The sequence below is a fragment of the Pedobacter sp. PF22-3 genome (genome assembly GCF_026239555.1).
In the GTDB taxonomy this organism is placed as follows: domain Bacteria; phylum Bacteroidota; class Bacteroidia; order Sphingobacteriales; family Sphingobacteriaceae; genus Pedobacter.
The window spans coordinates 1-108,603 of record NZ_JAPIVP010000020.1; the positions used below are offsets into that span (position 1 = coordinate 1).

89 protein-coding genes are annotated in these 108,603 nt (G+C 37.8%); 51 read left to right on the forward strand and 38 right to left on the reverse strand.

Annotated elements, in window-relative coordinates; translation table 11 throughout:
• Positions 1–245: 245 nt before the first annotated feature.
• From clpB to OQX63_RS20420, 4 genes are all read left to right on the forward strand, one after another.
• Positions 246–2,846: an ATP-dependent chaperone ClpB gene (gene clpB / locus OQX63_RS20405; RefSeq protein WP_265852653.1), complete on the forward strand. Its 2,601-nt coding sequence runs from the start codon at positions 246–248 to the stop codon at positions 2,844–2,846.
• Between the two features lie 163 nt (positions 2,847–3,009).
• Positions 3,010–5,304 carry a M60 family metallopeptidase gene (locus tag OQX63_RS20410; RefSeq protein ID WP_265852654.1) on the forward strand — a complete coding sequence of 765 codons (2,295 nt, stop codon included), beginning with the start codon at positions 3,010–3,012 and terminating at the stop codon, positions 5,302–5,304.
• A 143-nt stretch (positions 5,305–5,447) separates the two neighbouring features.
• Entirely contained in the window at positions 5,448–6,101 is a 654-nt protein-coding gene (locus tag OQX63_RS20415) for a hypothetical protein (RefSeq protein ID WP_265852655.1), read from the forward strand.
• 11 nt (positions 6,102–6,112) lie between these two features.
• On the forward strand, positions 6,113–6,610 hold the full coding sequence (locus OQX63_RS20420; RefSeq protein WP_265852656.1) for a hypothetical protein: 498 nt from the start codon (positions 6,113–6,115) through the stop codon (positions 6,608–6,610).
• A 282-nt stretch (positions 6,611–6,892) separates the two neighbouring features.
• Here the strand turns inward: OQX63_RS20420 and OQX63_RS20425 are convergent, their stop codons facing one another.
• Positions 6,893–8,095: an MFS transporter gene (locus OQX63_RS20425; protein WP_265852657.1), complete on the reverse strand. Its 1,203-nt coding sequence runs from the start codon at positions 8,093–8,095 to the stop codon at positions 6,893–6,895.
• A 103-nt stretch (positions 8,096–8,198) separates the two neighbouring features.
• Between OQX63_RS20425 and OQX63_RS20430 the strand changes: the two genes are divergently transcribed.
• Both OQX63_RS20430 and OQX63_RS20435 read left to right on the forward strand, forming a co-directional pair.
• Positions 8,199–8,756, forward strand: coding sequence for an NADPH-dependent FMN reductase (locus OQX63_RS20430; RefSeq protein ID WP_265852658.1), 558 nt, complete (start codon positions 8,199–8,201; stop codon positions 8,754–8,756).
• Between the two features lie 318 nt (positions 8,757–9,074).
• Complete coding sequence (locus tag OQX63_RS20435) at positions 9,075–9,677, forward strand: outer membrane beta-barrel protein (RefSeq protein WP_265852659.1); 603 nt, start codon at positions 9,075–9,077, stop codon at positions 9,675–9,677.
• Between the two features lie 83 nt (positions 9,678–9,760).
• Here the strand turns inward: OQX63_RS20435 and OQX63_RS20440 are convergent, their stop codons facing one another.
• Positions 9,761–11,413: a M28 family metallopeptidase gene (locus OQX63_RS20440; protein WP_265852660.1), complete on the reverse strand. Its 1,653-nt coding sequence runs from the start codon at positions 11,411–11,413 to the stop codon at positions 9,761–9,763.
• A gap of 237 nt (positions 11,414–11,650) precedes the next feature.
• Here OQX63_RS20440 and OQX63_RS20445 point away from each other — a divergent pair, with 237 nt between their 5' ends.
• Both OQX63_RS20445 and OQX63_RS20450 read left to right on the forward strand, forming a co-directional pair.
• On the forward strand, positions 11,651–12,445 hold the full coding sequence (locus OQX63_RS20445; protein WP_265852661.1) for a hypothetical protein: 795 nt from the start codon (positions 11,651–11,653) through the stop codon (positions 12,443–12,445).
• Positions 12,411–12,866: a c-type cytochrome gene (locus tag OQX63_RS20450; RefSeq protein WP_265852662.1), complete on the forward strand. Its 456-nt coding sequence runs from the start codon at positions 12,411–12,413 to the stop codon at positions 12,864–12,866. The genes OQX63_RS20445 and OQX63_RS20450 overlap by 35 nt, the downstream gene beginning before the upstream one ends.
• A 124-nt stretch (positions 12,867–12,990) precedes the next feature.
• On the opposite strand, the gene OQX63_RS20455 is transcribed toward OQX63_RS20450, so the two are convergent.
• On the reverse strand, positions 12,991–15,816 hold the full coding sequence (locus OQX63_RS20455) for a S8 family peptidase (protein WP_265852663.1): 2,826 nt from the start codon (positions 15,814–15,816) through the stop codon (positions 12,991–12,993).
• A 123-nt stretch (positions 15,817–15,939) separates the two neighbouring features.
• Between OQX63_RS20455 and OQX63_RS20460 the strand changes: the two genes are divergently transcribed.
• The gene (locus OQX63_RS20460) at positions 15,940–16,776 is read left to right on the forward strand and encodes a M57 family metalloprotease (protein WP_265852664.1); all 837 of its coding nucleotides are present in this window, start codon (positions 15,940–15,942) and stop codon (positions 16,774–16,776) included.
• A 1,135-nt stretch (positions 16,777–17,911) separates the two neighbouring features.
• Here OQX63_RS20460 and OQX63_RS20465 read toward each other — a convergent pair.
• Positions 17,912–20,419 carry a S9 family peptidase gene (locus tag OQX63_RS20465; protein WP_265852665.1) on the reverse strand — a complete coding sequence of 836 codons (2,508 nt, stop codon included), beginning with the start codon at positions 20,417–20,419 and terminating at the stop codon, positions 17,912–17,914.
• A 176-nt stretch (positions 20,420–20,595) separates the two neighbouring features.
• On the opposite strand from OQX63_RS20465, the gene OQX63_RS20470 reads away from it, so the two are divergent.
• The 3 genes from OQX63_RS20470 to OQX63_RS20480 all read left to right on the forward strand — a co-directional run bounded on the left by OQX63_RS20470 (position 20,596) and on the right by OQX63_RS20480 (position 23,625).
• Positions 20,596–21,477 (forward strand): polysaccharide deacetylase family protein, encoded by an 882-nt coding sequence (locus OQX63_RS20470; RefSeq protein ID WP_265852666.1) that lies wholly within the window; start codon positions 20,596–20,598, stop codon positions 21,475–21,477.
• 14 nt (positions 21,478–21,491) lie between these two features.
• Positions 21,492–22,355: a polysaccharide deacetylase family protein gene (locus OQX63_RS20475; protein WP_265852667.1), complete on the forward strand. Its 864-nt coding sequence runs from the start codon at positions 21,492–21,494 to the stop codon at positions 22,353–22,355.
• A 103-nt stretch (positions 22,356–22,458) separates the two neighbouring features.
• Entirely contained in the window at positions 22,459–23,625 is a 1,167-nt protein-coding gene (locus OQX63_RS20480) for a DUF3298 and DUF4163 domain-containing protein (RefSeq protein ID WP_265852668.1), read from the forward strand.
• Between the two features lie 310 nt (positions 23,626–23,935).
• Here the strand turns inward: OQX63_RS20480 and OQX63_RS20485 are convergent, their stop codons facing one another.
• From OQX63_RS20485 to OQX63_RS20500, 4 genes are all read right to left on the reverse strand, one after another.
• Entirely contained in the window at positions 23,936–24,388 is a 453-nt protein-coding gene (locus tag OQX63_RS20485) for a 3-oxoacyl-ACP synthase (protein WP_265852669.1), read from the reverse strand.
• Positions 24,389–24,440: 52 nt separating this feature from the next.
• A complete protein-coding gene (locus OQX63_RS20490; RefSeq protein WP_265852670.1) occupies positions 24,441–24,785 on the reverse strand; it encodes a DUF1801 domain-containing protein in 345 nt (114 codons plus the stop codon).
• 164 nt (positions 24,786–24,949) lie between these two features.
• Positions 24,950–25,525, reverse strand: a complete 576-nt coding sequence (locus OQX63_RS20495) for a nitroreductase (RefSeq protein ID WP_265852671.1) — start codon at positions 25,523–25,525, stop codon at positions 24,950–24,952.
• A gap of 211 nt (positions 25,526–25,736) precedes the next feature.
• Positions 25,737–26,297, reverse strand: coding sequence for a hypothetical protein (locus OQX63_RS20500; protein WP_265852672.1), 561 nt, complete (start codon positions 26,295–26,297; stop codon positions 25,737–25,739).
• 426 nt (positions 26,298–26,723) lie between these two features.
• On the opposite strand from OQX63_RS20500, the gene OQX63_RS20505 reads away from it, so the two are divergent.
• From OQX63_RS20505 to OQX63_RS20535, 7 genes are all read left to right on the forward strand, one after another.
• Positions 26,724–28,346 carry an ABC-F family ATP-binding cassette domain-containing protein gene (locus OQX63_RS20505; protein ID WP_265852673.1) on the forward strand — a complete coding sequence of 541 codons (1,623 nt, stop codon included), beginning with the start codon at positions 26,724–26,726 and terminating at the stop codon, positions 28,344–28,346.
• 65 nt (positions 28,347–28,411) lie between these two features.
• On the forward strand, positions 28,412–29,068 hold the full coding sequence (locus OQX63_RS20510) for a hypothetical protein (protein WP_265852674.1): 657 nt from the start codon (positions 28,412–28,414) through the stop codon (positions 29,066–29,068).
• Between the two features lie 140 nt (positions 29,069–29,208).
• Entirely contained in the window at positions 29,209–29,904 is a 696-nt protein-coding gene (locus OQX63_RS20515) for a DUF4397 domain-containing protein (protein ID WP_265852675.1), read from the forward strand.
• Between the two features lie 119 nt (positions 29,905–30,023).
• Positions 30,024–30,608 carry an RNA polymerase sigma factor gene (locus OQX63_RS20520; RefSeq protein ID WP_265852676.1) on the forward strand — a complete coding sequence of 195 codons (585 nt, stop codon included), beginning with the start codon at positions 30,024–30,026 and terminating at the stop codon, positions 30,606–30,608.
• Positions 30,601–31,830 carry a hypothetical protein gene (locus OQX63_RS20525; RefSeq protein WP_265852677.1) on the forward strand — a complete coding sequence of 410 codons (1,230 nt, stop codon included), beginning with the start codon at positions 30,601–30,603 and terminating at the stop codon, positions 31,828–31,830. Before OQX63_RS20520 ends, OQX63_RS20525 begins: the two co-directional genes overlap by 8 nt.
• A 42-nt stretch (positions 31,831–31,872) precedes the next feature.
• The gene (locus OQX63_RS20530; protein ID WP_265852678.1) at positions 31,873–32,502 is read left to right on the forward strand and encodes a Uma2 family endonuclease; all 630 of its coding nucleotides are present in this window, start codon (positions 31,873–31,875) and stop codon (positions 32,500–32,502) included.
• 3 nt (positions 32,503–32,505) lie between these two features.
• Entirely contained in the window at positions 32,506–33,135 is a 630-nt protein-coding gene (locus OQX63_RS20535; RefSeq protein ID WP_265852679.1) for a Uma2 family endonuclease, read from the forward strand.
• Between the two features lie 87 nt (positions 33,136–33,222).
• On the opposite strand, the gene OQX63_RS20540 is transcribed toward OQX63_RS20535, so the two are convergent.
• Positions 33,223–33,729: an FKBP-type peptidyl-prolyl cis-trans isomerase gene (locus OQX63_RS20540; RefSeq protein ID WP_090987807.1), complete on the reverse strand. Its 507-nt coding sequence runs from the start codon at positions 33,727–33,729 to the stop codon at positions 33,223–33,225.
• Positions 33,730–33,739: 10 nt separating this feature from the next.
• Positions 33,740–35,749 carry a thioredoxin domain-containing protein gene (locus OQX63_RS20545; protein ID WP_265852680.1) on the reverse strand — a complete coding sequence of 670 codons (2,010 nt, stop codon included), beginning with the start codon at positions 35,747–35,749 and terminating at the stop codon, positions 33,740–33,742.
• 128 nt (positions 35,750–35,877) lie between these two features.
• On the opposite strand from OQX63_RS20545, the gene OQX63_RS20550 reads away from it, so the two are divergent.
• Both OQX63_RS20550 and OQX63_RS20555 read left to right on the forward strand, forming a co-directional pair.
• Positions 35,878–36,228, forward strand: a complete 351-nt coding sequence (locus OQX63_RS20550) for a DUF1016 N-terminal domain-containing protein (RefSeq protein ID WP_265852681.1) — start codon at positions 35,878–35,880, stop codon at positions 36,226–36,228.
• A 45-nt stretch (positions 36,229–36,273) separates the two neighbouring features.
• Entirely contained in the window at positions 36,274–37,371 is a 1,098-nt protein-coding gene (locus OQX63_RS20555; protein ID WP_265852682.1) for a mandelate racemase/muconate lactonizing enzyme family protein, read from the forward strand.
• 556 nt (positions 37,372–37,927) lie between these two features.
• Here OQX63_RS20555 and OQX63_RS20560 read toward each other — a convergent pair.
• Positions 37,928–38,824 (reverse strand): glycoside hydrolase family 25 protein, encoded by an 897-nt coding sequence (locus tag OQX63_RS20560; protein WP_265852683.1) that lies wholly within the window; start codon positions 38,822–38,824, stop codon positions 37,928–37,930.
• Between the two features lie 1,205 nt (positions 38,825–40,029).
• Complete coding sequence (locus OQX63_RS20565; RefSeq protein WP_265852684.1) at positions 40,030–41,334, reverse strand: hypothetical protein; 1,305 nt, start codon at positions 41,332–41,334, stop codon at positions 40,030–40,032.
• Between the two features lie 321 nt (positions 41,335–41,655).
• On the opposite strand from OQX63_RS20565, the gene OQX63_RS20570 reads away from it, so the two are divergent.
• The gene (locus tag OQX63_RS20570) at positions 41,656–41,898 is read left to right on the forward strand and encodes a helix-turn-helix domain-containing protein (protein WP_265835668.1); all 243 of its coding nucleotides are present in this window, start codon (positions 41,656–41,658) and stop codon (positions 41,896–41,898) included.
• Positions 41,899–42,235: 337 nt separating this feature from the next.
• Here OQX63_RS20570 and OQX63_RS20575 read toward each other — a convergent pair whose 3' ends face one another.
• Genes OQX63_RS20575 through OQX63_RS20595 form a run of 5 tightly spaced genes read right to left on the reverse strand, consistent with a single transcriptional unit; the run spans position 42,236 to position 49,382 of the window.
• A complete protein-coding gene (locus OQX63_RS20575; protein WP_265852685.1) occupies positions 42,236–43,312 on the reverse strand; it encodes a hypothetical protein in 1,077 nt (358 codons plus the stop codon).
• Positions 43,313–43,315: 3 nt separating this feature from the next.
• Positions 43,316–44,431 (reverse strand): hypothetical protein, encoded by a 1,116-nt coding sequence (locus tag OQX63_RS20580; RefSeq protein WP_265852686.1) that lies wholly within the window; start codon positions 44,429–44,431, stop codon positions 43,316–43,318.
• Between the two features lies 1 nt (position 44,432).
• The gene (locus OQX63_RS20585) at positions 44,433–45,755 is read right to left on the reverse strand and encodes a hypothetical protein (RefSeq protein ID WP_265852687.1); all 1,323 of its coding nucleotides are present in this window, start codon (positions 45,753–45,755) and stop codon (positions 44,433–44,435) included.
• A 6-nt stretch (positions 45,756–45,761) separates the two neighbouring features.
• A complete protein-coding gene (locus OQX63_RS20590) occupies positions 45,762–48,119 on the reverse strand; it encodes an ATP-binding protein (protein ID WP_265852688.1) in 2,358 nt (785 codons plus the stop codon).
• Positions 48,120–48,122: 3 nt separating this feature from the next.
• Entirely contained in the window at positions 48,123–49,382 is a 1,260-nt protein-coding gene (locus OQX63_RS20595) for a DNA cytosine methyltransferase (protein WP_265852689.1), read from the reverse strand.
• Positions 49,383–49,725: 343 nt separating this feature from the next.
• Here OQX63_RS20595 and OQX63_RS20600 point away from each other — a divergent pair, with 343 nt between their 5' ends.
• Positions 49,726–50,472 carry a hypothetical protein gene (locus tag OQX63_RS20600; protein ID WP_265852690.1) on the forward strand — a complete coding sequence of 249 codons (747 nt, stop codon included), beginning with the start codon at positions 49,726–49,728 and terminating at the stop codon, positions 50,470–50,472.
• A gap of 153 nt (positions 50,473–50,625) precedes the next feature.
• Here OQX63_RS20600 and OQX63_RS20605 read toward each other — a convergent pair whose 3' ends face one another.
• On the reverse strand, positions 50,626–50,925 hold the full coding sequence (locus OQX63_RS20605) for a hypothetical protein (RefSeq protein ID WP_265852691.1): 300 nt from the start codon (positions 50,923–50,925) through the stop codon (positions 50,626–50,628).
• 1,654 nt (positions 50,926–52,579) lie between these two features.
• On the opposite strand from OQX63_RS20605, the gene OQX63_RS20610 reads away from it, so the two are divergent.
• On the forward strand, positions 52,580–53,806 hold the full coding sequence (locus tag OQX63_RS20610) for an MFS transporter (protein WP_265852692.1): 1,227 nt from the start codon (positions 52,580–52,582) through the stop codon (positions 53,804–53,806).
• 55 nt (positions 53,807–53,861) lie between these two features.
• Here OQX63_RS20610 and OQX63_RS20615 read toward each other — a convergent pair whose 3' ends face one another.
• The 3 genes from OQX63_RS20615 to OQX63_RS20625 all read right to left on the reverse strand — a co-directional run bounded on the left by OQX63_RS20615 (position 53,862) and on the right by OQX63_RS20625 (position 57,283).
• Positions 53,862–54,842: a glycoside hydrolase family 43 protein gene (locus OQX63_RS20615; RefSeq protein ID WP_265852693.1), complete on the reverse strand. Its 981-nt coding sequence runs from the start codon at positions 54,840–54,842 to the stop codon at positions 53,862–53,864.
• Positions 54,843–54,890: 48 nt separating this feature from the next.
• Positions 54,891–55,355, reverse strand: a complete 465-nt coding sequence (locus OQX63_RS20620) for a hypothetical protein (RefSeq protein ID WP_265852694.1) — start codon at positions 55,353–55,355, stop codon at positions 54,891–54,893.
• Between the two features lie 557 nt (positions 55,356–55,912).
• A complete protein-coding gene (locus tag OQX63_RS20625) occupies positions 55,913–57,283 on the reverse strand; it encodes a dipeptidase (RefSeq protein ID WP_265852695.1) in 1,371 nt (456 codons plus the stop codon).
• A gap of 275 nt (positions 57,284–57,558) precedes the next feature.
• On the opposite strand from OQX63_RS20625, the gene OQX63_RS20630 reads away from it, so the two are divergent.
• From OQX63_RS20630 to OQX63_RS20645, 4 genes are read left to right on the forward strand one after another with little or no spacing between them, the layout of a single operon-like run.
• Positions 57,559–58,536, forward strand: coding sequence for an SGNH/GDSL hydrolase family protein (locus tag OQX63_RS20630; RefSeq protein ID WP_265852696.1), 978 nt, complete (start codon positions 57,559–57,561; stop codon positions 58,534–58,536).
• A gap of 55 nt (positions 58,537–58,591) precedes the next feature.
• Positions 58,592–59,143 carry a PH domain-containing protein gene (locus tag OQX63_RS20635; protein WP_265852697.1) on the forward strand — a complete coding sequence of 184 codons (552 nt, stop codon included), beginning with the start codon at positions 58,592–58,594 and terminating at the stop codon, positions 59,141–59,143.
• The gene (locus OQX63_RS20640) at positions 59,136–60,641 is read left to right on the forward strand and encodes a PH domain-containing protein (RefSeq protein WP_265852698.1); all 1,506 of its coding nucleotides are present in this window, start codon (positions 59,136–59,138) and stop codon (positions 60,639–60,641) included. Before OQX63_RS20635 ends, OQX63_RS20640 begins: the two co-directional genes overlap by 8 nt.
• A 26-nt stretch (positions 60,642–60,667) precedes the next feature.
• The gene (locus OQX63_RS20645; protein WP_265852699.1) at positions 60,668–61,033 is read left to right on the forward strand and encodes a nuclear transport factor 2 family protein; all 366 of its coding nucleotides are present in this window, start codon (positions 60,668–60,670) and stop codon (positions 61,031–61,033) included.
• Positions 61,034–61,079: 46 nt separating this feature from the next.
• Here the strand turns inward: OQX63_RS20645 and OQX63_RS20650 are convergent, their stop codons facing one another.
• Positions 61,080–61,964 carry an NmrA family NAD(P)-binding protein gene (locus OQX63_RS20650; RefSeq protein WP_265852700.1) on the reverse strand — a complete coding sequence of 295 codons (885 nt, stop codon included), beginning with the start codon at positions 61,962–61,964 and terminating at the stop codon, positions 61,080–61,082.
• Between the two features lie 81 nt (positions 61,965–62,045).
• Between OQX63_RS20650 and OQX63_RS20655 the strand changes: the two genes are divergently transcribed.
• Complete coding sequence (locus OQX63_RS20655) at positions 62,046–62,399, forward strand: winged helix-turn-helix transcriptional regulator (RefSeq protein WP_265852701.1); 354 nt, start codon at positions 62,046–62,048, stop codon at positions 62,397–62,399.
• 319 nt (positions 62,400–62,718) lie between these two features.
• On the opposite strand, the gene OQX63_RS20660 is transcribed toward OQX63_RS20655, so the two are convergent.
• The gene (locus OQX63_RS20660; protein WP_265852702.1) at positions 62,719–63,042 is read right to left on the reverse strand and encodes a DUF493 family protein; all 324 of its coding nucleotides are present in this window, start codon (positions 63,040–63,042) and stop codon (positions 62,719–62,721) included.
• A gap of 222 nt (positions 63,043–63,264) precedes the next feature.
• On the opposite strand from OQX63_RS20660, the gene OQX63_RS20665 reads away from it, so the two are divergent.
• The 6 genes from OQX63_RS20665 to OQX63_RS20690 all read left to right on the forward strand — a co-directional run bounded on the left by OQX63_RS20665 (position 63,265) and on the right by OQX63_RS20690 (position 73,177).
• Complete coding sequence (locus tag OQX63_RS20665; RefSeq protein ID WP_265852703.1) at positions 63,265–63,495, forward strand: hypothetical protein; 231 nt, start codon at positions 63,265–63,267, stop codon at positions 63,493–63,495.
• Between the two features lie 276 nt (positions 63,496–63,771).
• Positions 63,772–66,075 carry an ATP-dependent helicase gene (locus tag OQX63_RS20670; RefSeq protein WP_265852739.1) on the forward strand — a complete coding sequence of 768 codons (2,304 nt, stop codon included), beginning with the start codon at positions 63,772–63,774 and terminating at the stop codon, positions 66,073–66,075.
• 470 nt (positions 66,076–66,545) lie between these two features.
• Positions 66,546–70,085: a chromosome segregation protein SMC gene (smc, locus tag OQX63_RS20675; protein ID WP_265852704.1), complete on the forward strand. Its 3,540-nt coding sequence runs from the start codon at positions 66,546–66,548 to the stop codon at positions 70,083–70,085.
• Positions 70,086–70,454: 369 nt separating this feature from the next.
• The gene (locus OQX63_RS20680; protein WP_265852705.1) at positions 70,455–71,429 is read left to right on the forward strand and encodes a M28 family peptidase; all 975 of its coding nucleotides are present in this window, start codon (positions 70,455–70,457) and stop codon (positions 71,427–71,429) included.
• Between the two features lie 180 nt (positions 71,430–71,609).
• Positions 71,610–71,981 carry a BlaI/MecI/CopY family transcriptional regulator gene (locus tag OQX63_RS20685; protein ID WP_265852706.1) on the forward strand — a complete coding sequence of 124 codons (372 nt, stop codon included), beginning with the start codon at positions 71,610–71,612 and terminating at the stop codon, positions 71,979–71,981.
• Positions 71,981–73,177 (forward strand): M56 family metallopeptidase, encoded by a 1,197-nt coding sequence (locus OQX63_RS20690; protein WP_265852707.1) that lies wholly within the window; start codon positions 71,981–71,983, stop codon positions 73,175–73,177. The genes OQX63_RS20685 and OQX63_RS20690 overlap by 1 nt, the downstream gene beginning before the upstream one ends.
• Before the next feature lie 8 nt (positions 73,178–73,185).
• Here the strand turns inward: OQX63_RS20690 and rsmG are convergent, their stop codons facing one another.
• Positions 73,186–73,821: a 16S rRNA (guanine(527)-N(7))-methyltransferase RsmG gene (gene rsmG, locus OQX63_RS20695; RefSeq protein WP_265852708.1), complete on the reverse strand. Its 636-nt coding sequence runs from the start codon at positions 73,819–73,821 to the stop codon at positions 73,186–73,188.
• Positions 73,822–73,846: 25 nt separating this feature from the next.
• A complete protein-coding gene (locus tag OQX63_RS20700; RefSeq protein WP_265852709.1) occupies positions 73,847–75,064 on the reverse strand; it encodes a glycosyltransferase in 1,218 nt (405 codons plus the stop codon).
• A gap of 42 nt (positions 75,065–75,106) precedes the next feature.
• Here OQX63_RS20700 and tgt point away from each other — a divergent pair, with 42 nt between their 5' ends.
• The 6 genes from tgt to OQX63_RS20730 all read left to right on the forward strand — a co-directional run bounded on the left by tgt (position 75,107) and on the right by OQX63_RS20730 (position 83,971).
• Positions 75,107–76,237, forward strand: coding sequence for a tRNA guanosine(34) transglycosylase Tgt (tgt, locus tag OQX63_RS20705; RefSeq protein WP_265852710.1), 1,131 nt, complete (start codon positions 75,107–75,109; stop codon positions 76,235–76,237).
• 1 nt (position 76,238) lies between these two features.
• Complete coding sequence (locus tag OQX63_RS20710) at positions 76,239–77,342, forward strand: LptF/LptG family permease (RefSeq protein ID WP_265852711.1); 1,104 nt, start codon at positions 76,239–76,241, stop codon at positions 77,340–77,342.
• 2 nt (positions 77,343–77,344) lie between these two features.
• Positions 77,345–78,223 (forward strand): DMT family transporter, encoded by an 879-nt coding sequence (locus tag OQX63_RS20715; protein WP_265852712.1) that lies wholly within the window; start codon positions 77,345–77,347, stop codon positions 78,221–78,223.
• A 2,352-nt stretch (positions 78,224–80,575) separates the two neighbouring features.
• A complete protein-coding gene (locus OQX63_RS20720; RefSeq protein ID WP_265852713.1) occupies positions 80,576–83,380 on the forward strand; it encodes a hypothetical protein in 2,805 nt (934 codons plus the stop codon).
• Between the two features lie 4 nt (positions 83,381–83,384).
• Positions 83,385–83,666, forward strand: coding sequence for a lipopolysaccharide assembly protein LapA domain-containing protein (locus OQX63_RS20725; RefSeq protein WP_265852714.1), 282 nt, complete (start codon positions 83,385–83,387; stop codon positions 83,664–83,666).
• A gap of 164 nt (positions 83,667–83,830) precedes the next feature.
• On the forward strand, positions 83,831–83,971 hold the full coding sequence (locus OQX63_RS20730) for a hypothetical protein (protein ID WP_265852715.1): 141 nt from the start codon (positions 83,831–83,833) through the stop codon (positions 83,969–83,971).
• A gap of 35 nt (positions 83,972–84,006) precedes the next feature.
• Here the strand turns inward: OQX63_RS20730 and OQX63_RS20735 are convergent, their stop codons facing one another.
• Both OQX63_RS20735 and OQX63_RS20740 read right to left on the reverse strand, forming a co-directional pair.
• Positions 84,007–84,303: a hypothetical protein gene (locus OQX63_RS20735; protein ID WP_265852716.1), complete on the reverse strand. Its 297-nt coding sequence runs from the start codon at positions 84,301–84,303 to the stop codon at positions 84,007–84,009.
• A 60-nt stretch (positions 84,304–84,363) separates the two neighbouring features.
• Positions 84,364–85,086: a pirin family protein gene (locus tag OQX63_RS20740; RefSeq protein ID WP_265852717.1), complete on the reverse strand. Its 723-nt coding sequence runs from the start codon at positions 85,084–85,086 to the stop codon at positions 84,364–84,366.
• A gap of 331 nt (positions 85,087–85,417) precedes the next feature.
• On the opposite strand from OQX63_RS20740, the gene OQX63_RS20745 reads away from it, so the two are divergent.
• Positions 85,418–86,671, forward strand: a complete 1,254-nt coding sequence (locus OQX63_RS20745) for a hypothetical protein (RefSeq protein WP_265852718.1) — start codon at positions 85,418–85,420, stop codon at positions 86,669–86,671.
• A 169-nt stretch (positions 86,672–86,840) separates the two neighbouring features.
• Here the strand turns inward: OQX63_RS20745 and OQX63_RS20750 are convergent, their stop codons facing one another.
• From OQX63_RS20750 to ispE, 3 genes are all read right to left on the reverse strand, one after another.
• A complete protein-coding gene (locus OQX63_RS20750; protein WP_265852719.1) occupies positions 86,841–88,007 on the reverse strand; it encodes a trans-sulfuration enzyme family protein in 1,167 nt (388 codons plus the stop codon).
• Positions 88,008–88,138: 131 nt separating this feature from the next.
• Positions 88,139–88,555: an OsmC family protein gene (locus OQX63_RS20755; RefSeq protein WP_265852720.1), complete on the reverse strand. Its 417-nt coding sequence runs from the start codon at positions 88,553–88,555 to the stop codon at positions 88,139–88,141.
• A 154-nt stretch (positions 88,556–88,709) separates the two neighbouring features.
• Positions 88,710–89,513 (reverse strand): 4-(cytidine 5'-diphospho)-2-C-methyl-D-erythritol kinase, encoded by an 804-nt coding sequence (gene ispE / locus OQX63_RS20760; RefSeq protein ID WP_265852721.1) that lies wholly within the window; start codon positions 89,511–89,513, stop codon positions 88,710–88,712.
• A 235-nt stretch (positions 89,514–89,748) separates the two neighbouring features.
• Between ispE and OQX63_RS20765 the strand changes: the two genes are divergently transcribed.
• The 7 genes from OQX63_RS20765 (at position 89,749) to OQX63_RS20795 (ending at position 97,688) form a co-directional block, all read left to right on the forward strand.
• Complete coding sequence (locus OQX63_RS20765) at positions 89,749–90,543, forward strand: thymidylate synthase (RefSeq protein WP_265852722.1); 795 nt, start codon at positions 89,749–89,751, stop codon at positions 90,541–90,543.
• A gap of 20 nt (positions 90,544–90,563) precedes the next feature.
• Positions 90,564–90,767 (forward strand): hypothetical protein, encoded by a 204-nt coding sequence (locus OQX63_RS20770; protein WP_265852723.1) that lies wholly within the window; start codon positions 90,564–90,566, stop codon positions 90,765–90,767.
• Positions 90,768–90,772: 5 nt separating this feature from the next.
• On the forward strand, positions 90,773–91,045 hold the full coding sequence (locus tag OQX63_RS20775; protein WP_265852724.1) for a type II toxin-antitoxin system YafQ family toxin: 273 nt from the start codon (positions 90,773–90,775) through the stop codon (positions 91,043–91,045).
• Between the two features lie 25 nt (positions 91,046–91,070).
• The gene (locus OQX63_RS20780) at positions 91,071–91,562 is read left to right on the forward strand and encodes a dihydrofolate reductase (RefSeq protein WP_265852725.1); all 492 of its coding nucleotides are present in this window, start codon (positions 91,071–91,073) and stop codon (positions 91,560–91,562) included.
• Between the two features lie 484 nt (positions 91,563–92,046).
• Positions 92,047–95,028 (forward strand): protein translocase subunit SecDF, encoded by a 2,982-nt coding sequence (secDF, locus tag OQX63_RS20785; RefSeq protein ID WP_265852726.1) that lies wholly within the window; start codon positions 92,047–92,049, stop codon positions 95,026–95,028.
• A gap of 375 nt (positions 95,029–95,403) precedes the next feature.
• Positions 95,404–96,735: an NAD(P)/FAD-dependent oxidoreductase gene (locus OQX63_RS20790; protein WP_265852727.1), complete on the forward strand. Its 1,332-nt coding sequence runs from the start codon at positions 95,404–95,406 to the stop codon at positions 96,733–96,735.
• Positions 96,736–96,827: 92 nt separating this feature from the next.
• Positions 96,828–97,688 carry a hydroxymethylglutaryl-CoA lyase gene (locus OQX63_RS20795; RefSeq protein WP_265852728.1) on the forward strand — a complete coding sequence of 287 codons (861 nt, stop codon included), beginning with the start codon at positions 96,828–96,830 and terminating at the stop codon, positions 97,686–97,688.
• Between the two features lie 119 nt (positions 97,689–97,807).
• On the opposite strand, the gene OQX63_RS20800 is transcribed toward OQX63_RS20795, so the two are convergent.
• From OQX63_RS20800 to fbaA, 4 genes are all read right to left on the reverse strand, one after another.
• The gene (locus OQX63_RS20800) at positions 97,808–98,104 is read right to left on the reverse strand and encodes a GIY-YIG nuclease family protein (RefSeq protein WP_265852729.1); all 297 of its coding nucleotides are present in this window, start codon (positions 98,102–98,104) and stop codon (positions 97,808–97,810) included.
• 171 nt (positions 98,105–98,275) lie between these two features.
• A complete protein-coding gene (locus OQX63_RS20805; protein ID WP_265852730.1) occupies positions 98,276–98,698 on the reverse strand; it encodes a GNAT family N-acetyltransferase in 423 nt (140 codons plus the stop codon).
• Positions 98,673–99,179, reverse strand: a complete 507-nt coding sequence (locus OQX63_RS20810; RefSeq protein ID WP_265852731.1) for a low affinity iron permease family protein — start codon at positions 99,177–99,179, stop codon at positions 98,673–98,675. The genes OQX63_RS20805 and OQX63_RS20810 overlap by 26 nt, the downstream gene beginning before the upstream one ends.
• 165 nt (positions 99,180–99,344) lie before the next feature.
• Complete coding sequence (fbaA, locus tag OQX63_RS20815) at positions 99,345–100,424, reverse strand: class II fructose-bisphosphate aldolase (protein WP_265852732.1); 1,080 nt, start codon at positions 100,422–100,424, stop codon at positions 99,345–99,347.
• 309 nt (positions 100,425–100,733) lie between these two features.
• On the opposite strand from fbaA, the gene accD reads away from it, so the two are divergent.
• Together accD and OQX63_RS20825 are read left to right on the forward strand one after the other, a co-directional pair.
• The gene (gene accD, locus OQX63_RS20820; protein ID WP_265852733.1) at positions 100,734–101,579 is read left to right on the forward strand and encodes an acetyl-CoA carboxylase, carboxyltransferase subunit beta; all 846 of its coding nucleotides are present in this window, start codon (positions 100,734–100,736) and stop codon (positions 101,577–101,579) included.
• A 455-nt stretch (positions 101,580–102,034) separates the two neighbouring features.
• Complete coding sequence (locus OQX63_RS20825; RefSeq protein WP_265852734.1) at positions 102,035–103,582, forward strand: M20/M25/M40 family metallo-hydrolase; 1,548 nt, start codon at positions 102,035–102,037, stop codon at positions 103,580–103,582.
• 287 nt (positions 103,583–103,869) lie between these two features.
• Here OQX63_RS20825 and OQX63_RS20830 read toward each other — a convergent pair whose 3' ends face one another.
• From OQX63_RS20830 to OQX63_RS20845, 4 genes are all read right to left on the reverse strand, one after another.
• The gene (locus OQX63_RS20830) at positions 103,870–104,874 is read right to left on the reverse strand and encodes a cytochrome d ubiquinol oxidase subunit II (RefSeq protein ID WP_265852735.1); all 1,005 of its coding nucleotides are present in this window, start codon (positions 104,872–104,874) and stop codon (positions 103,870–103,872) included.
• 78 nt (positions 104,875–104,952) lie between these two features.
• A complete protein-coding gene (locus OQX63_RS20835; protein ID WP_265852736.1) occupies positions 104,953–106,278 on the reverse strand; it encodes a cytochrome ubiquinol oxidase subunit I in 1,326 nt (441 codons plus the stop codon).
• Between the two features lie 239 nt (positions 106,279–106,517).
• Complete coding sequence (locus OQX63_RS20840; protein WP_265852737.1) at positions 106,518–107,417, reverse strand: MBL fold metallo-hydrolase; 900 nt, start codon at positions 107,415–107,417, stop codon at positions 106,518–106,520.
• 77 nt (positions 107,418–107,494) lie between these two features.
• Positions 107,495–107,698 carry a hypothetical protein gene (locus OQX63_RS20845; protein ID WP_265852738.1) on the reverse strand — a complete coding sequence of 68 codons (204 nt, stop codon included), beginning with the start codon at positions 107,696–107,698 and terminating at the stop codon, positions 107,495–107,497.
• Between the last annotated feature and the right edge of the window lie 905 nt (positions 107,699–108,603).

Here is a 108,603-nt window from a genome sequence, read left to right on the forward strand (position 1 = left end):
TCCCGATTTTTCATCGGGATTAGGGTAACGCCCAAATCAATTGGCAGTTGGCAATTCTCACTACAAACCAATCCATTAAAAATTCTTCACTGCGCTCAGAATGACAGTAAGCGAAAACACGACAAAATTTCAGCATAAAAGACTAAAAATCAGCAATTTAGTCATTAAAAATAAAATCTTACCGACAAAATTTCCGATTGTAAAATCAAAATAGATATGGCATTTGTTTTGAACTAAAAGGAAATATGAACTTCAACAATTTTACCATAAAAGCCCAGGAAGCAGTTCAACAGGCTTCTGAAATAGCCCAAGGCAACCAGCAACAGGCTATTGAAACGGCACACCTGCTTAAAGGTTTGCTTACTGTTGATGAAAACGTGGTTTCTTATGTTTTAAAGAAACTGAACGTTAACCTAAACGTATTAAATCAAAATCTGGATGCAGAGATTGCCAAGTTCCCGAAAGTGAGTGGAAGCAATGTATATCTGTCATCTAATGCCAATAACGTTTTACAAAAAGCACAAACTTTTTTAAAAGAGTTTAAAGATGAGTTTGTATCTGTAGAACACTTGTTATTAGGCATATTAGCTGTTAACGACAGCACTTCGAAGTTATTAAAAGAACAAGGTGTTAACGAGAAAGACCTTAAAAAAGCCATTGTAGAATTACGTGGTGATAACCGGGTAACCGATCAGAATGCCGAAGCCACTTACCAGGCTTTGAGCAAGTATGCCCGGAATTTAAACGAGTATGCTGAGAGCGGAAAACTGGATCCGGTAATCGGTCGTGATGAAGAAATCCGTCGTGTGATCCAGATTTTATCGCGAAGAACCAAAAACAACCCCATTTTAATTGGTGAACCAGGTGTGGGTAAAACAGCCATTGCAGAGGGAATTGCCTTCAGAATTATTAAAGGTGATGTGCCTGAGAATCTGAAAAGCAAAGTGGTTTATTCTCTTGATATGGGTTCGCTTATTGCCGGTGCAAAATACAAAGGTGAGTTCGAAGAACGCTTAAAAGCTGTAGTTAAAGAAGTTACCCAGAGCGATGGCGACATTATTCTCTTTATCGACGAGATCCACACTTTGGTAGGTGCCGGTGGTGGTGAAGGCGCAATGGATGCGGCGAATATTTTAAAACCTGCCCTGGCCCGTGGAGAGTTGCGTGCCATTGGTGCAACCACTTTGGATGAGTACCAGAAATATTTAGAAAAGGATAAAGCCCTGGAGCGTCGTTTCCAAAAGGTTATGGTTGAAGAACCTGATACCCAGGATGCCATTTCTATCCTCCGCGGCTTAAAAGAACGTTACGAAACCCACCATAAAGTAAGAATTAAAGATGAAGCCATTATTGCGGCTGTAGAAATGAGCCAGCGGTACATTTCAGACCGTTTCTTACCGGATAAAGCCATCGATTTAATGGATGAAGCTGCATCTAAACTGCGCATGGAAATGGACAGTGTGCCTGAACATGTTGATGCTTTAGACCGTGAAATTATGCGTTTAGAAATAGAACGCGAAGCGATTAAACGTGAGAAAGACGACAGAAAAGTTGCAGACCTTTCAGAAGAAATTGCTAACCTATCTGCAGAGCGTGATGAATTTAAAGCGAAGTGGCAAGGTGAAAAAGACCTGGTAGATGCTGTAAATAACGAATTAGAGCAAATTGAACATTATAAATTAGAGGCCGAACAGGCAGAACGTGCCGGAGATTATGGCAAGGTTGCCGAAATCCGTTATGGAAAAATCAAGGAAGCACAGGATAAAGTTGAAAAACTTAAAGCCGATCTAGAAAGCCAGCAAACAGATAGCCGCATGTTAAAAGAAGAGGTTACTGCTGATGATATTGCAGGTGTAGTTGGCCGTTGGACAGGTATTCCGGTTACAAAGCTGATTGCCAGTGAGCGTGAAAAACTGCTTCATTTAGAAGACGAGCTGCACCAGCGCGTGGCCGGTCAGGACGAAGCAATTGAAGCCATTTCGGATGCCATCCGCCGCTCGCGTGCAGGCTTGCAGGATAAACGCAAACCTATTGGCTCTTTTATCTTTTTAGGTACTACCGGTGTGGGTAAAACGGAGCTTGCTAAAGCCCTGGCCGAATTTTTATTCAATGATGAAAATGCACTTACCCGTATTGATATGAGTGAATACCAAGAGCGCCATGCCGTGTCTCGTTTAATCGGAGCGCCTCCGGGCTATGTCGGTTATGATGAAGGTGGACAGCTAACCGAGGCCGTTAGACGTAAACCTTACTCCGTGGTATTGCTTGATGAGATCGAAAAAGCACATCCGGATGTATTTAACATTCTACTACAGGTATTGGATGATGGGCGTTTAACCGATAATAAAGGCAGAACGGTAAATTTTAAAAACACCATTATCATTATGACTTCGAACATTGGTGCGCATTTAATTCAGGATAACTTTAAAGATTTAAGCGACGATAACCGCGAGGAGGTAATTGCGAAAACCAAAAACGAATTGTTTGAGGTATTAAAACAGACTATCCGTCCGGAGTTTTTGAACAGGATTGATGAACTGATTATGTTTACGCCGTTAAACCGAAGCGAAATCAGAAATATTGTAAGTTTACAGTTTAAACATGTACAGCAAACATTGGCCGAAATGGGTATAGAGATGGACGCCAGTGACGAAGCTTTAGATTGGCTGGCACAATTGGGTTACGATCCGCAGTTTGGTGCAAGACCATTAAAAAGGGTCATCCAAAAAAGAATCTTAAACGAGCTATCGAAAGAGATACTGGCAGGAAAGATCGATAAAGACAGCAAAATTAAGTTGGACATGTTCGATCATAATTTTGTGTTCCTGAACCAAAAGGCAGATTAAAATACAGCAATTGAGTCCCGTTCAGTGTTTATCTGGACGGGACTTTTTTTGTTACCAACCATATCTGTTGAACTGAAAACCTGATTTATTTAGCGTTTTTTAACATAAAGTGTTTGTAGCAATGATTTTAGATGTTTAAAATTGCAGATATAACCACCTGAAAATGAATCTAAAAACCGCTCTGCTTCTTGTTTTAGCATGCGTTACTACCCAAAGTTTCGCTCAAAAATTTCAAAAACCGGCACTTTTAAAGGGCATTAATAACTTACCTATGCCTGATACGGGCAAATTTGTTTCTGCTTTCTTTAGCACTAATGAAGAACCTCATATCATAGCAACACATTTGCTTGCCCCACAGGTAGATGTTTTAGCAACGATAATGATGACAAGTACCCTGGGCAAAGGACAGATTTTTGCCATAGGCTCATCTGAGTATTTTGAAAGCAAATTATTGGGTGATCAAAATGTTCAAAAATTATTAAAAAACATACTCGAAAATGCAGGCACTCATCCTAAAAAACTTAAAGTAGCTGTAACCAAATCTGCAGATCCTGCCTTAATTAGTTTCTTAAAAGCCAATAAAGCGAGAGTCTATATTGCTGAAAACGCCAAATTTCAGCCCAATACAAGTTTATATTTTTTAACAGAAGATGTTAAGAATACAACTGCACAACAAAAAATCGAAAAATATATAAGGGATGGCGGTCAACTCATTTATGGCTCCCCTTATCCGGGTATTTTTAAACATCGAGGCCGCACCAAGTCCTACCTCAACGACCTGGTTAAAATAAACAGTTTACTCAGCAAGGCAGGGATATTTAATGCTTATACTTTAATTCAGGCAAATCACATTAACGATACCTTGAATTTAAAAGATGTTCCTTTTTATCTTAGTGTGAAAGCTATCTTTAAACAGTTGGCAAACCCTGCTTTTACAGCAATGGATCCAACAGAATATGCTTATGGAATAGAGCCAAATTTTGAAGTTACCTTTTCAAACAATGCTGATACCAGTCAAATTATTAAAAAGTTAAAATCCATTTTAGTGATTAGTGATACATTAGCTGTTCCAACGCTCAAAAATCCACTTGATATTTCCACACCAGCAAAAAAAGCAGGTTATAAATTTTCAAAATATCTTTTTGACAAAATCCATAATGTAGATAAAGCAACAGATTTTGTTTATCCAGAAAGTAAGGTTTTTCCAGGCAGAGTGCCTCAAAACGCAAAACGAACTGTTGAGCAAATTAATATAGATGTGAAAGTTGGTTCACAGGGGTTAGCTGATCCCTATCCGGATTATTTCAGGCTGCATAGTACCGGGGTTTACGTACCAGCAGGTGAGAAAGTCAGTATTGTGGTCGATCCTAAATACAGAAACCAATATTTAAAAGCTCAAATCGGGATCCATAACGACGATTTAAAACACTTGGATAATCTGGTAAGGACCGGTTTTGATTTAACAAGATCATTCGAACTTGATAAAGATACTACAACAGTTTTTTCGCCTTATGGCGGACTGCTATACATCAGAATTCCAGATAGTTCTACACTTAAATCTATTAATATTACAGCAAGTGGCGTGGTTAAAGCACCTTATTACAAGTTAGGAAAGAATATCCTTGCCGAATGGGAAACGATCAAAAATAACCCTGCACCATGGGCAGAACTTGCTACCAATAACATTATTCTTACCGTTCCTTCCTACCGGATTAAAAACTTAGAAAATCCTGAGTCGTTATTAAAATTATGGGACCAAATAATGGATGCAGATGCAGATTTATCCATTATTAGTCGCGCCAGAACGCATCCCGAAAGGATAATCATCGATAATCAGGTTGCTTATGGTTATATGTTCACGGTTTGGGATAAAATTGTGGCGCCAGACGATGAAAGTTGCGAATTAATGCTAAACGAAAAAATACTGAAAGCAAAAGGAAGTTGGGGCCATTTCCACGAGTTAGGCCATCGCCATCAATTTTGGGGTCTTGATATGGATGAAGTTGGTGAAGTAACCACTAACCTTTATACCATGTATGTATACGATAAAGTATTAAAAAAGGGCCTATATAATCACGATGGAATGGAAAGTAGAGATAAAGTAAAGGAGAAAATCCATAATTATCTTCAAAACCAGCCTACTTTTGAAAAATGGGGAAAGAGCCCCTTTACCGCTTTATGCATGTATACCCAGATTATTGAACAGTTTGGCTGGGAGTCTATTATCAAAGCCAATAAAATATACCGTGAAATGGATCCTAGAAAATACTACGACCATCCGCTGAGTAACCAACAACGGATCGATCTCTGGTATACAACCATCTGCAAAACGACCAATGCCAATTTATCGTCGTTTTTCGAAATATGGAAAATACCGGTCAGCGAAAAAGCAAAAGCTGTAGCCAAAAAGTATAAAACCTGGATTCCCCAAGAGTTTGTTGCTTACCTACCTCAATAGTTCGGCCATTGTGAAATTTTAAAATCCCGTAGAAACTATTTCTATGGGATTTTTTATTTAAAATCAACTAACACAACAGTTCATTTTCTTGCTTTTTGTTTCAATAATGATTATTATTGATTACACACAAAAACACAAATAAAATGAAACCTGAATTAATCATCATGGCGCTGCTATGCGCCGTCAGTTGGCGTAGCTATGCCCAAACTGAAAAAGGAACCGGCTTCGCTGGTATTAGCATGAGCTTTGGAACCTCCAAACAAAACAACTCTTCACCAAGCTTAAACACTTTTACTGCCACACCCCGTGGAGGCTATTTCTTGGCTAATAATTTGGCCATAGGCTTAGAAATCCCTTTAAATCTTTCCAAACTCAGGGGTGAAAGTTATACTGCATGGAATGAAGAATATGGTTATTACGAAGAACAGTTTGGGGTAAAGGAATTCAGCTTTGGTTTATCGCCTTTCTTACGCAAATACATCGACGTTAAAGATCGTTTTAAGTTTTTTATGCAAGCCAACCTGCTTTTACAGGTAAATACCTTTAACCGCATCGACGATGAAGGTTACCTGATCCGCACTGATGCGAGAATCAAGGGATGGGGTGCAAGCATCAGTCCTGGTTTTAGTTATTTCATATCCAAACATGCGGCGCTGGAGTTTTCAGTACCTGTTGTCTCTTTCTTCCATCAAAATTACTATGCTGAAGAATCGCTTTACAACTACCATAAAACCAATAACCTGAAGCTCGCCCTGCAAAATTTCACACCAACATTTACTTTTAATTATCACTTTTAACATTCGATAAAATGAAAAATATTTCCATCAAAAGCTTTAGCCTGACAGGTGTAAGCTTATTATTTCTTTTAAGTTTATCCATTCAGGCAAGTGCACAACGCTTTCGTGGCAAAATAGAATATTACAGCAGTGTTTTTCCTTCTGAAGACGGTAAAATCAAATCTATAAATGGTACCATAATCGAATATTATAATTCCGTTTTAAAATCTGAAGATGGAAAAGTAAAAACAATCGGCGATAAAAGAGTAGAATATTATAACAGCGTATTCCCTTCTGAAAACGGAAAAATAAAATCTATTGGTGATATTAAAATTGAATATTACAATTCCGTTTTCAAATCTGAAGATGGAAAAATTAAATCGATTGGTAATATCAAATTTGAGTACAATAACATGGGATCTCAAAAAAGTGATGGTAAGATAAAATCAATCATTAATGACACCGAGGACCGCACATCGGATGATGCACTGGACACGTATTATTTTATAGAAAGACTCAACTGCCAATAGTTTAATAAAGCCAATTGGAACTTAATGTTTGGTACGAAGCAAAAGTATATGAATTAGCTAAAACACCATATATCCATTCCATAGACTTAATTTAAACATTAAATATAAAGGATTTCGTCATTGCGAGGCACGAAGCAATCTTAATGCGATTGCTAGTAGCGCTTCTTGCCGTGAGATTGCTTCGTCGGCTAAGAAGCCTTCTCGCAATGACGATTTTTCTCAGATACCCTTAACGTAAATTTTCCCGAGGATAACAATCATATATTTTACCAGCCTCTTTTTCTATTTCTTCTTCGTTTCTATGTTAGGTAAGAAACCCGTTAACAAACCAATTAAAGGGAGGAATGCACAAACGTTAAAAACGTATTCGATACTGGTAGAATCGGCTAATTTACCCAATAAGGCCGATCCGATGCCGCCCATACCAAAGGCAAAGCCAAAGAATAAACCGGCAACCAAACCTACTTTTCCGGGAATCAATTCCTGTGCATAAACCAGTATTGCAGAAAAAGCAGAGGCTAAAATCATCCCGATAGGAACAATAAGAACACCGATCCAAAACAAATTGGCATGCGGAAGTAATAAAGCAAATGGAGCGGTACCCAATATAGATGCCCAGATTACATACTTACGCCCTATTTTATCGCCTATAGGTCCGCCCAATAAAGTTCCGGCAGCTACAGAGAACAAGAAAACAAATAAATAAATCTGAGAGGTTTGTACCGAAACCTTAAATTTATCGATCAGATAAAAGGTGAAATAATTGGTTAAACTCGCCATGTAGAAATATTTAGAGAAAATTAACAAGAGTAAAATACACACCGAAAAGATCACTTTCCCTCTGGAAAATTGATTCACAACGGTTTGAATGTTGATCTTTTTACTTCTCGAAAGCATAAATGCCTTATACCAATTACCAACATAAGTGAGAATTACAATTGCTAAAAGGGCAATAACCGAAAACCAGACCACACTGAACTGCCCATACGGAACAATAATCCAAGCGGCCAATAGCGGACCTAAAGCGCTACCGGCATTACCACCCAACTGAAAAACAGATTGTGCCAATCCCCTCTTCCCTCCAGATGCAGCGTGTGCCATCCTTGAGGCTTCAGGATGAAATACAGATGAACCAATGCCTATAAAAGAAACTGAAATTAATATGGTGTAAAAATGGCTGGATTGAGAAAGCGAAACTAAACCGATCAGGGTAAAACCCATCCCAACGGCCAATGAATATGGTTGAGGCTTTTTATCCGTATATAAACCCACAAAAGGCTGTAACAGCGATGCAGCTAACTGAAAAGTTAAAGTAATTAGCCCGATCTGCGAAAAACTTAAATGATAACTCGTTTTAATGATCGGGTAAATTGCAGGAATTAATGATTGTATGGTGTCATTTAATAAATGCGAAAAACTTAAAGCAAAAAGGATCGGAAAAACGGTTTTTTCAATAATGGAAGTGGTAGATGTATTTTCAGTCATAACGAATAGCTTAAAGGCCAAAAATAGTGATTATAAATTTTTAAACTACACCGATTGTCCTTGCAAAAACCAAACATTTTGATAATGTGCTGGTTTAATAGCTATGGAAAAGAACAGAAAAATTGTTGGTTTATGTGGAAGCCTAAGAAAAGGATCTTATAATGCGATGTTACTTAAAGTGGCCGGCGGATTGATCCCTGAAGGTATCGAATTTGAAATTGTGGCCTATGATGACATCCCCGTTTATAATGCAGATCATGATTTACCAGAAACCGAAGAACGACCAGCAAGCGTAACGAAGTTTAGGGAGTCCCTGGCCGATGCCGATGCTTTTATTATCGCCTCGCCTGAATATAACTATTCTATTCCAGGTGGTTTGAAAAATGCCATTGACTGGGCCAGCCGCGGCAAAGATTCGCCTTTGATGCATAAACCTGTTGCGGTAATGGGTGCTACCCAAGGTATGTGGGGAACAGTTAGGATGCAAATGGCATTTTTACCTGTTTTTACCTTTTTAAATATGAACCCGGTTTTACAGCCGGAAGTTTTAATCGCACAGGCGCAAAATAAATTCGATGCGGATGGAAATTTAAATGACGAAAAAACAATCTCTATTATCCAAAAGAAAATAGAAAACCTTATTTCTGCCTGTAAGGTTTAATCAAAAAAGTGATAAGGTTTTTCTAAAAAACTGCCATTTCTGGTATCCTAAAATCTGACATTTATACAAAAAAAGTCAGATTGTCAATTTGTCATGCCCTAAAAATTAATCAATCGATTGATTTTTTGTCACACGAAAATAATAATGAATTAATACTAAATTCACATCTGTTTGTAAGCTAATAAGTTAACCAAAAACTGTTTTTTTAATGACGTTAAGGATGATTTTTGGCACAAGTGTTGACTTTTAGCCAAATATAGTCAGAAATTAAAATAGTAAAAATTGACTATATTTTTATAACAAATAAATAATAAAGCGATGAAAAAATTATTATTATCTCTAGTAGCAGTAGCTGGTTTAGTTTATGGTGCACAAGCACAAACTGAAAAAGGAAATTTTATGTTAGGTGGTAATGTTGGTGTAAATTCTACTAAAGTAGATGGCGCTCCGAAAGCTGATTTCAGCTTCAGTGTATTACCTAGTGTTGGCTATTTTGTTGGAAACAACTTTGCAATTGGTACAGGTGTTGGTTACGAATACGATAAAACAGTAAGCAGCAGAACTGAGAAAGGTGCATTTAAAGTTGCTCCTTTTGGCCGTTACTATGTTGGTTTATCAGATCAATTTAAATTCTTCGGACAATTATCAGTGCCATTGGCTTTTGGTGAATTAAAAACGACTGATGCTAACGGCGATAACGCAGTTAAAGTTGGTACTACTACCAATATCGGCGTAGAACTTGCTCCAGGTTTTGCTTTCTTCCCAACTAAGAAAATCGGTATCGAACTTTCGGTTAAAGGTTTAAGCTATGACAACTATACTGTTAAAGCTGAAGGAACTGGCGCTAAATTAAAAACAAATACTTTTGGTTTAAATGCTGATACTTTCGCACCAAGATTAGGTGTACAGTTCTACTTTTAATTCATTCTCCCTTAGGGAAAATTTAATAAAATGACTTTTTTTTCGAAGAGCGTCCCGATGTTGAATCAGGACGCTTTTTGTTTTTATTTCTTTTCACGGATGGATTTAAATTCCGATCCATTTTTCCATTTCGGATATGAAGCTTCATTACTGATCTGGTACCCCATATCAAAAAGCATCCGAACATCTTCTACAATACCCGATAAATCCCAGGTTTTGGCATCGAAATTATCCTGTGGCGAATGGTAACGGAATTTGGTAAAATCAGCCACCTGTTTTAATCCCCATTCCCTACCATTTTTAATGTTATCAACCCCCGAACCTGTAAACAATGAGGGTACACCAACCTTGGCCAAATTAAAATGATCAGATCGGTAGTACAAACCAGATGATGGAACAGGATCCGGGACAATAACCCTCCCTTGCTTTTTAGCTGCTTCCGCTGCATAATCTTCCAGTTCTGACTGGCCAAAGCCATATACCACAATGTCTTTTGTTTTACCCGCGATGCCCATCATATCCATATTGATGTTCGCAACAGTTTTATCCAATGGAAAAACAGGATGTTTGGCATAATACTCAGATCCTAAAAGACCTTGCTCTTCTGCTGTATAAGAAATAAACAAAATGGTACGCCCCGGAGCTTTAGGCAATTTTTTAAATGCCGAAGCAATTTCGAATAAAGCTGCTACACCTGTTGCATTATCAACCGCTCCATTATAAATAGAATCGCCCTGTACTTTCTCACCTATACCCAAATGATCCCAGTGTGCCGAGTATATAATTGCTTCATCTTTACGTTTATCGCCAGGTATTTGAGCCAGCACATTATAAGTAACTGATTTCTTGATGGTATTTTTAACCTTTAATGAGGTGGTAATATTTAAATCAACAGCCTTAAAACCTTTTTTGCGGGCACTTAAAGCCAATTGATCGAATGATTTTCCATCCAATGCAAATAGTTGCTTCGCCTTATCTAGCGTAATCCAACCTTCCACTACAGCCCTGCTCATTCCATTATCTTCACTTTGCAGGGTAAGTTTAGATTTCGACCAACCGCTTCGAACAACTGTCCACGGATAAGCCGCTGGCTCGGTATCGTGAACAATAATAATTCCTGTGGCTCCCTGACGGGCAGCTTCTTCAAATTTATAAGTCCATCTGCCGTAGTAAGTCATATTTTTACCCTTAAACAAAGTAGAATCTGCAAAACCAGGATCATTAATCAACACCACCACCGTTTTTCCCTTTACATTAAGATTTGCATAATCGTTCCAGCCAAATTCCGGAGCTACGATGCCATAACCTGCAAACACAAGTGGCGAGTTACTCATGCTTACTTCATCCTGTACGCGGCGGGTACCAGCCACAAAATCAGTTAAATAACTTAATGTTAGCGAAGCAGTTTTTCCTTTAAATACCATTTTATCTTCAGGTACAGATTTAATTTCTACCATCGGCACCTCCTGGAAAAAACTATTTCCATTGCCTGGCTGTAGGCCTAGTTTCCCGAACTGAGTTTTGAGGTAATTAATGGTTTTGGTTGCGCCATTGGTAAAGGGTTTTCTTCCCTCTAAACTATCAGCAGCAATAACAGATAAATATTGGGTTAAACTAGAATCATTAATGGCTTTTATAGCTAAAGAATCGGCACCAGTATTGGTACCTTTGGTCGCTTGTTTACAAGCGCCAAAGAAAAGAAGTGTACAGCTTGAAATTAGTAGGATTTTTTTCATTTTAAAGGATTTTTTCAAATCATTAATCACATTTGCTGAAAAATACGAAGAAATTGCTAAAAGGATGCAACCTGGTTAAACAACTGGCATTTATCAACTATAAGTCTGTAGTATTATCTATATATTAATGTATATTTAGTAGATATTATTCCATTTAAAGCAAAATCATTCTACATTATTTTAGCGATTTAAAATTTATATTTCGCACAACATGCCTATACACTAACCTGCAACAAAATGACTCTCAACCAATTATTTGCAAAAGTTGCTTTAGCCCAGGGCAAAAAACTTTCTGGTGGCATTACCTGCAATGGCTTAAGGATACAGCTTAGACATGCACCTGGCAAAATGCCCGAACTCCTGGTAACTGGCGATGTAACCCTAACCATTAAAGTATTTGATTTAACCACTACTGGAGTGCCGAAATTACATAGTTTAATAGCTGCTACACAGTCCAATATTGCAAATAAACTTAGGGGAGAAACTATGGAGTATGATAGGTATTTATCTAATTATGATACTAAGGCCAACAAATTTAACAAAAACACTCAGGCATTATACAATGTTAGGTATAGAATTAATTACATTGTAAAGCTCGAAAAAATTAGCCGGTTAAGCCAATTATCAGGTAATGATTTTGTTTTGGCAGTTGTAGATCGGATCGGTTTTAAAACTGACAATTTAAATACAAGTGGATTAACTGATGGAAAAGGTGGCCCAGCTACAGTTGTATATAACGACTGGTGTAAATACCCAAACATCAGTACACATGAATTTTTTCATACTTTAGGGTTAGGTCATATCAAGGGAACCTCAAGCAAGAAAAGTTTGATGGGCGAAGTTGCAGGGACACACAATAATGCTGTCTCATTGAATGAACTATTTATAATGAATAAATATTTAATGGCAAATTTGGTTGATATGTCTAATGGTCAATACGCTAGCCCAACTTTAAATACAGCAGAGAATTTACGCAAATTTTTAAACAACCCTACCAATGGATTTAAATATAACAAAGCTAAGTTTAGGTAATCTATTACTGGTCTTACTTACCTTAAGCTGTATAAATCGAAACAATGATAGTTCTGAGACGCTGGCTAAGATCAAGACAGACACCTGTAAAATAGACCAAGAAAAGGCAGATGCACTTGGATCGGATATTAGTTGTACAAGCTGCCACACATTAGCAGAAGAAAGAGTTTCTCCCAATGTATTTACCATGAAAGAGGTTTCTGACATGGATAGTTTAAAATTGAGAGATTTTTTGTTCATCATTAAGCATAAAAAGAATCTTAGTTTATATAAAGATGCTCCGATTACAAAACAACGGCTTAAAAAAATTGATAGTCTATCCGATTGTGACCGTAAAAACCTGATACATTATATTAAAGAATATAACCGGCCACATTTGTACATATTAAGAACCGCGGAAGATACTATACCTGAAAAATAAGCGTAAAGTTTTACGATTTTCCCCACTGGATTTAAATAAGCTAAGTTTAGGTAAAATATCTTAATTTACTTTAGTGACATAGTCAACTACATAAAAACCCTCAAAAGAAGTATATCTATTCTAATTATTTCTTAATCAGCTTAAATTTCTTCAATTGCTGTCCGTTTTTATTAATCACCCCTACATATACCCCTGTTGATAAAGCATTGAGTAGAAACCTATTCGAACTGGTAGCTTTTTCTTCAAAAACTTTCTGTCCTAACATATTAAAAACAGATAAACTGTAATCTTCAAATGAACCGCTCAAAATGGTTAAATAATCGGCTACAGGATTAGGAAAAAAAGAAAATTCATTCTCTTTCAGAATAACCACAGATACCAGATCGCTCTGAATCTTACCGCTGGCCGTTTCGAAAGTAACCCGATAAAATTGGATTCCGGCTTTCGGTTTATCATCAAAAGCGGTATAATTAAGCTGATTTGAAATGGGTTTGGTCTGCGCTAAAATACTAAAAGTATTTGGACCTGTCAGTTTTTCCCAGATGATGTTCTTTAAATCCAAAGTAGTGCCTATGCTCAGATCAATTCTTACCCGATTATCATCAGCCACCGATGCAAATAAATTTCTCACATAACAGGCAATTCCTTGCTGGGTATAATCAATTGTATAACTTTTTAAGCCCGTAAAATCTGTACCGTTTGCCGCCACAGCAAAATATTTGCTATTAATCTTGCTTGCTTCAAGCTTAACCAGGGTATCAGCAAGCGTTAAAACCGGAGAAAGGATATTATCTGCAATATTATACAAAGTATAGTCTTTTGCGCCAGGCTGTGGATTCCAGCTAAGCACTAAAGCTTCTTTACAAAAATAACCAACGCTTAATATCCTGGGACTTGAAATAACAAACGGCTGGCTCAATATTACATTTCCTTCAACTTCCATTTTTATCATTGCTTTAACAAACAAATCTGGTGGAATCCAATGGTAAAAACCTTTACTCAAATCTACGCCAGCGGCAATGGGTTTCCATGTAGTACCTTCATCATAGCTTACAGATAGGTTTCCCGTTTTGCTAGTATAAGTATTTTCCCAGCGGATGTAGTTATCTTCATTGGCAAAAAAGTATTCATTTTTAACCGGACTAATAAAGGAAAAAATGTTTTTTAATGTATAAAGATAAGCCAATGCGAAAGGTTGGTTATCTCCCTGTTTGATTTTATTTCCATTCACATGAACAGTATAAATACCAGCAGATGGATTATCGAGCGTAACCTGCTGAACATTATTGATCATATCTGCCTTACGTACTGCTGGCTTGGAGAGGGAATCTAATTGAGGAAAACTGCTTAATACCCATGGCAGCATAAAATTCCCGGCAGGCGTTTCTAGACTTAGGTCCAATCCGTTAACTAAACTCTGTGCGGCATTTACAACAGCGGGAGGATCGTTCCAGGCGATGGTTAGTTTCACTTCCGCCACATTAGCCGGAATAGTCAAAGGAATAAGCAGATCCTGATTTTTGGCAACTTTATAAAGTGATGCCCTATTTTCATCTAAAGTTTTTAAAGATTGGGCTACATTGAGTTTTCCGTAGCCATAAACAAAATCAACCTGGGGCGTACCTAAATCATCCGCAGAATTAATTACTGTTGCCTTAATTAATGAAGCAGAAGCCGCTTTCTTATATTTCTGTTGATAAAATTGTTCCAATAAAACAATAGATCCACTAGTAATTGCCGCAGCACCCGATGTTCCATCTTCGCCCAGGGCAACAAGTTCAGGTTTAACGCGACCATCATATGCAGGCCCCTTACTGCTCAGATTTTCAGAAATATTTTCCCTGTTGATCCCTCCTATCACCAATAGATTTTTCGCCTGCTTAAAATTACCCGTTAAATTGGCGCGGGCTGTTATACCTTGATAAAACCCTACAGATGGCGTGGAAGTTCCTTTATTTCCTGCAGAAAAAACATGGATCAAAGTATCGGTTTCAAAAATCTGTTTATCGTATGCCGCAGCTTCCATTCCATAATCATTATCGATATCGGTGCCGTAAGAATGATTTTGAACCTTAACCTGAAACTTGTTTAAATCGGTAACCAGATCTGGCATCAGGTTAGTGAAATCAGAATAAGCTAGTTTGGCCTTTGGGGCTGCACCCAAACCCCGGATAAAGGAATTGCCATTGCCCAAAGCTAAAGTTGCCATAATAGTAGCATGGGTAGTTGGTGTTTTACCAATAGTTGCACCGGTAATGGTTTTCCCCAATAAGTCCAGATCTGCAGCATCATACATCCCCTCTTTAAAAGAAACATTTATGCCGCCACCATCAATATCTGGAAAAAGATCTCGTGCATTAGAGATCTGGTTTAGGCCTAGATCGAGACCATTAATAACGACTTCTTCTTTAGCAACAGGCAAAACATCAGCGTATAAGATATCATTAAGCTCCAACAATAACATTAATTCACCTGGCGATAGGTAAACAGTAGAAATGTGGTTGATGCTATCAGTTGATTTAATCTTTAAACCTGCAACAGCCTTTGGTAACGCATTTATATTTTTGAAGGCTAGCCTAACCAGGATAGAATCATTTCTTTTACTGCTTTTACTCAGCACTTTCATCAATCTGTCACTAACCTTCCAAAGTCCATTGGCTTTTTCCTGATAAATTATACTGTTAGAGAAGTTAGAAACATTTGATTTTTCGACGATAAAATAATCACCCGAAAGACTTTTTTGAGGTTTTAATAATTGAATTTCGGCTGCTGTTAACTTACGGTTAAACCTAACTAAAACTGACTGATCGTCGCTTAATTTTAAAACATTACCCGTTTTGGAAATATATTTTTCATTTTTTTTATCTATTCCAACAGGTTGTACCTGTGCGTTTAAACTAAAAACAGACAGACAAAAACATAAAACTAAAAATACAGTATTGACTTTCAAAAATTATTTTATTATAAAATTTTGGTTACATGATATATGTTCCCTAAATTAGGATTTATAAGGTAATTCACAAATATTATTAACTAACTTATTCAACCTAAACTAAATTTAATTCTAACTAAGATGAAAACAACCAATTTTTTATCACTTGCAGCATCATGCCTTTTACTCACTAATTTATATTCCTGTAAGAGCAATACTACAGAAAATGCAATAGAAGGCAAGACTGAAATTTCTGCAGGCAAATTATCTCAGATCAAATCCTTAGGCTTCAGTACCGACAATATCCGTAAAATAGATGAAGGTTATCTGGTAGAAGGCGATATTCTTTTAACTGACGCCAATTTAGCTGAACCATCTACTGATGCAAATTTAAACATTGCCGAAACTGAACAGTACCGAACCACAAATGTGGTGAAATCTTTACCTCGTGTGGTGACCGTTTCAGTTACCAATTTACCACAGGTGTACAGCGATGCGGTAAATACCATGATTTCGAGATACAACTCTTTAGGTCTGCGCCTTACTTTTCAAAGGGCCAGTGCAGGTGCTAAAGGCAACATCGACATTGTTGGCTTTAATGAAGGTCCGAGCGGTGGCTTTATTACTTTAGGCTCATCAGGCTTCCCTACTTCATCAGGTGCTCCTTACAGCCAGGTAAAAATGAACACCAACGCTTCAGCTTATGGCACCAACCCCAATCTATTGTATTTAGCTTCTGTTCTTCAACATGAAGTTGGTCACTGCATCGGTTTCCGCCATACAGATTACATGAATCGTGCGTTTAGCTGTGGTGCTAGCGGGGCTGGAAACGAAGGCGCATCAAATGTTGGTGCTGTAAGGATTCCGGGAACTCCTTCTAGTCCGGATGCTGCTTCTTTTATGTTAGCCTGTTCTAACGGTGGCAACCGCACCTTTAATGCAAACGATGTAATTGCAATCAACTACCTATACAAATAATAATATTAACGGATTACCTTAACAGATCAGAAGCCCCGAAAATTTCGGGGCTTTTTTGTTTGACTCTTATTAAACAAGTTACTATTAACCACAGATGAAACAAATACTAACTTGGTAAATTGCCAGGACTAATAAAGGATTAGCCTCATAAGACGCCCCATATTAAAAAGACCCTGAAATAAATTCAGGGTGACGCAGCGATTAAATTAGCCTCAGCAATGACGACTTATCGTTATAAAAAATGGTTTGTGAGGACACAAACCATGGCAAAAAGGAAGAGAAAACTTTGCATTAGAAAGGTTTAGATTTGAAACCCAACCCTAAAATAATTAAACCTGATAGCGCCAAATAGCTCCCGATTTAAGAAAATATTGTATTTAGGAAAATTCAAATCGGGACTATAGGCAATAGCAGGACTGAAATAACCGAAGAACTACCTGGCCCTGCTTTCCAAAAAAAATATCTAACAGTAAAACAAACACTTACTATGTAGATTGCCAAGACTAATAAAGGATTAGCCTCATAAGACGCCCCATATTAAAAAGACCCTGAAATAAATTCAGGGTGACGCAGCGATTAAATTAGCCTCAGCAATGACGACTTATCGTTATAAAAAATGGTTTGTGAGGACACAAACCATGGCAAAAAGGAAGAGAAAACTTTGCATTAGAAAGGTTTAGATTTGAAACCCAACCCTAAAATAATTAAACCTGATAGCGCCAAATAGCTCCCGATTTAAGAAAATATTGTATTTAGGAAAATTCAAATCGGGACTATAGGCAATAGCAGGACTGAAATAACCGAAGAACTACCTGGCCCTACTTTCCAAAAAAGTTATTTAACACTAAAACAAATACTAACTTGGTAAATTGCCAGGACTAATAAAAGATTAGCCTTATAATACGCCCCATATTAAAAAGACCCTGAAATAAATTCAGGGTGACGCAGCGATTAAATTAGCCTCAGCAATGACGACTTATCGTTATAAAAAATGGTTTGTGAGGACAAAAACCATGGCGAGGGAAACTTTGTTTCCAAAACAGATGGCTTGCAGTAAAAATATTTAACCACAGATAGATACTGATAAACATGGATTGAATCTGTATGCATCCTTTTTATCTGTGGTTAAATGAAATTATTTTCCATTCTGCTCTATATCTCTATCCATTTCAACAAGATCAACATCGCTCGGTTCGGAAAAATCGCCAATTAAATATTTATTAAAATGATCGGCCAGTTTCCAGAAAGCATATTCTGTCATATCTCCAAAACCATGGCGCTGCCCCGGAATAATCAGGAAATCGAAACGTTTGCCAGCTTTCATTAATGCATTAGCTACCCGGATAGAATTTGCCGGGTGCACATTGTTATCTACATCACCGTGCATCAATAACAAATGTCCTTTCAGGTTTTTGGCTAAATCAGGGTTTTTATCAATGCTATATTTAAATGAAGTATCGCCCTTTAAAGAGATTGTTTCTTTTACGCCATGATGTTTCTCACTCCACCAACGGTTGTAAATACTATTATCATGGTTTCCTGCATTTGAAACTGCCGCTTTAAAAAAATCGGGATAAACCAACATGGCCGCGGTAGACATAAAACCACCACCAGAGTGCCCCGTAATACCTACCTTAGATTCGTCTATCCAAGAATATTTGGCTGCCAGTTGCTCAATAGCTGTTTTTTTATCTGCTAAACCATAATCGCGCAGGTTGCCATAGCCATAAGTATGGTACCATTTAGACCGTGAAGGGTTTCCACCCCTGTTACCTACCGTAATTACGATGTAACCAAATTGAGCCAAACGTTCGGTACGATCCATGCTTTTGCTGAAAGCTTTATTTACCGCTTCGGTTTGTGGCCCTGGATAAACATACTCGATTATTGGATACTTTTTATTCGGGTCAAAATCGAAAGGTTTATACATTACACCATACAGATCAGTTATTCCATCATCCGCTTTCACCTTAAAAGGCTCTGGAAATTTGTAGCCCGCAGCCATCAGCAATGAAAGATCTGTTGTTTCAAGATCCATTACTTTTCTGCCTGCACCATCATAAAGGGTAGCTTTTGGCGCAGTATTTACTCTCGAATAATTATCTACAAAAAAAGTATTGTTATCATTCATATTCGCCAGGTGATCAAAATCGCCGGCATTTAACAATTTCATGTTCGATCCATCGAAATTGATGCTGTATAAATGTAAGTAGTAAGGATCTTCTTTACCTTCCCTGCCATTTGCCGTAAAATAAAGGATCCGTTTTTTCTCATCAATATTTACAATACTTTCACAGTGAAAAGCACCTTTGGTAATCTGATTTTTCAGTTTGCCGTTTTCATCAAAAAGATAAAAATGCGCCCAACCGTCGCGCTCACTCCAGTGAATTAATTCTTTACCATCGTTAACCAAACCCGGGCGGTTAACTTCAACATAAGTATTAAAACGTTCGTCGATTAATGGCGTAACCTTGCCTGTGGCAATATCAACAGTACCGATATCGATACGCTTTAAATCGCGACTGGTGCGCGAAAAATAAAACCTGTTATTGTTCCCCAACCAAATAGATGGACGGAATTCGTTATCACGGTCTTTATTTAAGGCTGGTTTGCTCCAAACTGACACGCTTTGATCTTTAAATGCAGCCACATTTAGTTTTTTATAAGATTTTGCAGCAAAATCGAACAATAAAACTTCGTCCTGCGGAGCCTCTGCCTCACCTGGCATCTGGTATTTATAGGTTTCTAAGGTTGGGCGGCCTGGTGTAACACTATTGATTACCCAAAGATCTTTAACCTTTCGCGAATCGGTTCTGTCCAGTACAAAATATTTCGAATTTGGTGACCAGAGCACATATGCACCACGGCGTTTCTTATTGTTTTTTTCGTTTTCCACATTGTTCTCGCCATCACCATCACTTCCATAAGAATAAAATTTAACGCCGTCTTTAGTAAGCTGATGCTCTACAATGGTACTATCCTCTTCATTGTTAACTGCTTTTTTGTAGTTGTCTTTATCCATCCAATACAAATTGTAATTGCGAGCAAAGATGATAGCTGAAGAATCAGGTGCCACAGATCCCCATGATGGTTTGGGCTTTGGTTTACTGAAATTTGGTACCTCGGTTAGTTTTGCACTTGCCAGTTCGTATTTGAAAGAAAATATTTTCTTCTGCATAGAATCTGCAGCTTTTTTATCTTTTCTATCTTTTTTTAGTTCATCAAGAGTACTTTTGATTTCGAAAGAAATACTTTTTTCATCGGCAGCAAATTTTAAGTTTTCGAGGGGTAAATGTTCGGCATCAAATGGATCCCGAACAATCAGCGTGATATCTGAAGCGAGTTTAGCATTATCAAACATTATTTTTTTGCTTTTGGCTGCAGGATCTACCAGATACCAGAATTTTCCCTTTGGACTTTCGAAAGTATACCAAAAACGATTACTCAATTTTAACCAATGTGGGTCTACAGCTGTAGAATACACCATTTTTTTCAACTTATTTGGCGAAAAACGAGAAGCAAGTTGATAATTTGCCTTAGGCTGTGGCTGAATATTTTCGGTTATGGTAAATGTTTTATTTTGTGCAGCAACAGTTAAGGATAAAAACTGCGCGCCCAGCAGAAATTTATAAAGTTTATTCATTAAAATTTGTTTGAGCTGCTAAATTATTTAATTAAAGCATATTAAGCAGGCTTTTATATGTAATAAATGCGATAGCTAGTTTAATTTCCTACAACTAAAATTAATTATTAACACAATATATTTTGATGGATAAATAATTGAGGGATTTTATAGTTTTGTATCCATATATCGCAACAATGAAATACAGCTTTTTAACCTTAATAACAGCAGGAGCAATCTTATTTGCCAGCTGCCAATCTAAATCACAAACAGAAAGTTCTACAGGAAAAGATTCGACTGGAAAAACAGTACAAACAAGCGAAAATCCTAAAGCTGCTGCCATTGATGTTTCGAAAATAAAAGTGGCTGATGCTAAAACCATCTTAGCGAGAAAACAGGTTCCAATTTTATGTTACCACCAGGTAAGAAACTGGAAACCAACTGATGGAAAAGTAGGCAAAGATTATATTGTAGAAATCCAGAACTTTAAAGACCAGATGAAAATGCTGGCTGATAGCGGTTATCATACCATTTTACCAGATCAGCTTTATGCTTACCTAAATACTGGCGCTGCATTACCGAGCAAACCCATTATGTTAACTTTTGATGATACCGACATGGACCAATTTACCGTTGTTCGTCCAACTTTAGAAAAACTGGGCTATAAAGCGGTTTATTTCATTATGACAGTTTCTATCGGTAGAAAAGGTAAGTTTGTTGATTACATGACGAAAGAGCAGATTAAACAACTTTCAGACGAAGGAAATGTGATCGGCAGCCACACTTACGATCATAAAAATTTTAAAAAATACGCGGGTAAGGATTGGGAAGAACAATTAGATAAGCCAACTAAAAAACTGGAAGAAATTACGGGCAAAAAAATGACCGAATTTGCTTATCCGTTTGGTTTATGGAATGCAGAAGGCATCCCTGAGCTTAAAAAACGTGGTTTCAGAATGGCCTTCCAATTATCAACCAAACGTGATGAAAAAGATCCACTATTTACCATCCGTAGGATTATTGCCAGTGGTTACTGGTCGCCAAAAACATTGAGCAATAGCATTAAAAATAGCTTTTAAATAATACCGTATTTATGAAAAATTTTCTGCTCTATGCTGCAGTTTCTACGCTACTTTTAACCTCTTGCCAGCCTTCAAAAGCTTCAAAAGAAAAGGAAGCTGGTGCGAATGCTACCGAAACAGTTAAAATAGATTCTACAAAGGCCAAACCTGCCGATAACAAAACCATTTTGGCGCGCAGAGAGGTACCCGTTCTGTGTTACCACCAGATTAGAAACAACATTGCCAGCGACAGTAAAAGAGCGCACGACGATATTATTGCGCCTGATAAATTCAGGGAACATATGAAAATGCTGGCCGATAGTGGTTACCATTCTATTTTACCCGATCAGCTGTACAATTACCTGGTTTACGGTGCTAAGTTACCTGAAAAGCCAGTTATGATCACGTTTGACGATACAGATGAAGATCAATTTACGGTTGGCAACACCACATTGAAAAAACATGGCTTTAAAGGTGTGTATTTTATCATGACGGTATCCATTGGCAAAAAAGGACGAATCAATTACATGACCAAAGAGCAGATTAAACAACTGTCTGACGAGGGAAATACAATTGCCAGCCATACTTACGATCATAAAAATTTTGCCTCTTTTACCGATGCGGATTGGACGACCCAGATTGATGAACCCACTAAAAAACTGGAACAAATTACCGGTAAAAAAGTAGAATATTTTGCATTTCCTTATGGTGTATACAAATCATCTACCCTACATAAATTAAAGGAACATGGATTTAAGGCTGCTTTTATCTTGTCTACGGCGAGAGATGAAAATTATCCGCTATACACCATCAGAAGGATAATCGACCCGGGAAGATATACCGCAAAAAACCTCTATTACAGCATCAATAAGAGTTTTAATAAAACAAAATCTTAGTAAAAGGGTTAATGATTAGAATAAAAGTTGAAAGGTTAGCAGATTGGAAAGTTAGATCCAACATGATAACCTTTCAACCTTAAAACACAGCAATCACTACCCTATGAAGTATTCTTTTCTTTTTTGCCTTTTTGGATTAGCGATAATATCGGCTTGTAATAACCCGAAGAATGGGAAGAAAAACAGTGGAAACACAGACAGTACCTCATCTATTAAAAAAGAACTTACCGGGAGTTTTTACAAGAGATTGGAAGGTACCATTGCAGGCAAAAAGGTAGTGATGCATCTGCAAAAAGTTGATGATGGAGAGGTGAGCGGTTCTTACTATTATGATGGATCATGGCTGAATGTCTCAACAGACTCCGTAATAGGGAAAGATAGTATTGTACTGGCCGAGTATAATTTTTACGAATCATACTTTAGCCAAGATTCAAAATCGCCACTTTTAAAATTAAAATGGAATGGAAATGGTTTCGATGGCACATGGGAAAGTGGTGATAAAACCAAAAAATATCCGATAGCTTTAACAGAAAAATATTCAGAAGGCAGTTATTCGTTTAGTACCGGATTTTATGAAGATTCGGTTAAAGCATTCGCCGATCGGCCAAAATCACCTTCAGCCGAAATCAGATTTGAATACCTGGAAAGCAAAAGAAATGATGAAAACGGCAAATGGCTAGATTCAGAGCTTAAAAAAATGTTTGGCCTGGCACAGGCAGATCGCTCAACCGGCTTCAAAAACATAGCAGCTACCTATTTTAACGACTATAAAAATGAGGTGGCCGAGCAACAAAAAGATAGTCAGGATAATAAATTTGAGGCCTGGATGAACTATACTAATAATAGTCAGCAAACGATTAATTATAACGATAATGGTTATGTGGTGATCGATTTCCTGGCTGATGCTTACACAGGTGGTGCGCATGGCAATTATAGCAGCACCATGTTTTGTTTAGATGTGCAGAACAAAAAACAACTCGTACTAAACGATATCATCAAAATAGATTCGAATACCTTAGAACGCATTTTAGAGCGGAATCTCCGTAAGGAATACAATATCAAATCAAAAGACGCATTGAATACCGTTCTTTTTGATGATTTTATTAAACCCAACAAAAACTTTTATTTCAATGCCAATGGTATTGCTTTTATGTATAATCCATACGAAGTGGCCAGTTATGCCCAGGGCCAAATTGTAATATTTATTCCTTATTCGGATGTAAAGGCTTATTTGGTACCGGCTTTTGCACAGCGGATGGGCATCAGGTAGTTTGCAGTTTCCAGTTGTGAGTTAACAGTTGATCATCAAAATAATGGTTAATTGTTTAAACTGGTTAACTGGAAATTAAAAACTGTGAACCGAAAACTGAAAACTTGTGATTCGTATTGCCGTCACCCTGAACCGAGCCTTAGCGAGCTCACCGAAGGTAATTTATTTCAGGGTCTTTTATCTAATCCGTGTCAGATAGCAATATCTGACACCACAACACCTTCCGCGCTAATCATCTTAACCAGCAGTAATTTATTGATTAATGATTTAAACTGGTTAACTGGAAATTAAAAACCTGCCAACTGAAAATTTAAAGTATCTCCTTAACGATATAATCTTTCCCATTAAACTTAATACTTTCATTTACAGCCTTTCCGATCAAAACCCTCCCAATGGGCGAAACCTGAGAAACAGCAAAGAATTTCTGTCCATCGGTGTTCAACTCACCAGCACTAATGCTGATGTAAAAGTTACCTTCGGTAGTGAGTACCAAGCTCCCGTTTTTAACCAATTGATCTGATTCTACATTTTCAATCTGCTGCAAAGCAATTTTCTGCTGACCCGCTTCGTATAATAGTTTGCTGTTGCGATCCATCTCCTGCTGCATCATTTCTCGTGTGGTTTCGTATTTGTCGCCAGCGCTGCTTTTGGTATCATCGTTTGAAGCCTGCCTGGCCTGTTGCAGCGAATATTCAATATTTTCTATCCTGTTTTGGATAAAAGTTAAGCAAAGCTGATAAAGTTTAGATTTTAAAGCAGACATATCTGATGTATAATGGAAGATGGGTAATGGATGATGGTAGACGGATGATGAACTATTTGCGGAGGGCAAAGGCTTGTTTTAAAATGGATTCTATTTTCTTTTTGGGGATATCCTCAAAATGGTTGATTAATAAAATTTTCATTCTGGCCCTTTTCTCCTGCAACAGATCTTCGTGTTCAATTTTATGTCCGTCAACCAAACCAATGTAAGGCTGAAGGAGTTTTTTATGGATCCAAAGATAACAGAACATTTTTCCTTTATGATAATAAAAAGGCATTCCGTGTTTCCAATGTTCCGTAATATCGTCATACCCCATTAAAAGCGACCTCAAATATTGAAGGCAACTTTTTACAGGTTCATCTTTTTGTTCGAAATAATGATCCAACGGACTTAACATAGAGAGAGTATTAGATGGATGATGTAAAATAGATAATGGTATTTAAACTATTGATCAGGTTAAGCTTTGAGCTGAGCATTTGGCGTTTGGAGTCAGTTAACCGATTAACCAATGAACTTCTGACCCAGACTAAAGACTCAGGACTAAAGACTGTGGACTCAGGACTACCCCTCTATCCACCTCACCTTTTCTGCTATCGGAGTCCTATTTGGTGTCCAGGGTTTTTCGTTATGATACCCCATGTAAAATAATCCAATACATTTTTCATTTTCACCAAGGCCTAAGAAATCGCCTAAATGATCAATTAATGGCGGAGAACTCCAGTATGCGCCAACCCGCAAGCTCTCTGCGCTTAAAGCCATATTTTGAACTGCGCACGAAACTGCGGCCAGTTCTTCCCATTCAGGGATTTTACCGCTTACTTGCATATTGATGGCGATTATACAATCAGCCTGCCCCGTTTTCTCAGCAAAACTATCATACTTCTTCTGTAGAAACTGCTGTGGAGAAACCAAAGCTTTATATAATTTACCAAGCTCCTCACCTAATCTGGCCAATCCAGCTTTTCTAATGACAACAAAGCGCCAGGGTTGGGTTAATTTATGTGTTGGTGCATAATTGGCTGTTTCTAAAATCTGGTTAATCACCTCAACCGGAATTTCTTTTTTGATATAGCTGGCAGGGAAAATACTGCGACGTTCTTTTATAACTTTTGATATGATATCGTATGTTGTACTCATTTGGTAAAAATAGCTAAAAGCTCAAAGACTAAAGCTGAAAGAGAAAAACAATTTGAAATCAATTAAAATATTTGACGCTATGTTAACTGAAAATAAGATAGAAGCCGGAAGGATATATGAGGTGGAAGGCGGAAAGTAGAAGGTTTAAATTCCAAAGATTTGACTTTACGTTAACTGAAGCTTTAAACAATTAACTGCAAATTGATAACTGTCAACTGCAAACTAACAACTGCTTCCTGATCTGTTTTACCTTCGCAAAGAAGCCTATACTTTCTTTATCAACCAGAAAATCCATGGTTTGTAACAATTCGTCCTTAATCCAGTTGTGTTTAACCGTTAAATTAGCCAAAATATTAAGGCAATGTGATTTTATGGCCACGGGTATTTTCTCATCAATCAACCAGGCAAAAACAACCTCCACCAAACGTTCGGTACCATAATCAGTAATAATCTTTATCATTTCTACTGAAGCATTTTTTTTCGTCATAAGGGCTAAAATTTTAGTGTAATGCCTTAATGCCGATAAATTGCCTTGATGCGGAAATTTCTCTAAAAAATAGAGTGTATAGGGCAAAAACCGCTGCTGGTGGTTAGTAAACACGTTTTCTAAAATCCATGCCGCCCTAAATCCGATCTGCTCATCATGATAAAAACTTATATCGATCAGGTCTTTCACCGAAAAAGTTTCTGCTGAAGCGATGGCTGCTAATTTTTCTACTTTGCTTTTTTGAAGAGTGGTTTTTATAGTTTCGAGCAAGAGATCGTTTTGCATAGGGCTAAAATAAGCCTTTTGATGGAGATAAACAGATCAAAGTCATTTAATAAATTCTATTTTTTGCTGCAAATTACCTTAAGATAGGTCGTCATTCCCAACTTGATTGGGAATCTAAAGCTTGCATTAAGATTCCCGCATGCGCGAGAATGACGTACCCCCACTTTGAAACAGTTTATTAAAATCAATATACTAATGTTCCATAATAAAAGATTTATTTCCATTAGCCAAAAGCTTCTCCCCTTTGTAAAATAAACCCGGTAGTAGCGAACACGGAGTGCAACGCAGTAAAGCGGATAACGGGACTGCCTGAGCCACGAAGTACCGAGCCCTTCATTTTCAAATTATTAATCCCAAAGCTTTCCTTCTTCTGACTTCCTACCCTCAACCTTTTTCCCTATCTTTGCCGCTTATTTCAATTATAGCATGATTTCAGTTTCTAATTTATCTTTACGGTACGGCAAACGCACATTATTTGAAGATGTTAACCTAAAATTTACCCAGGGCAACTGCTATGGCGTAATTGGGGCTAATGGCGCAGGTAAATCTACTTTTCTTAAAATTTTATCGGGAGAAGTGAATCAAACCTCTGGAAGTGTAGCTTTTACTCCAGGTGAAAGAATGGCTGTTTTAAAGCAAAATCATTACGAATTTGATGAGTTTTCGGTACTGGAAACGGTAATGATCGGTCATAAAGAACTTTATGCCATCATGAAAGAGAAAGATGCCATTTATATGAAAGAAGATTTCTCGGAGAAAGACGGTGAACGCGCCGGAGAACTTGAAAATCTTTTTGCAGAAATGGATGGCTGGAACATGGAAAGCAATGCGGCAACCATGCTGAGCAACCTGGGCATTACCGAAGATAATCACTATAAATTGTTAAAGGAACTGGATAACACACAAAAAGTACGTGTATTATTGGCGCAGGCCTTGTTTGGCAATCCTGATATTTTGTTACTGGATGAGCCTACCAACGATTTGGACATCGAAACCATTGCCTGGTTAGAAAACTTCCTGGCCGATTATCAGAATATTGTATTGGTGGTATCTCACGACAGGCACTTTTTAGATGCCGTTTGTACCCACATTGTGGATATCGACTTTGCTAAAATGAGCATATACACCGGTAACTACACTTTCTGGTATGAGTCTAGTCAGCTGGCGTTGAAACAACGCAGCGACCAGAACAAGAAAATGGAAGATAAGGTGAAAGAACTTCAGGAATTTATCCGCAGGTTCAGTGCCAATGCTTCCAAATCTAAGCAGGCTACTTCACGTAAGAAAGCTTTAGATAAGATAGATATTACCGAAATCAAAGCTTCGAGCAGAAAATATCCGGCCATTATATTCAACAATACCGGTCGTGAGGCCGGCGACCAGATTTTGCAGGTAGAAAACCTGGGTAAAAGTGGAAATGACGGCATATTGTTCGATAAAGTTACCTTTATGGTGAACAAGGGCGATAAAATTGCCGTATTATCTCAGAATAGTTTAGCTACTGCCGCATTTTACGATGTTTTAACAGGCAGAGATACCGATCATAAAGGAGAATTTAAATGGGGTGTTACCATCAGTACAGCAGATATCCCGAATGATAATTCTGAATATTTTGATGGCAAAGATGAAAACCTGGTAGATTGGTTGCGCGAGTATTCTGGTACTGATGCTGATGAGCAATTTGTGCGCAGCTTTTTAGGCCGTATGTTATTCTCGGGCGAAGAAGTACTTAAGAACGTAAAAGTGCTTTCAGGTGGTGAAAAAATGCGCTGTATGTTCTCTAGAATGATGTTGCAGCAGGCTAATCTATTAATGTTTGATGAGCCAACCAATCACCTGGATTTAGAATCTATTGAAGCATTGAACAATGGCATGAAAGATTTTAAAGGCACCATATTGTTTACTTCACGAGATCACCAGTTAACAGAAACTGTTGCCAACAGGATCATCGAAATTACACCAAAAGGTACTATTGATAAGTTAATGACTTACGATGAATACATTAACAATGCGGATGTTGCCAAACTCCGCGAAGAAATGTACTCGTAAATAAAACGAAAAAGAGTTTTGAAATGATATCAAAACTCTTTTTCTTTATACAACCAATTTAAATTATGAAAACGCTTCTCTCCGTCCTTCTCTATTTCATTTCTTTTACTGTTGTAGCCCAAAAAACAGACTCTACACACACGCATTACCGCTATGTACGCGGAGGTTTTATTGAGCATTCTACCGAGTTAAAATCACAAAGGGGAATCAAGAATGGCATAGCGACCATACTTGCAGGTAAAAAGAAATTTGCCACAGGTATTTATAAGAATAACGAACGAATAGGCCGCTGGCATTTTTTCTGTCCTTTGGATACCCTTGAACAGATATATAATTACTCAACTAAAAAGTTAGAATACAATGTACCAATTAAAGAGATAACATACGAAATTGATTCGCTAAAAGAGGGCGATAAAGTTAGTTATCCGGCAAAAATTGGTGGTAATTTATATGGAATGTACTTTTTAACTGAACGCTTTCGTATCCCTAGTGAATTAAAACATATTAAAGGATTTCACAAATTGAACTACATCTTTACTGTTAGCAATAGCGGTCAGCTACTTAATTATGAGGTAAAAATTATTTCTCCATCCTACAACAAAACTGAAATTATTGACCTTGCTAAGTTTCATCCCGATGATCTTGCTTTCGTGCCTGCCAAAGTGAATGGTAGAGCGGTAAAAAGCAAATTAATTGTTAACGGTGATGTAACCGTCGATTAAGTCAAAATTCTTTAGCAAACACAATATTTATAAAAAAATAATTTCAGCTGTAGCGTTTTCATTCCATTAATCGTTTTACAAGAAAAAAGCGTTAATGGCCATTAACCAATTTTGTTCAAAGATTGATTTAAAACATTAAAATGAAAACGGATTTGAAAAATTTTAGCACTACGACAAAAATTATACTCTCTCTCCTTGCTATAACTTTAACCATAACAGCCTGCAAAAAGGATTTTAACAATGATCCGATAGAAGCTGCCGGTATTGGCTTTATTCATGCATCACCAGGAACGGCTGCGCTTGATTTTATATTGGATAACCAAAAGATAAACAGCTTTACTTATACTAAAGATCTTGGCTATTATGCTGCTTATCCGGGAATAAGATTGGTTGGTGTTGCAAAAAAGGATACTTTAAAATATTTAACTACTGCTAACGCTACCTTAAAATCAGGATCATTTTATTCGGTTTTTGTAGTAGATACCTTAAAATCTACAAAACTTTTAATCCTTGAGGATGATTTAAAAGCACCTGAAACTGATAAGGCTAAAGTTCGTTTTGTAAACTTAAGTCCAGGTTCTGCACCATTTGATTTGGGCATTGCAGGTACAGATGCACCATTATTTACGGCAAAAGCATTTAAAGAGTTCACTACTTTTAGCACTATAACACCAAATGACAGCTATACTTTCCAATTAAAACAAGGCGGAACAGTTAAAGCCAGCTTGCCTGCGGTTAAAATTGAAAAAGGTAAAATTTATACCATCTGGGCTAAAGGCTTATCAAGTAAAACTGATAGTACCGGAGTTGGCTTATCAGTGATGACGAATAAATAAAATATTTCTCTCTACCTGTGAAAACGAAAATTGACACCGCCCAAATTGGGTGGTGTTATTTTCTTAAATTTGCCATCAAGCAATTATGATAAACCTTTAATAAATAGTCCTTTACAAGGGTGATAAAAAAAATACTCAGTTTTGAGGAAATTTTAAAAGGCTGCGTAAAAAACGACAATAGCTGTAAAGAAATGATGTATAAATCATTTTATGGCTATTTAATGGGCATAATTTTAAGGTATACCAAAAATACTTCGGATAGTGAAGAGCTTGTAAATGATAGTTTTATCAAGATTTTCAAACATGTTGGTGGCTTCAAAGCGCCAAAAAATCCGGAAGAGTTACAACGGTCATTTAAAGGTTGGATTGCCCAGATTGCGTCGCGGACGGCTATAGATAAGATCCGGAGTAATAAAATTCAGTTTTATGTGGATGATTTAGCAGAAAGCGAACATCCGGCTACCCAGGTTTCTGTTGCTTCGGAACTACACGTTAATGATATTTTGAATTTACTAAATCACTTACCAGATACGCAGAGACTGGTATTTAACTTATATGAAATTGAGGGCTTTGCCCACGATGAAATTTCGAAGATGTTAAACATTCCTGAAAGTTCCAGTCGTGTTTACCTCACACGTTCTAAAAATAAGTTACGTACCCTTTACCTAAATACCATGGTTAATTCATACGAAAAAAATGGATAAGGAATTAATTGAGCATATTACTGCGCAACTCCAAAACCATGAGGAAGCTTATTCTAATGGTGCCTGGGAGCGCTTTTCGGAGAAAAAAAACAAGAGAAGAGGCATCGCTTTCTGGCCTTTATGGGCTGCTGCTGCCATAATTTTTATCTTCGGAGGTGTATTTTTGGCGCAAAATAATACCGGTCAGAAAAAAGATTTTGCTACAACTAAACCTAAGGCCCATCATAATATTGCCGCTGAAACAACTGATCTATCCGCTACAGTTAAAGATGAAGAGCCATCCTTAAAAAATGATATTAATGAGCGTGTGCCGACTGCGAACAATTTAGCGCATCAATCCAATACAACAAAAGGAAATTTAACACCCATATTCGAAAAACAGCAAGAATATGCGGTTTTCAATACGTCAGGAGAACCAAATCCGGTTAATCATAACCTGTTGGATAATAAACTTTCGGGGATAAATTTGTCCGATTTAAAATCAAAACAGTTTGAAATCTTAACGGAAAAGAAAAAACCTCAACCCATTAATAACCAAACAAATTTCGAAAAGTTGCTTGCTCAGGATAGCTATGCAAACCAACAAAAACCAGTCGATAAAGCAAGTGGTAACTCTAAATGGCAGCCTGATGTATACGTTGCTCCTGCTATGGGTAATGACAATAAAGTAACCATGAATTATGGGTTTTCTTTATCGTATGCCATCGCCAACAAATTATCGATCAGTTCTGGTGTATCTTATGCTTCTATTAGTACAACAGAATCTTTAAATGCTTCTGCACCACAAACCTTATCGGGTAAAAACTTAGCCTCAGTTGATGCCAAAGTACGTGGAATTAATGTGCCTTTAGAATTAAAATATAACATCAGTGATAAACTTTACACCAACGTTGGGGTTTCTGCCCTTGCTGTTTTAAATAACTCACAGCAGAACAGTTATATCGTTAATCAGGTTCAAAGTTTCTCTGCTCCCGCAGTAAATGGTTATGCCGATTCTAAGACCATGATTGTACAAGAAAAAAAGGTTGAGCCGCAACCCGAAGCAAATATAGATCCTGATAAATATATCGGATTCTACAATTTTTCTTTGGGCTATAAGCAAAAAATATCCAAAAAGAATAACATTGCTATCGAGCCTTTTTTACGATTGCCAATGAAAACTTTCTCGAAGGAAAACCTTAACCTGACCAATGGTGGACTGCGGTTGAAAATTGATTTTTAAAAAAACTAAGATATTTAGTATATTTGGTTAAACGCCTTATATATGAAAAATATCAAATCCTATCCAACCGAAGATGAACTACCTCCCGTTAAAACCCTTAACGAGATAGATTTTTCTGCTACTTACAGTTACGCAGATTACATGCGCTTCGAATTTGAAGAACGTTTAGAGATTATAAAGGGATACATTTTTGAAATGAGCCCTGCCCCTTCCAGGGTGCACCAAAAAATATCAGGAAGAATTTTTAACCCTATCTACAATGCATTGAATGGTCATCAATGCGAAGTGTATTCAGCGCCTTTTGATGTGCGTTTGGCCAAGAAAACTCAGGATGACAGAGAAGTTTTTACCGTAGTGCAACCCGATATTGTAGTAATTTGCGATCCGATTAAACTGGATAAACGTGGATGCATTGGCGCACCTGATATTGTTGTCGAAATTTTATCACCAGGCAACAATAAAAAAGAGCTGATCAATAAATATGAAGTCTACGAAGAAGCAGGTGTAAAAGAATACTGGATTGTGAGTCCTACGCACAAAACATTTTTCAGGTATATCCTGGATGAAAATGGCAAATTTCAGCCTACCAAAATGCTTACTGAAGGTGAAGAGGTGACTACCAAAATTATTCCTGGTTTTAAACTGGTATTGGAAGAGGTATTTAAAGATTAACTTATGAAAAATATTAAACCTTACCCAACTGAAGATGAACAACCTGCGTACAAGACACTAAACGAGGTCGATTTTTCTGCTTTATACAGTTATGCGGATTATATGCGTTTCGAATTTGAAGAGCGCTTAGAAATTATTAAAGGACACTTGTTCAAAATGAGTCCTGCTCCTTCCCGAATTCACCAGGGTATTTCAGGCAACATATTCGTTCCGATTTACAATGCGCTCAAAGGTAAATCTTGCCGTGTTTATACTGCGCCTTTTGATGTACGTTTGGCCAAGAAAACTCAGGATGACAGCTCAGTTTTTACCGTTGTGCAGCCCGATATTGTGGTAGTTTGCGATCCAGCTAAATTGGATAAGCGTGGATGCATTGGTGCCCCGGATATCGTGGTCGAGATTTTATCGCCAGGAAATAATAAAAAGGAACTGATTAATAAATACGAAGTTTACGAAGAAGCAGGTGTAAAAGAATATTGGATTGTGAGTCTTTCTGACAAAACATTCTTCAGGTATATCCTGGATGAAAAGGGCAAATTTCAGCCTACCAAAATGCTTACTGAAGGTGAAGAGGTGACTACGTCAATTATACCCGGCCTTAAACTGATTTTGGAACAGGTTTTTCAGGATTAAAAATGGGTATTAAAAAAAGAAGTCAAGTTTAAACGGCAATTTGCCATTCAAAACTTGACTTCTTTAATATCATTTATATTTTATTTCTTAGTGACCTGAATGACCATCAGCTCCGTGAGCATGACCATGAGCCAATTCATCTTGAGTAGCTTCGCGTACATTTAAAATCACACCGCTAAACATTAAGTTTTTACCAGCCATTGGGTGGTTTAAATCTACAGAGATCGTTTCATCATGTACTGCAGTAACACCTGCTCTGAATTGGTTACCATTGTTATCCTGTAACGGAATCACATCGCCAACATTTGGCAATTCGCCACCAGCTTCGGTAAACATCGTTTTTGGAAGATCGGCAAAAGCACCCGGATCAATATCACCATAACCATCTGCTGCAGATAGTTCAAATGAATATTCATCACCAGTTTTTAAACCGGTTAAATGCTCTTCAAATTTAGGCAACATCATGCCAACGCCATATAAAAATACTAAAGGATTTTGTTCGTCAGCTTTTTCTACAAAAACTTGTTGTCCTTCTTCGTTAGTAGTATGCAATTCGTAAGTTAACGCTACTACAGAGTTTGGTGAAATATTCATTTAAATTAATTTATTGTAAATACTCTAATGCGTCCTCAACAGTGTTAACCGGCAACTGGCATACTTTATTTCGGCAAATATAAACTTTTGTTTCATTGCTTTGCTTACCTTTTAACAGCGGTAAGTTACTTTTTGTTCCACCCAATGTAATTTTATTCGGAATATAATGGCCACGTAATTCTAATTTAACAACATCCGTTTCTAAACCGGTAATGGCAATTTCATTTATGCCGTAAATTTCGTTTAACAATTGAACAGCCCAGTTTGAGTAAGCAGAACCGTAACTTTTGATTTTAGGTTGAACCGCAGCAAGCATTTCAGAAGCTTTTTCAGTATATGCTTCTATGTCAAAAAGCAAACCCAGTTGCTGCAAATTTTGCGCCATGGTAGAGTTCGAAGCCGGGATTACATTATCCATCACTTCGTGCTTACGGGCAATTAAATCTTCACTTTCTGCAGAGGTATAAAAAAACATCGGCGAATCGGGATCTGTAAAATTAGCGATCACATAATCCGTGAAGGATTTTGCCTCTTCTAACCATTTTTCATCAAAATCATATTCGTACAATGCAATTAAAGCTTCGATAAAAAACGCGTAATCATCTAAAAAACCTGTAATAGATGCTTTTCCGTTTTTATAGTTCCGGTATAAGCCGCCATTTTCTGATTTTAAGTGATTTAAAATAAAACGGGCTGCAGTTGAAGCTTTTTCATAATATGACTCATGATTCAACACTTCTGCAGCATCGGCCAAAGCTTTAATCATCATACCATTCCAGGCAGTCAAACATTTATCATCCAAACCCGGCCTGACTCTTTTACTCCGCACAGCCATTAATTTTGTTTTAGCTGCGCTTACCTTATCGTAAAGCACCTCCGCCGTAATATCAAATCTTGCAAATAAATCATCATCGCTGATGGTTTTGCGCAGGATATTGGTTTGTTCTTCCTCCCAGTTACCTTCTTCGGTAATGTTATAATAAGCGCCAATCAATTGTGCATCTTCTCCCAAAACCTGGTCGAATTCTGCTTTATCCCAAACATAGAACTTGCCTTCTATCCCTTCGCTGTCCGCATCCAATGCCGAATAAAACAATCCATCTGTAGAAGTCATCTCATCAGAAACCCAATTTACAGTTTCTACCACCGTCTGTTTAAAAGAATCGAACCTGGTACACTGGTAAGCTTCTGCATACAGACTGATCAATTGTGCATTATCGTAAAGCATCTTCTCAAAATGCGGCACATGCCATTTATCATCAACCGAATAACGCGCAAAACCACCTCCAATCTGATCGTAAATACCTCCCCTGCTCATTTCTTCCAGTGTGTGGCAAACCGCTGTAAAAACAGATTCATCATCTTTTAAAAAGCCATAACGCAATAAAAAGACCCAATTATTGGGTAAAGGAAATTTCGGTGCACGGTTATAACCTCCGTAACCAATATCGAAATGGCGTTTCCAGGGATCGATAATTTCAGTTAAATGTTCGTGGGTATATTCTTCTGTAGTTACAGAAGCGATTATCTTTTCACTGTCTTTAATACCAGAAGTTAACCTTTCGGCATATTGAATGGCTTTATCAGGCTCGTTTGCCCAAAGTGCAGCAACATTTTCCAGAATATTGATCCAATCGTTTTTTCGGAAATAAGTGCCACCATAAATTGGGCGCTGATCTGGCAAACAGATACAGTTTAAAGGCCAGCCGCCACTACCTGTCATAAGCTGAATGGCATACATATAAATCTGATCAATATCCGGACGTTCTTCCCTATCGACTTTAACGCATACAAAATGCCGGTTCATCACTTCGGCTACTTCATGGTTTTCGAAACTTTCGCGCTCCATTACATGGCACCAATGGCAAGCCGAATAACCAATGCTCACCAATATCAGTTTATTTTCAGATCTGGCTTTTTCTAGCGCTTCTGCCCCCCACTCATACCAATCAACCGGGTTATGGGCATGCTGTAGCAAATATGGTGATGAAGCGTGGATTAAATTATTGGTTTCAGACATGACTTGAAATGTAAAATGTAAGAGGGAAAATGGAATTTTTATTTCGAGGCGTAAATCTATTAATAATCTACAAACCTGTTTCTATTTAGTTTTTGTTTTTATACTTTAGTCAGAAATCTATACGATTGATGGAATTAAGCAAAAATGAGTTATTTATTGCCGTAAGAGAAATTATTAGTCAATCTCGCTTAAAAGTATTCCGTGCGGCAAATTCTGCATTGCTAGAATCATATTGGCAAATCGGAAAGCTTATTGTTGAGGACGAGCAGCAGGGAAAATTGCGAGCGGAGTATGGTGCTGCGACCTTAAAGACCCTTTCAAATCAATTAACTTTGGAATTTGGGAAAGGTTTTGATGAAAGCAATCTTCGAAATATAAGAGGCTTTTACAAGTCATTTCCAATTCGTGACGCAGTGCGTCACGAATTGAGTTGGACACATTATCGGCTTCATGCCGTTTCACAATCCCTAAACCTTTAACCTTATACCCTCAACCTTACACCTTCAGCCTTCAACCTCAAAATCATGAAAATCACCCACACCGAAATATACCGCTTTAGCATCCCGATGGAACCTTTTGTTATTGCCACGGGAACCATGCATTTTGCACAGAATGTACTGATCAGGATTTATACTGATGCAGGTATCCACGGCATTGGAGAATGTTCTGCTTTCCCGATGATTGTTGGCGAAACACAGGAAACCTGTATTGCCATGGCCAAAGATTTCGCTGCGATTTTAAAAGGTAAAGATCCTTTAGAAATTCCGGAGCGGATGAACGATTTATTGGGTTATGCAGATCATAACAATACCATTAAAAGTGCTTTCGATATGGCTTTGTTTGATATTGCAGCAAAAAATGCAAACTTACCCTTGTATAAATTTCTTGGCGGAACCAAACGCACCATTGAAACCGATATGACCATTGGTATTGATACACCAGAGGGAATGGCCACTACAGCTTTAAAATATAAAAGTCAGGGTTGCCGGATTTTGAAAATCAAACTGGGCAAAAAGGTACATGATGATATACAAAGGGTAAAACACATCCGCGAAGCCGTAGGCGAAGATTTGATTTTACGCCTGGATGCCAATCAGGGCTGGAGTTTTGATGATGCTTTGTTTACTTTGGGCGAATTGGAAAAATACAATATTGAATTTTGCGAACAACCCATGCGCACCTGGTATGATGATCAATTACCAGAACTGAATGTGAATTCGCCAATTAAATTAATGGCCGATGAAAGCTGTTATAACCACCACGATGCCCGAAAACTGATCAACAGCCAATCAACAACTTATTTAAACATTAAATTCTCTAAGTCTGGCGGTATACTCGAAGCGCAGAAAATCCATGAAGAAGCCTTAAAACATGGTGTAAAATGTATGATTGGCAGCATGCTCGAGACCCGGATTGCTTTAAGCGCCAACCTGCATTTTGCCTTGGCCAGCCCTAATGTTGAGTTTTTTGATTTAGATACAGCGCTATTGGGGCATTTAGTTGATCCAGTGGTTGGTGGCTTAACTTATAATGGCTACTATCTTGATGTTCCCGAAGAAATCGGTATCGGCGCCGAAGCTGATGAGTTTTTCTTAGAGAAATGTGAAAGCTGGACGGTTTAGTTTACGAGTTTGGAGTTGAGCGTTTGGCGTTTGGAGTCGATTAACCGATTAAAAAAATTAAACTCCAAATCAATATCTATTCATTATTTATTAACGACGTACTGAACCTCTTAAACAGATCGCTTATCCTAAAGCTCCCAGCGTATGTACATATCTCCGGCATTTGTTTTTAGGCATTATGCTAGCTTGCTCTAAAAATACGCAGGTTTTACCGAAGTACGCCTGTCAATCCCAAGGGCCAGGTGAATCAAAAAAACAGGTGCAGACCAGGACAACTAGCACTACCAAACCTCAAACGCAGTGAGTTTTGTGCTTCATGTTTGCAAAAGCCTTTCACTAACCCCTAACGAACAAAACAAAGTGCCGCTGTTTTTTTGATGTGCATCGGCTATGTGCAAAAGGCCCATTGCTGGATTGACGAAGCGCTTTGGGTACTTTGGCGCGTCAAAATGCGCAGCATTCTTGAACACCACTAAAAACAATATTAACTGTGAAAAACTACCATGCCCCGCGGCATAGAGCGAAAAAAATCAGGCTTATCGTTAATAAATAATGACTAATGAACCAACAACCTATCCAACGCCAAACTATCACCATTAAAAGCATTAAAATCAACCACATGTCCAATACCATTAATTTTGGCTTTATCGGAGTGTTGCCAGAATTTCCAGCGGCTTTTATCCATTCTCAATTTTGGTTGATAATAATGTGCAATCCATAAAGGATAATCATCAAAATGATCACCCAAATAATCTTCGTAAAATTTAAGCCCGGTATAAATAATTGGTCTTACCTTAGTTTTCATTTCTACATAATTAAGGAAATCAGCCAGTTCCGCCCGCATTTTTAGCGCAGAAACGCCATCTAAAGATTCAATATCCACCACGGGTGGTAAATCACCCTTCTCGATATTGACCACCTGTAAGAAAAATTTAGCCTGCGTTTTACCGTCCTTTTTTGGCCTGAAAAAGTGATAGGCTCCGCAAATAATCCCTGCTTTTGGGGCTTCACGCCAGTTGCGTTGAAAATAGGGATCAACCAGCATTAATCCCTCTGTAGCTTTGATAAAGGCAAAACGGATGCTCACCTCATCTTCCTTCATTTCCTTTACTTTCTGCCAGTTTATTTTGCCCTGGTAATAAGAAACGTCAATGCCGTGAACCGTATATTTTTTAGGGATTTTGATGTTAAAACTTTCGTAAGTTCTGTAATTAGGGTCTTGCCCCCAGTCTTTAACCCAACGCCAGGTAGCCACAAAACTTCTTAATACATAACCGTAATAAAATGGAGAAAGTAAAATCAACAATAAACCAGCAATAACCAACTTCAATTGCACGGAAATACCATTCTTCTTTTTTCTACCCGCAGAAGATTTTCTGCCTACCGGTTTCCTAACGGCAGGTTTTCTGGCAACCGGACTTTTATTTATTGGGGTTCTTTTATCTGGAGGCATAGTTATTAATGCCACTAAGTTGAGGAAAATGTATGGAAATAAAAAAGGCAGGGTCTCGAGAAAACCTTTAATTGTCATTCTGAACGCAGTGAAGAACCCGTAGGCTCTGCGAAGCAAATCTTTAGATCAAAAGATCCTTCGTGCCTCAGGATGACAGAAAAAATGAGGTAAAACCAAGTGAAAGCATTAAGATTAGCTTCGCTGAGCACTTCGTGGTTCCCGCATGCGCGAGAATGACGACCGTATTATAGCGAGTGCCTTAAACCCCTATCCGCCTACTGGCACCTTTCCTCTGAAAGGGAAAGGACTAAAAGAAAATCTCCTCATAACCACCCCCACCCCTCCTAGATTAGGCGGGGAGTTCCCCTCATAGTTTCAAAGGGATCAATCTATGAATGCTTTTCTCTACTCCATGCTATCTGCACCCTGCTATCCGGCCTAGGAAATGATGGAAGGAGAAAACGTTAAAGCTTTTGCACCTCCTTTCAACCTACCACTACCCAGAGGCAGCACGCCCTCCCCGATCCTTCATCGGGGCTTGTGCTGACGACCTCAAAGCTTTGACGAATTTATCCGACATCAGATCCAAGCCTTGATTTTTGGTTACCTTTTTATCAAGAAAAAGGTAAGATCCCCTCGGCGGTGGTGAGCCGAGGCAAGACTCTGCTGAAGAGAAAAAATCTTTTTAACTGTCATTCTGAACGCAGTGAAGAACCCGCGTAGGCTCTGCGAAGCAAATCTTTAAATCAAAAGATCCTTCGTGCCTCAGGATGACAGAAAAAATGAGGTAGAACCAAGTGAAAGCATTAAGATTCCCGCCTGCGCGGGAATGACGACCCTGTTAGAAATTATCCCTATACACCATGCTATCTGCGCCCTGCTACCGGCCTCGCAGATTTCCGCCGGAAAAAGCACGGAAATCTTTGCACCCCCACTTCATACCCCACAGCCCAAGGCAGGATCAAAGCGGGAGCGGTGGAATAGAGCAAGGGCTAAGAGCCTCGATGCTGCCGCTATCAAGATTTCCGTAGGTTTTTACAAGGAAGGATGCAAGCCTTGGGTTTTTGTTTCTTTTGGGCCAAGCCAAAAGAAAGAGCCCTTCGGCGGCGGTGAGCCGAGGCAAGCCCGAGCCTGAGGTAAAAAATAGCGACCGCTTTAAGGTTCCCGCCTGCGCGGGAATGACGACCATATTAGTAACACCCCCTTCACCCCCTCTTCACTTCATACCACTTCTCCACCCCCTCTACAAACCCCTCAAAAAAATCCCTATAATACCCTTTCGGTACCTGCACCCTAAAATTCACCTTACTAAAAAACCAAACCAGTTTATAATCCATTTCAGCCTCAAGCAAATACCATAAATACGGTTTAACCCTATCGCAAACTAAAAATAGCCCAGGCTTATCGCTATTAAAATGCAGACTTTTCCCTTTCACCTTAAGTTTAAGCTGCAGTTCGTAATAATCGCCCTCATCTTTTAACACAAAGCTTAAAACAGGCACCTCCATCGAAAATTCAACCAGTTTCATATCACGCATTACAGGTTTGCCGGTAACATTACGCAGGCCATAAGTATAAAAGTAATGGGTAAAACGCTGTTGCATCAATAGCGGTAAAGCCTTGTTCCAAAACTTAAAAAGGACGAGTTGGTTGGCATCGTTTACCGCATTGGTTTTAGCCGCGGTTTCGGGTAGGTGGACATTGGCGCTAAAACGTATGGCCGCCAGCGGTTTCATGGCGAAGCAAATACTGTTCAGCTCCTCCTGCTGAGGCGAGAGGCTTATACCCTCCACATCGTGCGGATTAAACACAAAACGTTTAAAAGATTTAACCGTTTTTAGGTAAGCCGTGGCCGCAAAAACATAAGGAACTAAAAAAGGATAATGGTTGCTGTTGAAATGCTGCAGATCGGTATTGGCGAAACAATAACCAATGCTCACCGGGGCCAGGCGTGCCGTGTCGTGTTTACCCGACAGCCTTTCACGCGGTACCACCACACGTTCGGTAACATCCGGCAAATCATCACCAGGCCTAAACAAACCGCTAAACTTTTTCTTCAAGGTAATAGCGAAACCACCAGGTTTTTTAACCACATCTACATATCCCGACCGCTTGTTGCCCAAAGCAAAACTTGCCGGCCAGTAATATTCCTGAAAATCGCAATACCCACTCCGCATCATGGCCCGCAAAGTAAGGTAAGCATAATGCCCCAGGTAGCTTTCATCAGTATCCAAACTACAGCTCACCAACAGATGATCGTATTCTACCCCAATGTAAACCCTTGCCTCTTCCTCTCCCAATTTAACCTGAACGGTTACCAAACCCTGATCAAAAGAACGCGATTGTATGGCCAACGGCTCAGGCTTTTTACCTACGCTAAAGGTGTTATGCCATCCGTTAGCGATCTGATCTAGCACCGCTAAACTTAACACCCTGCTCCCCTTTTCTAAAGGCAATTGATAAAACTGCGAACGCAGTTTCCCTGCAATGGTAATAGATTTAGTTTTCATACTCGTATGATTTTACGAGTCTTGTTGGGCAGAACAGCCCCAAACAATAAATGTGGGACTGCTTACCATGATTACACTAAAGTTTCTGACGCCTTACGTTAACATGGTTTTACAGCAGTCCCACATCTATTTCGATGTACAAATATATACATCTACGCATAGATATGGGCATTAATCTGCTGTCTTGTGTTAACGGCGTCAGATTTTGTAATCACAAGACTTTTATTAATACCTATTTTAACTATACCAAATATAAAAAGTAATTATTTTGTATGCAAATAATCCCACAAATAAATTATATAGTTTCTTTTTATTTGTTACGTGGAAGAACTCAAAAAAGAAGAAATACTTAAATCATTCGGCACTCATTTGAAAAACATTAGGAATGAGAAAAAGATTAGTCTACGTGTACTTGAGCAACTTTCCAACATAGATTACAGTCAAATTCATAGAATTGAAAAAGGTGAAACAGCACCTTCCCTAATTACATTACTTTATTTAGCAAAAGGTTTGGGAATTGACCCAAAGGAATTATTAGATTTTTCTAAATTAACAGAAAAATAGTAAGACATTAAAGCAACCAGGTTCAGAAAAGCGAAGAAATTGAAGATAACACTTTAGAGAAAGTCGCAAAAGTTTTGGGCGTGTGTGTGGAAGCGATAAAAGCTTACTCGGATAAAGCTGTGATAAATAACATTTAAAATAACTACAAAGGTTCAAACAACCAAGGTGCTAATAACATCAATAATTATAATTTTACGTTCAATCCGCTAGATGAACTTCTTAAAGCACTAATGAGAACAAAGAATTGTTCGAAAAATTATTGGCTAGTGAAAGAAAGAAAGTGGAGATATTGAAGAATAAATAGAAAAATACCTATATAGTAAAAGACCAATAAACATTAAACTCGTGACATATAAATTTGGATCAAAACATGATCTATCAGCGGTTCTGCAAAATCAAGCATAAATTCCTCTTCTTTATCAGTTAAAATATATTCTCCTATTCTTTGATGTGCAATAGAATTTCTTATTCTATATATCCAGTATATTGCTAAATCAATTAAAAAATACTCATAAGTCCTACCTGTTAATGTTCTTCTTATTGTAGCCATATTTGCTTCTGAAAATGATGGTAATGATACTAATGAACGAAACTCCGATAATTCTCTGATTGGATTACCAGCCTTAGTATATTTCTGAAAAATGTTTTCACCTTCATTTGGAAATCGAACAATTTCGTATAGATGTGCAGATAAAGAAACAAAATCAGTAATTCTGTCATTTAAAATAATTTTAAGTCGATTCAACTCATTACTAGATAACTCTGAAAATAAATTACTTATTCCAAGTAGATCATTCTTTAGATTGCGAATTTTATTAACTATATCTAAATCCATCAATAATTCGATCTGATGGTATTTTTTTAAAAATCTTTCGAAAACGAAAGGTTCTAGAATTGCTTTAATTGAACTGGAATGATGAATGCTAGTTGGAAACTTTAAGCTTTCGACTGCTGTAATTGAACCAACTGCTCGTGTACTGCTGCTGTGATTTCTTAGTTTAGACTTATGAAAAAAACTACCCCACACTGGAGCAGTCTGATAGAATTTGTTATAGTATTTCTCTATATCGTTTTTATTAATTACTATATAAGAATAATGAATTTCAAGAACATTGCTTAAAAATATATCCTTCCCCACTTCAGTAAGATAGGCTATATATTTTTTCTCAGTTAGCTTGTCAAAATCAAGTTTAGAATTTTCTGGTTTTGTACATAAAGAACCAATCAAACTTCCATCTTCAAGTCGAACATCGATTTCCTGATCTAACTCATACTTATTATTAATACCAAGAAGTTTTAAGGCTATAAAATCATTAATTGCAATATTACTTTTTACTTGCTCAACTGTATTTATTTGAAAACTGAGATTCTCAAAGTGAACAACCTCATCTGATTCGATTTCTTCTTTAGTCATAAACTAGGCCTCTGACTTCCAACAATCAGACAATTTTTTTTCTCCCTCTTCCCGAAAAAATTCCTTAAATGCTGAGAAAAGCAATCGTCTCGTTGCGACCCCAACATTAATTTTTCTAGAAGCTATTCCCTGTATCAGAGAAAAATATGATTCAAGACCTAGGGGATCTTCTATGTAACCTCCCGTAAGCGCATCGTTTAATTTTTTTAGCGAAGAATCTATTCTTTGCAGTCTCTCAGTACTAGTTCCAAAGTCTGTTATAGCTGCAAAAAAGGAAGTCATTACATTCTCAAGGGATAACCAGTTGGATTTATTAACATCGGCTGAATATTTATTAAAAGCGTTGATATCAAGTTCAGTATACTTTCTTAGATAATAAACGAATTTCTCAAAGGTTTCATTGATCTTTTCTTCTTCTGAATCTAAGACTGAGTCTTCCATCATTTGTTGAGCCACAAGATTATTTCTGTTTAATTCAGGAGTTTTCCATAGGTAACTTTGATAAGATGTTACTAAACGTTCGAAAGGATATTGAGCAGGCTTTGACCTTTTTTTATTTTCTGTTTCTTTGAAAATCTCTAAATTTTCAATAGACTCTTTCAATCTTTCCGCAAGTGAATTAAATAATAATTCTATTTGATGTCTTAATGACATTGGTTTTTGTCCAGCATTTAAGATAATTAATCTATATATTAAGTGTTTAGGTTCTGGTTCAATCCAAAACTCTATCAACAATTTCTGCTCAGCTTTAAACTCAAAATTTTCTTTTTTAATTTCATTGAGGACATACGTTCGTTGTAAGCCATCTAAAATACTAAAGATGCCAGGCACACCAAGTTTCGATTGTAAATTATTTAGATCATTTGTTAATAAAACTTCTTTAATTTCAGTCACACTAGATTTATTCACAGCAAGGGTAATTGGAGGTAATAGCGCACCTGCTTTAATATCCAGCTTCATCCGACTATACGCTCTATGTGTTTCCTTTCTTCTCTGAATACTATATTGATCGTAATTTTCACCAACCAAAATCAGATAATCATTTATACTAACTTGTCCATAAACTACATCGGTATTCGTCCTTAAATCCTTAGTAGTTCCTATTATTTTTAGATCCATATTAAAAGCTTGTTATTCCTATCCTCGAGCCATGATTGGCATATCTATTACCTATCATATCCACAATTTCTTTTTTTAGAAGAAAAAGGGATGTCCCTAGTTTCTTATCATTTGGCGAAGCTGTAAAAATAAAATTAAAGTTAACCCATATCTGAAATTCCTTTTTATCCAAAAAAAATGTTCCAACTTCCATACTACTTTCCCTTGGAGATTCAATTAATTTTTTATCTATTTTGTCTACAACTATTCCATAAATATATTTGTGTAAACGACTTTTGTTCTGAGAATAATCACAAGCAGAACTTATTTCAATCGCAACAAATTTTGAAGATTTTAATAGTTTCGAGATTTGCTCTAAACGAACAGCTTTCTCACTTTCTTTAAATCCACTTTTGAAAGGGATAACATATTTCACCCATTCTTCATAGCTTTTTGAAAACTCTTTTTCAAATCTCTTACTATGTTTTACAATATTTATTACTATTCCTCGAGACTCTTTATCTAAAATTGTTTTATCTATATGAAAAATAGCATTTAACTCACTTTCCTTAAATCCTTCTGGAATTGAAATATCTTTCCTAATCACTGCGTTTTTTAGACTTTTGAGAAATGAAGGCCACTTTGAAGAAATTTCCGCTTTCAAAATTTGATGATTCATTATTTGTGAAAGTGCTTCATATACAGCCCGACCTGGATTTTGCTTCGCGTGTTCAAATCCTAAGGTTTGAACTGCAATATTGGAGAATATGAGTTCAAAGTTTTTTGCAAAAATCTCATTTTCTCCCCACTTATCTTGATTAGGGATAATTTTATAAATCTGTTGAATTGCCATAATGGAAGCACGGCTTAAATTCCCTTCAAACTCGAACAGTAATTGTAAAATTTCATCATTTAAAATTTTATCTAATTTAGATTTGAGTAAGGAATCTGTATCTGTCAAAAATTCGTCCTTGTCTATGCAATTTATCAAAAATGGTTTGGGTATATTATTTGAATGTCGAATCTGGATGAATTTTTTAAAGTCATCTATCAAAGAGGTATTGGATGTCCAAAAAATCAACGCAAAAGGCCCATTATCTACATGAATGTATTGTTTTATTGCAGCGGCTAAGCTATTAAAGATTTGGGGATTAGAACTTCCACCACTAGGATTTATATTAATATCAAAAAAAGCAACTTTAATATCTTTTAATGGTTCACTATAAAATGCATCGTATTTAAAAGCTCTACAACCGATTCCATTATCGTGAAATTGTTTACTAAGCTTATTTAGATGATCATCAATATCATCAACGATGATAAATTTATTTTGAGGCGTTAACATATCTAGCTAGGGGTTTGGAAAAACTAATGCTACAACAGCACCATTGTATACTTTAGGAATATCTAATTCGGTAGGATCTGGGAATAATAATTTACCTCCAACCATTTCCATAACAATATTTACAAAATACAAGCCGAGTCCCATTCCTCCTGGTCTGGTGGTTCTAAACGGAAAAATCAAATCTTCTGGTTCCATATTAAATCCTGGACCATTATCAGCAATAATTATAGCTGGGCCACTAAAATTTTTTATGTCAGATGTAATAAATATACCAGATTTAAAGTCAGATGTTTGAAGCTCTTTTTTGACACTAACCCAATAAATGGAGTTATCAATAATATTTGAAACGGAACTTAACAGCAAATTGCCCGGGCCTTTAACCATAAAATCAGGAGATTCTCCAGAAATAAGCGGGCTTGAAAATATTATTTTGTGATACCCAAATCTAGGACCATTTATATCTTTTGCCCTCACAACTAATTTGCTAGCTTCAATAGAAATATTCTTGTTCTGTTTTAGCAGTGGCGAAAAGTTTTCTAATAGTTGAATTAAATTCTTGACTCTTTCTTTAATAAGTGGTAAGTCTAAATTATTATTCAAATCAGTATTAATAAACTTAACTTCCCTATCGACCTCATGAAAAACTATACCTAAATTAATTCCCGACATTCCAGAATTTACCATAACATCTCTCATGTCGTTATAATCTTTCTGAACACGTTTCATCAATGGGGCTAGTTCTTTATCAAGTTTTTTTTCTTTTAACTTAGCGGACAACTCATCAATAGTCTCAGAAAATCCAATTTTCTTAACTGGTTTGATATCTTCTAAATAATTTTTAATCTTTTCCCTATCTGAAATTGCGGTTCTCTGAAATAAATCAAAAACTTCATTACATATGGCCTTAAATTTTTTAAAATATATGTTATCGTCAAAACCCTCTCTGTTTGTTTTTTCTACTAGGCCCTTATGACTACTAGACATATTTATCTGTACAGAACCTATCACTGTATTTTTACTAAACCGCTCGCCTAATTTTTGAACTCTTGCTAGATCTAGACCTAACCAATCATCTCCAGGCTCACCATAGTTGTAAACTCTGATACCATCTCTAAAGACTCTTACACCGGAGTTTTCTCTAATAAATGATTTTATAGCATTTGTTTGACCAAAAGCATTCAGCACGGGGGTAAGTAAATTATATACATAAAATCGCCCCTTTATTTCACCAATTCCGTTTAGATCACTTTCTTTGAGATGTTTTTGTTTGTGATCAAATAGATCATCCTTATTACTAATTTTTAATCGATTCTCTTCAGGTGATGAATTTTGAGAATTACGATCTATGCCGAAATTATTAGGTGGACGAAAAAGGTAGCTCCATTTAATTTCTGAATTAGAATTTATTTCAAAATCAAAATAGTAAAGTGACTCATTGAGAATTTCATTTGGGTCTTTTACATCCTCAAACCAAGATTGATGATAATCGTTGGCATTTATTTCTACACTAAAACTATCAATATTTTGAAAGGGGTTTATTATTGATAATGTCTTCCTAGCAAGTTCTCTTAGATCCCTTCTTGTCCAGTTTTCCTTTTTTAAGTCAGAAATAATTATTCTCGTACCTTGATTTTTTTTGGGAAAAAGAGAACCTTCAATTCTTTCTATTTCAACACTTGTGTCTTGAATATATTCTGCTTCGTCAATTAACTTTTGCCAATTAATAGTTATCCTACTCGAGAAATTTTCCTCTAAGGTTTTTGTCTCAAGAACTATCTTTTTTCCTAATTTATGAACTGCTAATCTTCCTACTCCCTTTTCTCCTAACGAAATTCTTTCAAATTTTTTACTTGGTTGACGTTTTATTCCTCTTTTGAAATCAGTACCAATTTCAAGCCAGACATTTGTCAACGTCTGCGGCGTCATACCATTTCCATCATCTTCTATACTAATTGACTGCTCCGATGTATTCAAGTTAACTAATTCAATCAATACATTTTCAGCATCGGCATCGTATGCATTTTTAACTAATTCGAAAATGGCTAGATTATCACTTCCTATTAATTCGTCACCAAGTAGGCTAAGAATATGGCTTTTTGCTTTGAATGCGTATCCAACATTAATAATTACATTAATTATAGCTTTTTTGTCATTAATTAGACACTGTAATTTCTCAGTTCCATAGAAATCTGAATTAGGTTCATATGTAACAAAACTTCCTTCAACTGCTATCTTCCCATGTGAATTGCCTGAAATTTGAATAGTTGTATTTGGTTCAATTTCAAGCCTGAAACTTAATCTGTTTCCTGGGGTAGTTTGGAAGAATAAGTCTTTGCCTTGAACATATTTGTATTCGTTTGACATAAATTATGCTTGAAGTAGTCTTTTAATATATATCGCTATTCTCTCAGCCATTAAAGGGGGCACTGCGTTTCCGATTTGTTTAAACGCGGCAGTTCTACTTGTTCCTTCTTTAACTCCTTCAAAATAAAAATCATCAGGAAATGATTGTAATCTGGCAGCTTCTCTAACACTAATTGATCTATTTTGATGAATGTCAGGATGAATGTAGTAATGGCCATCTTTAGCAATATGCGCGACAACTGTTTGTGAGCTTTCTAATTCCGGTGCAACAACTTTAAACCTATCGCAAAAGGTTGTTCTATTTTTATGAGTCTTAAGGTTATCAGGTAGATTATCATACTGCAACCTTTCATTTTTATTCAACCATAGTTCGACAGCAATTTTATAAATTTCTTTATCTTGTTTAGTATTTGGCCTACATACATGTTGGGTTAAAACTTCTATGCCATTTCTTAACTTAGCATCATAGACATATGGATTTCCATCACATTTATAGCTGGCATATTTATTTACACCTTCACCTGCATTTAAAGATGGTAAATCGGCAAAAATATCACTGACCTTGGCTTTAATTTCAAAAGATTCAAAATCGGGTACATTTAATTTTAAATGTCTTTTATGTCCAATTAAAATTATTCTTTTTCTTTTTTGCAAAACCCCATGTTTATCTGCTTCAAGTATAAAGTCAGCTATCTCATATCCAAGATTACTAAACAATGTGACCATTGTTTTAAAATAACGACCTTCGTTCGCAGATTTTAAACCAAGAACATTCTCAAATACAAACATTTTAGGGTTGTATTTCTGCAAGTAATTAGCATATTGTAAAAAAAGATAGTTCCTAGGATCTGCAACCATTTTATCTTTCGATCTAGATCTACCCGCTAACGAATATGCTTGACAAGGTGGACCACCTACGATGAGGTCTATTTCTCTACCTGAAGAATGTTTATCTAATTTTGAGAAAATTGTCTCATTGTTCTCTAAACCTATAGGTAAATTGATAACAGTATCAAGGATCTTACTAGGGATTAATGAGTACAATTCTTCTCTGGTAATTTTGCCTTCTAGATAAGCTATATAATCTTTAATTCTGTTATTTTCTTTCAAGTGATAGTACGCAATCCTGGTTTTTAAAGTATAGCATGCGGCTTTATCCATTTCGACATGAGCAATTGCTTCGAAACCTGATCTTTTAAAGCCCTCTGAAAGTCCACCAGCTCCAGCAAAAAGGTCTATATAGTTAAAATTTTTATTATTCATACAAGTGAGCGTAACTCCTTGTTAAGGTATACTTTTATACTATAAAAATCAAATAAATATTAATTTGATTTAGAGACACTTAAGTAAAATAATTTTCCGTAAATATTAATTTGAGGATTAAAACCAAAAAACTTTCGAAAACTCTTTATACTTATATCCCACTTATGTAGCAATTGAGTATAGACTTTTTGTCTAGGATCCAGCATTACAGGAATGTGTACGTTTAATCGACACGCCATAACTATCCAAAAAAAAAATCCCCCTACTCCTTTTAGTTGTAAAGAAAATAATATTAACTTAATGCCAATTAATCTATTTTATTTACTTTTTTAAACTACAAGTTATGTCTAAAACGAATGAGACCGGCCACGCCAAAAACGTAGCCAATTTCGAAACCCTTATTGCTTATTTAACCGGCTATGGCGCCGCTTACAATCCCAGCAATGTAAACATCCAGTTAAGCAGCTTAACCGAAAAAGCTGCCGCGGCAAAAACCATTAACGAGCAGGTTCACGATGCTGCCGCAAAAAACAGCAACGCCGTGGCCCTGCGCAATCTGGCTTTTCAGCCTTTAAAAAAGCTGAGCACCCGCATAGTAAATGCAATAAAAGCGAGCGATGTACCGCAACAGGTAATTGATAATGCCATTACCAACAACCGCAAAATTCAGGGCCAGAGGGCATCAGTAAAGTTAACCGACGAAGAAAAACAGAAACTGGCCGCAAGCGGCACCGTTGTTAACCAAGTATCGGCCTCGCAACAAAGTTTCGATAGCCAGCTCGATACCTTCGATAAACAGATCAAGCTGTTGGCTACCATCCCCAACTATGCACCCAATGAAGTAGAGTTGCAACAGGCTACCCTTACCACCTTATATAACGATTTATTGCAGAAAAACCGCGATGTGGTAACCAAAACATCCGAGTTGAGTACCCTTAGGCTTAACCGCAATAAAATTCTATACGATGCTAACACAGGTATAGTGGCACTCGCTTTAGATGCCAAGAATTATAGCAAATCGTTATTTGGTGTAAGTACACCGCAGTACAAACAAATTTCGGGCATTGCGTTTAAAACGATAAAAATTTAGCCTGTAATGAAAAAAATCATCCCAACCCTACATACTTCTTAAAACAGCAACAGAAATAAAATCGGTTGCTGTTTTTATTTAAAGGGCACCCTGCAAAGGGTTAACTGCAGTTATCATATTATTCACTGCAAACTAAAAACGGTTAACTGCCAGCTAAAAATAACCTACCTCTCCGATAAAGTTTTGAACTGCGCTGGTAAAACCATCAACTGCAAGCGTAAATCTGTCAACGGCAAATTTAATGTTGTTAACTGCTCCTATAAAACTATCAACTGCAAACATAAACCTGCCAGCCGCAAGTATAATGTTGTTAACTGCGCCGATAGAACGGTTAACTGCAAGTTCAGAACTATTAGGTGCGCTAACAATGCTGCCATCAGCAAGTATAAACCTATCAACTGCAAGTATAATATTATTAACTGCGTTGATAGTGCTGTTAACTGCTTTCATCATGATGTCATCGGTAAGCATAAAGCTGCCAACAAAAGGCATAATGATGTTAACTGCAATGTAGCTTAAAGACAGTTCAAAGACTTCTCCCTGCCTTTACGGTCAGGCACTACAGCCTAAATAACGGTAATTACAAGATCATTCGCCCCTACATTACTATACTCCTCAAAAAAAATCGTCATTGCGAGGAGGAACGACGAAGCAATCTTTCACGCTAATAATCCCTGCTATAAAGATTGCTTCGTCGGCTGAAAAAGCCTCCTCGCAATGACGGATTTATTGGTGAAATAACTACCGTGTTAGAAACTATCCTATACAACATGCTATCTGCACCCTGCTACCCGGCCTGGCAGATTTCCGCCGGAAAAAGCACGGAAATCTTTGCAGTTCCTCCTCATAACCCCACAGCCCAAGGCAGGATCAAAGCGGGAGCGGTGGGGTATAAACCTATCAACTGCAAGTATAATGTTGTTAACTGCTTTCATCATGATGTCATCGATAAGCATAAAGCTGCCAACAAAAGGCATAATGATGTTAACTGCAATGTAGCTTAAAGACAGTTCAAAGATTTCTCCCTGCCTTTACGGGCAGGCACTACAGTCTAAATAACGGTAATTATAACATCCTTCATCCCTACATTACTATACTCCGCAAAAAAAATCGTCATTGCGAGGAGGAACGACGAAGCAATCTTTCACGCTAATAATCCCTGCTATAAAGATTGCTTCGTCGGCTGAAAAAGCCTCCTCGCAATGACGGATTTATTGGTGAAATAACTACCGTGTAAGAAACTATCTTTAACATTACGCTATCAGCTCCCTGCTATCCGGCCTGGCAGATTTCCGCCGGAAAAAGCACGGAAATCTTTGCAGTTCCCCTCATACCTCACAGCCCAAGGCAGGATCAAAGCGGGAGCGATGGGATAAGTAAGGATAAGAGCCTCGATGCTGCCGCTATCAAGATTTCCGTAGCTTTTTACAAGGAAGGATGCAAGCCTTGATTTTTTGTTACTTTTGGATCAAGCCAAAAGTAAGAGCCCTTCGGTGGCGGCGAACCGAGGCAAGGCTTGGCGAAAGGGAAAAACTTTTAATTGTCATTCTGAACGAAGTGAAGAACCCGTAGGCTCTGCGAAGCAAATCTTTAGATCAAAAGATCCTTCGCTGCGCTCAGGATGACAGCAAAAGAAGAACCCCCCTCTACTCCATGCGATCTGCATCCTGCTGCCCGGCCTAGGATATGATGGAAGGAGAAAACGTTAAAGCTTTTGCACCTCCTTTCAACCTACCACTGCCCAGAGGCAGCACGCCCTCCCCGATCCTTCATCGGGGCTTGTGCTGACGACCTGAAAGCTTTGACGAATTTATCCAACATCAGATCCAAGCCTTGATCTTTTGTTTCTTTTCTATCAAGAGAAAAGAAAGAGCCCTTCGGTGGCGGTGAACCGAGGCAAGCCGGAGCTAGGGCAAGAAAACCTTTAATTTTCATTCTGAACGTAGTGAAGAACCCGTAGGCTCTGCGAAGCAAATCTTTCAGTTAAAAGATACTTCGCTGCCCTCAGGATGACAGCAAATAATAAGGCAAGACCAAGTGAAAGAATTGAATTAAAATGATTAAATAACAGCTGGCTTTTGGTATTTTTACCCCATCTAAACCCACCATGTTCAAACTTATCTTCAACACTTACAAAACATCATTCAGCGGATTAAGCAAAGAAACCTGGCTGTTAAGTATCGTAATGATGTTTAACCGTTGTGGCAGCATGGCGGTTCCGTTTATGGGTTTATACGTTACCCAAAGCTTGCATCGGTCTGAAATGGATGCGGGCTTAATCATTACCTTATTTGGTGTGGGCTCTATTTTAGGTTCTGCAACCGGCGGGAAACTAACAGACATCATCGGCTTCAGGCCGGTACAAATTCTCTCCTCCATTATTGGCGGATTGTTGTTTATCTTATTTTCTACCATTAGCCATTTTTCTACCCTATGTGTGCTGGCTGTGGTGATCAGCTTTTTTTCTGAAGCTTTCCGGCCCGCCAATTTCACGGCTGTGGCGCATTATGCAGCAGAAGGGACCATTACCCGCTCCTATTCACTTAACCGGCTGGCAGTAAATATTGGTTGGTCTGCCGGGATTAGCATGGCAGGGATCATAGCATCCATTAACTACAAGCTTTTGTTTATAGTAGAAGGTTCGGTGAGTATCCTCGTCGGACTTTCGATTTTGTTGTTACTCCCTAAAGTGCAGGATTTTATCAAAAAAGCAAAAGAAAGCCGCAGCACCATGGTGATTTTAAAACCCTGGGAAGATGCCTTTTATGTAAAATTTATCCTCTTAACTACCCTTTTTATTACCTGCGCTTTTTTAATGTTCAGGGTGGTACCCGTATTTTTTAAAGAGGAATGGCATATTAATGAATTTGCCATCGGAATTATTATCGGCTTAAATGGCGCCATCATCGCCCTTTTCGAAATGATTATGATCAATAAGATTGAAAAGAAAAGATCTCCCATATTTTTCATCATTATTGGTTCAATTTTCTTTGCAGTATCTTACCTGGTGTTAAGTGCACCGATTATTTTTCACGTGATATCGGCTGTGTTAACCATTGTAACCTTTACGGTTGGCGAAATGTTTGTACTGCCATTTATCAATACCGTTGTAATTAGCAGAAGCAATGAACACAACCGGGGTTTATATGCAGCGGGTTATACTTTAAGCTGGTCTTGCGCACAAGTGGTTGGCCCACTGGCTGGTTTTTATATCGCCAAACACCTGGGTTACAATTGGCTCTGGTTTGGGTTGGCCTGTATTTTATTGCTTTGTGCCTATGGTTTTAGCGTGATAGATAAACGCCAGCAACAAACGGTATTGGAAACAGATTAGTTTACAGTTAACCATCTGCTAACTGTAAACTACAAACTGACAATTGAAATTACGGCTATTTAAATTTCTGTGCCTTAACGCCTTCCTTAGTAATTTTTACCGGTAAAATCATTCCATCTGCATCAAATTTCATTTCATCGATACAGGTTTCGCGATGGTTGCCATCCGTTTCGGTTAATGGCCTGCGGTGGTAAACAATGTAGTATTTATTCTTTTTCTCATTGATGATTAAAGAGTGGTGCCCTGCTCCTCTTGCAATTGTTGCATCTTGCTGTAAAATTTTACCTACCCTTTTAAACGGACCAAATGGCGAATCGCTTACCGCGTAGGCTACAGAATAATCAGGTCCGGTCCAACCGCCCTCACTCCACATGAAATAATATTTACCATTTCTGATGAACATATACGGCCCTTCCACGTAATTATCAGGTGTAATTTCTTTAAAAATCTTACCATCATCAAAAGGCAAAAAGCCGGTAAAATCTTTATTCAGTTTGGCAATATTACAGTGTTTCCATCCGCCATAAATTAGATAATACTGTCCGTCTTTATCTTTAAAAACAAACTGATCAATCGGTTGTGCACCATTATGAAATTTATCTACCAAAGGTTTGCCCAAATGATCCTTATACGGCCCTTCTGGTTTATCGGCTACCGCTACACCGATTCCGCCCACCTCATTGTCGCTCTGTATATCGTTAGCGCCGAAAAATAAATAGTATTTTTTATCTTTTTGAACAATGGCCGGTGCCCACATGGCTTTATTGGCCCACTTCACCGCGGCAGTATCTAAAACATGAGGGTGTTTTTTCCATTTTACCAGGTCATCAGAAGAAAAAGCATCCAAAAAAACCTGTTCTTTATACTTTGCAGAGTAAGTTGGGTAAACCCAGTATTTATTGTTAAACACAGCGGCTTCAGGGTCTGCATACCATCCCGGAAATATTGGATTTCCAGATTGCTTAATCGTTTTAGTATCCTGCGCAAAAGAAGCGAGCGCGAATACAAATAAAAGAGATGAGAATAAATATTTCATGGGTACAATTTAGAAAAAAATATGTGGTTTTAAAATTTGGTGATCGGTTTAATCGCAAAGTGCGCGAAGATAAGGCGCAAAGAACGCAAAGTTGGGCGCATATTGTTTTAACCACGGAGAAAACTGAGACGAGACACAGAGAAAACTGAGTTTGGCCATAAAGGGTGGTTTAACCGCAAAGTGCGCTAAGAAAAGACGCAAAGAATGCTGAGCTTCCAGTTTATAATGTTTTAGGAAAGCAATTACAGTACCTATCGGGTTCGGCAGCCCCACTCCCGTTCCTGCTCCGATGAAGAATCGGGAGCATCCACTAAGATCGGGTTTATGTGGCAGGGATACCAATATTATTAACGTTTTAAAGCAAATGCCAGGAACAGGCTTTGCTCTGGAAAACAGGCCACCGTTAAATAAACCCGACAAAGCTAAATAGCCCGGAATGGAGCGCAGCGAAATGAGGACTATGAGCGATGGCGGGACTACAGCACCTATGAAACACAGATCGTTCGTTTTCATAAAATGGCAAAAAAAACCTGTTTATAAAGATAGGCAAGGATTGGTCTTCGACTCCGCTCAGACTGACACACGGAATAGGCTCAAACTAACCATAAAAGTTAAAATTATTTAGTTGTTTTGGAAAGCAAAACCTGTAGCAATTCAGTTAAAGCAGTCCTGCCCTTCGTTCCAAATCCTCGCCCTCATGCTTCGGCCTGCGGGTTTTTCACTACGGTCAGGTTTAGGTGGCACGGCTGGTAATACTATTAATTTAGAAATCGTTTATTTAACTTATCAGTGTCCGTTTCTGAAATAAACCCCACAATAACGAAAATACCTTTGTTGCACTACCGTCAAATTGAGCTGTCATGCTGAGGCACGAAGCATCTGCAAGCGATGAAAAAGATGCTTCGTACCTCAGCATGACAGTAGGGTAAAAAAATTTAAGCGAATGGCGGGACGAAAGCACCTACGAAAAACAGAACGTTCATTTTCAAAAAATGGCAAAAAAAATCCCTGCTTATAAAAATAGGCAGGGATTGGTCTTCGACTCCGCTCAGACTGACAAATAAGACTTCCTATTTACTCAATTCAGCGAAATATTTATGGAATAGCGGCAAAGTTTCTATTCCTTTATAATAGTTGTAAATATCATACTTCTCATTCGGCGAGTGTAGCGCATCGCTATCTAAACCGAAGCCAAAAAGTACCGATTTAATACCCAATACATCCTCAAACAAGGCTACAATAGGGATACTGCCTCCGCCACGGGTTGGAATAGCAGTTTTACCGAAACTATCTTCAATGGCTTTTTCAGCAGCTTGATAAGCTATACTATCAGTTGGGGTTACCACTGGTTCGCCACCATGGTGCGGCGTAACTTTTACCTTTACATTTTTAGGTGCAATGCTTTCGAAATGTTTAGTAAAGATTTCGGCAATTTCTTCTGAGCTTTGGTTAGGCACCAAACGCATCGAAATTTTGGCATTGGCTTTACTTGGCAACACGGTTTTGGCACCTTCGCCAATATAACCGCTCCAGATTCCGTTTACTTCTAAAGTTGGCCGTGTACCGGTACGCTCTAAAGTAGAGTAACCTTTTTCGCCCCAAACTTCTTCAATATCAAGATCTTTTTTGTATTCTGCTTCGTCATACGGTGCAGCATTTAATGCTTTTTTCTCTTCATCTGATAATTCTACCACTTTATCGTAAAAAGCAGGAATGGTAATATGGTTATTTTCATCATGTAAAGAAGCAATCATTTTACATAGAATAGTTGCCGGATTAGCCACTGCACCACCATAAACACCAGAGTGCAAATCGCGGTTCGGTCCCACTACTTCAACTTCCATATAAGCCAAACCACGTAAACCGGTTTCGATAGAAGGGTGCTCCATGCTGATCATCGAGGTATCAGAAATTAAAACGACATCGGCTTTCAATCGATCTTTGTTTTCATTTACAAAAATACCCAGATTGGCAGAACCCACTTCTTCTTCACCTTCAATCATGAATTTAACATTGCAAGCCAAGGTATTGGTTTGCATCATTAATTCGAAAGCTTTTACATGCATGTAAAACTGGCCTTTATCATCGCAGGCGCCGCGGGCGTAAATTTTGCCATCGCGTACGGTTGGCTCGAAAGGTGGAGTATGCCAAAGTTCTAAGGGATCAGCAGGCTGAACATCATAGTGGCCATATATTAAAACAGTTGGTAAAGCAGCATCGATAATTTTCTCGCCATAAACAATAGGGTATCCGGCTGTTGGACAGATTTCTACGTGATCAGCTCCTGCATCCTTTAATTTTTGTGCTACATAATCGGCAGTTTTTAAAACATCACCTTTATATTTAGGATCGGCACTAACCGATGGAAAACGCAATAATTCAAACAATTCATCTAAAAAACGTTGTTTGTGCGTTTCTACGTATTTTTTAATCTCTTGCATAACAAAATTAGTTTGGGCAAATATAGGCTTTACCAGATAAAAGGCACAGTAAACGATTAAATTATCGTCCAGGCAGCCATAAAACTTAGCTTTTTACCAGATGGCTGCCGATTTTGAATCTAAAATCAATCGATTATGTTAAATTCAAAAACCGTCTTCTAAACCATACAAATCGTTTTATGTTTGTAAAAAAGAATAGTACAATATTATTTATATTTACTTTTTTGTAAATTGCGCCAAATATCCTTTAAATCCTGTACGAAAGAATCTTAACAATGAAGTTTAGCACGAAAGTATTTCTATCTCTGCTGCTACTTATTGTTATCCGTATCCCTTCGTTCGCACAAGGAACTCCCCCTCCTACCCGGGTAAGTTGCCCGGAAGCAGCTCAATATTATTCAAAAGACAGTATCAATATTGTAACTTTTGGCGCCAGTACTGTAGAGGGCGTAAAAGGTATTGGTTTCCAGACCATGCTCCAGAACAATTTTATAAATTGTTACACCAACAAAATAGTAGATATTACCAATCATGGTATTGGTGGCCAGACTACTTTCCAGGGATTACTCAGAATAGACAACGCTATAGCCAATAGAACAGGTTTTATCGTAATTGATATGGGTATTAATGATGCGCTTGCGATATCTACAGGCAAAGGAAGTATAGCCGAAACAGTGGCCAATATGCGGTCTTTAATTACGACTAGCCTTAAACAAAAATTAGTTCCTATCTTGTGCACGCTACAGTTTGTTGATGACAGAACCATTAAAAGTTATGTTGCTGTAAATACGAACATCAGGACCCTGAATGCAGCATACAGAAAATTAGCAACAGAATATAAAATATACCTGGCTGATGTAAATGCGGCGATGAGACGTGATTTTTCGCTTTATCAGGATCCGTTTCATCCAAATGCACGCGGTTACAGATTGATCAGTTATGTTATTTTCGACACTATTAATAAGGCAATTTTTGATAAATTCCTGAAGTTTACCGTTACGCAGAATTACCCGAATCCTGCAGCCATGCAAACGTTTATCGATGTCGTTTTGCCTGAAACGGATAAAATTAACGTACAGATTTACGATTTAATGGGCCGGTTGGTGAAAACAGTGGTAAATGAATACCTGAACGTAGGAAAACACACATTGGAAGTCAATACCTCTACTTTTGTTCCCGGCATTTATTTCTTCAAAATTTCTTCTGATTCTGGCCAATACAACACCACCAAAAAGTTTATTGTGGCGAGGTAACAAAAGATTTAAATAGGAGTCTACTCTTAGATGAATATGTTTTATACCTTTAAATATGCACACGGAGACCACTTTCACCAATGAAGTTATAAATCTGGATCTTCTTCCGAACTACGAAAATATCCAGTTAAGCCGGCCACATCGGGATTATTGGAAAATCATTTGTATTAACTTGTTAATCTTTTTTGGCTTACTAGGAATAACAATGGGTATTCTTCTATTCTTTGTTGATGAGGTAAAACCAAATGCTAAATGGATCATTCCAGTTTATATAATACTGTTAACCAGCTTCTTTTTACTTTTTAGAGTGAGTTTTAAGAAACGGGGTTATGCGATCCGTACACACGATGTAATTTACAAGAGTGGGATTATTGCTGAATCGACTACAATTGTTCCTTTAAACAGGATTCAGCATATTGAGCTGAACGAAGGTCTTTTTTCCAGAATATACCAATTGGGATCGTTACAGCTATTTACCGCGGGTGGCCAAACCGGGCATATCCACATTTCGGGTATTGCCATAGACGAGGCAAAGCGTATTAGAGATTTACTGTTGAATAAATTAGAGCAGCTTGAAAACCCAACAGAACTGAATCCTAATGAATAACGATTTTAGTAAACCGCAGCGCGAATCTGCCTTTGGTATCATCATTATGGGTGCGCATACAATGCTGAAAATTGGCAAGGCGACTTTTTTCTTATTCGTTATTGCTTTCGTAAAGATGTCGGGTACTTCTTTCACTTTCCTGATGTTAGGTATTTCTGCAATAATCGTATTCAGTTTCATATTTGCGTATTTATGGTACTTAAAATTCACATTCTTTTTAGATAAAGAAAAGCAGGAATTTGTGGTCAATAAAGGAATTTTCAATCGCGATCAGGTCATTATTCAACTCGATAAAATACAGCAGGTTAACATTAATCAGAATATTTTGCAGAAAATTATCGGAGTTTATGGATTAAAAATCGATACTGCCGGTGCGCATGGAGAAGAAGTAAGTATAAAAGCCATCGAGGAAACTTCGGCCTATATCCTTAAAGAGCATCTGTTAAACAGCGAAACCATAACTGCAACAGAAGGGAAAATTGAAGTTGAGAACGAAAAGACAGCAGAAGCACCATTTTTAAAAATAAGTTCCTGGACATTGTTTAAAGTTGGATTAACCTCTAACTATGGGCAAAGTTTAGCTTTAATTGTTGCTTTTTTTTATACCGTTATTTATGAGGGCAGGCAATTACTCGATGCATTTAAAATTAACAAAGATCAAATTCAGAGCACAGTAACAGGTATGCTAACCATTGTTACGGTTTTCATTTTAATTGCATGCCTTTTAATTGTATTGCTGATTGTTAATCTGGTTAGAACCTTTTATAAGTATTTCGAGCTGGAAATCAGTGAGCATAAAAATACACTTTTGCTCTCTTCGGGATTAATTGCGAAGAAAAATACTTTGATCAGTCCAAATAAAGTACAGATTACAAAATACAGCCAGAATTACTTTCAGAAAAAACTGAACATGCTGAATATGAGTTTAAAGCAGGCTCATTTTGGTCAAAGCAAGAAGGGGCACGAAATGCAGGGAAACACCTTAGAAATTCCGGGGTGTAATGCTGGCGAACGTGATGAATTGCTCAAAATGATATTGGGCAAAGTACCATTAAAGGAAAAAACCTTTATTCCCGACTGGCGTTTTTTAAATCTCCCCATTTTCTTTAAACTGATTGTGCCAGTTTCAATTTTTTTGATCATGGCTTTTAATATCCCAGAAGTGAAACCTTATACAGGCATTGCAATCGCATACTTAATTTTAGGCGTTTTAATGATCTATATCAGCTACCGCCGGCACCGGATTTCTGTAAGTCAGGATTTCATTATCAAAACCAGCGGCATCTGGGACATTGCTAATGAAATTGTAATGCCTAATAAAATTCAGGCCATTACTACCTTTCAATACCCTTGGCATAAAGGAGTGGATGTTGGCCACCTCACTTTACATACCGCCGCAGGTCAGATTCACTTCAAATATGGTAATTATACCGAAATTAAGAGACTCGTGAATTATTGGCTCTACCAGGTAGAAAGTACAAACGAGAATTGGATGTAAGTTTTTAAAGAAATAAAATAATTGTGATGAATACCATAGAAAAGATCATTTTACTTGAAAATAGATTATTAGCGGCCATACAAACTGGTGATGTAGAAGACTTGAATGAGCTTTTGCATGAAGATTTACTTTTTAACCTGCCCAACGGTGTAACCATAACAAAGGCGATGGATATGGAAACTTATACATCCGGAAAGATGGCTGTAAATTCTATTATCCCCGCTGAGCAGCAAATTAATCTGATTAATGATACAGCGGTTGTTAGTGTGAAAATTGAACTAAAGGCAGTATATAATTCGCAATCCATCGAAGGTATTTTCAGATATTTAAGAGTCTGGAAGGTGTTTGATCAAGAATGGAAAGTAATTGCCGGAAGTTGTGTGGCCATATAAAAATAACAGCTGCCAGGTTTAAATCCAAGCAGCTGCTATAATTCAATTAATCATGGTATGCCGCAGCAAACTCTTTGGCAAAATCTTTAAGTTTAACCTTACCTAAAACAGGCCTGTTTTTATAATAATCTACAAAAAGTTTATTGCTCCTGATCGCATCGCCCATTTCTACATAGTTTTTGGCTATTTCTTCAGGTAATCCTGCTCCTACCATTCCGTTTAAGGCCTCTTCATCGCTAAATTCAATCCATGGTAATGCTGGTTTGCCCACCGCAGTACCTAATACTTTTGCAACATCAGCCGGAGTACTTTCATCATCACCGGCAACATATTGGATGGTTTTACCCGTAAAATTACTTTCCAAGACTTCTGCAGCTGTCGCTGCAATATCAACAGGATGTACCAAAACAAGTCTGGAATCAGGACCAAAATTAGAACCCAGTATATCTGCATGTTTAACCATATCAATGTTGGCTAAAAAGTTAATATAGAAATAACCTGCACGTAAATGTTTTACATCAACCCCATTTAATTCGGCAAAAATATTTTCTACATCATGCAAGCCGGCAATCGGACCGGTTCCATCAGGCAGATCTGCGCCTACACTGCTTAAATTTACTACTTTGTTAACCCCTGATTTTTTTATGGCAGCAGCATAATTTTCGCCGATACCTTTTATATATTCCCTAAATTTTGGTGCTGCAAAATTTGGCGGAACCATGGTGTAAATGGCATCAGCCCCTTCGAAAGCATTTGTTAAAAATTCTGTATCATCTACACTGCCAATTAAAGGTATTGCGCCCAGGGCTTTAATTTCTTCGGCTCTATCGGCATTGCTGCTAATCACTTTTACTTCATGGCCTTTGGCCACCAATATTTTGGCCAGCGGTTTTGTAATATTACCGGTTGAGCCTGTTAATGTTATTTTCATGATTTTTTGTTTTTAAATATTGAATACAAAGCTATATTTGTGCTTACTTTTATACAAGTACTTACCCCAAAGTATGTAACTATGACAGCCATTAAAGAAAGTTCGACCCGTAATTTTAACAAAGGCGTAGCGTTAACCAGCTGCCCCGTTACTTTTGTAATGGAAAAAATTGGTGGTTATTGGAAACCGATTATTATTTATCATTTAATGAGCGGGCCAAAACGCTACAGCGAATTAAAACGCGCTATACCACAGATTACAGAAAAAATGCTGATACAACACTTAAAGCAGTTGCAAAATGACGACCTGGTTCACCGTGATGCACAAGCGGTTATTCCGCCCGTAGTGACTTACAGTCTCACCAAATCAGGGCAGGATCTTTTTCAGGTATTGGATTCAATGGTAGATTGGGCCGTTAAAAATGGCTCTGTTTAACCTCATTATAGACAAAATAAGGGTTTGAGTAAAAATTTGGTTCATATTACCATTTAAGACACATAAGGTACATATAAGCCAATACACGGTAGATCATGAAACAAGTTTAGCATGATGGCTTTATGTGTAGTTGATCATTAGGCGATATAATATCTTTTATTGATTGGAAATGAAAGGATGGTTTTTCATCGGAAGCTGCAGTCCTGCTGTTCACTGTAATCCTCATGCTTCGGGGCTGCCGCTGCCATCAGGTTTACTAACAGCGTAGCTGCAAACGGCGACCTTGAAAATGAAAAACGCATCTATACATCGAAATGGCCTAAAGGATCATAATTCCTTTGATGTTTCCTGCCTGCTTGTAAATAGCAATCACCTCATCCGCATTTTGCACAGGCTTTTTTACCGTAATGGAAACATATTTCCCCGTTTTTGAAGGCTGCTCCATAAACTCATCGTTAGGTAAAATGGCACGTAACTCCTGTATTTTATCTAAACCGCCGGTAATGATGAATTTAAAATGGTAAACACCCGGAAATTTTTCAACGCTTTCCAATTTCTCTTTCAAATTCACATAAATATCTTGGCTAGCCCCTTCTGGGATATCGGTAAATTCAATATCCTTATTTGTTTTTTTCTCTTCCATTATCAGATTATATCAAATTCTATACCTAAAACATCAGTGTGTAATTCTGACAGCATACTGTATTTATTCAACTCAAAATCCCGCCATTTTGCGTGAAAGCTGAGGGTTTTAAACCCTCAATAGCAGCACAAACTCAATTTAAATAAACCTTGGCGAAGCGGATACCCGCCTGGTGCGTAAGGCCTGCAGGCGTATGAGCAAAGCAAAGGGCTGCAGAATGCCATGAGATACAGGTTTGCCTTTTCTAAAAACCAAAAGGGCAGATTTACCATAGCTATATTAGCCCCAAATAAAAACAAGGGCATTTTACCATATAAGATAGATAAGGGCCATATAAGCCAATACCGGATAGATTCTGAAACGAGTAAAATAAACCTTGGCGAAGCGGATACCGGCCTGGTGCGTAAGGCCTGCAGGCGTACGAGCAAAGCAAAGGGCTACACAACCCTATGAAATACAGGTTTGGCTTTCCCCTAAATTTCCTAAAGGGGAATTCATACCCAAATTTAATCTCAGGATCTTTTTATATTATTCAACCATACCCAATAAAGGAAAGATTCTGACCACCAAGTAGCTATAAGACCTAAAAACAATAAGAATAGCTAATAAAATAAGTTCAGCATGACGAATGCTTTGCACGAGCCAATGGATTTACAACTAATTACCAACAACTTTGGCAAAAAGCCCCGAGAATTGTTATTTTTGAACCTCAAAAAAACAGGAGCCGATTTGGATTATTTAGCAGGATTAAACCCACAACAAAGAGCAGCAGTAGAAAACACAAAAGGACCGGTAATGATTGTTGCAGGTGCAGGTTCGGGCAAAACCAGGGTAATTACATTTCGTGTAGCCCACCTGATCCAAACCGGTACCGATCCATTTAACATTCTGGTTTTAACCTTTACCAACAAGGCGAGTAAAGATATGCGCGAGCGTATCAGCAAGGTAGTTGGTGCGGAGGCTAAAAACATTTGGATGGGCACTTTTCACTCTGTTTTTGCAAAAATTTTACGGGTAGAGGCCGAGAAGATTGGCTATCCGAGCAATTTTACCATTTACGATACCGACGATAGTAAAAGTGTAATCCGTGCAATTTTGAAAGAAATGCAGCTGGATGATAAATTATATGCAGCAAACTTCGTTTTCAATAGAATTTCATCGGCTAAAAATAACCTCATTTCATGGGGCGAATATCAAGCTAATGACCAGATCCAGGCCGAAGATATCCAGAATAAACGCCCATTAATTGGCCAGATTTACGAAACCTATGCCAAACGCTGTTTCAGGGCCGGTGCAATGGATTTTGACGATTTATTGTTCAAAACCAATATACTGTTGAAAGAACATCCGGATGTTTTAAATAAATACCAGCAAAAATTCAGGTACTTAATGGTGGATGAGTACCAGGATACTAACTTTTCACAGTATACGATTGTAAAAAAACTGGCTGCTGCTTATCAGAACATTTGCGTGGTGGGTGATGATGCACAAAGTATTTATGCGTTCCGTGGTGCAAATATCCAGAACATTCTAAATTTCGAACGTGATTATCCTGATTTAAAGGTTTACAAATTAGAACAGAATTACCGTTCTACCCAAAATATTGTTGATGCAGCGAGCAGTATCATTGCCAACAATAAAAACCAACTCGAAAAGAATGTATTTTCTGAAAATGCAGAAGGCGATAGAATTAAAGTTTCGCGTGCATTTACCGATAACGAAGAAGGTAAATTGGTTGCTGAAGCCATTATTCAGGAACGCAGCACAAAAGGATATCAGCACAATGATTTTGCGATTTTGTACCGTACCAATGCACAAAGCAGGGCAATGGAGGAAGGGTTACGAAAATTAAATATTCCTTACAGAATATATGGCGGTCAGTCGTTTTACCAACGCAAAGAGATTAAAGATTTAATTGCGTATTTCCGTTTAACGTTTAATCCGAAGGATGAAGAGGCAATAAAACGCGTAATTAATTATCCTAAACGTGGTATTGGCGACACTTCTATTGATAAAATTATTGTTGCGGCAGACCAGCATGGAAAAACCATGTGGGATGTAATTTCGAATGCACACGAATACGTAGATGGACGTTTAGCCAATCAATTGAATGATTTTGCCTTGATGGTGCAAAGCTTTCAGGCAGAGGCGAAAAAGCTAGATGCTTATGATACAGCTTTATTTATTGCTCAACATGCAGGTATTTTAAAAGAACTATATACTGATGACAGTGTTGAAGGCCGTGCACGTTACGAAAATATCCAGGAATTATTAAACGGTATTAAGGAATTTGCCGAACGTGAAGATATTGAGGAAAAAGGCCTTGATATTTTTATGCAGGATGTTGCACTTTTAACCAACGATGATAAGGACGGTGATAAAAATAAGGATACGGTTTCTTTGATGACGATCCACTCGGCCAAAGGTTTGGAGTTTAAGAACGTGTTTATTGTGGGATTGGAAGAAAACCTGTTCCCATCGCAAATGTCGTTAACTAACCGAACCGATTTAGAAGAAGAGCGCCGTTTGTTTTATGTGGCCATTACACGTGCAGAAGTAAAACTGACCATCACTTATGCCACTTCCCGCTATCGCTGGGGTACCTTAACCAACTGCGAACCAAGCCGTTTCATTAACGAAATTAATCCGAAATTTTTAGAATTGGATGTTAAACCCGCCAAATCAAACAGTTTTGAAGGTAGTTTTGACAGTGATCGTAAATCGTGGACTTCGCAACCACGCGATTTTATGAGCAAGCCAAAACCTGCAGCCGGCGCAACTACTTCTGCCCCGCCTGCACGTCCGAAAACAACTTCATTACTGGCAAAAGCACACGTGCCAACACCTGGGTTTACGCCATCACAACCACAAGAATTTCAAGGTGGGATGGAAGTGGAACACGAAAAATTCGGTTTCGGAAAAATTATCAGTTTAGAAGGTACTTTACCAGATGTAAAAGCCACGGTATTTTTCCAGGGTTTGGGCAATAAACAGCTGCTGCTTAAGTTTGCAAAATTGATGATTGTAAAATAAACACAGATTTCAATTTAGCCGCATACGCTCAGAGCCGCTGAAACAATAAGATTCTTCATCCGAAACTCGTTTCAGGACCTTTAATAGATAGTCAACAGATTGCCATTGACAGAATCATTCGAGTGGTCGTCATTCTCGCGCATGCGGGAATCTTAAAGCACTCTGCAATAGCATTAGGATTCCCAATTAAATTGGGAATGACGAACTATCAAAATATAATTTGCTTGGTAAGCCAGTATAAATCTTTTTGATGCCCCCCCTTTTATGGATAAACACTTAATCAGATGCTGGTTCAAATCCGACAACTAACTATCGGATCAGCAAGACAATCGCTTTTAAAAATTGCTCACAGCGCTATGCACTCTGCGCTTTTTTTATGCCCTCTTTACGGTTAAAAACACCATGGTTAAAAAGTTGAAAAACCACAAAATAATCCTTAATATTGGGTTCGGTTCTCCCGATTACAAACCATGCAACTTACCAGGTTAGAAATTAAAGGTTTTAAGAGCTTTGGCGATAAAGTGACCATCAACTTTAATGAGGGTGTTACCGCTATCGTTGGTCCTAATGGTTGTGGGAAATCGAATGTAATTGATGCCATGCGCTGGGTTTTGGGCGAGCAGAGTACAAAAGCATTACGTTCGGAAAAGATGGAAAACATTATTTTCAATGGAACAAAAAACCGTAAACAGGCACAACTTGCCGAGGTTTCATTAAGCTTTGATAATACCAAAAACATCCTTCCTACTGCCTACTCGCAGGTTACGGTAACGCGTAAATTGTACCGCAACGGCGATAGCGAATACCGATTAAATGATGTGCAGTGCAGGTTAAAAGATATTACCGACCTTTTTCTGGATACCGGGATCGGCTCTGACAGCTATTCGATTATTGAGCTGAAAATGGTTGACGAGATTATCACCAACAAAGAACATAGCCGGAGGTCGCTGTTTGAAGAGGCGTCGGGCATCTCTAAATACAAACTACGTAAGCGACAGACTTTCAGCAAATTAAAAGATACCGAAGCGGATTTAGAACGTGTAGAGGATTTGCTCTTCGAGATCGAAAAAAATCTCAAGACTTTAGAAAACCAGGCGCGTAAAGCAGAACGTTATTATAAATTAAAGGAACAATACCGCGAGTTGAGTGTACAACTGGCCACGCACCGCATTGCCTTTTTTCGTACCGATTTAAGCGCGCTCGAAAGCCAGGAGCAGCAACAAATGTTAAACCGTACGGAGCTGAGCACCAAAATAGATACCGGTGAAGCCCAGCTGCAAAAACTTAAATTAGGCAGTATCAGTCAGGAAAAGAACCTTTCCGTACAACAAAAGGCTACAAATGAATTTGTTTCTAAAATCCGCGCTTACGAAAGTGAGAAAAAAGTAAAGAACGAGCAGATGCGCTTTTTACAGGAAAAAGAAACCCGTTTATCCGGTGAACTCGAAAAAGATAAAAACCAGGTTAACCACATTAAATACAACATCAAACGTTTGAATGAAGAAGTTTTAACAGAAACAGAGGTTTTTAACCGATTAGAATCTGATTTAAAGCTACTGAAATCTACACTTGATACTTTAAGGGAGCAACAACAGACCGAGAAAAACAGGATTGACAACCTGATCAAATCTGTTAACGACCTACAAAACCAAGTATACCAATCGCAAAAAGAAATTGATATCCTGAATATCCAGAAAGATGCGCTGGTGCAGGAAAGCAACCGCAATGTAGATGATACCGAAACCAAAACATTAGAATTAAAGGCTTTCGATCATGCTTTGGCCGAACTTGATATCCAGGTAAGGGAGAAGCAGGCCAATATTAAAAACCTGACAGAAGCTGAAGAACTTTTAAAAGAAAAACTGGCTGCATCCGAAATTAACCTGAGTTCGAACAAGGAAAAACTTACGGCCGAAAACCGTAAAAAAGATGCCAAGCAAAATGAATATAACCTTACTAAATCGCTCGTTGATAGTTTAGAAGGCTTTCCAGAATCGATCCGTTTTTTAAAGAAAAACAATGCTTTTGCCAAAAGTGCCTTACTCCTTTCTGATATTTTATTTTGTAACGAAGATTACCGCATCGCGATAGAAAATTACCTCGAACCGGTAATGAACCATTATGTGGTTGATCAATATACAGATGCCGTTCAGGCGATTAACCTGTTAACCGATGCCAGTCGCGGAAGGGCAAACTTTTTCATTTTAGAAAATGTTCCTGATAAGAATCCTGTTCTCGGTAATCACGAAGGATTGATACCGGCTTTATCAGTGGTAGAAGTCGATAAAAAATACCAGCACCTCTGCAATTTGCTTCTGCAAAATGTCTATATCGCTGTAAACGAACAAGAAAATCTGTTTAAAACAACACCAACCGACGGTTTAACCATTTTAGCTAAAAATGGAAAATATGCGCAAACGAGATTCACTTTGGCGGGTGGATCGGTAGGTTTGTTTGAAGGTAAAAGGATTGGTCGCGCTAAGAATTTAGAAAATCTGGCAAAAGAAATTAAAGCCTCAGAATCGCTGATCAATAAGTACAGCGAAGCCATTAAAACAGAAACCGATCAGATTTTCAACCTTAAAGAGGCCTCTAGAATCAATCAGATCAATGCTTTGCAGCAAGAAATGAACCGTTTAAATAACGAGCATATTTCTGTACAAACACGTCGCGATCAGTATCAGGAATTTATTACAACCAGCGAAAACCGAAAAACAGATATTGCGCAAAAAATAGTATCCATAGAAAAAACCTTATCTGAGAAGTTACCTGCACTGGTTCAATTACAAAAAGATCAGCAGGAAGCACATGTTAATTTGCAGGAGCAGCAACTTAATTATCAGGAAATTGCCGACCAGGTAAACGAAAGCGCAGGCAAGTACAACCAGGACAATATCCGTTTCCATCAACAACAAAATAAGTTATCGGGCCTGGAAAAAGATTTAGATTACCGTTTTGTACAGGAAGAAGCCTTAAATAAGCGTATTGCCCAAAATGATAAAGAATTACAGGAAACACTGGTGCAAATAACGGCAACTTTGCAACACACCGATTTGAGCGACGATACCCTTTTAGAGATGTATCAGCAACGCGAAGAGATGGAAAAAGGGCTTGCCGAAGCTGAAAAAGAGTATTTCGAAATTAAGAGCGATATTAATCAGATAGAAACCGATTTAACCAACATCCGTAAAAACCGCGAAGAAACCGATTTCCTTTTAACTGAAATTAAGGATAAAAAGAATGCTTTAAAAATCGACCTGAATGCTTTAAAAGAGCGTTTGGCAGTAGAATTCAACATTGATATTAACGATCTTTTAGAAACCGATACCGAGGTTGAAGCGCTGGAAAGTGAATTTGAAATCAGACAGAAAGTAGAAAAAATGAAACGCCAGTTGGACGAATTTGGCGCCATCAACTCTATGGCCATGGAGGCCTTTAAAGAAATGGAAGAGCGTTATACTTTTATCCAAAACCAGAAAAAGGATCTAAATGCGGCCAAAACTGATCTTCTACAAACCATAAAAGAAATTGATGATACGGCTAAAGATAAATTTATGCAGGCTTTTACGCAGGCCCGTGAGCATTTTATCGTGGTTTTCCGTTCTTTGTTTAACGAAGAAGATAGCTGCGATCTCATTTTGTCCGATATTAATAACCCTTTAGAAGCCGACATTGATATTGTTGCCCGACCGAAAGGTAAAAGACCTTTATCCATCAATCAGTTATCCGGTGGAGAAAAAACTTTAACAGCTACTGCCCTGCTGTTTTCACTTTACCTCTTAAAACCTGCGCCTTTCTGTATTTTTGATGAGGTTGATGCCCCTTTGGATGATACCAACATCGATAAATTCAATAATATTATCCGCAAATTTTCTGATCAGTCGCAATTTATCATCGTATCACATAATAAACGTACCATCGCCAGTACTGATATTATTTATGGCGTTACCATGGTAGAACAAGGCGTTTCGAGGGTGGTAGCCGTAGATTTGAGGGAGGTAGCGGCGTAACTCGGTATTTTCGTCATTGCGAGGAGGCTTTTTCAGCCGACGAAGCAATCTTTTATTTACATTTTTTCCAATTCGAAAATGAAAGCAACAGCCTTTGGTAGTCCACAGTCCTACTGTAATATAGTCCCAACTTTATGTTGGAAGCTGCCGTTACCATCAGGTTTAGAAACGCAATACAGTAAGGCAAACAGCATTTTCCTTTCTATATCCTAATAATTAATATCTTTAGGAAAATTTAAGCGATTAATCGTCCTTTCGAGCGAAGTGCAACGCAGTCGAGAAATCTATATCAACAGATCTCTCCATTACGCAATGCTCCATCCGATAGCTATCGGATCGAGATGACGACCCTAACTTATACAGATAATAATGAAAATCCTATATATCCTACCCTTAGCCATGATGCTCAGCTGCTGTTCATCAGTAAAAAATCAAAATAATACTGCTTCTGGCAAGTTAGATGCCCAATTATTAAAAGATGTTGAAGTATTATCATCAGATGCTTATCAGGGCCGTAAAACAGGTACAAAGGGGGCAGAAATGGCCAGAGCCTATATTATAGAAAGATTTCAAAAATTAGGACTAAAATCTTATCCTCAGCATGTAAACTACGCACAGGAATTTTCGTTTAACAACAGAAATAGTGTAAAAGTAAACGGAACCAATATTATTGGCTACATTCCAGGCAAGGGAACCAATGTAATCGTGGTTTCGGCACACTACGATCATTTGGGAGTAATTAATGACGAAGTTTATAATGGTGCTGATGACAATGCATCGGGCACTGCCGGATTATTAAAAATCGCTGCTTATTTTGCTAAGAACAAACCCAACAACACCATCATTTTTGCTTCTTTTGATGCAGAAGAAATGGGTTTACAAGGCGCCAAGGCATTTGTAGGCAATCCACCTGTGCCAATTAATACGATCGCCATTGATCTAAACATGGATATGATCAGCCATAGTGATAAAGGTGAACTGTACGTATGCGGAACATTTAAATATCCAGATTTAAAAAAATATATAGATACGACTAAAACCAATATCAAATTGCTTTTTGGTCACGACGATCCCAAACTAGGTCATGATGACTGGACTAACCAAAGCGATCAGGGCGCATTTAATGCAAAAAATATCCCGTTCTTATACTTTGGTGTAGAAGATCACAAAGATTACCATAAAGCCAGCGACGAATATTCCACTATCACGAAGCAATTCTTTAGTAATGCAGCAAGTGCTGTATTGGATGTTGTAAAAAATATCGACGAACAAACTGGCTTACAACAGCTGTTAAAAGATAAAATGATTATGATGGACAATCCAAGAAAATCAGAAAGATTTTAACCAAAGCTTAGATATAAATTGAAAACCTGCCCCTATCTGGCAGGTTTTTTTTGCTTTTTAAAATTTAAAATTAAAATTATTATACTGTATATCAGATAATTGAAAAAAAACTATAAAAATAGTTTGCAAACTATTTTTATAGTGGTAACTTCAATTAACCAAACTACAAAAATAGTTGCTATGATAAAAGAACTCACAAAAGCAGAAGAACAGGTAATGCTCATCCTTTGGGAAATGGGTGAAGCCCTGGTAAAGGATGTTATCGATAAAATGAACGAACCCAAGCCCGCTTACAACACCGTTTCAACCGTAATCAGAGTTTTGGAAGGAAAAGGTTTTGTTGATCATAAGGCCATCGGCAATACGCATATTTATTTCCCTATTGTTAAAGAAACCGATTATAAAAGGTTTGCTTTTGATAAGGTAATGAACAATTACTTTGAAAATTCATACGAAAGCCTGGTTTCATTCCTGGTAAAAGAAAAAAGTATGAGTACCGAAGAACTCAATGAAATTATTCAATTGGCAGAGAAACTTAAAAAAGACAAGTGATGAGCTGGCTATATTATTTACTCGAAGCAAATTTATATCTTATCCTATTTTACGGATTTTATAGATTATTTCTCCACAGGGAAACCTTTTATGGGTTAAACAGATATTACCTGATTATCAGTTCGATACTGGCTTTTATACTTCCGTTTTTACAACTGGGCTTTTTAATGAATGAAATGGTTTTCAACTACACAGGATATATTACGATTGATGAACCACAATCATATTTTACACCGGAGAATGTTCTTTTAGCAATATATCTATCAGTTTCAACAATTTTAATACTAAAAGTTTTATGGGGACTAAGGTACATTGCAAAATTAATGCGAAATGCCCGTAAGCGTAAAGAAAATGGCATCACATTTATTGAAATCCAAAATTCAAAAGTGGCATTTTCATTCTTCAATCTACTCTTTATTGACCCGGAAATGAACCAAAAGGCAACTGTGTTAAAGCACGAAACGGTTCACATCAAGCAGAGACATAGTTTTGATATACTATTATTCGAATTGGTACAAATCTCGAGTTGGTTCAATCCAATCCTGTATTTTATTAAGAACGACATCAGACTGATCCACGAATATCTTGCTGATGATGCGACTACAAGGGCAGACATTGCCAAATATGATTACGCCTTATTCCTGATCCAAAATTCGTACGGAACTCAATCAGTTACACTTAGCAATCATTTTTTCAATTCTTCATTACTAAAAAATAGAATAAGTATGTTAAATCAAAAAAAATCAGCAAAATGGGCCAGGCTCAAATTGTTATTCGTTATTCCGTTAAGCGCATTTATGCTGTTCTTATCTACAACGGCATTTACAAAAGATTATGGCACCATCCAATTAGGGCAAAAAAAGGAAAGCTTAACCATTGTTTTACAGGACACTACGAAGAAAAAATCGGACAAGAAAAAGTTACCTCCTCCACCTCCAAAGGAACCGATTAAAGCAGAGGCTAAAAAAGTTACAGAAATAAGGATTAATGAACCAAAAGTAAATAAAATTAGATTTGCTCCACCTATTGTTAAAAAAGACAGCAAAAAACTACCTCCGTCAATAGTAACACAAGATGCCAAACCCGTACCTCCACCGCCACCGCCAATTGAACCAAAAGCCACGAAGGGTAAAGTCTTGCAAATAAAATTAGCTCCGCCGCCGCCAATAGAGCCAAAGCCGGCAAAGAAAAGTTAATAGAATGCTTACTGCGGCACGTAAACCACATATTTAGTTTCAAAGAAATCTTCCTCAAAATAAGCTGAAAGCGGGTATAACTCTGCTTTCAGTTTTGATGCTGCGATCTCTTCTGCCAAATCGCCGCCTTTCAGATACAAAATACCATTTGGAATGGCATTTATTGAATCTTTTTTAAACTTTCCCTGTATCCATGGATAAAATTCACCTAAACGGGTAACCGCCCTAGAAACCACAAAATTAAATTTCTCTTTAACTTGTTCAGCACGTAAATGATCAGCACGCAAATTTTCTAAACCCAATGCTGCTGCTACTTCGTTAACCACTTTAATCTTTTTTCCGATAGAATCTACCAAATAGAACTGCGTTTCAGGAAACAAAATAGCCAAAGGAATACCTGGAAAACCGCCGCCCGTACCTACATCCAGAACGGATTCGCCAGCTTTAAACGTACATATTTTAGCTATACCCAATGAGTGGAGCACATGGCGCTCGTACAACTCTTCAATATCTTTTCTCGAAATTACATTGATCTGTGCATTCCAGAAGCTATATAAATCAAACAACCGCGAAAACTGCTCAAGCTGTTTTTCACTTAAGTTGGGAAAATATTTTAAAATGATATCTGGCTTTACATCAGGCATATTGCAATAACTAAAGGATTATGAACTATTTCCATTTTATATTTTTCTTCCCAAACATGGATAAAAATCCGTTCAGGGTTAAAAACAGAAACAAAAGTATATCTAAAATCGGGAACCACCAACGTAAATCGCCATAGTTTAACCGCTTAAGTAGTTTTGGATAGATAAAACACCTGATCATAATGCTTAATCCAAAGATCCCTAGCGCTACATATTGCGCTTCGCGATTTAAAAACATACAAGCAGCAAAAAAAGCGTAAAACAAAAACTGAGAAATGATCTGGAGGCTCAAAATAAATTTATGTTTCGATTTATAGAACTTCCCAGCACCGAAATGGCGCTTTTTCTGTCTCAGATAACCTGCCCAGGTTTTATTTGGCTCGCTCCACACATGACTGTCCCGGTGTATACGAATCTCGGTATTATACTCATTGGCATGTGCGTTAACAAATAAATCATCATCCCCGGAAGGAATATGCATGTGCGCTGCAAAACCCTTATTTTTAAAAAACAGGGATTTTTTATAAGCCATATTCCGCCCAACGCCCATATAAGGCATACCTTTAAGGGCAAAGGAAAGGTAATTAACTGCAGTAAAAAAGGTTTCGAAACGGATCAAAGCATTTAACAGGCTTCGTTTTTTCATATAAGGCGAGTAACCCAATACAATTTCCGTTTGTTCATCAGCAGGTTGCTGCATATCCATCAGCCAGTTCTCAGAAGCAGGCATGCAATCGGCATCTGTAAATACGAGCCAATCATATTTAGCGGCTTTTATACCCATGGTAACGGCAAATTTCTTGCCGGCAATAAATTTATCGTTGTCTAAAATTTTGACTATTTTAAGGTTATAGTGCTGCTTTTCAAAAGCTTCTAAAAACTCTTCCGTACCATCCCAAGAACGATCATTAACCACCACAACCTCAAATTCAGGGTAATTTTGACTAAGTAACGAAGGAAGATACTGCTGTAGATTAACAATTTCATTCCGGGCACAAACAATAACACTTATCGGTTTATGCGCTGAAAAAGGCACTTCTTCAATGCCTACCCTGGCCAGCTTTAAATGAACAAAAAGCACATAATAAAACTGAACCAAAAGGCAAAAAGCAAATATCGAAAGCAGAATAATTTCAAGCGGGGTTAATATCACGATGGTAAAATAAATAGGCGCAAATTTCTGATTTTTAATCTGTAAATCACTTTTATGTGGATAAAAAATTAAACAAAAATATGCCCTCAATTTTTGCTATTTTTGGCAGATTTTTGACGAGGAAAATACAATATGAAATTTAGTTTACAGGCTAACGATCCACTATCTAAAGCCAGGGCCGGAACGGTTACCACTGCCCATGGCGAAATACAAACCCCAATTTTTATGCCTGTGGGCACAGCTGGAACGGTTAAAGCCGTACACCAGCGCGAGCTTAAAGATGATATTGACGCAAAAATCATTCTCGGAAATACTTACCATCTTTATCTAAGGCCCGGTCTTGATATCCTTGAAAAAGCAGGTGGCTTACATCAATTTATAGGCTGGGACCGCCCAATTTTAACTGATAGTGGTGGTTACCAGGTTTATTCATTAAGTAAAGTGCGTAAAATTAAGGAAGAAGGAGTTACTTTCCGATCGCATATTGATGGCTCAAAACATCTTTTCACACCTGAATATGCCATGGATATCCAGCGTACCATTGGTGCTGATATCATTATGGCCTTTGATGAGTGCACACCATACCCATGCGATTACACTTACGCAGCCAAATCAATCAAAATGACCCATCGCTGGCTAGAGCGTTGCTGCACCCATTTTGATAATACTCAACCTAAATATGGTTTTGATCAAACACTTTTCCCTATTGTTCAAGGTTCTGTGTATAAAGATCTAAGAATTAAATCGGCAGAATTTATTGCCAGTATGAATCGTGACGGCAATGCAATAGGTGGTTTATCGGTAGGCGAACCCGCCGAAGAGATGTATGCTATGACGGAAGTAGTATGTAATATATTACCAGCCGAAAAACCACGTTATTTAATGGGCGTAGGTACACCCATCAATATATTAGAGAATATTGCGTTGGGTATAGATATGTTTGATTGTGTAATGCCAACCAGAAATGCAAGAAATGGCATGCTGTTTACCAGAAATGGCATTATAAACATCAGGAACAAAAAATGGGAGAATGATTTTTCTCCATTGGATGCAGAAAGCGATCTACATGCCGATCAGGTGACAACGAAGGCTTATTTGAGGCACCTGGTACATAGCAATGAAATGCTTGGCGCTCAAATTGCTACCTTACATAACCTGCATTTCTATCTTTGGCTGGTAAAACAGGCCAGGGAAAAAATCATTGCAGGTGAATTTTACGAGTGGAAAAACAAAATGGTTAAAGTGTTAGGCAATAAGCTATAAAATGAATTTGTTAAAAGGGAGAATAAAAATCATCGATCAGTATATTATCGGGAAATACCTGGGTACATTTATTTATACCCTTGCCATTTTTGTGATCATTATTGTTGTATTCGACCTATCGGAAAAGATGGATGATTTTATGAAAAGCGGTTTGAGTTTTTGGGGAATCCTCTCTAAATATTACGCTGGTTCCATTCCATTCTATGTGAACATGCTTTCGCCACTGATTAATTTTATTGCAGTAATTTTCTTCACGGCTAAAATGGCCGATCAAACCGAAATTGTACCGATTTTAAGTGGTGGTGTAAGTTTTAACCGGTTTTTATTTCCTTACCTAGTGTCGGCCACCATTATTTTCTCGGCCAACCTACTTTCAAATTTATACGTCCTCCCTTATACCAATACCTTAAAGAATAGCTTCGAGAACACCTATGTAAAACGTAATGATCCTTCCTCAAAATCAAAAATCCATATGAAACTGGATGACAAAACCTATATCTATATTGATAATTTCGACAACAAAACGAATTCAGGATATCGGTTTTCTCTGGATAATTTTAGTGGAGACGTACTGACCAAAAAGATCGTTGCAGAAAATATAAAGTGGGATTCGCTTAAGCGTAAATGGCAGTTGAGCAATTACTCCATCCGTAAGATAGATGGCCTGAAAGAAACCATGGTTTACGGCAATGGCAAGCTTAAGGACACCATCCTAGACATGCGCCCGGATGATTTTTCAGCATATGATAACGTGGTGCAAAATTTAACCACCAAAGAACTTTCAGAGAAAATCAGAAAAGAAAAAATCCGTGGAACAGGCATCATGAACGACCTTGAGTTTGAGAAGTATAAACGTTATCTACACCCACTTTCCGCTTTCGTACTAACGCTGATTGGTGTAGCGCTCTCATCGCGTAAAGTTCGTGGAGGTGTTGGTGTATCCTTAGGTATCGGGATCTTCATTAGCTTTGCTTATATCGTATTCAATCAGTTCACGCAGATGTTTTCTACTAAAGGAGGATTGCCACCTTTTGCAGCCGTTATTATGCCTACAGTATTCTTTGGCTTATTAGGTTTTTACCTTTTAAGAAAAGCACCTAAATAGTAATGGACATTACCAAAAAGAATTTACTCATCCTCCATCTTACCGTATTTGTCTGGGGCTTTACAGGCGTGCTCGGCAAATTAATTTCTATAGCAGCGGTGCCGATGGTTTGGTACCGGGTATTGATTGCGGCAGTTACACTTTTAGCATGGTTTTTAATCACTAAAAAGAACATTAAGATTAGTAAAAAACAGTTTATCCAATTCTTTTTAACGGGCGGCATTGTGGCCATTCACTGGATATTTTTTTTCCATGCCATCAAAGTTTCAACGGTTTCCGTAACCCTGGTATGCCTCTCTTCTTTTACGTTATTTACGGCCATTTTAGAACCGCTAATTAAAAAACAGCCAATACAACCCGGCGATATTTTAATTGGTTTATTAATCATTGTTGGAATATATATGATCTTTAAATTCGAAGGTCAGTATACTCTTGGAATTATTTTCGGTCTGTTAGCAGCAGTGGCATCCAGTCTTTTTTCAACTATAAATTCTACATTGGTACAAAAAAGTGAGCCTTCCATCATTAGTTTTTACGAGCTTGTTGGGGCATTTTTCTGGATCACATTATACCGTTTGTATGATGGCTCGCTTCTTCATACAGCATTCAATCTAAGTGCGCAAAACTGGTTCTACCTTATTCTTCTTGGTACGCTTTGTACATCCGTTGCTTACGTTGCAGGCGTTGCTGTAATGAGAACTTTATCTGCTTTTAGAGTAGCCTTAATTACCAATTTGGAACCCGTATATGGTATAGTATTAGCATTCATTTTCTTTCAAAGTAAAGAGCAAATGACGGGTGGATTTTATATCGGTGCAACGATTATTCTCGCTTCTATATTTCTTTATCCGATCTATAAAAAGAGAAAAAACCAGCTCTAAAAATAGTACCAGGAATTCAAGACAGCTTGGACTAAGCGATCTGCTTATTTTAAAAATATCACCTTATCATTTCGGTTCTGATAGCCTATACTAAAAAGCTCTTTTATCTCTAACAGATCGTAAAGATGAACCGAATTTCCAGATAAAATTATCCTTATCAATCATCATATAAATCTAACTTAAGCTAACGATCACCTGATAAATTTGATTAAAAAAACTGATCGGTCAATTAGGGTAACTATACATTTTTTATTAAACGATCAGCGGTATGATGACACAAGAGAAGAGCAAAACAGATGACAAAATCTAGCCTTCAGCGATTGCAAAAAAGCAAGTTACTTCAAGGCCTTTCTTACTAAAAAGATGCTGATTGATGCTTATCAGATAACCAATAAATAAATATCATACACTCACTTTTACCAGCGCTTCTCCACACTCAAAAGTATACTCAATGAAGTAAAAAAAAAGAGCTAAATGACCTGTCTTGAGATTAAGAGCGATTGTATTTTATATCAATTTTTTCAAACAGTCCACGTTGGGTATTTAATCTTAAACGTCGCCCTTAACCGAGCTTTATTGAGCTCTGCAAAGGTAATTTACTTCAGGGTTACGCCAACAATAAGTATACTTCAAACAGTCGCTATCAGATCATAAAAGATCACATTAGAAAACTGCTAATAAAACAGGTTTTGCAAAAAATCGATTTAAGACAAGTGGCAGATATCGACAACAGCATATAAAATTTAATCGGAGTATGCTTATTAAAATTAGGTTAATATCTCAGGTCAAAACCTTGAAAGGGAAAGAGAAAATCTGCAGAAAAAACATCAGGCATTTACAATTTAAAAACGTCAATTTAAAAGCTAAAAAAGAAGTTAACCGGAACTAAATTATAAACATGAAAACGAGCAAGAAAAACAATTCATATTGACAATAAAACGGCCTATAAAAAAGCCCGAATCCAAACAAAATTTAAATTAATTTTTATCAAAAAATTGAATTTAAAATTAATCAAAAAACGTAACCAAAATCAGGTAAAATACAACATTGAAAAGCCTGCAAAAATCAACTACTGAACGGTATTAAAAACAGCTAAAAAACCCAAACTTAATAGAGAAAAAAATGCAACAAAATAAAGGTAAAAACATTAAAAAGGCTATCCTAAAACATTGCTAAACCTGAGCTATTTTATAGCTAAATATATCACGCTTGGAATTAGTATGTGCACACCAAACAAAATGTGAGATTCAAAATGCTTTAATATTAGGCTTAACACAGCTTTAAAATTTAGCAAAAAAGATCAGATTATATACAACCAAAATTCATTTTGAAGCGTAAGTCGACATCAAAAAAACCGATAAAATTCATCCCTTGAAGCTAATTAATCGGCTGCTTTTTTATCCCTAAAGCGGGAAAATCTATGAATTTCAGTTTCCAAAAGCAAAAAAGCATATTCGACAAAAAACGTCCTTTAAATACCATTTGACACACTTTTTTACCACAGAATAGAAAATATGATAAAAAGTTACAAAGGCACCTTTGCTCACGAATATCGTCAGGAAATAGCGTTATGAGGTCAAATTATCACAAATTTCAGGGTGTAAAAACGTGAAAAAATATACAATTATAGGTTTCCGGTTACTGCCTGACACAACAAAATACGCTGGGAAACACTTGCAAAACGCCCTATTAAAGCGATCTGATTCGGGCAAATCAAGAGAAAAATGATCAAAAAAACCGACTGAAAAATCTAAAAATAATGAGAGACAAGCTAAATGACCGGGCTAAATAACCAAAAAAATGAACGACATTTTGTCATAAAAATCTAACCTCTACATCAATTAGAATTTCATAACTGTTTGTTTTATGCTATAATATTTTGCTTTTAAACCTGAAAAATGGGGAGCAATTTTGAAGCAGATTTCAGTACACCTAAAGTCAATTTTCAGTAGCATATATAAACTGAAACTTTAAGGATTATTCCAGTATAGAAAATCTAAAATATCAGCGATAACCATAAAATTCTTTCGCGTTTTTAAGCCTATACCAAAGGGTTGATCGAATTTTATAAACTATACGAAAATTAAAAAAGACAATAAAATTTTCAAAGAAAACCGATTAATAAGTGTAAATTAAATCCATAAATTTAATGCGATTAAAAATGTTGAGCAAAGTCTAAATCAGCAATTAAATTCATTAAAAAACAAAGGTAAAATCAACAAATTAAGAATTTAATTAAAATTCATTAATATCTAAAAATCAACAACTTAAATAATTTTACATACATTAAAAATTTACAAAAATTAACACTTGCAAATTTCATAAAACTAAATATTTTAGCAAATAATTTAGATGAACTTAAAAATATCAAACAAAAAATTAATTATCAAGTACTTAGCATCAATAAGTTTAAGTATTACTTCGCTATCTGTTTCTGGTCAGATTTTCAGCACTGCGCAAAACCCACTTAGTGTAAAATGGAACTATATTTATTCTGGTGGCTTTAAAATCATCTACCCACAAGAACTGGAGAAAGAAGCGCAAAGAATGGCTAATACCCTACCCTTCATTTACCCCAAAGTAGGACTCAGTTTAAGGCAACAAAAAACGGCCATCCCCCTCCTTCTCCAGAACCGCGGAACCATTGCAAATGGCTTTGTACAGCTTGCTCCTAAGAAGTCTGAATTCTATGCTACCCCACCTCAATTTTTCGATAGTCAGGATTGGCTTAACAACCTTGCGGTACACGAGCTTAGACACATTGCTCAGTTTGACAAATTGACAGAAACGCAAGCACATCCCTTTCCTGAGCTGGTTTACTTCGCTTACTTTGGTGCGGGTATTCCTACCTGGTTTTTCGAGGGCGATGCAGTAGTTAACGAAACTGCTTTGACCAATTCGGGCAGAGGGAGGCAGCCCAATTGGATCATGCCATACCGGGCCTCAATTTTAGAAGGCAGAAAAATCTCTTACAGTAAAGCTTATTTTGGTTCGAACAAAGACGTCACACCTGGCTACTATCAAACCGGATATTTAATGGTATCGGATATGAAAGAAAAATATGGACAGTTCATTTCCGACAGTATACTTACCGACATTAGAAAAAGACCGCTAAGACTTTATCCCTTTTCGCAGAGCTTAAAAAAGTTCACGAAGCAAAACTCCAGAACCTACTTTCTTTCTACCCAAAACAAACTTGCTCAGGAATGGAAAATGCAACAAGAAAAATCAGTTACAGAAAGTTATGAAAGCTTAAACAAAAAAACAGATTTATCAACCGATTATTTCCTTCCTGTAAGGCTAAATAAAAACCAGATTTTAGCACTAAAAGAAAGTAAGACAGATGCCAGATATTTCGTAATTATTAATGAAGATAAATCTGAGCAAAAATTATTCGGAATCGGTTACCAGGAACAGCCTTGGTTTAGCTTAAAAAACGGCCTGTTGGTCTGGGATGAAATCCGCTACGATCCAAGGTATAAACAACGGAGTTATAGCGTAATCTGCTCCTATAATTTGAAGAGCAAAAAATTTAAGAAACTAAGCAGCAAAAGCAGACTTTTTTCTCCCAGCTTATCAAATGATGGCAAAAGAATCATTGCTTCAAGAGTAGAACTAAATAACCAGTTTAATCTGGTCGAACTGGATGCAAGCACAGGGAAAATTTTAAAGACTTATCCAAATCCTGAAAACGAAATTCTGCAAACACCGTCATTCGATCAATCAGGAAATAAAATTGCCTACATCGGCGTAACGGAAAAAGGAAAAAGCTTATGGCTGGTAGATGGAGAAAAAAAATCAGCATTGATTTCTAACAGTCGTCAACAGCTTAGCCGCCCGGTTTTTATTCATGATAAAATTGTTTTTAATGCACATTTCAATGGCATCGGTAACATTTACCTAATTGATCCAATTTCGAAAAAAATCACCGCATTAAGCGCGTCTAAATACGGTGCTTTTAACCCTACCGAAAGCTCGGATGGAAAAATCATTTTTAATGATTACAAAATCAACGGTTACGAAATTGCCGAAGTTACTGCTACAGAAAAACCAGTAGGCGAAAATAATTTCATCGATTTTTCTGCTGCAGCAGAAAAGCAGGAAAACGTTGGTAATGTTTTCAAAAATATTCCAGATAGCATCTACCTGTCTAAGCGATATCGCACAGCATTAAATCTTTTCAGTATACATAGCATTATTCCTGTTATAGACGACGAGTACGTTTTTGGCCTGCAACTGGAATCGAACAATTTATTGAACACGATGGACTTCTATACAGGTACTAAATACCACAGAGATTTAAAGCGTTTTGAATACACCGCGGATATTAGCTATAAAGCACTTTACCCTGTATTAAGCATCTTATATCGGAACAGACCTAAACGAACGTTCTACCGCGCTAAAAATACGGTACAGCAAGGCGATTGGCGGGAGAACTATATCAAACTCAATGCATCTCTTCCCTTATCATTTAACGCGCGCAATAACAACTATGCTTTTACGCTCAATACGGCAACCAGTTTTACACAAAGGTACATGCCAGAAAATATGCCAGCGGGCTTTATCCAGGAGCTTAAATTTCCGATGGAATACAATTTCACTTTCAACCACAGTGTGCGCACTACTGAAAGAGATATTGCACCCAGATGGGCGCAGGTGTTCAGGGCAACCTACAATCACCAGCCCTTTGATAAAAATTTAAAAGGAGAAATTTTAGCACTGGAGAGTTTTTTTTATTTCCCAGGACTTGCAAAAAACCATTCCTTCCTGGCCAGCTTCAATTATCAAAAAGCAAGCGGGGTAAACCAGTATGCAACGGAGATTGCAACCGTTTATGGATACAACAATATTTTAGCTAAAAGCAAACTACAGAACAGTCTGCTTTTAAATTATCGTTTCCCATTTGCTTTTCCCGATTGGGAATTGGGTCCGCTGGCGTATGTCAGAAATTTTAGGGCAGGCTTATTTTGCCATTACGAGAATATCGGCAAAGGCACAACCTTTAATGATCCGAAAACATATGGGGTAGAATTGAACACAAGTGTAAACATTTTACGCTATCAACCTGTTGTAGATTTAGGAGCGAGATTGGTTTTTGTTAACCAGATTTACAATCAAAATCCGATATTAGAGTTTTCATTTAATTATAGCTTCTAAAACCATGAGCGCAAAAACAATTTCCATTATTATTTTAACCGCATTGCTGACCATATTTTTGATGGTAAATACTGAAGCTGTAGATTTCAATTTTCTGGTTACCACGGTTCCGGTATCTAAACTTTTGGTTATTGGTGTTTGCATTATCATTGGTTTTATTATCGGCTTTGTAGTGGGCAGACCAAGAAAAACAGTAAGTAGCTATGATGATGAGGTCGAAAGGAACCAACCTACAATAGAAAAGAAAAACACCTTAAGCGACGAGGACAGAGATTACATTAGTTAGAGCCCTTGGTCTGTGTCTCATAGACCATCAAGTTTTTTTGAAGTACAGCCTTTGCGTACAGCTAACTTTAGTAAGGTTCAATAAAAATATTTTGAAAAGCAAAACCTGCACTCCGGTCAATTGTTGGCCGGGCTTTCCGCTAAATCTTTTAAAATACTCCTGTCATGCTGAGGTACGAAGCATCTGTTTTATCGGTTACGGATGCTTCTTACCTCAGCATGACAAGCAAAACGGAAGCAAGTGCTAATTTTAAAAGGATATCGCTACAATCCCGTTTAGGTGGATTGGCAACTGCTGCTATTTGAGGGAGTAATAGCAAAGTGCAAAAATATTTCTTTACTTAATTTAGTGCCGACATTATTTCGCCATAGAGGAGTCCACTTCCCCCGCCATAGTGCTGGATAATTTTTAATTCTGGTTTAAGCCCGGTTAGTTTTGCTCTTAATACTTTTTCACATATTGCATCAATGCCGTTTCCCAAGAGTACCAAATCTATTTCATTTGTTTGGCAAATCTCAATAGCTTCATCATCTGTGCATACACAGATCCCTTTCCACTCTGGCCTAGCATTTAACAGGCGATTCATTACTATCGTAATTTCAGCATCCCTTCCGATATAAAGTATGGTAGTTTGCATAGTTCTTTACATAAATAAACCTCGCAGTTTTTAGAACCTGCGAGGTTTGGTTAAATCATTTTAGTTCAATTCCATCGGAACATCCATCAATAAAACCTCTGCATCTGCAGTGTTAGCTTTAAAACTGATGCTATCTGTATCCCAGACACCTAATCCATCTCTTTTGTTCAGCACTTGTCCGTTTATGGTTACTTCACCACTAATTACGAAAGCATAAACACCGTTTCCTGCTTTTTTGATTTTGTATTCAGTTTCAAATCCGGCATCGAATTTACCTAAAGAGAACCAGGCATCCTGGTGAATCCATACGCCAGCATCATCGGCATTTGGCGATAAAATCTGCTGGAAGTTATTGTGCCTTACACCAACATCCAATGTTTGCTGATCGTAACGTGGTGTAACGTTTTTCTTGTTAGGGAATAACCAGATCTGCAATAAATTTAATTGCTCGTCTGCATTTGCATTAAACTCGCTATGGCTCACACCAGTTCCGGCACTCATTACCTGGATTTCTCCATTTTTAATTACGGCCGAATTCCCCATACTATCTTTGTGTGCAATTGCACCAGCCAATGGAATGGTAATAATTTCCATGTTATCATGTGGGTGAGCACCAAAGCCCATTCCACCATCAATCAAGTCATCATTTAAAACCCTCAAAACTCCGAAGTGCATCCTTTCCGGATTGTAGTAATTTGCAAAACTGAATGAATGGTGTGCATTTAACCAGCCATGATTAGCATGACCTCGGGTGTTTTCTTTGTGCAAAATGAACTGTGACATAAATTTCCTTTCTTATTTATAATACAAATTTACAGCAGTGATGTTTAGCAGGCATTGATGTAAGGTAAGAAAGTGCTGTATGGCATGGAAGCAAAGAGCGATGGGTAGAACACGTCTGGCGCCGATTTAACTAAGCATTGAGCTTTACAAATATGCTGTCTCGGTTAAGCTATCTAATACATCTACAGCATTGAAAGACTTTAACCATTAATTGAGAGGCATATATTTAAATCATTAACATAATCAATCCTTAACATGGTTTCAGTTTTAAGTTTATATATGCCCTTTAAACTTGTGCTGATTTAACCAGAACAATCAGTCCTATCAAACCATGCAAAAAAACATCATCCGGATGCTAATTGCCTCCTGCCTATTTACACTTTCATGCAGAAAAGCCACGGGTATTGAAGAAGAACCGGGCACAATAAATCAAAACAAAAATATGCTGATGGCTACCTCAGCAGTAAGCGCGGCCACAAGTGTAAATGCCTATACTAATACTTCTGCTTACATTAATGTAGGTTTTACCTTTCTAAACCCAATACAGCTGGATAAAAACCGCCAGGCCATTGGCGGAAGTTCTTACACCGAAGTATATGGCTTTAACGTACCGGAAGAAAACAGGGTAAGGGGGATTAGGTGGAATGAAGATGATGAAACCACTTCTATCTGGCGCCCACAGGGTATTGCAGGTTTCTCCAGGAACGGTGTGCGTTATTTGCTGGTAAGCTGGTATGCCAAAGATGCAGCTAAGAGTAAAGGATCAAGGATTAGCCTTATCGACATTAGTCCAAGTTCGAGTACTTATTTAACTTATAGACATATTTTACTCGTACAGCCTACCCTACCAACCGGAACGTTAGATTATACACAATACGGTTCGTATGCACCACTAAATGTACATGCAGGTGGAATCGCTTATTTTAATGGTAAAATTTATTTAAGCAGCACAAGTTTAGGCTTAAGGGTATTCGATTTAGATAAAATTATCGAAGTAAACTCTGGAACAGGCACCGAAAATAAATGTGGCAAAGATGCCAACGGCAACCTTTATGCTTTTAATTACAGGTATATCCTTCCACAGATAGGTTATTATAAAATCAATGATGCAAGTCCGTTTTCTACAGTACAGGTAAATTACGAAAACAACCAACTATGGACGGGCCAGTATTATGCTGGCAGTGCCGATGCCTCAATTGTACCCAAAATATTTGGATTTCCAATTAACAACTCTGGAGAACTTCAAAATTCGGGTATACAAACCGTTATCCCTAAAAACAGTCTGTTTGCTTCCGATCATGCACATGGCATACAAGGCGTTTTCAGAAAAGGCAACAGAACCTGGCTCTCCTGCACGGGATCACCCAGCGAATCATACGGATCTACCGCCCGTTTGGCAAGGTATACCGATGGCGACACCAATACGGTAAGATACAGGTGGCCTTATGGCTCCGAATCCTTATATCTTGAAACGCAATATGGATACTTATGGAGTTTAACAGAATTTGAACCAAACGCTGGTGCCAATAATGGAAGTCAGGTTAACCGTTGCATATTCGCAGTTGATTTCTCGAAATACGAGTAGAAACCTTAATCAAATAAAGAGAGGCTGTATCATACTTGTTAGTCCTATCTAAATTTGCAATATTCAATAAGGTCGTCATTTCAACTTAAGGGCAGTCCGGAATATTCGGGAGAGAAATCTTTTATCATAGCTAAAGATTTCTCCCCTAATGTCGAAATGATATCATGCTTTAAGCCAAAGCCTGCTCAATATCTGCTAAAATATCGTTGATATGTTCTAAACCGATGGATAAACGGATAGATCCCTGTTCGATCCCTACTTCATTACGTTGTGCTTCGGTAAGTTTGCTGTGCGTACTTGTAGCCGGGTGTGTTGCTATAGAGCGGGTATCGGCCAGATTTGCAGAGATCGAAAATAGCTGCAAACCGTCCATAAATTTACGCGCAGCATCTATACCACCTTCAACCACAATGGTTACAATGCCTCCACCCTGTTTCATTTGCTTTTTAGCGATATCATATTGAGGGTGCGATGGTAAAAACGGATATTTAACCAATTTAATTTTTGGGTGCTTTTCTAAATACTCCGCAACTTTTAAAGCATTTTCGCAATGGCGGTCCATACGAATGGCCAATGTTTCTAAACTTTTTGATAATATCCATGCATTGAAAGGCGATAATGCCGGTCCACTGTGGCGGGCAAAGCCGATTACATCTGCAATCAGTTCTTTAGCACCTAAAATAATCCCTCCCAATACACGACCTTGTCCATCGATATATTTGGTAGCTGAATGGATAGAAATGTGTGCGCCAAATTTAATGGGTTGTTGCAGATATGGTGTGGCAAAGCAGTTATCTACAACCAGCAAAATCTGATGTTTTTTGGCCAGGTTACCCAAAAATTCAAGATCAATGATATCAATCCCGGGATTAGATGGTGTTTCAACAAAAATCATTTTAGTATTAGGCTTAATCAAAGCCTCCCAATCCTGTGGTTTGTCTAAATCGGCATAATCGAAAGTCACCCCCCAATTGGAAAAAACATTGGTTAGCAACTGGTGCGTAGAACCAAAAACAGAACGGCTTGATACCAAATGGTCGCCACTTTTCAGAAACGCGCCAAAGGTGGTAAAAATTGCGGCCATACCAGTTGCAGTGGCAAAACCATCTTCCGCACCTTCCAAAAGGCACATTTTTTCGATAAACTCTGAAGTATTTGGATTTGAATAACGGCTATAAACATTCCCCTCCTTTTCATTGGCAAACAGTGCACGCATCTCTTCAGCATCATCAAACTTATAACTAGAAGTAAGGTAAATAGGAGATGAATGCTCTTTATGTAAACTGCGTTCGGTTTGAGTGCGTATAGCTATGGTTTCAAAATTTTCGGATTTCATTGTATTGTTTTTAGTATCAAGTTCTGAGTAGCAAGTATCGAGAGTAGGGTATCAAGATTTAAGTATCAAGAATATCTTTCCGTCTCGCTACTTGTTACTTTATACTTCTCTATTTTATCCTCCCAGCCTTGTTATTTATTTATTTTATAAGTAAAATTAATTGTGGCTGAACGGCCTAAAATATTCGATACTGAGCAATATTTATCGAAAGTCATAGCTAATGCACGCTCCACCTTATGGATGCTTAAGTCGCCGAATAAATCGAAGTGTATATCAATTACATCAAAAATCGGGGGCATTTCTTCCTCTTTACGCGTAGCATTAATGGCAATTTTAATATCGTTTAACGGTTCTTTTTGTTTAGTAAGCACATTTACCATATCAATACCACTGCAGCCACCCAAACCGATTAGAAGCATCTCCATTGGCCTGAAACCTTTTCCCTCACCACCAATGGCAGCTTTTGCATCCAACTCTACAGTAAAACCACTCTCGTTTTCTGCTTCAAAATTAAATTTACCGCTCTTGCGGATCAGATTTATGTTCATATTAATCGTATCGAGATGTCAGATTTGAGATATTAGATATGAGACATTTCAAACGCCTTAAACCCTCTATCTTCCAACCTTCTACCGTAATTTAAATTTATTATTTAATCCCCTAACATTTTGCTATTCGAACACCATGCGCCATGCGCTCAGCTTAAATACCATAAAATACTAAGTTATTTTCTTCCAGTTCGTGCAATTTAACCGGATGGTCGAAAATTGCAAAAACCGACGAACCGCTACCACTCATTAAAGCGAATGTTGCGCCTGCATCATATAAACTGGTTTTTATTTGATGAATTTGGGGATACTTTGCGAATACCGATAGTTCGAAATCGTTGATAACCTTATTTTTCCATGTTGTTGGACACAAATGTATAATTTCTTTTAACGATTGCAAAGGTTTTTGCGGTTTTACATGTGTATAAGCATCGGCCGTACTAACATGTACAGGCGGTTTTACCAAAACTTTATACCAGGCTGACAGATCTATTTCGCACTTTTCAAATTCGTCGCCTTTATTAAATGCGTAAACTGGTTTATTTTCGATAAAGAATGCACAGTCGGCTCCTAACTGGCGGGCATAATCCTCCATTTTCTCAACAGACATCCCCAAACTGAATTTATTATTTAACAGTTTGATCAGAAAAGCACAATCTGCTGATCCCCCACCCAAACCTGCGCCTACCGGAATATTTTTCAATAAACTAATTTGCTGTGCGGGAATATCATAATCCCTTTTCACTAACTGATAAGCCTTAAAACAAAGGTTATCATTCGGATCACCGGGAATATCAATGCCATGAATTTTGCAAGAGGTTACTTCCGCATCGGTAATCTCAACCGAATCCTTAATATTGATGGGATAAAAAACGGTTTCGAGGTTGTGATAACCATCAGCGCGTTTTTCGGTGATATTTAAGCCTAAATTTATTTTTGCGTTGGGAAAAGATAGCATTTTAGTCCTGAGTCGTGAGTCTTAAGTCCTGAGTCCATGGTGCCGAAACCAGCAACCGTCTCATGTTGCAAACATACAAATTTTATGCATGTCGCGGCTTCACGCCGTGACTACACGCCGGAATTAAACATCCGGATGGCACGCCATAATTTCCCCAACGGATGTTAACAATTAGACAATAAAATGATTCCCAACACCTGATAAATTTTAGATATTTGTAAATTATCAGAACAGTATGAAACAATATTTAGATTTAATGCAGCATGTGCTGGATCATGGCGCTCAAAAGCACGACCGTACCGGTACCGGAACCATAAGCGTTTTTGGCTATCAGATGCGTTTTAACCTCCAAGAGGGTTTTCCGATGATAACCACAAAGAAACTGCATTTAAAATCTATTATCCACGAACTGATCTGGTTTTTAAGTGGCGAAACCAACATTAAATACCTTAAAGACAATGGCGTGCGTATCTGGGATGAATGGGCTGATGAAAACGGCAATCTAGGTCCTGTTTACGGCTCGCAATGGAGAAGCTGGCCAACACCAGACGGGCAGCATATCGATCAGATTACAAATATGATCAATACGATCAAAAATAATCCAGATTCGCGCAGAATTATAGTTTCTGCATGGAACGTGGCTGAAATCGAAAATATGGCTTTGCCCCCTTGTCATGCATTTTTTCAATTCTATGTGGCTGATGGGAAATTAAGTTGCCAATTATATCAACGCAGCGCCGATATTTTCCTTGGCGTACCTTTTAATATTGCATCATATGCGCTACTCACTATGATGGTGGCACAGGTTTGCAATTTAGAAGCCGGAGATTTCATTCATACCCTTGGCGATGCCCATTTATACAATAACCATATTGAACAGGCCAATCTTCAATTAAGTCGCGAACCGAAACCACTTCCAACCATGAAAATCAATCCAGAGGTAAAAAGCATTTTTGATTTTAAATTTGAGGATTTTACATTGGAGGACTACGAAGCGCATCCGCATATTAAAGGTATTGTTGCTGTTTAACAGAATTAGTATATTTGTATATGGAAACTTTTTCAATCAGTGTACCAGAAAAAAAAAGCAGTTTAGTTAAACAGCTCTTAAAAGAGTTGGGTGTTATCATTAATACCGATACTGAGAAAAAACCGAATAAAATAACAATTGCGTCAATGAAAAAAACAAGCAAGGGTGAAGAATTGACAAAATCATCTAGTCATTTGGATTTGATGCAAAAGCTTAACTTTTAATATTTATGTACGATATATCTTTTTCAAATCAATTTAAAAAAGATTATAAACGCTGCATAAAACGTAATTACGACATTTCTCTTCTAGAGGCAGTTCTTAAAACCTTAAGAGAAAATGGGAAACTGCCTCGAAAATACAAACCTCATATTTTAAGTGGGGATTATGATGGATTTTGGGAGTGCCATATAAAAGGGGATTGGTTAATGACCTGGCTTCAGGACGACATTAAAAAAGAAATCTACCTTGATAGGTTGGGAACTCATTCTGATCTATTTTAAAATACTTCACAATTCACCGTTACTAATGAATAATATTTCCATCGCCGTAGCCGTAGGCGAGAACCTCGCAATCGGCAAAAACAATCAGCTTTTATGGCACATGCCTGCCGATTTAAAGTTTTTTAAGCAAACTACATCTGGCCACACGATTGTAATGGGGCGCAAAACCTTTGATTCTGTTGGCAGACCATTGCCAAACCGCAGGAACATTGTGATTACAAGAGATACCGAATTAAAAATTGAAGGCGTTGAAGTGGTAAATAGCTTAGATGAAGCTTTAGCAATCACCCAAAAAGAAGAAAAACCAGTATTCATTGTGGGCGGAGCGGAGATTTACAGACAGGCATTGCCTAAAACGCAGACGCTTTATTTAACCACTATCCATCATAATTTTGACGCGGACACTTTTTTCCCTGAAATTGACAGGAAAGAATGGAAAGTGATTAGCAGCGAAACACACAAAGCGGATGAAAAAAACAAGTACGATTATACTTTTGAGGTTTTAGAAAGGATTTAACTCCATTTAAACGCAAAGAACTTCGCAAGGAGCGCAAAGTTTATTTTATTTATAAGCTATGTGCTTCTTCCCTCGCCAGCTAAACCCAATGGCAGTGAGCATGAAGCGCAGCGAAATAAAACGGACAGCGGGAATTTTGGGGCCGAAGAAACACAGGTATAGCTTTCCAAAAAAAGCATATTTAACTCTCCCTAAAACTCATATATGAAAAAATGCTTCGTGCCTCAGCATGACGGAGGTTGAAATGTTGAAAAATCAACTGGGAGAAACTTAATCCCAAAAGCTGCTACAATTGCTATCCAAATCAATTCATTCTAAATTTAGCCCGCTGAAATAAATTCTACCTAATGAATATCTAAGGATTATTACCCGATAAAAATTAATCTTAATAAATTATCAATTAAGGGGTTCTATAATTTAAAAATTTAATTAGATTTGCCGACTTGTTAAAAAACAGCGAAAGACAAATTATTTTAAACAAACAATGCAAGGAAAAGGTTTTATTAAGTTTATAGCGATAGTATTGGCTATCGTTTGTGCGTACGCACTTTCTTTTACTTTGGTAGCATCCAAGGTAGAAAAAGACGCAAAAAACGCTGCGAAGGGTGATTTAGCCAAAGAAAAGGCTTACTTAGATTCGATGAGTACCGTAAAAGTTTATCCAGTTGTTGGATTTACTTATCAGGAGGTAAAAGCGAAAGAGATTAATTTGGGTCTGGATTTAAAAGGCGGAATGAACGTAACGATGGAGATATCGTTAGCGGAGTTGGTAAAATCATTGGCAGGGAACCCTACTGATGCTAACTTCAACAAAGCAGTTCAAAACGCACAGATTCAATTAAATGCCGGTGGTAAAGATTACATCAAAATTTTTGTTGATGAATTCGAAAAATTAAGCCCTGGAGTAAAACTTGCAGATTATTTTTCTAATCAGGATAACGCATCTCAGTTAAAACCTAATGCAAGCAATAATGAAGTTGAATCTTTCTTAGAAAAAGAAGCAACCAGCGCTATCGATCGTTCATTTACCGTTTTGCGCTCACGTATTGATGGTTTCGGCGTAGTTAGTCCGAACATGCAAAAACAAGAAGGTAGTAACCGGATCTTAATCGAGATGCCAGGTGTACAAGATAAAGAGCGTATTGCTAAACTTTTACAGGGTTCTGCCGAATTACAGTTCTGGCAAGTATACCAGGTACAAGAAGTTGCACCTTTATTAGAAAACATTAATAAAATTTTAGCAGCAACATTAAAAACTGATGCTCCAGCTGCTAAAGATACAACGGCTGCTCCGGCTGCAGGTGGTAAATTAGCTGGCTTAGAAAAAGCTGCTGCTAAAGATACTACAGCCAAAGGTGGCAAACTTGCAGGCTTAGGTAAAAAAGATTCGAGTGCAGTTAAAGCCGAATTGATTAAATCTAACCCACTTTATGCTGTTCTTAACCTTCCAATTTACCAAGGCGAAAACGGACAACAACAATTAATGCCTGGTGCAGTTGTTGGTATGTCGTTACAAAAAGATACTGCAAAGGTTAATGCTTATTTAAAACTTCCTGAAGTTGCTGCATCTATTCCATCTACGATGAAATTTATGTGGAGCGTTAAACCTAGAGAAGGTTCGAAAATTTTCGAATTATATGCTATTAAAGTGGTTAGTGCAGATGGCAAACCAGATTTAGGTGGTGAAGCGATCAGCGATTCACGTGCTGATTTTGATCAGAAAGGTAAACCAGAAGTAACCATGTACATGACCAGTGAAGGTTCTGCTAAATGGAAAAAAATTACTGCTGAAGCGGCTGCTGATCCAAACAATAAAAAATCTATAGCCATTGTATTGGATAACCAGGTTTATTCTGCTCCTACGGTTCAGAATGAAATTGCTGGTGGTGTCTCATCTATCACCGGTAACTTTACCCAGGCCGATACCAAAGATCTATCTAACATCTTAAAAGCTGGTAAATTACCCGCTCCTGCACGTATTGCAGGTAGTTATGTAGTGGGTCCAACTTTAGGTGCCCAGGCTATTCACGATGGTTTAATCTCATTCGTAATTGCCTTTATCGTTATCTTAATCTTCATGGCGTTGTATTATCACCGTGCAGGTTGGGTGGCTAACTTTGCATTGTTAATCAACTTATTCTTCATCATTGGTATCCTGGTATCACTTGGTGCAGTATTAACCTTACCTGGTATCGCGGGTATCGTATTAACCATTGGTTTGTCGGTAGATGCAAACATCCTTATTTTTGAGCGTGTACGTGAAGAGCTTGCACATGGCAAGAACACGGCCACAGCAATTAAAGAAGGTTTTAAACACGCAATGCCTTCAATTATCGACTCAAACGTTACCTTATTCATTTTAGGTGCTATTCTTTATGTATTTGGTAGCGGTCCGGTTCAAGGTTTCGCAACTACTTTATGTATCGGTATCCTTTCTTCATTGTTTGCAGCTGTAGCCATTTCGAGAGTAGTTTTCGAATCGTTATTAAACCGCAAAATTGAGGTAAGTTTCGATAATAGCTTAACCCGTAATGCATTTAAAAATTTAGCCTTCAACTTTGTTGGCCGTCGTAAAATCTATTACATTATCTCTACCATCATCATTATTGCCGGTATTGGTATGTACTTCAAAAATGGCGGTTTAAACTTAGGTGTAGATTTTAAAGGTGGTAGAACTTATCTGGTTCACTTCGATAAAGCAGTTAACACTGAAGATTTAAAAACCAAGTTAAACCCGGTTTTCGGTAACGAAACACCAGAGGTGAAGACTGCAGGTGAAGATAGCCAGGTAAAAATCACCACGACTTTCCACATCGAAGATCAGGACATTAAAACCGACAAGGTCGTAGAAGATGCTTTGAATAAAGGTTTAGCAGGTGCTAAATATGAAATCGTAAGTTCGCAAAAAGTAACCCCTATCATTGCAAGTGATATTGTAAACGGTGCTTTCTACGCAGTATTGATCTCATGTTTATTCATGTTTATCTACATCGTAGTACGATTCAAAAAATGGCAGTATGGTTTAGGTGCGGTAATCGCATTGTTCCATGATGTGTTAATGGTATTGTCTTTCTACACTATTTTAGATGGTATTATGCCATTCTCATTAGAAATTGGTCAGGATTTTATCGCAGCAATTTTAACGGTAATGGGTTATACCATGACAGAGACAGTTGTTGTATTTGACCGTATCCGTGAGAAATTAAAAGAATCTGGTAAAGAAGATTTACATGGCGAAGCACGTAACAACTTAATCAACTTCGCGTTAAACAGTACCTTAAGCCGTACCATTTTAACCTCATTAACCGTATTCTTCGTATTATTGGTAATCTTCATTTTCGGTGGCGATAGCATCCGTGGGTTTATCTTCGCATTATTGATCGGCCGTATTATTGGTACATACTCATCATTATGTATCTCTACTCCTATCGTAATCGATTTGGGTAGCTCAGCTGAGAAAAAATAAGAGATTAAAATCTTAAAATATATAAGCGCCTCGATTTATCGGGGCGCTTTTTTTTGTGCCAAACCTCGTAGGTTTTAAAAACCTGCGAGGTTTAAAAGACAAAATGCACAAAGCTTTTCATTTATTTTGAAAAGCAAATCCTGTGGTTCTTCGGTTTCGACAATCCTGCTGTCCGTTTTATCCCGATGAAGGATCGGGATGCTCACTACCATCAGGTTTAGTTAACTTAAAATAGTGCTAAGAAACCTATAAAATCCCGCTTCGTCATACCAGCGTTATATCTTCTTTTTTAAGCTCGAATAACTTTAAAAACCTCATCTTTTAAACCTTTTGGCTATCTTTTTGTTAAGTTAGCATTAGATAAATGGAGATAAAATGGATTTACAACTTCCTAAAAGCGAATACCCGAGAGTAGTAATAGTTGGCGGTGGGTTTGGCGGCATTGAGTTAGCTAAACGTTTAAAAAACAAGCCTTTTCAGGTAGTGATGCTCGATAAACATAACTATCATACCTTTCAACCATTGCTTTATCAGGTAGCCACGGGAGGTTTAGAAGCCGATTCGATCGCATTCCCATTAAGAAAGATTTTTAAGGGTCAAAAAAACCTGATCTTTCGCGTAACCAAAGTTACAGAAGTAAATGCAGCAGAAAATTGTTTACAAACCGATATAGGCAGAATTAATTACGATTATCTGGTTATTGCAACAGGATCTACCAGTAACTTTTTTGGCAACAAAGAAATCGAGGCCAATTCCATGCCAATGAAGTCGATTCCTGAAGCCCTGGATTTAAGAAGTTTGATTTTGCAGAATTTCGAAAAATCGCTGATCGAAAAAGATGCAGATAAAAAAAGTGCCCTATTAAACTTTGTGGTGGTGGGCGGCGGACCAACGGGCGTTGAAACCTCTGGTGCCATTGCTGAACTTAAAAGACATGTGATTCCGAATGATTACCCCGAAATGGATTTAAGTAAGGTTAACATTTACCTGATCGAAAATTCGCCAGAATTGTTAGGCGTAATGTCGCCACAGGCACAGAAAAAAGCCAAAGATTTCCTAACCGATATGGGCGTGCAGATTATGAATGAAACCCGGGTATTGGGTTATGACGGACATACGCTCACTTTACAGGATAAAGCACCAATTTTAAGTTCTACTGTAATTTGGAGTGCAGGTGTAAAAGGAGAAGTATTAGCCGGTTTAGACAAAGCAGAAGTAGTTCGTGGAGGCCGGCTGAAGACCGACACACAAAATTTAGTTGTAGGTTATCAAAATGTATATGCAATAGGCGATGTAGCCGCTATTATTGATGAAGAAACACCTAACGGTCACCCTGGAGTTGCACCTGCCGCCATCCAACAGGGACATCACCTGGCCAAAAACCTGATCAATATCAAAGAAAATAAACCCTTAGAGAAATTTAAATATTTCGATAAAGGCTCCATGGCTACAGTTGGTAGAAACAAAGCTGTTGTTGATATCGGCAAAATCCGTTTTCAGGGCGTATTCGCCTGGTTTACCTGGATGTTTGTTCACTTAATGACTTTAGTGGGCTTCAGAAACAAGATCATTGTTTTCGTCAATTGGGTTTGGAGTTATTTTAGTTATGATCGCGGAACCCGTTTAATTATCAGAACCTTTGCAAAAGATCGGAGTGTGGATTACAGGGAAGAAATAACTGGTGTAAAAGAGGTTAATGTGTCTTAAGGGTTTAGGGTAACTTTGGTGTTAGAAATTTGTTTTCAGTTTCTTCTTTTCTTTGCAAAAAACTTTGTGCACTTTGCGATTAAACCAAAAATATGAGCCACACCAATTTCAAATTAGTTGAATGCCCGCGTGATGCCATGCAAGGACTACACGATTTCATTCCAACTGAACTTAAGGTTGAATATTTAAACCTATTGCTTCAGGTTGGTTTCGATACGCTTGATTTTGGAAGTTTTGTTTCGCCTAAAGCCATTCCGCAAATGGCCGATACAGCTGAAGTTTTAGCACAACTTGATTTAAGCAGCACTAATACAAAACTCTTGGCTATTGTAGCTAATTTAAGGGGCGTAGAAGAGGCAGTAAAGCATGAGGCGGTTGATTACCTTGGTTTCCCATTTTCAATTTCTGAAACCTTCCAACAGCGCAATACCAATTCAAGCATAACACAATCGCTGAATACGGTAGAAGAAATGCTTTCACTTTGCACAAAAAATGGTAAGAAAGCTGTCGTTTATCTGTCAATGGGTTTTGGAAATCCCTATGGCGATGAATGGAATTATGAAATTGTAGAAAAATGGGCGGATGTACTGGTGAGTAAAGGCGTGGAAATTTTATCGCTGGCTGATACAGTAGGCGTTTCCACACCTGAAAAAATAGAAACAATAATGCCTAAATTAATTTCAAGATTTAACAGAACAGAAATTGGCATTCATTTACACTCCACGCCTGCCGAAAGGATTGAAAAGATATCGGCTGCTTATCATGCTGGTGTAAAACGCATAGATTCAGCATTAAAGGGTTTTGGTGGCTGCCCGATGGCTGCTGATGATCTCACCGGCAACATCGCTACGGAAGCCGTAATTGGCTTTTTGAATACAAAAGGTGAGAATTTGGCGTTGAATATGGATAAATGGCAGGAGGCAATGACCTTATCGGAGAAGATATTTGGGTAGATTTTTTGAGTGATCGTCATTGCGAGGAACGAAGCAATCCTACAAATATGGGTGGGGTAGCTTACTTCAAATCCAGCGATCGCTTTAAGATTGCTTCGTGACTCGCAATGACGGAATTATTAAACCAATTCTTCATATAAATCAATCCAATCTGGATTTTTAGATACAATCAAATCTATTTTCTGCTGACGGCTTCCACCTTTTACTCTCTTTTCTTCATCAATAGCTTCTTCAATATCAGGGAAAAACAAGTAATAAACTAACTTATAACATTTATATCTTGAAGTAAAGCTTTTAGGAAAGTCGCTGTTTTTATGTTGCCAAACCCTGCCTTGTAAATCTGAGGTTACACCAGTATAAAAAACGGTATTAAAAGAATTTGTCGTGATATAAACACATCCTCCTCTTTCCATCATAATTTAATTAGTAATTTGTTACGTCTTCATTGCGAGGAACGAAGCAATCCTACTACTATGGGTGGGTAAATAACTAAAATCCAGCGATCGCTTTAAGATTGCTTCGTTCCTCGCAATGACGATTTTTCGTTGAATAGTCAATACTTTCCGTGTCTCAGCAGCAAATTATCTTTAAACCTTCTTCACCATTTTAAAATGCTGTATGCCAGCCTCCTCAAATTGTTCTCCCTCAGCTACAAAACCAAATTTAGCATACAAGCTCATGGCATCTAATTGCGAATTTAAGTAAATATAATGTGCATCCTCCGGCAGATCAGATAAGGCCTCAGCAATTAGTGCACGCCCTACCCCTTGCCCTCTAAACTCCTTTAAAACCGCAAAGCGCTCTAATTTATAACCATTTTCCGTTTTACGCCATCTACAAGCACCGCAAGGCTGTCCGTTGCTGGTCGCCAAAAAATGTGTAGATTCCTCTTCATGCTCCCATTCCAGTTCTGGCGGACAATTTTGTTCATCTACAAAAACAATCTTACGTATAGCAAATACTTTATCTAAATCTTCTGGGTGATTAACTTTTTGAACGTGCAGACTCATTATCGTGTTTTTTAAAGTGTTTATTCGATTTTACTTTTATTTCATTTAATTCCTTCGCAACATCAATTGAATGTGAGCAATGAATATCGGTCTCTTTTTTGGCAAGCGTGGCAATCGTAACGTAAAATTTATGTAACTGATCCAGCTCTTTTTCACTCAGGTCTTCAATATCCACCATCCGGTTACTGGCACCCTGTTGTGCAGCAATCAATTCATTTAATTTTAACTGTATCGCCTTTCCGTCTTTGTTCTGCGCCTTCTGAATCAAAAACACCATTAAAAAAGTAATGATGGTTGTTCCGGTGTTGATTACGAGTTGCCAGGTTTCAGAATATTTAAATATCGGGCCGCTCAACGCCCAAATTACTACAATGGCGGTTGCACTGATAAATGCTGCAGAACTACCCGTAAACTTGGTGGCCGCATTAGCAAATTTTTCGAAAAAGTTATTGCTTTTATTATCGCTTTTAGATTTTGACATCACAATTTTGTTTGCTTAAATATACCATAAAACAAACAAAAGCGCCATAAGTTTTTAAACCTACGGCGCTTTCGTTTTATGTTGTAATGTTAAATACATTGTAATGTTGGAAGGTTGAAAAGTTTCGACTTTAAAACATTTCAATCTTTCAACATTCTAACGCTCTTAAAGCTTATCGTTAACGTTTATACAGTTCAAATCTTCGAAAGCAGTAGTTAAACGCTTCACAAAAGTTTCTTCACCTTTACGTAACCATACGCGTGGGTCGTAGTATTTTTTGTTTGGTTTATCATCGCCATCAGGGTTACCGATCTGACCTTGAAGATAACCTTCATTCTTTTTGTAATATTCTAAAATACCTTCCCAAAATGCCCATTGCATATCCGTGTCGATATTCATTTTAATTGCACCATAAGAAATGGCTTCCCTGATTTCTTCCTGAGATGAACCAGAACCACCGTGGAATACAAAATTAATCGGTTTCTCTGCAGTTAAGCTAAATTTTTCTTTGATAAAATCCTGAGAATTTTTCAAAATTACCGGTTGCAGTCTTACGTTACCTGGTTTGTAAACACCGTGTACGTTACCAAAAGCTGCAGCAACCGTAAAACGAGGGGAAACTTTACTTAATTCTTCGTAAGCGTAAGCTACTTCGCTAGGCTGTGTATATAATTTAGAGCTGTCTACATCGCTATTATCAACACCATCTTCTTCACCGCCTGTTACGCCAAGCTCGATTTCGATAGTCATGTTCATTTTAGCCATACGTGCTAAGTATTTTGCGGAAATTTCCATGTTCTCTTCGATAGATTCTTCCGATAAATCTAACATATGAGATGAAAACAAAGGTTTGCCGGTTTCAGCGAAGAATTTTTCGCCGTGATCCAATAATCCATCAATCCATGGCAATAATTTTTTAGCGGCGTGGTCAGTATGTAAAACCACAGCAACACCATAATGTTCTGCCAATAAATGTACATGTTTAGCTGCAGATACAGCACCTAAAATACATGCCTGTAATTTCTCGTTATCTAATGATTTACCAGCATAAAACTGGGCACCACCATTAGATAATTGAATCATAACAGGCGAATTTACTGCCTTTGCAGTTTCCAATACCGCATTTACCGTATTGGTACCGGTAACGTTTACTGCTGGTAAAGCAAACTGATGTTTTTTAGCCTGCTCAAATAATTCTTGAACGGCATCTCCGTAAATTACGCCTTTGTAGCCTTTTAAACTCATTTCTTGTTAATTTTATTAAGTCCGAAGTTATAAAAAAAATTAACATTACAAGCTTTTGTAACAACAGAATTATTTGCTTAACAGCAAAATAAAGCCTATTTAGTGTAAAAAACACATTATCCTTAGTGTAAAAAAGACACACTTAAGTTTGCGATTAGTAGTTGGCAACAGACAAAAATCAGTTTTCAATTACCTTCACCATTGGCAATCAACTATCAACCAATAAACCATTGACTATTTTTACGCCTAATAAGGTTCATGTTTATTTTATTTTTCGTTTCTTTGCAATCCAATTCTTCAAAAAATTATATGGCTTGGTTTAAGAGAGAAAAAAAAGGTATCATTACTACAACAGAGGAGAAAAAAGAAGCACCGGATGGGTTGTGGAATAAATGTCCGAATTGCAAAAAACCGCTACATCAGGCAGAGCTTCAGGAAAACAAATACGTTTGTCACTACTGCGACTATCATCTGAGAGTAGGCTCTAAAGAATATTTCGAGGTTTTATTTGATAACAATCAGTTTAAAGAGCTGTTTCCCAACCTCACATCGGGCGACCCATTAAATTTTAACGATAACAAACCCTACACCGATAGAATTAAAGAAAGCCAGGCTAAAACAGGCTTAAAAGACGCTATCCGTGCTGGTGTTGGTAAAATAGAAGGACAAGAAATCGTAATTGCCTGTATGGATTTCGCTTTTATCGGCGGTTCTATGGGTTCGGTTGTTGGTGAAAAGATTGCAAGATCTATTGATTACAGTATCAAACATAAAGTTCCGTTCCTAATGATCTCAAAATCAGGCGGTGCACGAATGATGGAAGCCGCGTTTTCGTTAATGCAAATGGCTAAAACCTCAGCTAAATTAGCATTATTAAGTCAGGCTAAGATTCCATATATTTCTTTATTAACCGATCCAACTACCGGTGGTGTAACGGCATCTTACGCCATGTTAGGCGATATTAATATTGCAGAACCAGGCGCATTAATCGGTTTTGCCGGTCCAAGGGTAATTAAAGAAACCATTAAAAAAGATTTACCTAAAGGTTTCCAAACTTCCGAATTCGTTCTGGAACATGGTTTCCTTGATTTTATAGTAGATAGAAGAGCCATGAAAGCTAAATTGGGTGCTTTTATTAAAATGATGAATAATTAATTAGTTCAATAGCTTATTCGTCATTAGTTTATTAGTGCAAACTGACCAATAAACAAATGACTAATGAACAAATAAACTATTATAAGAAAAGCAGGGCTTGAATGACTTCGGTTAATTCAGTCCTGCTTTTTGCTTCAAGTCCTCGCTACACTCTGGGCTTTTCGCGGCATCCGATAGCTATCGGATCAGGTTAATATTCTGCAAGCCTGCAATTCTTTGGGAAGGCAGTTCCCGACATGTGTTAAAATTAACCCCACCTGCACTGTCATCCTGAGCTTATTTGTGAGGTCAGATGTTGCCATCTGACCTTTAAACCTAGTGAATCATTTCAAGACTGCGGTTGTGTCAGCTGATAAAAGTTGACACCACAACTCAACTGCAACATTTCTATTAACATCCCCAACCCTACCTCATATTTCATAAATTAGCCATCAAATCATTAACCCTAACTCATTATGAATAAAAAGCTACTATTCTCTGCGCTATTCCTTTGTACTTCAACCATTCTTTTTGCACAAGACAGGAAAGTAATCGACAATATCATCAAAGAAGTAAATGAAAACTCTCAATTAGAGAAACTGGCACATGAACTTTTAGATGTTGTTGGTCCCCGGCTAGTTGGCTCGCCACAAATGAAACAAGCCAACGATTGGGCTGTAAAAAAATATAGCGATTGGGGCATTTCTGCTAAAAACGAAAAGTGGGGCGAATGGGCCGGTTGGGAACGTGGAGTTACACACATTGATTTAATAAGTCCGCGGGTAAGAACCCTGGAAGGCACGCAATTGGCCTGGAGTCCATCAACTAATGGTAAAAACATCAATGCAGAAGCGGTTATACTTCCTCAAATTACCGATTCGGTATCTTTTCAGAAATGGTTACCCAATGTAAAAGGTAAAATTGTTTTAATTTCCATGAACCAACTTTCTGGCCGACCAGAAAAAAATTGGGAAGAATTTGCCACAAAGGATCTTTTCGAAAAATTCAAAAAAGAAAAAGCTGATGCCACTAAAGCATGGGCTGCAGGCCTTGCTAAAACGGGTTATACCAACAAAACACTTCCTGCAGCTTTAGAAAATGCAGGTGCTGTGGCTGTAATAATCAATAACTGGTCGCAGGGTTTTGGTGTAGATAAGATTTTTGGTGCCAACACCACCAAAGTGCCTACCTTAGATTTATCCGTAGAAGATTACGGCCTGGTCTATCGTTTGGCCCTAAACGGCAACAAACCGATGCTTAAAATCGAATCAGAATCAAAAAAACTGGGCGTTGTACCAACGTTTAATACTATTGCGGAGTTGAAAGGCAAGCAAAAACCAAATGAATATGTGATGCTTTCAGCACATTTCGATTCATGGGATGGTGCAAGTGGTGCAACAGATAATGGCTCGGGTACCATTTTAATGATGGAAGCCATGCGAATTTTAAAGAAATTTTACCCTAACCCAAAACGCACCATTTTAGTGGGGCATTGGGGCAGCGAAGAGCAAGGCTTAAATGGTTCGAGGGCATTTGTAGAAGATCATCCGGAGATTGTGAACAATCTGCAGGCTTTGTTTAACCAGGATAACGGCACAGGTCGTGTGGTTAATATTGGCGGACAAGGTTTTGCTAAATCAAAAGATTATATCACGCGCTGGTTGGCTGCTGTACCAGATACCATTAAAAACCAGATCAAAACCAGTTTCCCGGGCACACCTGGCGCAGGGGGATCAGATTTTGCATCATTTGTGGCCGCCGGAGCTTTAGGGTATTCGTTAAGTTCTACCAGCTGGGATTATGGAACATATACCTGGCACACCAACCGCGATAGTTACGACAAATTGGTTTTTGACGAAATCAGAAGTAATGTGATACTTGCAGCCATCATGGTTTATATGGCTTGTGAAGATCCAGAGAAAACTTCAAATGAAAAAGCAACCGATCTACCTGTAAATGAGCGTACCGGAAAACCAGCTACCTGGCCAGTACAAACAAAATCGAATAGAAAAGGTGGAATGTAAATAAAAATTTTGAATCGTTTTATAAAGGAGCATTTGGAAACGGATGCTCTTTTTTGTTACCTCAGTCGTCAGTTCCAGCGGAGTGTGACATAGCTGAGAACCACGCAATACTCAACGGAGTCTAAATTTATTTAGATGGAATTCCTCATTTAACTATGCTCTAGAGATGACGACGCTTTTATTGAAATCCGCTCATAATTTGAGCGTCATCACCCTGAATTTATTTCAGGGTCTTATCGCTGAATAGATGCTGAAATAAATTCAGCATGACGATTGCGCAAAAACATCTACTCCTCCTTCTTCTGAAACTTATAAAACAGATACCCTAAAAAAGGTAAAATTAATATACTACCCAATAAAAGGGCTAAGCCCAAACTGTAAATGGTTTTTTCTGGTCCAGCGGTTTCCAATAACGAAATGGCATCTCCGCTTTTTAAACGGATAAAATTAGGAAAGTGGGCATAACTAATAGCCAGAAGGATCATCGTTACCTGGAAGCCTGCTAAAATGCGTAAAACCTTGGTTTTGCCTTTTATCAACAGGTACCATAAAAGTACCAGCGATATACTGGCCAAAATAATGGCCGATAACCCGACATTGCTTTTGAAAACCCAATCAATCAATGGAATTTTATCACGCTGCGCAGCAATAAATACCATTGCACCAAAAACAACTGCCGCCACATTCATGAATTTGGCCTTTTTAATAAACCGACGTTTATCATGCGCTTCTGTTGTTTCGCCGATCAGGTAAATGGCCGCCAGGAAACCGCAGAGCGATACTGTAAAGAAACCCACAGCTACAGAAAACCAGTTTAACCAGCCCGATATATAGGCCGTATAAAAATCTGTCGCCTGCGAATCAATATGTCCTGAAATTAAGCTTCCGGCAATAATGCCTAAAAATAAAGCAGTTACAAAACTTGAATATCTGAATATCCGGTTGTATAACCATTGCATATCATCTTTTACAGCATCGTAATGGCGAAATACGAAAGCGGTACCACGCGCTATAATCCCGATGAGCATAATAGCCAAGGGTATATGCAGGTAAACCGACATAGTGGTATAAATAAAAGGGAAACCTACAAAAAGGATCACAATCGCAATGATGAGCCACATGTGGTTGGCCTCCCATACCGGGCCAATAGCGTGATACATGGTTTTACGTGTTCTACTCCTATTTTTTGTGGAGGTAAAAAGCTCTATAATCCCCGCACCAAAATCAGCCCCACCCAATAAAAAGTAAAGCAAAATGGCCATGCATAAAAATGTGATTACAACTTCTTTCATATCTGAAAATGATTACACCGATATTTTGATTACACTGATTAATAAGATTTGCCTTGTATTGTTCACATTCATCAGTGGTTAATTGCTGTTAGATTCATCTTTATGATATAATACAGGTACCATTTTGATCTGCCGGTAAAGCAAAAACGTTACGATTATACTTAGCGATATGTAAATGGCCGAGAAGATATAAAACGAATATGCAATACCTGGCATTGGCGTTACCGCATCTTTGGTATGCATAATACCATAAATAATCCATGGCTGCCTGCCAACCTCTGTAACTACCCAACCAGCCTCTAAAGCGAGGTAACCTAACGGAATGGCGAGAACAAACAGTTTTAGCAGCCAACGTTTTTCGGTTAAAGGTTTCTTTTTAAAAAGAATGAAGAAGTAGGTTAAAGATATTAGCAGTAATAATGTACCAATCCCCACCATTATCTGAAAAGCATAATGGGTGATGGCTACCGGTGGATGTTCATTTTCAGGGATCTGATCCAAGCCTTTAACTTCAGCTTTGAAATCACCATGCGCCAGAAAACTTAAGGCCCCCGGAATTTTGATTGCGCCCGTTACTGTTTTATCTTTTTCGTTTACAATACCGCCGATCAATAATGGGGCAGGTTTTTCGGTTTTATATAATGCTTCCATGGCCGCCAGCTTTGCAGGTTGGCGCTTGGCAACATCTTTTGCAGAAATATCGCCGCTTAAGGGCTGTAATACCGCAGCAATGCAGGCAAATACAGCCGCTATTTTAAAGGCTTTTAAATGAAAATATGCATTTCGGTTGCGTAAGATCATTAAAGCATGTACGCCGGCTACAGCAAAGCCTGTTGCGGTAAATGCGGCTAGGCACATGTGTAATGCCTGGCTAAACCAGGCTTTATTGAACATGGCTTGTATGGGATCGATGTTGAGGTATTGTCCGTTGACAAAATCAAAACCCGCCGGACTGTTCATCCAGGCATTGGCGGCCACGACCAGTATACCGGAAGCAAGTCCGCTAACGCCTACTACCATGCCTGTAAACCAGTGGAACCATTTATTCAACTTATTCCAACCATATAGGAAAAAACCAAGGGCGATCGCTTCGATAAAAAAGGCTGTTCCTTCCAATGAAAATGGCATTCCGAATATAGGTCCGGCATGATCCATAAATTTTGGCCAAAGTAAGCCTAGCTCGAATGATAGCATTGTACCCGATACCGCACCTGTAGCAAAGAATATGGCAACCCCTTTACTCCAGGCTTTTGTGAGGTTTTTATACACCTCATCATTGGTTTTAAGCCATTTGTAATGTGATACGGCCATAAAGAAAGGCATCACCATGCCGATACAGGAAAAAATAATGTGAAAGCCTAGTGATAAGGCCATTTGGGAGCGGGCAGCGATAAAATCATCCATGGGCTGTAGATTTTGAATAGTAACAAATATAGTTGTTAATGATTAAAGCCTATGGTAATTCAATGACGTTGAAAGGATTATTTTAAATATAGAACGTTTATAAATTGAAAAAAGATTTGGAGGACTGTCTTAAGGGAACGATATTTTTTTTTAGATAAAGATGAGCACTGATGGATATCAGTCATTTCGATCCAATTGCTATCGGATCGAAATGACTACTTTTCTTATGGAATATGAGGTTAAACTCCCTTCAATTCATCATAAGCAGCGGTTAAACTTCTTTCAATGCCTTCTCCCTTCCATTCGGGTGCATTTGGGATCGTAGTCGTTTTTAAAATATCTTCTTTGCTTTTACCTGCTTTGATTTCGCCCCCCACAAAAGTTAACAGGTTTTGAAGGTAATTTTGATAAGCTTTAACGTCAGTTTTATTTCCGGTTACTTTTTCCGGATCAAGGCTATGTCCCCAGATAAATAAAGTATCGTTATCAAACTGCTTCTGGATCTTATCTAAAGCCGTAATCCAATTGCCAATGTGTGCACCATTTTCTCTATCAATATATGGAAATTTACGGTTGAAAACCAGATCGCCTACATGTACGATATTGGCATTTTCAAAATGGTAAACGGCATCGCCATTGGTATGCCCCGAACCGTAATAATACGCTTTTATATTTTCGTTGCCCACTTTCGCACTCCATTTTGTTCCAAAAGTGGTATCAGGCAGAAGCTGTTTATCTAAATTATTTGCTTTTTCTGCGCCTCTTTTCTGGTTTACCAGTGAATTTTGGTGAGCAACCACTTTTTCTGCCAATCCTTTAAAAGAAATATTCCCTGCGGTATGATCTCCATGGTGATGCGTGTTGATCAAATATTTGAATGGTTTTTCGCCCAGTTTTTTCAACTCATCAATCACATGAGGTGCCGTAGTCGGGAACTGTGCATCTACCACTACAAAACCGCTGCTTGAATTTAACCAGCCGATGGTTCCACCCTGCTCGGTAAATATCCCCACATCGTTACGGAGCGGCTTAAAATCATAAGCCCGCAATAGTTCTTGCTGTGCAAAAACATCTGTTTTATAAATCGAAAGCAGGGCCATGGCCAATGCCGAATTTTTGATAAAATTTCTTCTTTCCATTTTGGGATTAAGCTAAAAAAAACCACAGCAAATGCTGTGGCTTAAATTTAATGATTTAAATGCTGAAATAACAACAATTATATACCTGCACCTGGCGTAGTACCCGGCTCATGCCCTGGACCAAATGAATTGTTCTTACGGTCTTTATCTTTGTTAAACAAATTGGTAGCTACTTTAGATGACTTATTTTCATCTAAAGTTCTATCCTCTTTAATATCTTCTGCGGTTTTATCCAGTAAATCGTTCTCAACAACTTTACCTTTTTCTTTATTCGTTTCCATAGTAATTGTAAATTGATTTACTATAGGAACAAGCAAAAAATAAGATTGTTTTCTTTAATCCTAAAAGTCCGTGTTTGGTGGCCCACCAAACTTGGTCCTCTAAAACAGGCATAGATGATTTCAATGTACTAACAGATTACAGAGATGTATTCTAAAATGCCCCACCTAATGCCTATGTTTGGTTACTCACCAAACACAATATGGAAATAATGTTATAGTTGGTAAGCCACCAACCATAGAAGCTACAACATTGCCCCGGGTAATTTTCCCAACTCATGGATGCATCCGAAAGAATGAAACCTCCTTTTATGGATTTTATTGAAATGGTTTGAAGATTCGAAAGAAAAAGGATTGAAGATAAATTTGTAAATGTGTTTTCTTCCTTCGTTTAATTTTTCTTCCAACTTTGCGTTTTCCAGATTTTGAATGTTGTGGTTAGTTTCCATGACGATATAGATTATTGAAAACCTATCGGGGTTTTCAGGATTAACAATTTTAATAATGAAAAAAAGCTTTTTTAAAATTTGCTTAACCTTATACCATGTGGGCTTTGATAAGGTTTCGTTCAGGAATAACAGATAAAATGGCTTGGATTGCCTTATGTTTGATTAAATATAAGCTTAATTTTTGAGTTTTGCAAGAGAATTTTATTAGTTTAAACGGTTAAGCATATATTATTTCAAAATTGATCGTTTATTTTGGAAATCAGCCCGAGTGGCATTTAGGTAGATACAGTCCTGCTTTTTACTTTACTACGCTCCGTGCTCGTTCCGATCAGGTTTATTGGCACAGCCAGCAATACTATTTGGGGTTGCAAGGCGCAGAGAATTTGCCTGTAAGAATGAATTTTTCTCTTGCATCATACAACCTTAAATAGCAGCACCAGCTTAATGGAGTTAAACCTG

What these genes read in the sequence shown, in the direction of transcription:
- clpB (WP_265852653.1), top strand. Translation starts at nt 246, where the DNA reads ATGAACTTCAACAATTTTACCATAAAAGCCCAGGAAGCAGTTCAACAG.
- OQX63_RS20410 (WP_265852654.1), top strand. Translation starts at nt 3,010, where the DNA reads ATGAATCTAAAAACCGCTCTGCTTCTTGTTTTAGCATGCGTTACTACC.
- OQX63_RS20415 (WP_265852655.1), top strand. Translation starts at nt 5,448, where the DNA reads ATGAAACCTGAATTAATCATCATGGCGCTGCTATGCGCCGTCAGTTGG.
- OQX63_RS20420 (WP_265852656.1), top strand. Translation starts at nt 6,113, where the DNA reads ATGAAAAATATTTCCATCAAAAGCTTTAGCCTGACAGGTGTAAGCTTA.
- OQX63_RS20425 (WP_265852657.1), bottom strand. Translation starts at nt 8,095, where the DNA reads ATGACTGAAAATACATCTACCACTTCCATTATTGAAAAAACCGTTTTT.
- OQX63_RS20430 (WP_265852658.1), top strand. Translation starts at nt 8,199, where the DNA reads ATGGAAAAGAACAGAAAAATTGTTGGTTTATGTGGAAGCCTAAGAAAA.
- OQX63_RS20435 (WP_265852659.1), top strand. Translation starts at nt 9,075, where the DNA reads ATGAAAAAATTATTATTATCTCTAGTAGCAGTAGCTGGTTTAGTTTAT.
- OQX63_RS20440 (WP_265852660.1), bottom strand. Translation starts at nt 11,413, where the DNA reads ATGAAAAAAATCCTACTAATTTCAAGCTGTACACTTCTTTTCTTTGGC.
- OQX63_RS20445 (WP_265852661.1), top strand. Translation starts at nt 11,651, where the DNA reads ATGACTCTCAACCAATTATTTGCAAAAGTTGCTTTAGCCCAGGGCAAA.
- OQX63_RS20450 (WP_265852662.1), top strand. Translation starts at nt 12,411, where the DNA reads ATGGATTTAAATATAACAAAGCTAAGTTTAGGTAATCTATTACTGGTC.
- OQX63_RS20460 (WP_265852664.1), top strand. Translation starts at nt 15,940, where the DNA reads ATGAAAACAACCAATTTTTTATCACTTGCAGCATCATGCCTTTTACTC.
- OQX63_RS20465 (WP_265852665.1), bottom strand. Translation starts at nt 20,419, where the DNA reads ATGAATAAACTTTATAAATTTCTGCTGGGCGCGCAGTTTTTATCCTTA.
- OQX63_RS20470 (WP_265852666.1), top strand. Translation starts at nt 20,596, where the DNA reads ATGAAATACAGCTTTTTAACCTTAATAACAGCAGGAGCAATCTTATTT.
- OQX63_RS20475 (WP_265852667.1), top strand. Translation starts at nt 21,492, where the DNA reads ATGAAAAATTTTCTGCTCTATGCTGCAGTTTCTACGCTACTTTTAACC.
- OQX63_RS20480 (WP_265852668.1), top strand. Translation starts at nt 22,459, where the DNA reads ATGAAGTATTCTTTTCTTTTTTGCCTTTTTGGATTAGCGATAATATCG.
- OQX63_RS20485 (WP_265852669.1), bottom strand. Translation starts at nt 24,388, where the DNA reads ATGTCTGCTTTAAAATCTAAACTTTATCAGCTTTGCTTAACTTTTATC.
- OQX63_RS20490 (WP_265852670.1), bottom strand. Translation starts at nt 24,785, where the DNA reads ATGTTAAGTCCGTTGGATCATTATTTCGAACAAAAAGATGAACCTGTA.
- OQX63_RS20495 (WP_265852671.1), bottom strand. Translation starts at nt 25,525, where the DNA reads ATGAGTACAACATACGATATCATATCAAAAGTTATAAAAGAACGTCGC.
- OQX63_RS20500 (WP_265852672.1), bottom strand. Translation starts at nt 26,297, where the DNA reads ATGCAAAACGATCTCTTGCTCGAAACTATAAAAACCACTCTTCAAAAA.
- OQX63_RS20505 (WP_265852673.1), top strand. Translation starts at nt 26,724, where the DNA reads ATGATTTCAGTTTCTAATTTATCTTTACGGTACGGCAAACGCACATTA.
- OQX63_RS20510 (WP_265852674.1), top strand. Translation starts at nt 28,412, where the DNA reads ATGAAAACGCTTCTCTCCGTCCTTCTCTATTTCATTTCTTTTACTGTT.
- OQX63_RS20515 (WP_265852675.1), top strand. Translation starts at nt 29,209, where the DNA reads ATGAAAACGGATTTGAAAAATTTTAGCACTACGACAAAAATTATACTC.
- OQX63_RS20525 (WP_265852677.1), top strand. Translation starts at nt 30,601, where the DNA reads ATGGATAAGGAATTAATTGAGCATATTACTGCGCAACTCCAAAACCAT.
- OQX63_RS20530 (WP_265852678.1), top strand. Translation starts at nt 31,873, where the DNA reads ATGAAAAATATCAAATCCTATCCAACCGAAGATGAACTACCTCCCGTT.
- OQX63_RS20535 (WP_265852679.1), top strand. Translation starts at nt 32,506, where the DNA reads ATGAAAAATATTAAACCTTACCCAACTGAAGATGAACAACCTGCGTAC.
- OQX63_RS20540 (WP_090987807.1), bottom strand. Translation starts at nt 33,729, where the DNA reads ATGAATATTTCACCAAACTCTGTAGTAGCGTTAACTTACGAATTGCAT.
- OQX63_RS20545 (WP_265852680.1), bottom strand. Translation starts at nt 35,749, where the DNA reads ATGTCTGAAACCAATAATTTAATCCACGCTTCATCACCATATTTGCTA.
- OQX63_RS20550 (WP_265852681.1), top strand. Translation starts at nt 35,878, where the DNA reads ATGGAATTAAGCAAAAATGAGTTATTTATTGCCGTAAGAGAAATTATT.
- OQX63_RS20555 (WP_265852682.1), top strand. Translation starts at nt 36,274, where the DNA reads ATGAAAATCACCCACACCGAAATATACCGCTTTAGCATCCCGATGGAA.
- OQX63_RS20560 (WP_265852683.1), bottom strand. Translation starts at nt 38,824, where the DNA reads ATGCCTCCAGATAAAAGAACCCCAATAAATAAAAGTCCGGTTGCCAGA.
- OQX63_RS20565 (WP_265852684.1), bottom strand. Translation starts at nt 41,334, where the DNA reads ATGAAAACTAAATCTATTACCATTGCAGGGAAACTGCGTTCGCAGTTT.
- OQX63_RS20575 (WP_265852685.1), bottom strand. Translation starts at nt 43,312, where the DNA reads ATGACTAAAGAAGAAATCGAATCAGATGAGGTTGTTCACTTTGAGAAT.
- OQX63_RS20580 (WP_265852686.1), bottom strand. Translation starts at nt 44,431, where the DNA reads ATGGATCTAAAAATAATAGGAACTACTAAGGATTTAAGGACGAATACC.
- OQX63_RS20585 (WP_265852687.1), bottom strand. Translation starts at nt 45,755, where the DNA reads ATGTTAACGCCTCAAAATAAATTTATCATCGTTGATGATATTGATGAT.
- OQX63_RS20590 (WP_265852688.1), bottom strand. Translation starts at nt 48,119, where the DNA reads ATGTCAAACGAATACAAATATGTTCAAGGCAAAGACTTATTCTTCCAA.
- OQX63_RS20595 (WP_265852689.1), bottom strand. Translation starts at nt 49,382, where the DNA reads ATGAATAATAAAAATTTTAACTATATAGACCTTTTTGCTGGAGCTGGT.
- OQX63_RS20600 (WP_265852690.1), top strand. Translation starts at nt 49,726, where the DNA reads ATGTCTAAAACGAATGAGACCGGCCACGCCAAAAACGTAGCCAATTTC.
- OQX63_RS20605 (WP_265852691.1), bottom strand. Translation starts at nt 50,925, where the DNA reads ATGATGAAAGCAGTTAACAGCACTATCAACGCAGTTAATAATATTATA.
- OQX63_RS20610 (WP_265852692.1), top strand. Translation starts at nt 52,580, where the DNA reads ATGTTCAAACTTATCTTCAACACTTACAAAACATCATTCAGCGGATTA.
- OQX63_RS20615 (WP_265852693.1), bottom strand. Translation starts at nt 54,842, where the DNA reads ATGAAATATTTATTCTCATCTCTTTTATTTGTATTCGCGCTCGCTTCT.
- OQX63_RS20620 (WP_265852694.1), bottom strand. Translation starts at nt 55,355, where the DNA reads ATGAAAACGAACGATCTGTGTTTCATAGGTGCTGTAGTCCCGCCATCG.
- OQX63_RS20625 (WP_265852695.1), bottom strand. Translation starts at nt 57,283, where the DNA reads ATGCAAGAGATTAAAAAATACGTAGAAACGCACAAACAACGTTTTTTA.
- OQX63_RS20630 (WP_265852696.1), top strand. Translation starts at nt 57,559, where the DNA reads ATGAAGTTTAGCACGAAAGTATTTCTATCTCTGCTGCTACTTATTGTT.
- OQX63_RS20635 (WP_265852697.1), top strand. Translation starts at nt 58,592, where the DNA reads ATGCACACGGAGACCACTTTCACCAATGAAGTTATAAATCTGGATCTT.
- OQX63_RS20640 (WP_265852698.1), top strand. Translation starts at nt 59,136, where the DNA reads ATGAATAACGATTTTAGTAAACCGCAGCGCGAATCTGCCTTTGGTATC.
- OQX63_RS20645 (WP_265852699.1), top strand. Translation starts at nt 60,668, where the DNA reads ATGAATACCATAGAAAAGATCATTTTACTTGAAAATAGATTATTAGCG.
- OQX63_RS20650 (WP_265852700.1), bottom strand. Translation starts at nt 61,964, where the DNA reads ATGAAAATAACATTAACAGGCTCAACCGGTAATATTACAAAACCGCTG.
- OQX63_RS20655 (WP_265852701.1), top strand. Translation starts at nt 62,046, where the DNA reads ATGACAGCCATTAAAGAAAGTTCGACCCGTAATTTTAACAAAGGCGTA.
- OQX63_RS20660 (WP_265852702.1), bottom strand. Translation starts at nt 63,042, where the DNA reads ATGGAAGAGAAAAAAACAAATAAGGATATTGAATTTACCGATATCCCA.
- OQX63_RS20665 (WP_265852703.1), top strand. Translation starts at nt 63,265, where the DNA reads ATGAGATACAGGTTTGCCTTTTCTAAAAACCAAAAGGGCAGATTTACC.
- smc (WP_265852704.1), top strand. Translation starts at nt 66,546, where the DNA reads ATGCAACTTACCAGGTTAGAAATTAAAGGTTTTAAGAGCTTTGGCGAT.
- OQX63_RS20680 (WP_265852705.1), top strand. Translation starts at nt 70,455, where the DNA reads ATGAAAATCCTATATATCCTACCCTTAGCCATGATGCTCAGCTGCTGT.
- OQX63_RS20685 (WP_265852706.1), top strand. Translation starts at nt 71,610, where the DNA reads ATGATAAAAGAACTCACAAAAGCAGAAGAACAGGTAATGCTCATCCTT.
- OQX63_RS20690 (WP_265852707.1), top strand. Translation starts at nt 71,981, where the DNA reads ATGAGCTGGCTATATTATTTACTCGAAGCAAATTTATATCTTATCCTA.
- rsmG (WP_265852708.1), bottom strand. Translation starts at nt 73,821, where the DNA reads ATGCCTGATGTAAAGCCAGATATCATTTTAAAATATTTTCCCAACTTA.
- tgt (WP_265852710.1), top strand. Translation starts at nt 75,107, where the DNA reads ATGAAATTTAGTTTACAGGCTAACGATCCACTATCTAAAGCCAGGGCC.
- OQX63_RS20710 (WP_265852711.1), top strand. Translation starts at nt 76,239, where the DNA reads ATGAATTTGTTAAAAGGGAGAATAAAAATCATCGATCAGTATATTATC.
- OQX63_RS20715 (WP_265852712.1), top strand. Translation starts at nt 77,345, where the DNA reads ATGGACATTACCAAAAAGAATTTACTCATCCTCCATCTTACCGTATTT.
- OQX63_RS20720 (WP_265852713.1), top strand. Translation starts at nt 80,576, where the DNA reads ATGAACTTAAAAATATCAAACAAAAAATTAATTATCAAGTACTTAGCA.
- OQX63_RS20725 (WP_265852714.1), top strand. Translation starts at nt 83,385, where the DNA reads ATGAGCGCAAAAACAATTTCCATTATTATTTTAACCGCATTGCTGACC.
- OQX63_RS20730 (WP_265852715.1), top strand. Translation starts at nt 83,831, where the DNA reads ATGCTGAGGTACGAAGCATCTGTTTTATCGGTTACGGATGCTTCTTAC.
- OQX63_RS20735 (WP_265852716.1), bottom strand. Translation starts at nt 84,303, where the DNA reads ATGCAAACTACCATACTTTATATCGGAAGGGATGCTGAAATTACGATA.
- OQX63_RS20740 (WP_265852717.1), bottom strand. Translation starts at nt 85,086, where the DNA reads ATGTCACAGTTCATTTTGCACAAAGAAAACACCCGAGGTCATGCTAAT.
- OQX63_RS20745 (WP_265852718.1), top strand. Translation starts at nt 85,418, where the DNA reads ATGCAAAAAAACATCATCCGGATGCTAATTGCCTCCTGCCTATTTACA.
- OQX63_RS20750 (WP_265852719.1), bottom strand. Translation starts at nt 88,007, where the DNA reads ATGAAATCCGAAAATTTTGAAACCATAGCTATACGCACTCAAACCGAA.
- OQX63_RS20755 (WP_265852720.1), bottom strand. Translation starts at nt 88,555, where the DNA reads ATGAACATAAATCTGATCCGCAAGAGCGGTAAATTTAATTTTGAAGCA.
- ispE (WP_265852721.1), bottom strand. Translation starts at nt 89,513, where the DNA reads ATGCTATCTTTTCCCAACGCAAAAATAAATTTAGGCTTAAATATCACC.
- OQX63_RS20765 (WP_265852722.1), top strand. Translation starts at nt 89,749, where the DNA reads ATGAAACAATATTTAGATTTAATGCAGCATGTGCTGGATCATGGCGCT.
- OQX63_RS20770 (WP_265852723.1), top strand. Translation starts at nt 90,564, where the DNA reads ATGGAAACTTTTTCAATCAGTGTACCAGAAAAAAAAAGCAGTTTAGTT.
- OQX63_RS20775 (WP_265852724.1), top strand. Translation starts at nt 90,773, where the DNA reads ATGTACGATATATCTTTTTCAAATCAATTTAAAAAAGATTATAAACGC.
- OQX63_RS20780 (WP_265852725.1), top strand. Translation starts at nt 91,071, where the DNA reads ATGAATAATATTTCCATCGCCGTAGCCGTAGGCGAGAACCTCGCAATC.
- secDF (WP_265852726.1), top strand. Translation starts at nt 92,047, where the DNA reads ATGCAAGGAAAAGGTTTTATTAAGTTTATAGCGATAGTATTGGCTATC.
- OQX63_RS20790 (WP_265852727.1), top strand. Translation starts at nt 95,404, where the DNA reads ATGGATTTACAACTTCCTAAAAGCGAATACCCGAGAGTAGTAATAGTT.
- OQX63_RS20795 (WP_265852728.1), top strand. Translation starts at nt 96,828, where the DNA reads ATGAGCCACACCAATTTCAAATTAGTTGAATGCCCGCGTGATGCCATG.
- OQX63_RS20800 (WP_265852729.1), bottom strand. Translation starts at nt 98,104, where the DNA reads ATGATGGAAAGAGGAGGATGTGTTTATATCACGACAAATTCTTTTAAT.
- OQX63_RS20805 (WP_265852730.1), bottom strand. Translation starts at nt 98,698, where the DNA reads ATGAGTCTGCACGTTCAAAAAGTTAATCACCCAGAAGATTTAGATAAA.
- OQX63_RS20810 (WP_265852731.1), bottom strand. Translation starts at nt 99,179, where the DNA reads ATGTCAAAATCTAAAAGCGATAATAAAAGCAATAACTTTTTCGAAAAA.
- fbaA (WP_265852732.1), bottom strand. Translation starts at nt 100,424, where the DNA reads ATGAGTTTAAAAGGCTACAAAGGCGTAATTTACGGAGATGCCGTTCAA.
- accD (WP_265852733.1), top strand. Translation starts at nt 100,734, where the DNA reads ATGGCTTGGTTTAAGAGAGAAAAAAAAGGTATCATTACTACAACAGAG.
- OQX63_RS20825 (WP_265852734.1), top strand. Translation starts at nt 102,035, where the DNA reads ATGAATAAAAAGCTACTATTCTCTGCGCTATTCCTTTGTACTTCAACC.
- OQX63_RS20830 (WP_265852735.1), bottom strand. Translation starts at nt 104,874, where the DNA reads ATGAAAGAAGTTGTAATCACATTTTTATGCATGGCCATTTTGCTTTAC.
- OQX63_RS20835 (WP_265852736.1), bottom strand. Translation starts at nt 106,278, where the DNA reads ATGGATGATTTTATCGCTGCCCGCTCCCAAATGGCCTTATCACTAGGC.
- OQX63_RS20840 (WP_265852737.1), bottom strand. Translation starts at nt 107,417, where the DNA reads ATGGAAAGAAGAAATTTTATCAAAAATTCGGCATTGGCCATGGCCCTG.
- OQX63_RS20845 (WP_265852738.1), bottom strand. Translation starts at nt 107,698, where the DNA reads ATGGAAACGAATAAAGAAAAAGGTAAAGTTGTTGAGAACGATTTACTG.